Origin of the sequence: Pseudonocardia nantongensis, from assembly GCF_046546495.1 — a bacterium.
Taxonomy (GTDB): Bacteria; Actinomycetota; Actinomycetes; order Mycobacteriales; family Pseudonocardiaceae; genus Pseudonocardia; species Pseudonocardia nantongensis.
Window position 1 is genome coordinate 1 of the sequence record NZ_JBKGXT010000011.1, and the last position, 115343, is coordinate 115343.

108 protein-coding genes, 1 tRNA gene and 3 pseudogenes (1 of these 112 running past the window's edge) are annotated in these 115343 nt (G+C 72.8%); 41 read left to right on the top strand and 71 right to left on the bottom strand.

Going from position 1 to position 115343, the window contains the following annotated elements; translation table 11 throughout:
• The 6 genes from ACLFMI_RS13370 to ACLFMI_RS13395 all read right to left on the bottom strand — a co-directional run.
• A partial coding sequence (locus tag ACLFMI_RS13370; protein WP_410948155.1) for a nucleotidyltransferase family protein occupies positions 1–546 on the bottom strand: 546 nt, incomplete at its 3' end.
• A gap of 53 nt (positions 547–599) precedes the next feature.
• Complete coding sequence (locus ACLFMI_RS13375) at positions 600–2174, bottom strand: long-chain-fatty-acid--CoA ligase (protein ID WP_410948156.1); 1575 nt, start codon at positions 2172–2174, stop codon at positions 600–602.
• Positions 2175–2184: 10 nt separating this feature from the next.
• Positions 2185–2952: an SDR family NAD(P)-dependent oxidoreductase gene (locus ACLFMI_RS13380; protein WP_410948157.1), complete on the bottom strand. Its 768-nt coding sequence runs from the start codon at positions 2950–2952 to the stop codon at positions 2185–2187.
• Positions 2949–3734, bottom strand: a complete 786-nt coding sequence (locus ACLFMI_RS13385) for an enoyl-CoA hydratase/isomerase family protein (RefSeq protein ID WP_410948158.1) — start codon at positions 3732–3734, stop codon at positions 2949–2951. Before ACLFMI_RS13385 ends, ACLFMI_RS13380 begins: the two co-directional genes overlap by 4 nt.
• 8 nt (positions 3735–3742) lie before the next feature.
• A complete protein-coding gene (locus ACLFMI_RS13390) occupies positions 3743–4864 on the bottom strand; it encodes an acyl-CoA dehydrogenase family protein (RefSeq protein ID WP_410948159.1) in 1122 nt (373 codons plus the stop codon).
• Positions 4861–6096 carry an acyl-CoA dehydrogenase family protein gene (locus ACLFMI_RS13395; protein ID WP_410948160.1) on the bottom strand — a complete coding sequence of 412 codons (1236 nt, stop codon included), beginning with the start codon at positions 6094–6096 and terminating at the stop codon, positions 4861–4863. The genes ACLFMI_RS13390 and ACLFMI_RS13395 overlap by 4 nt, the downstream gene beginning before the upstream one ends.
• An 84-nt stretch (positions 6097–6180) precedes the next feature.
• Between ACLFMI_RS13395 and ACLFMI_RS13400 the strand changes: the two genes are divergently transcribed.
• Positions 6181–6543 carry a TetR family transcriptional regulator gene (locus ACLFMI_RS13400; RefSeq protein ID WP_410948161.1) on the top strand — a complete coding sequence of 121 codons (363 nt, stop codon included), beginning with the start codon at positions 6181–6183 and terminating at the stop codon, positions 6541–6543.
• A gap of 11 nt (positions 6544–6554) precedes the next feature.
• On the opposite strand, the gene ACLFMI_RS13405 is transcribed toward ACLFMI_RS13400, so the two are convergent.
• On the bottom strand, positions 6555–6986 hold the full coding sequence (locus ACLFMI_RS13405) for a PGPGW domain-containing protein (protein WP_410948162.1): 432 nt from the start codon (positions 6984–6986) through the stop codon (positions 6555–6557).
• Positions 6987–7108: 122 nt separating this feature from the next.
• Between ACLFMI_RS13405 and ACLFMI_RS13410 the strand changes: the two genes are divergently transcribed.
• Positions 7109–7942, top strand: a complete 834-nt coding sequence (locus tag ACLFMI_RS13410) for an MBL fold metallo-hydrolase (protein WP_410948163.1) — start codon at positions 7109–7111, stop codon at positions 7940–7942.
• Positions 7943–8374: 432 nt separating this feature from the next.
• Here ACLFMI_RS13410 and ACLFMI_RS13415 read toward each other — a convergent pair.
• The 9 genes and pseudogenes from ACLFMI_RS13415 to ACLFMI_RS13455 form a co-directional block, all read right to left on the bottom strand.
• Positions 8375–8797: pseudogene (locus ACLFMI_RS13415) on the bottom strand (oligopeptide/dipeptide ABC transporter ATP-binding protein); the annotation flags it as partial.
• A gap of 814 nt (positions 8798–9611) precedes the next feature.
• Positions 9612–10379 carry an enoyl-CoA hydratase/isomerase family protein gene (locus ACLFMI_RS13420; protein ID WP_410948164.1) on the bottom strand — a complete coding sequence of 256 codons (768 nt, stop codon included), beginning with the start codon at positions 10377–10379 and terminating at the stop codon, positions 9612–9614.
• Positions 10376–12091, bottom strand: a complete 1716-nt coding sequence (locus ACLFMI_RS13425) for a class I adenylate-forming enzyme family protein (RefSeq protein WP_410948165.1) — start codon at positions 12089–12091, stop codon at positions 10376–10378. The genes ACLFMI_RS13420 and ACLFMI_RS13425 overlap by 4 nt, the downstream gene beginning before the upstream one ends.
• Positions 12092–12114: 23 nt before the next feature.
• Positions 12115–13089, bottom strand: coding sequence for an SMP-30/gluconolactonase/LRE family protein (locus ACLFMI_RS13430; protein WP_410948166.1), 975 nt, complete (start codon positions 13087–13089; stop codon positions 12115–12117).
• A gap of 62 nt (positions 13090–13151) precedes the next feature.
• A complete protein-coding gene (locus ACLFMI_RS13435) occupies positions 13152–14711 on the bottom strand; it encodes an AMP-binding protein (protein ID WP_410948167.1) in 1560 nt (519 codons plus the stop codon).
• Positions 14712–14753: 42 nt separating this feature from the next.
• Entirely contained in the window at positions 14754–16214 is a 1461-nt protein-coding gene (locus tag ACLFMI_RS13440; protein ID WP_410948168.1) for a phosphotransferase family protein, read from the bottom strand.
• Between the two features lie 22 nt (positions 16215–16236).
• Positions 16237–16872 carry a TetR/AcrR family transcriptional regulator gene (locus tag ACLFMI_RS13445; RefSeq protein WP_410948169.1) on the bottom strand — a complete coding sequence of 212 codons (636 nt, stop codon included), beginning with the start codon at positions 16870–16872 and terminating at the stop codon, positions 16237–16239.
• 63 nt (positions 16873–16935) lie between these two features.
• Complete coding sequence (locus tag ACLFMI_RS13450; protein WP_410948170.1) at positions 16936–17874, bottom strand: cyclase family protein; 939 nt, start codon at positions 17872–17874, stop codon at positions 16936–16938.
• Positions 17871–19130 (bottom strand): acyl-CoA dehydrogenase family protein, encoded by a 1260-nt coding sequence (locus ACLFMI_RS13455; protein WP_410948171.1) that lies wholly within the window; start codon positions 19128–19130, stop codon positions 17871–17873. The genes ACLFMI_RS13450 and ACLFMI_RS13455 overlap by 4 nt, the downstream gene beginning before the upstream one ends.
• A 78-nt stretch (positions 19131–19208) precedes the next feature.
• Here ACLFMI_RS13455 and ACLFMI_RS13460 point away from each other — a divergent pair, with 78 nt between their 5' ends.
• From ACLFMI_RS13460 to ACLFMI_RS13480, 5 genes are all read left to right on the top strand, one after another.
• Positions 19209–20201: an NADPH:quinone oxidoreductase family protein gene (locus tag ACLFMI_RS13460; protein ID WP_410948172.1), complete on the top strand. Its 993-nt coding sequence runs from the start codon at positions 19209–19211 to the stop codon at positions 20199–20201.
• 61 nt (positions 20202–20262) lie between these two features.
• Complete coding sequence (locus ACLFMI_RS13465; protein WP_410948173.1) at positions 20263–21051, top strand: enoyl-CoA hydratase/isomerase family protein; 789 nt, start codon at positions 20263–20265, stop codon at positions 21049–21051.
• 53 nt (positions 21052–21104) lie between these two features.
• On the top strand, positions 21105–21941 hold the full coding sequence (locus tag ACLFMI_RS13470) for a crotonase/enoyl-CoA hydratase family protein (protein ID WP_410948174.1): 837 nt from the start codon (positions 21105–21107) through the stop codon (positions 21939–21941).
• The gene (locus tag ACLFMI_RS13475; protein ID WP_410948175.1) at positions 21938–23554 is read left to right on the top strand and encodes a long-chain-fatty-acid--CoA ligase; all 1617 of its coding nucleotides are present in this window, start codon (positions 21938–21940) and stop codon (positions 23552–23554) included. Before ACLFMI_RS13470 ends, ACLFMI_RS13475 begins: the two co-directional genes overlap by 4 nt.
• Positions 23555–23611: 57 nt before the next feature.
• Complete coding sequence (locus ACLFMI_RS13480) at positions 23612–24382, top strand: SDR family NAD(P)-dependent oxidoreductase (RefSeq protein WP_410948176.1); 771 nt, start codon at positions 23612–23614, stop codon at positions 24380–24382.
• Positions 24383–24416: 34 nt separating this feature from the next.
• On the opposite strand, the gene ACLFMI_RS13485 is transcribed toward ACLFMI_RS13480, so the two are convergent.
• Together ACLFMI_RS13485 and ACLFMI_RS13490 are read right to left on the bottom strand one after the other, a co-directional pair.
• Positions 24417–25238, bottom strand: coding sequence for an acyl-CoA thioesterase (locus ACLFMI_RS13485; RefSeq protein ID WP_410948177.1), 822 nt, complete (start codon positions 25236–25238; stop codon positions 24417–24419).
• A 17-nt stretch (positions 25239–25255) separates the two neighbouring features.
• Entirely contained in the window at positions 25256–26266 is a 1011-nt protein-coding gene (locus tag ACLFMI_RS13490) for an NAD(P)H-dependent flavin oxidoreductase (protein WP_410948178.1), read from the bottom strand.
• A 214-nt stretch (positions 26267–26480) separates the two neighbouring features.
• Here ACLFMI_RS13490 and glgB point away from each other — a divergent pair.
• A pseudogene (gene glgB / locus ACLFMI_RS13495) lies at positions 26481–28706 on the top strand (1,4-alpha-glucan branching protein GlgB); the annotation flags it as partial.
• Between the two features lie 618 nt (positions 28707–29324).
• On the opposite strand, the gene ACLFMI_RS13500 reads toward glgB, so the two are convergent.
• The 3 genes from ACLFMI_RS13500 to ACLFMI_RS13510 are packed head-to-tail and all read right to left on the bottom strand — an operon-like array spanning position 29325 to position 32947.
• Positions 29325–30590, bottom strand: a complete 1266-nt coding sequence (locus tag ACLFMI_RS13500) for an MFS transporter (protein WP_410948179.1) — start codon at positions 30588–30590, stop codon at positions 29325–29327.
• Between the two features lie 40 nt (positions 30591–30630).
• Positions 30631–31962 carry a glycosyltransferase family 87 protein gene (locus ACLFMI_RS13505; protein ID WP_410948180.1) on the bottom strand — a complete coding sequence of 444 codons (1332 nt, stop codon included), beginning with the start codon at positions 31960–31962 and terminating at the stop codon, positions 30631–30633.
• Between the two features lie 28 nt (positions 31963–31990).
• Positions 31991–32947, bottom strand: coding sequence for a tetratricopeptide repeat protein (locus ACLFMI_RS13510; RefSeq protein ID WP_410948181.1), 957 nt, complete (start codon positions 32945–32947; stop codon positions 31991–31993).
• A gap of 402 nt (positions 32948–33349) precedes the next feature.
• On the opposite strand from ACLFMI_RS13510, the gene ACLFMI_RS13515 reads away from it, so the two are divergent.
• On the top strand, positions 33350–33595 hold the full coding sequence (locus ACLFMI_RS13515; RefSeq protein WP_410948182.1) for a hypothetical protein: 246 nt from the start codon (positions 33350–33352) through the stop codon (positions 33593–33595).
• Between the two features lie 123 nt (positions 33596–33718).
• Here the strand turns inward: ACLFMI_RS13515 and ACLFMI_RS13520 are convergent, their stop codons facing one another.
• A complete protein-coding gene (locus ACLFMI_RS13520; RefSeq protein ID WP_410948183.1) occupies positions 33719–34498 on the bottom strand; it encodes an alpha/beta fold hydrolase in 780 nt (259 codons plus the stop codon).
• Positions 34495–34827: a thiamine-binding protein gene (locus ACLFMI_RS13525; protein ID WP_410948184.1), complete on the bottom strand. Its 333-nt coding sequence runs from the start codon at positions 34825–34827 to the stop codon at positions 34495–34497. The genes ACLFMI_RS13520 and ACLFMI_RS13525 overlap by 4 nt, the downstream gene beginning before the upstream one ends.
• A gap of 82 nt (positions 34828–34909) precedes the next feature.
• Between ACLFMI_RS13525 and ACLFMI_RS13530 the strand changes: the two genes are divergently transcribed.
• Together ACLFMI_RS13530 and ACLFMI_RS13535 are read left to right on the top strand one after the other, a co-directional pair.
• Positions 34910–35413 carry a MarR family winged helix-turn-helix transcriptional regulator gene (locus ACLFMI_RS13530; protein WP_410948185.1) on the top strand — a complete coding sequence of 168 codons (504 nt, stop codon included), beginning with the start codon at positions 34910–34912 and terminating at the stop codon, positions 35411–35413.
• A gap of 341 nt (positions 35414–35754) precedes the next feature.
• Positions 35755–36705, top strand: a complete 951-nt coding sequence (locus ACLFMI_RS13535) for a helix-turn-helix domain-containing protein (RefSeq protein ID WP_410948186.1) — start codon at positions 35755–35757, stop codon at positions 36703–36705.
• A 38-nt stretch (positions 36706–36743) separates the two neighbouring features.
• Here the strand turns inward: ACLFMI_RS13535 and meaB are convergent, their stop codons facing one another.
• The gene (gene meaB, locus ACLFMI_RS13540; RefSeq protein WP_410948187.1) at positions 36744–37697 is read right to left on the bottom strand and encodes a methylmalonyl Co-A mutase-associated GTPase MeaB; all 954 of its coding nucleotides are present in this window, start codon (positions 37695–37697) and stop codon (positions 36744–36746) included.
• 84 nt (positions 37698–37781) lie between these two features.
• Positions 37782–38969: an acetyl-CoA C-acetyltransferase gene (locus tag ACLFMI_RS13545; RefSeq protein WP_410948188.1), complete on the bottom strand. Its 1188-nt coding sequence runs from the start codon at positions 38967–38969 to the stop codon at positions 37782–37784.
• Positions 38970–39107: 138 nt separating this feature from the next.
• On the opposite strand from ACLFMI_RS13545, the gene mce reads away from it, so the two are divergent.
• The 3 genes from mce to ACLFMI_RS13560 all read left to right on the top strand — a co-directional run bounded on the left by mce (position 39108) and on the right by ACLFMI_RS13560 (position 42508).
• A complete protein-coding gene (gene mce / locus ACLFMI_RS13550) occupies positions 39108–39566 on the top strand; it encodes a methylmalonyl-CoA epimerase (RefSeq protein WP_410948189.1) in 459 nt (152 codons plus the stop codon).
• Positions 39567–39762: 196 nt separating this feature from the next.
• Complete coding sequence (ccrA, locus tag ACLFMI_RS13555; protein WP_410948190.1) at positions 39763–41094, top strand: crotonyl-CoA carboxylase/reductase; 1332 nt, start codon at positions 39763–39765, stop codon at positions 41092–41094.
• 226 nt (positions 41095–41320) lie between these two features.
• On the top strand, positions 41321–42508 hold the full coding sequence (locus tag ACLFMI_RS13560; protein ID WP_410948191.1) for a coiled-coil domain-containing protein: 1188 nt from the start codon (positions 41321–41323) through the stop codon (positions 42506–42508).
• Between the two features lie 59 nt (positions 42509–42567).
• Here the strand turns inward: ACLFMI_RS13560 and ACLFMI_RS13565 are convergent, their stop codons facing one another.
• The 3 genes from ACLFMI_RS13565 to ACLFMI_RS13575 all read right to left on the bottom strand — a co-directional run bounded on the left by ACLFMI_RS13565 (position 42568) and on the right by ACLFMI_RS13575 (position 46300).
• Positions 42568–42804: a hypothetical protein gene (locus tag ACLFMI_RS13565; protein WP_410948192.1), complete on the bottom strand. Its 237-nt coding sequence runs from the start codon at positions 42802–42804 to the stop codon at positions 42568–42570.
• 105 nt (positions 42805–42909) lie between these two features.
• Positions 42910–44694, bottom strand: a complete 1785-nt coding sequence (locus tag ACLFMI_RS13570) for a 3-hydroxyacyl-CoA dehydrogenase family protein (RefSeq protein WP_410948193.1) — start codon at positions 44692–44694, stop codon at positions 42910–42912.
• A gap of 103 nt (positions 44695–44797) precedes the next feature.
• Positions 44798–46300, bottom strand: a complete 1503-nt coding sequence (locus ACLFMI_RS13575) for an aldehyde dehydrogenase family protein (RefSeq protein WP_410948315.1) — start codon at positions 46298–46300, stop codon at positions 44798–44800.
• Positions 46301–46450: 150 nt separating this feature from the next.
• Between ACLFMI_RS13575 and ACLFMI_RS13580 the strand changes: the two genes are divergently transcribed.
• A complete protein-coding gene (locus ACLFMI_RS13580) occupies positions 46451–47176 on the top strand; it encodes a sulfite exporter TauE/SafE family protein (RefSeq protein ID WP_410948316.1) in 726 nt (241 codons plus the stop codon).
• 45 nt (positions 47177–47221) lie between these two features.
• On the opposite strand, the gene nucS is transcribed toward ACLFMI_RS13580, so the two are convergent.
• Positions 47222–47881, bottom strand: coding sequence for an endonuclease NucS (gene nucS, locus ACLFMI_RS13585; RefSeq protein WP_410948194.1), 660 nt, complete (start codon positions 47879–47881; stop codon positions 47222–47224).
• Positions 47882–47926: 45 nt separating this feature from the next.
• Between nucS and ACLFMI_RS13590 the strand changes: the two genes are divergently transcribed.
• On the top strand, positions 47927–48475 hold the full coding sequence (locus tag ACLFMI_RS13590) for an NUDIX domain-containing protein (RefSeq protein ID WP_410948317.1): 549 nt from the start codon (positions 47927–47929) through the stop codon (positions 48473–48475).
• 338 nt (positions 48476–48813) lie between these two features.
• Here ACLFMI_RS13590 and ACLFMI_RS13595 read toward each other — a convergent pair whose 3' ends face one another.
• A complete protein-coding gene (locus tag ACLFMI_RS13595; RefSeq protein WP_410948195.1) occupies positions 48814–50043 on the bottom strand; it encodes a cytochrome P450 family protein in 1230 nt (409 codons plus the stop codon).
• A gap of 37 nt (positions 50044–50080) precedes the next feature.
• A complete protein-coding gene (locus tag ACLFMI_RS13600) occupies positions 50081–50815 on the bottom strand; it encodes a TetR/AcrR family transcriptional regulator (protein ID WP_410948196.1) in 735 nt (244 codons plus the stop codon).
• Positions 50816–50930: 115 nt separating this feature from the next.
• Between ACLFMI_RS13600 and ACLFMI_RS13605 the strand changes: the two genes are divergently transcribed.
• Genes ACLFMI_RS13605 through ACLFMI_RS13615 form a run of 3 tightly spaced genes read left to right on the top strand, consistent with a single transcriptional unit; the run spans position 50931 to position 53610 of the window.
• Positions 50931–51704: an enoyl-CoA hydratase-related protein gene (locus ACLFMI_RS13605; RefSeq protein WP_410948197.1), complete on the top strand. Its 774-nt coding sequence runs from the start codon at positions 50931–50933 to the stop codon at positions 51702–51704.
• 35 nt (positions 51705–51739) lie between these two features.
• On the top strand, positions 51740–52639 hold the full coding sequence (locus ACLFMI_RS13610) for a transporter substrate-binding domain-containing protein (RefSeq protein WP_410948198.1): 900 nt from the start codon (positions 51740–51742) through the stop codon (positions 52637–52639).
• Between the two features lie 59 nt (positions 52640–52698).
• The gene (locus ACLFMI_RS13615; RefSeq protein WP_410948199.1) at positions 52699–53610 is read left to right on the top strand and encodes a hypothetical protein; all 912 of its coding nucleotides are present in this window, start codon (positions 52699–52701) and stop codon (positions 53608–53610) included.
• Between the two features lie 7 nt (positions 53611–53617).
• Here the strand turns inward: ACLFMI_RS13615 and ACLFMI_RS13620 are convergent, their stop codons facing one another.
• Positions 53618–55654: a protein meaA gene (locus tag ACLFMI_RS13620; RefSeq protein ID WP_410948200.1), complete on the bottom strand. Its 2037-nt coding sequence runs from the start codon at positions 55652–55654 to the stop codon at positions 53618–53620.
• 211 nt (positions 55655–55865) lie between these two features.
• Between ACLFMI_RS13620 and ACLFMI_RS13625 the strand changes: the two genes are divergently transcribed.
• Positions 55866–56192, top strand: a complete 327-nt coding sequence (locus tag ACLFMI_RS13625; RefSeq protein WP_410948201.1) for a hypothetical protein — start codon at positions 55866–55868, stop codon at positions 56190–56192.
• Between the two features lie 5 nt (positions 56193–56197).
• Here the strand turns inward: ACLFMI_RS13625 and ACLFMI_RS13630 are convergent, their stop codons facing one another.
• Together ACLFMI_RS13630 and murA are read right to left on the bottom strand one after the other, a co-directional pair.
• Positions 56198–57049, bottom strand: a complete 852-nt coding sequence (locus ACLFMI_RS13630; RefSeq protein WP_410948202.1) for a DUF1206 domain-containing protein — start codon at positions 57047–57049, stop codon at positions 56198–56200.
• 67 nt (positions 57050–57116) lie between these two features.
• Complete coding sequence (gene murA / locus ACLFMI_RS13635) at positions 57117–58385, bottom strand: UDP-N-acetylglucosamine 1-carboxyvinyltransferase (protein ID WP_410948203.1); 1269 nt, start codon at positions 58383–58385, stop codon at positions 57117–57119.
• A 158-nt stretch (positions 58386–58543) separates the two neighbouring features.
• Between murA and ACLFMI_RS13640 the strand changes: the two genes are divergently transcribed.
• Positions 58544–59131: a cob(I)yrinic acid a,c-diamide adenosyltransferase gene (locus ACLFMI_RS13640; RefSeq protein ID WP_410948204.1), complete on the top strand. Its 588-nt coding sequence runs from the start codon at positions 58544–58546 to the stop codon at positions 59129–59131.
• A gap of 37 nt (positions 59132–59168) precedes the next feature.
• On the opposite strand, the gene ACLFMI_RS13645 is transcribed toward ACLFMI_RS13640, so the two are convergent.
• The 22 genes from ACLFMI_RS13645 to argS all read right to left on the bottom strand — a co-directional run bounded on the left by ACLFMI_RS13645 (position 59169) and on the right by argS (position 83869).
• The gene (locus ACLFMI_RS13645) at positions 59169–59618 is read right to left on the bottom strand and encodes a DUF2550 domain-containing protein (protein WP_410948205.1); all 450 of its coding nucleotides are present in this window, start codon (positions 59616–59618) and stop codon (positions 59169–59171) included.
• 21 nt (positions 59619–59639) lie between these two features.
• Entirely contained in the window at positions 59640–60011 is a 372-nt protein-coding gene (locus ACLFMI_RS13650) for a F0F1 ATP synthase subunit epsilon (RefSeq protein ID WP_410948206.1), read from the bottom strand.
• Positions 60012–60061: 50 nt separating this feature from the next.
• Complete coding sequence (gene atpD, locus ACLFMI_RS13655; protein WP_410948207.1) at positions 60062–61504, bottom strand: F0F1 ATP synthase subunit beta; 1443 nt, start codon at positions 61502–61504, stop codon at positions 60062–60064.
• Positions 61504–62526 carry a F0F1 ATP synthase subunit gamma gene (locus tag ACLFMI_RS13660; protein ID WP_410948208.1) on the bottom strand — a complete coding sequence of 341 codons (1023 nt, stop codon included), beginning with the start codon at positions 62524–62526 and terminating at the stop codon, positions 61504–61506. The genes atpD and ACLFMI_RS13660 overlap by 1 nt, the downstream gene beginning before the upstream one ends.
• A 10-nt stretch (positions 62527–62536) precedes the next feature.
• Complete coding sequence (gene atpA / locus ACLFMI_RS13665; protein WP_410948209.1) at positions 62537–64186, bottom strand: F0F1 ATP synthase subunit alpha; 1650 nt, start codon at positions 64184–64186, stop codon at positions 62537–62539.
• A 71-nt stretch (positions 64187–64257) separates the two neighbouring features.
• Positions 64258–65088 (bottom strand): F0F1 ATP synthase subunit delta, encoded by an 831-nt coding sequence (locus tag ACLFMI_RS13670; protein ID WP_410948210.1) that lies wholly within the window; start codon positions 65086–65088, stop codon positions 64258–64260.
• Positions 65088–65636 carry a F0F1 ATP synthase subunit B gene (locus tag ACLFMI_RS13675; RefSeq protein WP_410948211.1) on the bottom strand — a complete coding sequence of 183 codons (549 nt, stop codon included), beginning with the start codon at positions 65634–65636 and terminating at the stop codon, positions 65088–65090. The genes ACLFMI_RS13670 and ACLFMI_RS13675 overlap by 1 nt, the downstream gene beginning before the upstream one ends.
• Before the next feature lie 52 nt (positions 65637–65688).
• Positions 65689–65943, bottom strand: coding sequence for an ATP F0F1 synthase subunit C (locus ACLFMI_RS13680; protein ID WP_410948212.1), 255 nt, complete (start codon positions 65941–65943; stop codon positions 65689–65691).
• A gap of 94 nt (positions 65944–66037) precedes the next feature.
• Positions 66038–66811 (bottom strand): F0F1 ATP synthase subunit A, encoded by a 774-nt coding sequence (gene atpB, locus ACLFMI_RS13685; protein WP_410948213.1) that lies wholly within the window; start codon positions 66809–66811, stop codon positions 66038–66040.
• Positions 66812–67170: 359 nt separating this feature from the next.
• Positions 67171–67647: a hypothetical protein gene (locus tag ACLFMI_RS13690; protein WP_410948214.1), complete on the bottom strand. Its 477-nt coding sequence runs from the start codon at positions 67645–67647 to the stop codon at positions 67171–67173.
• A gap of 161 nt (positions 67648–67808) precedes the next feature.
• Positions 67809–69887 carry a hypothetical protein gene (locus ACLFMI_RS13695; RefSeq protein WP_410948215.1) on the bottom strand — a complete coding sequence of 693 codons (2079 nt, stop codon included), beginning with the start codon at positions 69885–69887 and terminating at the stop codon, positions 67809–67811.
• Between the two features lie 36 nt (positions 69888–69923).
• Positions 69924–71207 (bottom strand): serine hydroxymethyltransferase, encoded by a 1284-nt coding sequence (locus ACLFMI_RS13700; protein WP_410948216.1) that lies wholly within the window; start codon positions 71205–71207, stop codon positions 69924–69926.
• A gap of 69 nt (positions 71208–71276) precedes the next feature.
• Complete coding sequence (locus ACLFMI_RS13705; RefSeq protein ID WP_410948217.1) at positions 71277–71939, bottom strand: L-threonylcarbamoyladenylate synthase; 663 nt, start codon at positions 71937–71939, stop codon at positions 71277–71279.
• A 28-nt stretch (positions 71940–71967) separates the two neighbouring features.
• Complete coding sequence (prmC, locus tag ACLFMI_RS13710; protein ID WP_410948218.1) at positions 71968–72840, bottom strand: peptide chain release factor N(5)-glutamine methyltransferase; 873 nt, start codon at positions 72838–72840, stop codon at positions 71968–71970.
• 85 nt (positions 72841–72925) lie between these two features.
• Positions 72926–74035 (bottom strand): peptide chain release factor 1, encoded by a 1110-nt coding sequence (gene prfA, locus ACLFMI_RS13715; RefSeq protein WP_410948219.1) that lies wholly within the window; start codon positions 74033–74035, stop codon positions 72926–72928.
• A gap of 90 nt (positions 74036–74125) precedes the next feature.
• A complete protein-coding gene (rpmE, locus tag ACLFMI_RS13720; RefSeq protein WP_410948220.1) occupies positions 74126–74347 on the bottom strand; it encodes a 50S ribosomal protein L31 in 222 nt (73 codons plus the stop codon).
• A gap of 171 nt (positions 74348–74518) precedes the next feature.
• Positions 74519–76837, bottom strand: a complete 2319-nt coding sequence (rho, locus tag ACLFMI_RS13725) for a transcription termination factor Rho (RefSeq protein WP_410948221.1) — start codon at positions 76835–76837, stop codon at positions 74519–74521.
• A gap of 311 nt (positions 76838–77148) precedes the next feature.
• Positions 77149–78096 carry a homoserine kinase gene (gene thrB / locus ACLFMI_RS13730; protein ID WP_410948222.1) on the bottom strand — a complete coding sequence of 316 codons (948 nt, stop codon included), beginning with the start codon at positions 78094–78096 and terminating at the stop codon, positions 77149–77151.
• Positions 78096–79112 (bottom strand): threonine synthase, encoded by a 1017-nt coding sequence (gene thrC, locus ACLFMI_RS13735; RefSeq protein ID WP_410948318.1) that lies wholly within the window; start codon positions 79110–79112, stop codon positions 78096–78098. Before thrC ends, thrB begins: the two co-directional genes overlap by 1 nt.
• 128 nt (positions 79113–79240) lie before the next feature.
• Positions 79241–80647: a homoserine dehydrogenase gene (locus ACLFMI_RS13740; RefSeq protein ID WP_410948223.1), complete on the bottom strand. Its 1407-nt coding sequence runs from the start codon at positions 80645–80647 to the stop codon at positions 79241–79243.
• Between the two features lie 101 nt (positions 80648–80748).
• Complete coding sequence (gene lysA, locus ACLFMI_RS13745) at positions 80749–82215, bottom strand: diaminopimelate decarboxylase (RefSeq protein WP_410948224.1); 1467 nt, start codon at positions 82213–82215, stop codon at positions 80749–80751.
• Positions 82216–82219: 4 nt separating this feature from the next.
• The gene (argS, locus tag ACLFMI_RS13750; protein ID WP_410948225.1) at positions 82220–83869 is read right to left on the bottom strand and encodes an arginine--tRNA ligase; all 1650 of its coding nucleotides are present in this window, start codon (positions 83867–83869) and stop codon (positions 82220–82222) included.
• 136 nt (positions 83870–84005) lie between these two features.
• Between argS and ACLFMI_RS13755 the strand changes: the two genes are divergently transcribed.
• From ACLFMI_RS13755 to ACLFMI_RS13775, 5 genes are all read left to right on the top strand, one after another.
• Positions 84006–86195, top strand: a complete 2190-nt coding sequence (locus ACLFMI_RS13755; protein ID WP_410948226.1) for a hypothetical protein — start codon at positions 84006–84008, stop codon at positions 86193–86195.
• A gap of 81 nt (positions 86196–86276) precedes the next feature.
• Positions 86277–87062: a DUF3105 domain-containing protein gene (locus ACLFMI_RS13760; RefSeq protein ID WP_410948227.1), complete on the top strand. Its 786-nt coding sequence runs from the start codon at positions 86277–86279 to the stop codon at positions 87060–87062.
• A gap of 4 nt (positions 87063–87066) precedes the next feature.
• Entirely contained in the window at positions 87067–87783 is a 717-nt protein-coding gene (locus tag ACLFMI_RS13765; protein WP_410948228.1) for a DUF305 domain-containing protein, read from the top strand.
• A 68-nt stretch (positions 87784–87851) separates the two neighbouring features.
• Positions 87852–87923 (top strand) — tRNA-Arg (locus tag ACLFMI_RS13770).
• A gap of 477 nt (positions 87924–88400) precedes the next feature.
• On the top strand, positions 88401–89639 hold the full coding sequence (locus ACLFMI_RS13775) for a PP2C family protein-serine/threonine phosphatase (RefSeq protein WP_410948319.1): 1239 nt from the start codon (positions 88401–88403) through the stop codon (positions 89637–89639).
• 200 nt (positions 89640–89839) lie between these two features.
• On the opposite strand, the gene ACLFMI_RS13780 is transcribed toward ACLFMI_RS13775, so the two are convergent.
• Together ACLFMI_RS13780 and ACLFMI_RS13785 are read right to left on the bottom strand one after the other, a co-directional pair.
• A complete protein-coding gene (locus tag ACLFMI_RS13780; protein WP_410948229.1) occupies positions 89840–90139 on the bottom strand; it encodes a hypothetical protein in 300 nt (99 codons plus the stop codon).
• A 17-nt stretch (positions 90140–90156) separates the two neighbouring features.
• On the bottom strand, positions 90157–91173 hold the full coding sequence (locus ACLFMI_RS13785; protein WP_410948230.1) for an NAD-dependent formate dehydrogenase: 1017 nt from the start codon (positions 91171–91173) through the stop codon (positions 90157–90159).
• Positions 91174–91284: 111 nt separating this feature from the next.
• Between ACLFMI_RS13785 and ACLFMI_RS13790 the strand changes: the two genes are divergently transcribed.
• Positions 91285–92265, top strand: a complete 981-nt coding sequence (locus ACLFMI_RS13790; RefSeq protein WP_410948231.1) for an SDR family NAD(P)-dependent oxidoreductase — start codon at positions 91285–91287, stop codon at positions 92263–92265.
• 23 nt (positions 92266–92288) lie between these two features.
• Here the strand turns inward: ACLFMI_RS13790 and ACLFMI_RS13795 are convergent, their stop codons facing one another.
• Complete coding sequence (locus ACLFMI_RS13795) at positions 92289–92462, bottom strand: glycosyltransferase family 2 protein (RefSeq protein WP_410948326.1); 174 nt, start codon at positions 92460–92462, stop codon at positions 92289–92291.
• 100 nt (positions 92463–92562) lie between these two features.
• On the opposite strand from ACLFMI_RS13795, the gene ACLFMI_RS13800 reads away from it, so the two are divergent.
• Positions 92563–93042: a hypothetical protein gene (locus ACLFMI_RS13800; protein WP_410948327.1), complete on the top strand. Its 480-nt coding sequence runs from the start codon at positions 92563–92565 to the stop codon at positions 93040–93042.
• Here the strand turns inward: ACLFMI_RS13800 and ACLFMI_RS13805 are convergent.
• Positions 92923–93306 (bottom strand): annotated as a pseudogene (locus tag ACLFMI_RS13805) (hypothetical protein); the annotation flags it as partial. The gene ACLFMI_RS13800 and the pseudogene ACLFMI_RS13805 overlap by 120 nt on opposite strands.
• Before the next feature lie 60 nt (positions 93307–93366).
• Here ACLFMI_RS13805 and ACLFMI_RS13810 point away from each other — a divergent pair.
• The 3 genes from ACLFMI_RS13810 to ACLFMI_RS13820 all read left to right on the top strand — a co-directional run bounded on the left by ACLFMI_RS13810 (position 93367) and on the right by ACLFMI_RS13820 (position 95186).
• A complete protein-coding gene (locus tag ACLFMI_RS13810; protein ID WP_410948232.1) occupies positions 93367–94515 on the top strand; it encodes a glutathione-independent formaldehyde dehydrogenase in 1149 nt (382 codons plus the stop codon).
• A 26-nt stretch (positions 94516–94541) separates the two neighbouring features.
• Positions 94542–94832 (top strand): hypothetical protein, encoded by a 291-nt coding sequence (locus ACLFMI_RS13815; protein ID WP_410948233.1) that lies wholly within the window; start codon positions 94542–94544, stop codon positions 94830–94832.
• 159 nt (positions 94833–94991) lie between these two features.
• Positions 94992–95186 carry a hypothetical protein gene (locus tag ACLFMI_RS13820; RefSeq protein ID WP_410948234.1) on the top strand — a complete coding sequence of 65 codons (195 nt, stop codon included), beginning with the start codon at positions 94992–94994 and terminating at the stop codon, positions 95184–95186.
• 368 nt (positions 95187–95554) lie between these two features.
• Here the strand turns inward: ACLFMI_RS13820 and ligD (ACLFMI_RS13825) are convergent, their stop codons facing one another.
• Genes ligD (ACLFMI_RS13825) through ACLFMI_RS13835 form a run of 3 tightly spaced genes read right to left on the bottom strand, consistent with a single transcriptional unit; the run spans position 95555 to position 98057 of the window.
• Entirely contained in the window at positions 95555–96481 is a 927-nt protein-coding gene (gene ligD / locus ACLFMI_RS13825; RefSeq protein ID WP_410948235.1) for a non-homologous end-joining DNA ligase, read from the bottom strand.
• Positions 96478–97491: a non-homologous end-joining DNA ligase gene (ligD, locus tag ACLFMI_RS13830; protein ID WP_458788584.1), complete on the bottom strand. Its 1014-nt coding sequence runs from the start codon at positions 97489–97491 to the stop codon at positions 96478–96480. Before ligD (ACLFMI_RS13830) ends, ligD (ACLFMI_RS13825) begins: the two co-directional genes overlap by 4 nt.
• The gene (locus ACLFMI_RS13835; protein WP_410948236.1) at positions 97488–98057 is read right to left on the bottom strand and encodes a DNA polymerase ligase N-terminal domain-containing protein; all 570 of its coding nucleotides are present in this window, start codon (positions 98055–98057) and stop codon (positions 97488–97490) included. Before ACLFMI_RS13835 ends, ligD (ACLFMI_RS13830) begins: the two co-directional genes overlap by 4 nt.
• A gap of 383 nt (positions 98058–98440) precedes the next feature.
• On the opposite strand from ACLFMI_RS13835, the gene ACLFMI_RS13840 reads away from it, so the two are divergent.
• The 9 genes from ACLFMI_RS13840 (at position 98441) to ACLFMI_RS13880 (ending at position 107880) form a co-directional block, all read left to right on the top strand.
• The gene (locus ACLFMI_RS13840) at positions 98441–98857 is read left to right on the top strand and encodes a CBS domain-containing protein (RefSeq protein WP_410948237.1); all 417 of its coding nucleotides are present in this window, start codon (positions 98441–98443) and stop codon (positions 98855–98857) included.
• 696 nt (positions 98858–99553) lie between these two features.
• Complete coding sequence (locus tag ACLFMI_RS13845) at positions 99554–99754, top strand: hypothetical protein (RefSeq protein ID WP_410948238.1); 201 nt, start codon at positions 99554–99556, stop codon at positions 99752–99754.
• Between the two features lie 95 nt (positions 99755–99849).
• Entirely contained in the window at positions 99850–100149 is a 300-nt protein-coding gene (locus ACLFMI_RS13850) for a PIN domain-containing protein (RefSeq protein ID WP_410948239.1), read from the top strand.
• 253 nt (positions 100150–100402) lie between these two features.
• Positions 100403–101470: a thiamine pyrophosphate-dependent dehydrogenase E1 component subunit alpha gene (locus ACLFMI_RS13855; protein ID WP_410948240.1), complete on the top strand. Its 1068-nt coding sequence runs from the start codon at positions 100403–100405 to the stop codon at positions 101468–101470.
• Positions 101463–102464, top strand: a complete 1002-nt coding sequence (locus tag ACLFMI_RS13860; protein ID WP_410948241.1) for an alpha-ketoacid dehydrogenase subunit beta — start codon at positions 101463–101465, stop codon at positions 102462–102464. The genes ACLFMI_RS13855 and ACLFMI_RS13860 overlap by 8 nt, the downstream gene beginning before the upstream one ends.
• A 2-nt stretch (positions 102465–102466) precedes the next feature.
• Positions 102467–103801, top strand: coding sequence for a dihydrolipoamide acetyltransferase family protein (locus ACLFMI_RS13865; RefSeq protein WP_410948242.1), 1335 nt, complete (start codon positions 102467–102469; stop codon positions 103799–103801).
• A gap of 11 nt (positions 103802–103812) precedes the next feature.
• Positions 103813–105237: a dihydrolipoyl dehydrogenase gene (gene lpdA / locus ACLFMI_RS13870; RefSeq protein ID WP_410948243.1), complete on the top strand. Its 1425-nt coding sequence runs from the start codon at positions 103813–103815 to the stop codon at positions 105235–105237.
• Positions 105238–105351: 114 nt separating this feature from the next.
• The gene (locus ACLFMI_RS13875; protein WP_410948244.1) at positions 105352–105582 is read left to right on the top strand and encodes a hypothetical protein; all 231 of its coding nucleotides are present in this window, start codon (positions 105352–105354) and stop codon (positions 105580–105582) included.
• Positions 105583–105930: 348 nt separating this feature from the next.
• Entirely contained in the window at positions 105931–107880 is a 1950-nt protein-coding gene (locus tag ACLFMI_RS13880; protein WP_410948245.1) for an acyl-CoA dehydrogenase family protein, read from the top strand.
• Between the two features lie 49 nt (positions 107881–107929).
• Here the strand turns inward: ACLFMI_RS13880 and ACLFMI_RS13885 are convergent, their stop codons facing one another.
• On the bottom strand, positions 107930–108343 hold the full coding sequence (locus ACLFMI_RS13885; RefSeq protein ID WP_410948246.1) for a (R)-mandelonitrile lyase: 414 nt from the start codon (positions 108341–108343) through the stop codon (positions 107930–107932).
• A gap of 86 nt (positions 108344–108429) precedes the next feature.
• Here ACLFMI_RS13885 and ACLFMI_RS13890 point away from each other — a divergent pair, with 86 nt between their 5' ends.
• On the top strand, positions 108430–108912 hold the full coding sequence (locus ACLFMI_RS13890; RefSeq protein WP_410948247.1) for a sigma-70 family RNA polymerase sigma factor: 483 nt from the start codon (positions 108430–108432) through the stop codon (positions 108910–108912).
• Between the two features lie 52 nt (positions 108913–108964).
• Here the strand turns inward: ACLFMI_RS13890 and ACLFMI_RS13895 are convergent, their stop codons facing one another.
• The 7 genes from ACLFMI_RS13895 to ACLFMI_RS13925 all read right to left on the bottom strand — a co-directional run.
• The gene (locus tag ACLFMI_RS13895; RefSeq protein WP_410948248.1) at positions 108965–109711 is read right to left on the bottom strand and encodes an HAD family hydrolase; all 747 of its coding nucleotides are present in this window, start codon (positions 109709–109711) and stop codon (positions 108965–108967) included.
• A gap of 18 nt (positions 109712–109729) precedes the next feature.
• Positions 109730–110740, bottom strand: a complete 1011-nt coding sequence (locus ACLFMI_RS13900; RefSeq protein ID WP_410948249.1) for a phosphotransferase — start codon at positions 110738–110740, stop codon at positions 109730–109732.
• Positions 110741–110867: 127 nt separating this feature from the next.
• The gene (locus ACLFMI_RS13905; RefSeq protein WP_410948250.1) at positions 110868–111500 is read right to left on the bottom strand and encodes an HNH endonuclease signature motif containing protein; all 633 of its coding nucleotides are present in this window, start codon (positions 111498–111500) and stop codon (positions 110868–110870) included.
• Entirely contained in the window at positions 111437–112183 is a 747-nt protein-coding gene (locus tag ACLFMI_RS13910; protein WP_410948251.1) for a DUF222 domain-containing protein, read from the bottom strand. The genes ACLFMI_RS13905 and ACLFMI_RS13910 overlap by 64 nt, the downstream gene beginning before the upstream one ends.
• Before the next feature lie 255 nt (positions 112184–112438).
• Positions 112439–113788, bottom strand: coding sequence for an LLM class flavin-dependent oxidoreductase (locus ACLFMI_RS13915; protein WP_410948252.1), 1350 nt, complete (start codon positions 113786–113788; stop codon positions 112439–112441).
• Between the two features lie 71 nt (positions 113789–113859).
• Positions 113860–114624 carry an ABC transporter permease gene (locus ACLFMI_RS13920; RefSeq protein ID WP_410948321.1) on the bottom strand — a complete coding sequence of 255 codons (765 nt, stop codon included), beginning with the start codon at positions 114622–114624 and terminating at the stop codon, positions 113860–113862.
• A gap of 94 nt (positions 114625–114718) precedes the next feature.
• Positions 114719–115343, bottom strand: the 3' portion of a protein-coding gene (locus tag ACLFMI_RS13925) for an ABC transporter ATP-binding protein (RefSeq protein WP_410948253.1). The gene runs 269 nt beyond the window's last position; 625 of the gene's 894 nt are visible here — the last part of the coding sequence; the start codon falls outside the window, past its right edge; it ends in the stop codon at positions 114719–114721.

Below are 115343 nucleotides of genomic sequence, written 5' to 3' on the forward strand. Positions count from 1 at the left end.
GCGGTCGTTGGCGCCCTCCGGCCACGGTGACAACACCCCCCAGATCATCGAGCGACAGGGGCAACAAGTCATGCCGTGGCCGGTGGCCTGCAAGCCCTCACCGGGCTTGATCAAGAAGGTAACGGGGCATCCGGCCAACAGGTCCAGGTCGAGGCGCCGCATCCAGGCGGTGTCCATCCGTTCCTGAACCGCCGCCGTCGCGGCTCGGGCCCACTCCCCCGGCCGGTGCTCATAGAGCGGGAGCGCCCCGACCAGGGCACGTTCCCGCAGGACCACTCCGGCGGTGTCCAGCAGGGCGAGGTCGATGTCGCCTCCGGCGGCGCCCTGCAGCTCCGCCAGCAGCGGCATGATCTCGAGAGGCGTCCCGGGGCGGGGAAGCACGGCGACGTCGAGGTCCCGCGGATCGGAGTCGTCCCGTGCAACGCTGCCGAAGACGGTCAGGACGGCGATCCCGTGCCGCTCGCACAGCGCATCGAGACGACCGTCACCGGCCATCGCCTCGAGCCGGGTCAGCCCGGCCCGCGGGCCGGTCGACGGTGCGTCCACCTGTCCATCATCGCACCGTGAGTGGATATCGCGGTTGGAGCCGCGATAATCACTCACGGGCGCGGAGCGCCGTAGCGCTCGCGCAGCACCGGCTTGACGACCTTGCCGCTCGGGTTGCGCGGCAGCGCGTCGACCAGCCGCACGTGCCGCGGCCGCTTGTAGGCGGCCAGGTGCTCGCGGGCGAAGGCCTCGATCTCGTCGTCGGTGGGCGGGTCGGCCGGGTCCCGCGGGGCCACGATCGCCAGCGGCGTCTCGCCCCACTTCGGGTCCGGCACGCCGATCAGCGCCACCTCGGCGATCTTGGGGTGTCCGGCGAGGGCGTTCTCCACCTCGGCGCAGTAGATGTTCTCACCACCCGAGATGATCATGTCCTTCTTGCGGTCGACCACGTAGAGGTAGCCGTCCGGGTCCTCGCGCACCAGGTCGCCGGAGTGGAACCAGCCGCCACGGAACGCCTCGGCGGTCTCCTCGGGCTTGTTCCAGTACCCGGTCATCACCATCGGGCTGCGGTAGACGATCTCGCCGATCTCGCCGCGCGGGACGTCGTTCATGTCGTCGTCGACCACCCGCACCTCGACGCCGACCATCGGGGTGCCCACGGAGCCGATCTTGCGAATCGAGTCCTCGCCGCGCAGGTTCGTGGTCACCGGGCTGCACTCGGTCTGTCCGAACGCGGTGCAGACCTCGGCCTGCGGGAACGAGTCGATCATCGTGCGGAGCAGCGTGGTGGACGCCGGGGCCGCACCCCAGGAGATCCGCCGCAGCCCCGACAGGTCGTAGCCGTCCAGTCCCGGCACGGCGCAGACCGCCTGCCACTGCGCCGGGACCATGAAGCACGAGGTGACGCCCTCGTCGGCCAGGGTCCGCACCGTCGCCGCCGGGTCGAAGCCGCCCGACGGCGGGATGACGACCTTCCCGCCGGTGATGAGCACCGGCAACATCCCGGACAGCCCGGCGATGTGGAACAGCGGCGCCGCCGACATCCACACCCGGTCGTCGCCGGTGGTGCCCATGGTCGCCATCGAGCAGAAGGCGTGCAGGTAGAGGTTGCGGTGGGTGAGCACCGCGCCCTTGGGGAAGCCGGTGGTCCCCGAGGTGTACATGATGTAGGCGGGTGCCTCGTCCGGCACTGTGCGCTCGGTCCAGGTGTCCGGGGCACCGGCGAGCAGCTGCTCGTACTCCGCGCCGAAGGTGATCACGGACCCGACGTCGGTCGCGCCGGTCCGGGCCTGCTCGACGGCGCCGGCGAAGGCCTCGTCGGTGATCACCAGGCAGGCGCCGCTGTCGTGCAGGGCGTAGCCGATCTCGGAGGCGGCGAGCCGGAAGTTCACCGGTACCGCGATCGCCCCGACCCGCAGCACGGCCAGCCAGGACTCGACGACCTCGATGCTGTTGAGTCCCAGGACCGCCACCCGGTCGCCGGCGCCGATCTCCCGCTCCGCCAGGACGTTCGCCAGTCGGGTCACCCGGTCGTCGAGCTCGCGGTAGGTCCGGCGGTGCGCCGGGTCGACGATCGCCACCTCGTCGGGGCTGACGCGCGCGTGCCGGGCGACGAGATCGCTCATCGTCATGCCCCGGCCGGGCGTCGTCGCCGTCGTCGCCGTCGTCGTCGCTGTCGCTGTGGTCACGTCGTCCCCTTCAGAAGATGGAGTACGCCCCGTCGACGACGATCTCGTCGCCGGTGTGAAAACTCCCGGCCCCCACGGCGAGGTAGACGGCGAGCCGGGCGAAGTCGCCGGGCTCGCCCCAGCGCCGCTGCGGCATCCGCTTCAGGACGTTGCGCTCGAACGCCTCGCTGTGCAGTGCAGGGGAGGCGAGCGGCGTCTCCGTCCAGCCGGCGATGATCGAGTGGGCGTTGATCCCGTAGCGGGCCAGCTCGACCGCGCACCCCTTGATGATCGCGGTCAGCCCGGCCTTGCTCGCGGCGTACGCCTGGTTCCGCGGCGCACCGTGCACGGTCGACACGCTGGAGGTGCCGACCAGCACGCCACCCCCGCCGCGCTCCACCATGTGGCCGGACGCGGCGCGCAGGGTCAGGAACGCGCCGTCGAGGTTGACCCGGGTGACCCGGCGGAACTCGTCGAGTCCGGTGTCGACGAACCGCGAGCCGGACCCGCTCACACCGGCGTTCGCGAAGCACGAGTCCACCCGGCCGAACCGTTCGAGGGTCTCGGCGAAGCTCGCCGTCACCGCGTCGGAGTCGCCGACGTCGCAGCGGATCGCGTGCACCCGGGTGCCGTGCGCGGCGAGCTCCGTCGCGGCCGTCTCGTTGCGCTCGGGGTTGGTGCCCCAGATGCAGACGTCGGCGCCGCACTGCGCGAGCCCGTGCGCCATGCCCAGCCCGATCCCGGAGTTGCCGCCGGTCACCAGCGCGACGTGCCCGGTGAGGTCGAAGAGCGAGCTCATTGCACCGCCCACTCGCCGGTGAACTCCGGCTCGCGCTTCTCGTTGAACGCCGCGAACGCCGCCGGGGCGTCCGCGGTGGCAAAGTTGATCGACTGGGTGCGGGCCTCGCTCGCCAGCGCCTCGCGCATGCTCGAGTCCGCCCCCTCGTGCAGCAACGCCTTGGACTGCGCGAGCGCCACCGGCGCCGCCGCGGCGAGCCGGGCGCCGAGATCGGCCACGAACCCGTCGATCTCGGCGTCGTCGACCACCCAGGTGACCAGCCCGAGCCGGAGCGCCTCCTCGGCGCCGATCATCTCGGCGAGCAGCGCGAGCCGCTTGGCCTGCTGCAGACCCACCAGCTTGGGCAGCAGCCAGGACCCGCCGAAGTCCAGCGACAGGCCGCGCCTGGCGAAGATCTGGGAGAACCGCGCCGCCGGCGTGGCCACCACCAGGTCGCAGCCGAGCGCGAGGTTCCAGCCGGCACCCACGGCGACGCCGTCCACCCGGGCGACCGACGGGACCGGCAGCTCGTGCAGCAGCAGCGCCACCTCGTTGATCCGCCGCATCCGGTCCAGCGGGTGCCCGTCGCGGTCCCCGGCCGCGAGGTCGGCGCCCGCGCAGAAGTCGCCGCCCGCACCGGTGAGCACGAGCGCGCGCACCCCGGTGTCGTCGCGGGCGACGGCGAGCTGCTCGCGCAGCGCGTCCCACAGCTGCGCGTCGATCGCGTTCTTGCGGCGCGGCCGGTTCAGGGTCAGCGTCAGCACCCCGCCGTCACGGCGGGTCAGCAGGACGTCCTCGCTCATGGTGTCTCCTACACGCCGAGCCGGTCGGCGAGCCGGGCGCGGTGCGACGACGGCGGCCCCAGCAGCTGCTCGGCGCTCTTGGCGCGCTTGTAGTACAGGTGCGCGTCGTGTTCCCAGGTGTAGCCGACGCCGCCGTGGTACTGGACCATCCCGGTGGCCGTCGTGAACGTCGCAGGGCCGATGTAGGTCTGGGCGAGCGCGGCGGCCACGGGCAGCGCCTCACGGTCCTCGTCGGCGGTCCACGCGGCATAGCGCAGCACCGACACCGCGTGCTCCCAGGCGCTGTACATGTCCGCACAGCCGTGCTTGACCGCCTGGTAGGAACCGATCGGGCGGCCGAACTGCACTCGCACCTTCGCGTAGTCGACGGTCAGCTCCATCGCCCGCTGCAGCGCACCGGTCTGTTCGGCGGCGAGCGCGACGGCGGCGAGGTCGGCGACCAGGTCGACCGCGGCCGCGGCGTCGGCCGTCGCGAGCCGGCGGGCCGGGGTCGCGTCGAACTCCAGGCGTGCGACGCGGCGGGTCGGGTCCAGCCCGCTCAATCGTGTGCCAGTGAGCCCATCCGCGCCGGCGTCGACGGCGAACCAGCCCGGGCCGTCCGGGGTGCGCGCGACGACCAGCACGACGTCGGCGACATCGCCGGCGAGCACCGGGGTCTTGACGCCGGTGAGCTCCCAGCGCCCGTCCCGCTCGGTGGCCGTGGTGGCGCCGCCGGTGCGGTCCCACTCGCCGCCGCGCTCGGCGACGGCCACGGTGCCGACGAGCTCGCCCGCGGCCAGTTTCGGCAGCAGCTCGGTGCGGGCGGCGTCGTCGTCGAGGGCCAGCAGCGCGTCGGTGGCCAGCACCGCGGAGGCGAGGAACGGCACCGGGGTGAGCGCGCGGCCCAGCTCCTCGGCGACGACCGCCCGCTCCACGTGACCCGCTCCGGAGCCGCCCAGCTCCTCGGGCACGACCAGCCCGAGCACACCCTGCGCCGCGAGGCCGGACCACACGGCCGGGTCGTGGCCGGGACCCTGTTCCGGGCCGCCGTCCATGACGGCCCGCACCCGCTCGGAGGGCGCCTTGTCGGACAGGAACTTGCGCACCGCCGCGCGCAGGTCCTCCTGCTCGGCGTCGAGGACGAGCTTCACCGGTCTCCCTCCCGTCGCTGGGTGCCCACCGCGAGCTCACGGAACGGGACGTCCCGGTCGACCTGGGGTTCCTTCGGCAGGCCGAGGATCCGCTCGCCGATGATGTTGTGCTGCACCTCGTTGGTGCCGCCCGCGATGCTCGACGACGGTGCGGCGTTGATCGCGATCGCGAGCTCGGTGCCGCGCTCGTCGTCGGGGTCCCAGGCGACCGCGTCGGCGCCGGCGAGCTCGCCGGCGACCTCGATGGCGCGCCGCAGCTGCAGCGCGCCGGCCAGCTTGGCGACCGATCCGCGGGCGCCCGGTGGTCTGCCCGCCGCAGCCTCCTGGCGCATCCGGGCGTTGACCAGCTCGAGCGCGCGCTCGTGCGCGTAGAGCTCGGCGAGCCGCTCGCGCCCGCCCGGGTCCCGGTCGGCTCCGGTGCGCCGGGCCAGCTCGAGGAGCCGGGCGAACTCCAGCGGGTTGCTCTTCGCCTTGCCCCGGCCGCCGATCGAGACCCGCTCGTGGCCGAGCATGGTCACCGCGGCCTGCCAGCCACGTCCGACCTCGCCGATCACGTCCTGCGCCGGGATCTCGACGTCGTCGAAGTAGACCTCGTTGAACGGCGCGCGCCCGGACATGTCCTTCAGCGGGCGCACCGTGACGCCGGGCGCGTGCATGTCGACGATGAACATGGTCAGCCCGGCGTGCTTGGGCCGGTCCGCGTCGGTGCGCGCGAGCAGGGCCCCGAAGTCGGCGAACTGGGCGTTGGTCGTCCACACCTTCTGGCCGTTGACCACCCAGCGGTCGCCGTCGAGGACCGCGCGGGCCTGCAGACTCGCGACGTCCGAACCGGCCCCGGGCTCCGAGAACAGCTGGCACCAGATCTCGTCACCGCGCAGCAGCGGTCGCAGGTAGCGCTCACGCTGCTCGGTCGTGCCGAGATCGACGATCGTCGGCCCGCACATCCCCATCCCGATCATGAACGGGTAGAGCGGGAGGTCGAACGCGGCGGCCTCGTCGGCGAACACCTGCTGCTCGGCCTGGCCGAGGCCCTGCCCACCTACCTCGGTGGGCCAGGTGATGCCGGAGTAGCCGGCGTCGTAGAGCGCGGCCTGGAACTCCCGGGCCCTGCGCAGGTGTTCCCCGGGGTCCAGGCCGGCGACCGGGTCGGGGGCGTGCGCACCGAGCCAGGCACGGAGCGCGCCACGATAGTCCTGCGTCGCAGCGTTCTCGGTCTCGTCGACCGCGGTCATGCGCGGCTCCCTCCACATCGACGGCGCGGCGACCCGTAACTTACCGATCAATCGTTAAGTGCACAACGCTCCGGCAGGTCGGCGGTGCCCGCGGCCGCGCGCGAGAGCTTCGCCGAGCGCGGCTACCACGGCACCTCCATCCGGGACATGGCGCGCCGGGTCGAGAGCAACATCGCCACCCTCGAGTGGCGCAACCTCGACCCCGGGAACCGGGAGCGGCTCGCGGGGCTGCGCCGCGCCGCCACCCGGCTCTGGGCCGACATCATCGCCGACGGCGTCGCGCGCGGGGCGTTCCACGTGCAGCATCCCGACGACGCCCGGCGGACGATCGTCGCCGCCTGCAACGCGATCGCGCAGTGGTACGAGCCGGGCGGCGACATCACGCTGCCGGAGCTGGCCGACCGGTACGCCGGGATCGCGCTGCGGATCGTCGACCAACGGGGTTGAGCCGGCGGGCTTCACCGGACCCGGGAGGGCCGTGGCCGGCCGCGACGCCGGTAGCTGAAGGCGAGCAGCACGAGCAGCAACGTCCCGGACAGGATCAGGCTCACTCCCGTCACCCACCCGCCGAAGGGGAGCGTCGGTACCACGCCCCAGATCACGCCCAGGATCATCAACCCGACCCCGGTCAGGACGGACATCACGATCCGCGCCCGGGTGGCGACGCTCTGCCGGGCGGCCTCCATCGCCTGTCTGCGGATCGGCTCCACGTACCGGGCGGGGGTCGAGAACCCCTGCGCGAGCACCAGCACGCCGGCCAGCACCAGGAGCAGCCCCGGGCCGGGCAGGACCAGCAGCGCGACCCCCACGACCACGAGCAGACCGCCGACGATCGCCGCCACCGTGCGGGTTGCGGGATGGCGACGCCAACTGCGAGGCAGAGGGCTCATGGGTTCCGGGGTACCCGGTACGCGCGTCGGAAAGTCCCCTCTCCGTGGTTCCCGTTCGCCGGCATGGCCGACCGGTGTCCGGGTATGCGGGCACGGACCTACGACGTGAGGGGGCACCCTGGATGGCCATCGACGTGCCGGTTACGGAACGACCCGACTTCGGTGAGGGGCGCCTGTACTTCGTCGGGAACGCCACTACGGTGATCCGTTTCGGCGGGTTCTCGGTCCTCACCGACCCGGCCTTCCTCCACGCAGGTGAGCACGTGCACCTGGGGCACGGTGCCTACGCGCGCCGCGAGGTCGAGCCCGCGTGTCAGGCCTCCGAGCTGCCGCCGCTGGACCTCGTCGTCCTCTCCCACCATCACGGCGACCACTTCGACGACGTCGCGGCGCGGGAACTCGACAAGGACCTGCCGATCATCACCAACGACCACGCGGTCCGACTGCTGAACGAGCAGGGCTTCACGCAGGGGTACGCCCTCGACACGTGGGAGTCGCAGGAGGTGACCAAGGGCGACGCCCGGCTCCGGGTCACCTCGATGCCCGGCAAGCACGCGCCCGACCACGTCGCCGAGCTGCTCCCGCCCGTGATGGGCAGCATGCTGGACTTCTACGACGGTGATGACCACCGGTTCCGCCTCTACATCAGCGGGGACACGCTGCTGCACGACCGGCTCCACGACATCCCCCGCTGGTTCCCGGACATCGACCTGGCGTTGATCCATGCGGGTGGGACCACGCTGCTCGGCACGGTCGTGACCATGACCGGGGAGCAGGCCGTGCGGTGCGTGGAGATCATCCGACCGCGCACGGCCGTCCCGATCCACTACAACGACTTCTCGGTGTTCCGGTCGGGCCTCGACGACATCAAGCACGCGGCCGACTCCGCAACGGTGCAGACGGAGTTCCACTACGTCGCCCACGGTGACGAGTACCGGTTCCGCGCCACCCGGTGAACTCCTGCCCGCCCCGTCGAGCCGACGGGCGTGTCTGGTCGCGGGTACGTCTCCCACCGACGCCGACAGCAACGGAAGGGGCCAGCCGTGGTCAGGTCCGAGAACCTCGTAGAAGGAGTGCGCGGCCGCGCGGGACTGACAGCGGCGCGCAGGCCCGCCCGGTCGTCGAGGCCGTGCTCAGCGCCCTCGCCCACGAGCTGCCCCACGACGTGCGGGAACGGCTGACCGAGGCACTGACGCGGCGCTGCGGCAGCTGCCCGACTGGACCGGCGACGAGACCGGGATCGCTCGGACCGTGAGCATCCCGGATGACCGGGTCTCGGGTGCAGCGGGAGGCCAGGGACATGAACGATCGTGCCCACGTGGAGCGCGGGTCCGGGACCGTCACGTTCCGGCTGCGTACCGGCTCCGCCGGCGTCACCGAACCGGATCTCACGCTCGCGCCGGGGCCGGACGCTGCACCGGTGAGCGGGCTCGCCGGCTGTGGGTGCGGGTGTGATCGTCGTCAGGGTGTGGATCGGTGCCACCCGCGGCACCGATCCGCACTGGGGCGGTGATCAACCGCCGCCGGGCTACGGATTCGGTGGGGGTGGTGTGACCATCGCCGTCCCTCAGCTCCGCAGGTGACAGCGGACGGCCCCCGCCCTCGACGGGGGTGGGTTCAGGTGCGATCTCGCGACACACGTCCATCGCGTACGGGCACCGGGTATGGAAGGCGCACCCGCTCGGCGGGTCCGTCGCATCCGGCGCCTCCCCGGTCAGCACGATCCGCTCGCGCTGGTGGCGCGGGCTCGGGATCGGGACGGCCGAGAGCATCGCCCCGGTGTAGGGGTGCGCGGGCCGCTCGAACAGCCGCTCGGTCGGCCCGCGTGGGCCGGCGGCCGGCCCCTATGACGAGTCGGTGATCGCCACCAGAAGGCGGGTGGCCGGCTTCGAGACGCTGGTGACCGGCCAGATCAACTTCCGCGCGCTGGGGATGACGCGGTGGAGTGCGGCGCGGCGACCCCCCAGACGAACCCACTGCTGGAAAGGGTGTGTGCGCCCGCGGTGGCGGGTACCCCGAGGAAGAGCGCGCAGTTCCAGCAGCGGGACGTCGCAACACCACTCTCCTGTGATCCCGCCGAAAAGGGGAACTCGCCATGTCCAAGATCATGACCCGAATGCGTTTCCTCGTGCACGACATCAACCGCTGCCACGACCGGATGTACGGCCGCCGGACCTGGTAACCGTCGCTCCGGGCGGACATCGCGGAACCGCCGCACCGAACCGTCGACCCGCCTCGTGAGTTGTTGTGCGGTTGGTTCAGGCTCGATTCCTACGGCCCGGTCAAGATGTCCGTCCGGACCGTCTGCAACCCGGAGGCCGCCTCCGATTTCCCGATGTACTCAGAGCTTCACATTCCCGGTTCTCGCAGCGCGTCGCGGACCGGCTCCGAGCCGCACATCGTTCTCGGCGCGCGCTCGGGCCTCGTCGAGGTAGCCGTCGTCGGCCATGTGGCCCGCAAGGTAGCGCGCCTGCACGCCCGATACACATCGAGCGCCGGCGGGAGATCGAGCGCCGGCGGGAGAACGCCACCCGGCACGGGAGGCCGGAGACGTCCCGACCGGAGCGCTGTGTCTAGCGCTCCACCAACTCGGCTGCCGGGTCGACGTCCGCGAGCTCGACGCCCTCACCGACCGACATACGCCGGTTCCCGCTTCTCCAGGAACGACCGCACACCCTCCCGGTGGTCCTCGGTGGCGAACAGCTCGCCGAGGGTGCTGCTCACCCATCGGCCCAGCTCGGTCCAGTCCGGATCCAGACTGCGGCGCAGCCCGCGCTTGAGTGCGGCGACGGCGAGCGGCGGGTTCGCCGCGATGGTCCGGGCCCGCTCGAGCGCCGTGGGCAGCAGCTCGTCGTCGTCGACGACACGTCCGACCAGGCCGATCCGTTCGGCCCGCTCGGCGTCGATCACCTCACCGGTGAGCAGCAGCTCGGCGGCCCGCTCCCGGCCCACCAGCTGGGCCAGCCGGGCGATGCCGGCGACGTCGCTGCACAGGCCGCGCTTGACGAACAGCTCGCCGAACCGGGCGTGCCGGGACGCGACCCGCAGGTCGGCCATCAGCGCGAGCTCCATCCCCCAGCCCACCGCCGGGCCGTTCACCGCGGCGATCACCGGGACGTCGGTCTGCAGCAGCGCGCCGGCGGCCGGGGTGAGCCGTGGGGCCGGGCGCGGCGGTGCGTCCTCGCCGCTGCCCATGAGCTCCCGCACGTCGTCGCCGGAGCAGAACGACCGGCCGGCGCCGGTCACGACCAGCACCCGGGCGGTCGTCGTGCGGACGAGCTCGGTGAGCTCCTCGTACGTGCGGCGGCGCAGGGCGTTGTGCACGTCCGGGCGGTCCAGCGTGATCAGTCCGATGTGGCCGTCGACCTCGTACCGGACATCCTGCTCGGTCATGCCCGCCCTCCCCGGAGCTCGGCGGCCACCGGGCCGCGCAGGTCGCGTTTGAGCACCTTCCCGCTCGGGGTCCGCGGCAGCGGCTCGGCGCGGAACACCACGTGGGCCGGCACCTTGAACGACGCCAGCCGGTCTCGGACGTGTCCGCGCAGCCGCTCGGCCGACTCCGGGCCGGGGACGGCGCCGGGCCGCAGGTGCACGACCGCGACCGCCTCCTCTCCCAGCGACGCGTGCGGGACCCCGACGATCGCCACGTCGCCGACGGCCGCGTGCTCGAACAGCGCGGCCTCGACCTCGGCGCAGTAGATGTTCTCCCCGCCGCGGAGCACGACGTCCTTCATCCGGTCCACGACGTACACCCAGCCGTCCTGCACCCGGCCCAGGTCACCGGTGTGGAACCAACCGTCGGTGAAGGCCGCGGCCGTCGCCTCCGGGTCGTTCCAGTAGCCGCGCACGATGTTCGGGCCGTGGAACCACAGCTCCCCGACCTCGCCCTCGCCGAGGTCCTCGCCACTCGCCGGATCGACGACGCGGACGTCCGCCCCGGGGACGCAGCGCCCGACGCTGTCCGGGTGGGCCACGTAGTCGGCGCCGCTGTTGGACACCACCGCCGAGGTCGTCTCGGTGAGCCCGTAGCCGTTCGCGGGGGCCACCAGCGACGCGAACCCGGAGTCGATGCGACCGATCAGGTCCGGCGGGATCGGGCTGCCGCCCATGCTGATACCGGCCAGCGTCGGCAGCTGCCGCGCGTCGGCGGCCTCGACGAGCCGGCGCATCACCGTCGGTACCCCGGACACCGCGGTGAGCGACTCGCGGCGGATCAGGTCCAGCGCCTCGGCGCTGTCCCACCGGTACTGCGTGGCGAGCTTCGCCCCGGTGTGCGGGGTGTAGCAGAGGCTGGTGATGCCGGCGATGTGGAACAGCGGGAAGGTGCACAGCCCGCCCTGCTGCGGGGCGTCCGGGGCGGCCGGCGGAGGTTCCCCGCCGTTCGCGATCGCGGCGCCCACGTACGCGCCGAGCCGGGTGTTGCGGACGTTCGTGCAGTGGTTGCGATGGCTGCCGATGGCGCCCTTGGGACGGCCGGTGGTGCCGGAGGTGTAGAGGATGGTGGCGTCGTCGTCGGGGTGCACGTCCGCGTCCGGCACGCCTCCGTCGGCGGCGAGGGCGGCGAGCAGGTCGGCCCAGGGCCGCGCGCCCGGCACCGGCTCCTCGCCGCCGCGCACCTCGATCAGCGGCAGGCCGCCGAGCTCGGACAGCTGCGGGGCGATCAGGGCGGCGCGCTCGGCGTCGGCCACGACGAGGCGCGCCCCGGAGTCGGCGAGGGCGTAGCCCAGTTCGGCGGCCGACCACCACGCGTTGAGCGGCACCACGACGAGGCCGACGACCTGGGCCGCGTAGAAGATCGGCGACCACTCCGGGACGTTGCGCATCGAGACGGCCACCCGGTCGCCCTTGACCAGCCCGTACTCCCCGGTCAGGCAGCGGGCGACCCCGGCCACCTGCCGCAGGTGCTCGGCGTAGGTCCAGCGCTCGTCGCCGTACACCAGGTACGGGAGATCACCGAACGCCGCGGTGTCGAGCAGGATCTCGCGCAGGGTCTGCGGGCCACCGGAGTAGACCCGCATCGGGATGCCGCGGACCGGGTGCTCGACGATCTCGAACTCCGCACCCGGCGCGGTGAACCGGGCGGTCAGCTCCGCCCGCGCGCTCACGGCGGTCTCGCTCCCCGGCGCACTCATGCCGCGAACGCCAGGTCGAGGCCTGCCGAGGGCCACTCGAGCGTGTACAGGGTCCCGCGACCGGACGAGGTGATCCAGGCGGTGCGCGAGTCCGCCCCGGCGAAGCAGATGTTGGTGACGAACGGGTCGTGCTCGGGCACCGGGACCTGCCGCAGCAGCGTGCCGTCCGGCGCGAGCACGCTGACCGCCCCGGTCACCAGCGTGGCGACGCAGACGTTGCCGTCGCCGTCGACGGCCAGCGAGTCGAGCAGCTGGTAGCCGGCGAACCCGTGCAGCAGCCGCGCGCCCCCGGGGCCGACGCCGTCCGCCGCCGGAGCGATCCGCCCCGGGCCGGTGACGTCCCAGCACCACACGCGCCCCGGGCCGGTCTCGGCGATGTACACGCGGGAACCGTCCGGGGACAGCCCCACCCCGTTCGGCTGCACCAGCGGATGCACCACCTCGGTGATGGACGACCCGTCCGGGCGCGCGTAGTAGAGCGCCCCGGTGTCGCCGTCGCGGTCGCGGCTCTTGCCCAGGTCGGTGAACCAGAAGCCGCCGTCGGTGTCGAAGACGATGTCGTTGGGGCCGCGCAACGGCCGTCCGTCGCAGGCGGTGTAGAGGTCGGTGACCGTGCCCGCCTCCGGGCCGTCGAGCACGACCCGCTGGATCCGCCCGCCGATGTAGTCCGGGGGCTGGTGCCCGGGCGCGGTGATCCCGTCCCGGTCGTGCCACTCGAAGCCGCCGTTGTTGCAGACGTACACCGCGCCGTCCGGGCCGACGGCGGCGCCGTTGGGCCCGCCACCCAGCTCGGCGACGACGTCGACCCGGCCGTCCGGCGCCACGCGGGAGAGGGTGCCGCGCCGGATCTCGACGAGCAGGACGCTGCCGTCGCGCAGCGCGATCGGTCCTTCGGGGAACCGCAGCCCGGTGGTGACGGCGCGCATCGGGACGCTCGCCGTGGTGTCCGTGGTGGAATCGGAGACGACCATGCTCCAGCCCTTCGTCGACGGTGACGGTCGGATACTGATGGCTGAACGATCGTTAAGTGACGCTACGAGCGAGGCACCGTGGTGTCAACGGATGCCCGCAGCCGCTCCCGCAGGTCCCGCTTGAGCACCTTCCCGACGGTGTTGCGCGGAAGCTCGTCGACGACCACGACCTCGCACGGGCACTTGTAGCCGGCCAGCTGCCCGGCGCAGTGCTCCCGGATCTCCGCCTCGGTCGGCGCCCCACCGGCCACCGGCTCGACCACCGCGACCACCCGCTCGCCCCAGACCTCGTCGGGGGCACCGACGACCGCGGCGGCGGCGACCGCGGGGTGGTGGTGCAGCACCTCCTCGACCTCGCGCGAGTACACGTTCTCCCCGCCGGTGAGGATCATGTCCTTCATCCGGTCGACGATGTGGAAGTAGCCCCCCGCGTCGCGGCGGGCGAGGTCGCCGGTGTGGAACCAGCCGTCGCGGAACGCCTCGGCGGTCGCGTCCGGCCGGTTCCGGTAGCCCGCGCACACCTGGTCGCCGCGGACCACCAGCTCGCCCACCTCGTCGTCGGCGCAGTCCGCACCGGTCTCGTCGACCACGCGCACGGCCGAGAGCGCCATCGGCCGTCCCACCGACGCCAGCAGCTCGGTGCGGCCCCGGGCCGCGGCCAGGAGGTCCTCGGGGGTGTGCACGAGCACGTTGCCGGCGAGCTCGGTCATCCCGAACCCGGTCTGGAACCCGGCGTTCGGGAAGCGCCGCATGGCCTCGCGCAGCGTCGCCACCGGCATGGGCGCGGAGCCGTAGCCGATGCGGGTGATCGAGGTGGTGTCGTGGGTGTCCAGCGCCGGGTGCCGCAGCAGCAGCGCGAGCATCGTCGGCGCCACGGTCGTGCTGGTCACCCGGTGGCGTTCGACGGCGGCGAGGAAGCCCTCGGGGTCGTAGCGGCGCAGCAGCACCAGGGTGTCCGCGCCCAGGTGCGCGACAGGCACCGCGTACCCGGCGATGTGACACAGCGGCCACGGACACAGCGTGACCGTCTGGTCCTCGTCGCGCCGGCTCCAGCTCACGCCCGCGTTGAGGACGGCGGCGGTGACGGAGCGGTGGGTGAGCACCGCGCCCTTGGCCCGGCCGGTCGTGCCCGAGGTGTAGAGCAGCCAGGCGGGTGCGTCCTCGTCCGGCGGTTCCGGTTCGGTGTCCGGAGACCCGTCGAGCAGGTCGGCGAACTCGCGGGCTCCCTCGGCCGGGCCGTCGACGGTGACGATCGTGTGGACCGTGCCGGCGGCCCCGGCCGCGGCACGGGCGGTGTCGAGGAAGCGCTGCTCGGTGAGAAGCACCGTCGGGGTCGCGTCCGCGAGCAGGTCGGCGACCTCGCGGGGCGCCAGCCGGTAGTTGACGAACACGAGCGTCATCCCGGCGAGCGGGACGCCGTAGTAGGCGAGCACGTACTCCGGGTTGTTCTCGGTGAGCACGGCGACCCGGTCGCCGGGCGCGGCGATCGCACCCAGCCCGTGGGCGAACCGGCAGACGTCGGCGTGGAGCTGCCGGTAGGTCCAGCTCCGGTCCTCGAACACGAGGGCGGTCGTCTCGGGCGCCCGCATCGCGGCGAACGCCACCACGTCACTGATCCTCATCGATCCTCCGTGGTCTCGCGCGGGTGTGGCGGAGACCCCGGCTCAGCCGGGGTGGTCCAGGTAGCGGGGGTTGGCCACGGTGAGCCGGTCGGTCACCGCGGCCCGGACGGCGGCGAGCAGTGCCGGGTCGTCCGCGTCGAGCACGCCGGCGCGGATCGCCGCGGCCAGGCCCGCCTGGTCGCCCCGGGCGAACGCGGCGAGCCGCTCGCCGTGCCGCCGCTCCAGCTCGGGGCCGAGCAGCAGCTCGCGCTCGACGCCGTCGAGGGTGTTGGCACCGACACGGGCCAGGAAGTTCAGCCGCCCCTCGGTGGCGGTCATGACGTCCTCGCGCAGGAACATCGCGACGGCGGCGACGAGCTCGGCTGCGGTGGGCCGCCCGTGCAGGTCCGAGCCGGGCGCCGGGTCCGGGGTGTCCACCGGGTCGGCGGGCAGGCCCAGCGCGAGCAGCACGTCGTGTTCCTGCTCGCACACCCGTCGGCCGACCGCGGCGAGCTCCATCGACGGCGTCTGCCCGGACAGGTGCCGCTCGGCCATGCCCCGGCAGCCGACCGCCCAGCGGGCGGTGCCGTAGATCTGCCACCAGCGCACGGCCTCCGGGTCGGGGCGGTGCCCGGCGACTTCGGCGTAGCCCTCGAGCAGCTGGTCCACGGTGCCGAACCCGCCGGCCGGCAGCGGCGACCCGAAGCGCCAGCACTTCACGCACAGCCACCCGAGGTCCTCGCGCGGGTCACCGCGGTGCACGACCTCCCAGTCGAGCACCGACCGCAGCCCGGTCGGGTCGATGATCAGGTTGCCGGTGCGGAAGTCGCCGTGCACGAGCGTCTCGGGCACCGGGTCGGGCCGGTGCCGCTCGAGCCACGTCAGCGCGATCTCGATCGTCGGCAGCGGCTCGCCGAGCTCGTCGTAGGTCGCGCGCAGCTCCTCGAGCGGGTCGGTGGCGACCGGCTCCGGAAGCGTCCCGACCGGGACGGTGTGGATCCGGGCGAGGGTGCGGCCGAGCTCCGCGGCCATGTCCTCACGCGCCGCGGCGTACTCCGGATCGCGCAGCAGACGCCGGGCGATCGTCTCGCCGTCGACGTGTTCGGTGATCAGGTACGGCGCGCCGAGCGTGGCCGCGTCGGTGCCGCTGTCGAGCAGCCGCGGCACCGGCACCCCGGCGCCGTCCGCGCCGGCGATGGCGGCAGCCTCCCGGGCCATCCCGTCCGGACGGCCGGCGCCCGGTGGGTCGCGCCGCAGCACGAGCCGGCGCTCGGGCCCCGCTGCCGGGTGTGCGGTGAACGACCAGGTCTCCCGGCTTGCCCCGCCGGTGAGCCGGGTGGCGGCGGGCACCGAGACCTCGGTGCCCAGCACGGCGGTGAGCCGCCGGCCCAGCAGGCGGGCCAGCGCGGCGGGGTCGGCGGCGTCGGCCGGGTGGCCGTCGAGCACGGGGCCGGGCCGTGTCGGGTCGGGCTGTGTCGGGTCGGGCTGCGTCGGGCCGGACCGCGCACCGGACCGCATGGTCATCGTCTGCCACCCCTTCCGGGCGTCACCGCTCCTGCGCGCCCACCATGTCCAGGGCGAGCTGCTGGTAGCGACCGACGACCTCGGTGCGGCTCAGCCGGCCCTGCGGGGAGTACCAGCCGGCCACCCCGGTGCACATCACCACGATCGCCCGGGCGGCCTCCTCCGGCAGCGGTGTACCGAACACGCCGGCCGCCACCCCGTCGGCGACCACGCCGTCGAACATCCGCTGCTGTTCCTGACGCTTGGCGCGGTGCGGGCCCCGCACCGGCTCCTCCAGGGCCCGCAGCTCGCTGGTACCCAGCAGCGTGCCGCGCTGGTCCTCCAGGTGGAACAGCACCTGGGTCTCGACCAGGGCCCGCAGCCGGTCCGCCGGGTGCGGGCCCGCGGCGTCCACGGCGGCCCGGGTGCGCTCCAGCAGCGCCTCGACCCCCCGCTCCATGATCGTCACGAGAACCTGCTGTTTCGAGGGGAAGTGGTGGTAGAGGGCCGCCGGGCTCACCCCGGCCCGCACCGCGATGTCCCGCACCGACGTCCCGTGGTAGCCGTGCTCGGCCATCACCGCGACCGCCGCGTCCAGGATGCCCGCCTCCCCCGGCGGCGTCGCGCGGGTCGTCACCGCTCGCTCGGCGGCGGCCCATGGCCGGCTCGGACTCGCCACGCGGCCACCTCCTGTCGGCACCCGGTCGGAACGGATCCGTCAGATTACCCGCACGTCGCGGCATCACTTGATGGCCAGCGGATTGATCGGCGACCCGAGCGCCCGCCGGAACTTGATCGGCGGCGCGGCGAGGAAGAACTCGTAGCGCCCGTCCGCCGCGCAGTCCTCGGCGAGCTCCTCGAGGTCGAGCATCTCGCCCAGCGTCATGCCCATGTCCCGGATCAGGACCATGTGCACCGGCAGCGTCTCGCCCGCCACCTCGCCCGGCAGCACCTCGACCGCCCAGTTGTCCGAGCAGACCGCCGCGACGTCGCGGGCGTGCAGCCACTCGCAGCAGGCGAGACCCAGGCCCGGCTCCCCCGCCATGAACGACGCCGCGTCGCCGTCGGCGAGGAACTTGCGCCGCCAGCCGGTGCGCACCGCGACGACGTCACCGGCGCGCACCTCGGTGCCCTGGGCGGCGAGCGCCGCGTCCAGCTCGTCCGGGGTGATCGCCTCGCCGGCCTCGAGCCAGTCGACACCGCGGTGCCGGGCGACGTCGATGAGCACGCTGCGCCCGGCGATCCCCTTGGCCTGGTGCTCGATGGAGAGGTGCTTGACGCCGTGCGGGGTGATGTCCGAGGCGGGGAAGCCGTTGTAGAGCTGCTCGTCGTAGTAGACGTGGGCCAGACCGTCCCACTGGGTCGCGCTCTGCAGCGGCATGAACACGTAGTCGTCGGCGTAGTGGAACGCCCCGGGGAAGTGCTCCTGGTCGGCGCCCGTCTCGGACAGCAGCAGCACCGGGTTGATCCGGCCACCGCCCGGCTGCGGACCCCCCGGACCGAACGGGATGCCCAGGTCGAACACCGCTCCGGTACGGATCAGCCCGGCCGCGGCGACGATCCGCTCGGGCGTGAGCAGGTTGGTGGTGCCACGCTCGTCGCGGTCGTCGCCGGAGTCCCAGCGGCCCCAGTTCGACAGTCTCGCGCCGAGCGCGCGGAAGTCCGTGCCGTCGTCGGTCATCGGCGCTCCTTGTCCGGGCCCGCGAACCGGAACAGATAGCCCGCGACCTTGCGCATCTGGATCTCCTCGGAGCCCTCGGTGATGCGGTAGCGGCGGTGGTGGCGGTAGATGTGCTCGAACGGCGTGTGCCGGGTGTAGCCGAGGCCGCCGTGCACCTGCATGGCCCGGTCGGCCGCGTCGCAGACGAACCGGTTGGCCCGGTAGTTGCACATCGAGACCCGGTCGCTGATCTCCATGTGCGGCACCCGGTCGAGCTCCCACGCGGTCTTGCGGACCAGTCCGCGCAGCATCTCGGCCTCGGTCTGCAGCTCCACCAGGGGCCACTGGATCGCCTGCTGCGTCGCGAGCGCCTTGCCGAACGTCTCGCGTTCGCGGGCGTAGTCCACGCTGCGGTCGATGCAGAACTGACCGGCCCCGACTCCGGAGGCGGCCTGCCGGATCCGGTTCTCGTGCACGAACGTCTGGGCGACGGCCAGCCCCTGACCCTCCTCGCCGAAGATCGCCGAGTCGGGCACCCGGACGTCGCGGATGGTGACCTCGGCGTGGTCGGTGGGCATGTTGAACGTCCACCAGTGGAAGTCCACCGAGAAGCCGGGGGCCTCGGTCGGGACGAAGAACGCGGTGATTCCGCGGGCGTCGCCCGGCTCGCCCGAGGTGCGGGCGAACACCACGTCGTGGGTGGCCGAGTGCATGCCGGAGTTGAACCGCTTGGCCCCGTTGAGGACCCAGTCGTCGCCGTCGCGGACGGCGGTGGTCTCCATCCAGGTGGCGTCGCTGCCGTGCTCGGGTTCGGTGAGCCCGAACCCGACCCGCTTGGTGCGGGACAGCATCGGCTCGAGGAACTCCTCGCGCTGCTCGGCGGTGCCGTACTCCAGCATCATGTGCACGAACGGGAAGTTCCCGACGACCGACGACTCGTTCTGCAGGTCGTTGTGCAGGCCGAGTCCCTTGCGGGCCAGGTGCTCGCGGATCACCGCCATGTCCAGGTTGGACCCATCGGAGCCGCCGACCTCGGACGGCAGCCCGTACCGCAGCCAGCCGGCGGCGTCGGCGCGCCGGAACATCTCGCCGAGCAGCTCCTCCCACTCCCGACGCGGCACCCCGCCGTGCTCGAAGTCGGTGCGGGCGTACTCGCGGCGGTGGTCGAAGAAGCGCTGGTTGTCGTCCTGTTCCTGCAGCGGCAGGATCTCCCGATCGACGAAGTCGTCGAGCTCGGCGAGCCGGCGGGTCAGCTCCTCGGGGAGCGCGAAGTCCACGGTGACCTCCTTAACGATCGTTCAGCCAGCATGGCATCGTGGTGGCGACGATGAAAGAGGAAAGAAGGGGTGGGACGCGTGCGGGCAGCTCAGGTCGAGCGGCTGGACGGGCCGGAGGCGGTCGAGGTCGGCGAGGTCCCCGACCCGGTCCGGGGCGAGGGCGAGGTGCTCGTGCAGGTGCGAGCTGCGGGCATCAACTTCCCCGATCTCCTGCTCACCCAGGACCGCTACCAGTACAAGCCGGAGGTCCCGTTCGTCCTGGGCGGCGAGTTCGCCGGTCTCGTGCGGGAGGCCCCCGCGGACTCGGAGTTCTCCCCCGGCGACCGGGTGGCCGGGTCGAGCACCATCGGGGCCTTCGCGGAACTCGTGACGGCACCGGCGTCGAGCGTGTTCCCGCTGCCGCCGTCGATCGGGTTCGACGCCGCCGCGTGCGTTCCCATGAACTACCTGACGATGACGTTCGCCCTGATCACCCGGGGCGGGCTCCGCGCGGGCGAGACGGTGCTCGTCCACGGCGCAGCGGGCGGCATCGGGACCGCGACCATCCAGCTCGCCGCCGCCCTCGATGCCCGGGTCGTCTCGGTGGTCTCCACGCCGGAGAAGGCGGAGTTCGTGCGCTCGGTGGGCTCGCACGAGGCCGTGCTCGCCGACGGCTTCAAGGACGCGGTTCGTGAGCTCACCGGCGGCGCGGGCGTCGACATGGTGGTCGACCCCGTCGGCGGCGATCGCCTCACCGACTCGCTGCGCTGCCTCGCCCCGCTCGGCCGGCTGCTGGTCCTCGGGTTCACCGCGGGCGACATCCCGAGCGTGCGGGTGAACCGCCTGCTGCTGAACAACATCGACGTGCGCGGCGTCGGCTGGGGCGCATACGCCGGCCCCCGGCCGGGATACCTGCGCCAGGAGTGGGACCGGCTGCTGCCGTTCGTGTCGTCCGGGGCGGTCGCGCCACCGGTCACGGCCACCTACCCGCTCGAAGAGGCGGGCGCGGCCGTCGCCCGGCTGGGAGAGCGGAGCGTGCTCGGGAAGGTCGTCGTCACGCCGTCGCCCACATCAGCGGCGCCACGGCACTAGTCAACTTAACGATCGTTCACCTAGCATCGTGGCGTCCCGCGGCGTGGCAGGAGGGCGGCCGATGCACGAGATCCGCTACGAGGTGACCGACGGCGTCGCCACCCTGACCATCGACCGGCCGGACAAGCGCGGCGCGATGACCTACGCGATGCTCGACGAGTTCACCGAGCGCGTCGAGCAGGCGGGTGCCGATGACGCGGTGCGCGTCCTGCTGGTCACCGGCACGCCGGGCAGCTTCTGCGCCGGCATCGACCTCGCCGACCTGGCGAGCCGCGACCCGGACGAACGGGGACGTGACGTCGATGGCGGCGCCGGCGACCGTCGCGGCGGTGTGCCGCTGCTCGTCGGCTGCCCGAAGCCGGTCGTCGCGGGCGTCGACGGGATGGCGGTCGGCATGGGCGCCGAGTTCGCCACCCAGGCCGACCTGCGCATCGTCTCGACCCGGGCCCGGTTCCGCTGGAACTTCACCCACCGCGGCCTGGTGTCCGACACCGGCGCCGGCACCTGGCTGCTGCCGCGCCAGATCGGCACCGGCCCCGCGCTGCGGCTGCTCTACACCGGCGAGGACCTCGACGCCGACCGGGCACTGGCCCTCGGCTTCGCCACCGAGGTCGTCGCCCCCGACGAGCTGCCGGCCGCCGCCGACCGGCTCGCCCGCACGATCGCGGCGGCGTCGCCGTTCGCGCTGGCGCGCACCAAGAAGCTCGTGCAGGGAGGCGCGGGCACGGACCTGCAGTCGCACGTGGGCACCACGCGGGTCGCCCTGGCGGAGTGCTTCGCCTCCGCCGACCACGCGGAGGGGGTGGCCGCGTTCCTGGAGAAACGACCCGCCCGGTTCACCGGCCGGTGAGCGCCGGCGCGACCGACCCTGCCGAGCGAACCGACCCCGAGACGAGGATCGACATGAGCGAGCAGAACGGCAGCGACACGCAGCGCGGCGAACGCGTGCGGGTCACCGTCTCCGACGGGGTCGCCGACGTCCGGCTGTCCCGCCCGGACAAGCGCAACGCGCTGGACCCGGCCATGTTCGCGGGCCTGGTCACCACCGGCGAGCGGCTGCGCGACGACCCGGCGGTGCGCGTGGTCGTGCTCTCCGGGGAGGGCCCGGACTTCTGCGCCGGTCTCGACTTCGGCTCGTTCCAGGCCATGGCGTCCGGAGAACGGCTCTCGGCAACCGCACAGCTGCCGCCCTCGGACGGGCCGGCACAGGCCGCCGGCCAGCGAGCGGCCTACGTCTGGGCGGAGCTGGGAGTGCCGGTGATCGCCGCGGTGCGCGGCAACGCGCTCGGCGGTGGCCTCCAGGTCGCGCTGGGGGCCGACATCCGCATCGTCGCCCCGGACGCCCGGCTCTCGGTGATGGAGGTCGTGTGGGGGCTGATCCCGGACATGACCGGCACCCAGGTGCTGCCCGAGCTCGTCGGGCGCGACGTCGCGAAGGAGCTCACCCTCACCGGCCGCACCATCGACGGCACCGAGGCGGCGCGGATCGGCCTCGCCACCCGGACCGACGACGACCCGCTCGCCGCCGCGTTCGCGCTGGCCCGCGAGATCGCCGGGCGCAACCCGCACGCGGTGCGCGCGGCGAAGCGGCTGCTGGACCAGGCCGGGCGGGTCGATCTCGCGACCGGGTTCGCGGCCGAGCAGGTCGAGATCGGCGCGCTGATCGGGAGCCCGAACCAGGTGGAGGCGGTGACGGCGAACTTCGCCAAGCGGGCCCCGGTGTTCGAGGAGGCGCCGTGAGCGACGACAGGACCATGAACGACGAGAGAGCCATGAACGACGAGGGAGCCGTGAACGACGAGGGAGCCACCGCGCTCGCCGCGGCCCGGCGCATGTCGCACGGCGAGCAGCTCGCCCGCCAGGCCCGGCTGCGTCCGGAGGCGCTCGCATTCCAGTTCGGGGGCGAGCGGCGCAGCTACGCCGAGCTGGACGAGCGCGTGACCCGCCTGGCCCGGGCGCTGGCCGACCGCGGTGTGCGCCGTGGCGACCGGGTCGCAGTGCTCATGCAGAACTGCCTGGAGCTGGTCGAGGCCTACCTCGCCGCGTGCCGGCTCGGCGCGATCGCGGTGCCGGTGAACTTCCGGCTGGTCGCCGACGAGGTCGCCTTCATCCTCGCCGACGCCGACGCCGCCGCGCTGGTCGTCGACGCCGACCTGGCGGCGACCGCTGCAGCGGCCCGAGGCGCGGCACCGGACCTCCGCGCGGTGCTCGCGACCGGCGGCGCGGAAGCGACCCCGGACCTCGGCGCCGAGTCCTACGAGGACGCTCTCGCCGGCGCGGACCCGACCCCGCTCGTGATCGACGTGCCCGAGGACGACCCGGCGTTCCTCATGTACACCTCGGGCACCACCGGGCGACCCAAGGGTGCGGTGCTCACCCACCACAACCTGGTGAACAACAGCGTCAACGTCGCGCTCACCCAGGGCATCAAGGACCCGGACGAGGTGTGGCTCTCGGGCCTGCCGCTGTTCCACATCGGCGGGCTCAACGGCATCCTGTTCCACCTGCTCGTCGGCGGCCGTTCCATCATCACCCGCTCCGGCGGCTTCGACGCGGCCGAGATCGTGGACCTGATGGAGCGCGAACGCGTCACCGGGTGCTACTTCGTGCCGACCCAGTGGAAGGCGATCTGCGAGCTGCCCGGCATCGGGGACCGGGACCTCCCGCTGCGCCGGATGTCGTGGGGCGCGTCGGTGGCACCGCCGTCGGTGCTGCAGGCGATGGCCGACACGTTCGGCGAGGTGCCGAACTACAACATGTTCGGCCAGACCGAGATGAGCTCGGTGACCTGCGTGCTGCGCGGCGAGGACGCGGTCGCCAAGATGGGCTCGGTCGGCACGCCGATCATCAACGTGGAGGCGCGGATCGTCGACGAGCAGATGCGTGACGTCCCGCGCGGCGAGGTCGGCGAGATCGTCTACCGCGGGCCGACGGTCATGCGGGAGTACTGGCGCAACCCGGAGGCCACCGCGGCCGCGTTCGCCGGCGGCTGGTTCCACTCGGGCGACCTGTGCGTGATGGACCCGGACGGCTTCATCACGGTCGTCGACCGGCTCAAGGACATGATCGTCTCCGGTGGGGAGAACATCTACTGCGCCGAGGTGGAGGCCGCGATCGACGCCCACCCCAAGGTCTCCGACGTCGCCGTGGTGGGCGTGCCGCACGAGCGGTGGGTGGAGACCCCCTGCGCGGTGGTCGTCCCCGCCGACCCGGCCGACCCGCCGATCTTCGAGGAGATCGTGGAGCACTGCCGCACCCGGCTGGCGTCGTACAAGAAGCCGACGTCGCTGCAGGTCGTCGACGCGCTGCCGCGCACGGCGTCGGGGAAGGTGCAGAAGTTCAAGCTCAGATGAGCAGACGGCGACCGGAACAAGACCGACGGAGAAGCAGGAACAGGTAAGGAGTAGCCCGTGGACATCACAGGCGCATCGGCGATCGTGACCGGTGGCGCGTCGGGCCTCGGCGAGGCCACGTCGCGGCTGCTGGCCCAGCGTGGCGCCAAGGTCGTCGTGCTCGACCTGCAGGAGGAGAAGGGCGAGAAGCTCGCAGCCGAGCTCGGCGGGACGTTCGCCAAGGCGGACGTCACCGACCAGGAGCAGGTCAGCGCCGCGGTCGACGCCGCGTCGGAGCTCGGGCCGCTGCGGCTTCTCGTGAACAGCGCCGGGCTCGGCCGCGCAGCCCGCATCATCGGCCGTGACCTGTCCCCTGCCTCCCTCGATGACTTCGAGTTCGTGCTCCGGGTCAACCTCGTGGGAACCTACAACTGCGCGCGACTGGCCGCGTCGGCGATGGCAGCGACCGATCCGCTCGCCGACGGCACCTCTCGCGGCGCGATCCTGAACACCGCGTCCGCCGCCGCCTTCGACGGTCAGATCGGCCAGACCTCGTACTCGGCATCGAAGGGCGGCGTCGTCGGCATGACCCTGCCGATGGCCCGCGACCTGTCCCGCCACGGCATCCGGGTCAACACGATCGCACCGGGCCTGATCGACACCCCGATCTATGGCTCCGGCGAGCAGGCCGATGCGTTCAAGGCGAAGCTCGGGGAGAGCGTCGTGTACCCGAACCGGCTCGGCACGGCCGAGGAGTTCGCGTCGATGGCGGTCGAGGTGCTGACCAACGACTACGCGAACGGCGAGACGATCCGGCTCGACGGTGCGATCCGCATGCCCCCGAAGTGACGAGGCTCCGCTCGAGGCCCGCGCCGTCACGACGTCACCCCGTCGCGGCTCGCGGACCGCGCCGCCTCCTGCGGAACAGCGACTCCTGGGCGATGCTCGCCCGCAGCACACCGTCCGGCGTGGACAGCGATCCCGTGTACCAGCCGCGCCCGCCGCCGGTGGAGCGGCCGACCAGGTCCATCAGCATCCAGCGGTCGATCCGGGCCGGCCGGTGGAACCACAGCGCGTGGTCGAGGCTCGCGCTCGGTTCGTAGCCCTCGGTCATCAGCGGCAGCAGCCCGGTCATGATGTCCGACAGGTAGGTCAGCACGGCCGCGTGCATCAGGTCGTCGTCGGGCAGCGCCTCGGTGCAGCGGGCCCAGAACCGGGTCGGCAAGCGGCCCCCGTTTGGCTGCGGCGGCTGCCGACCCTCGAACCCGAGCAGCCGGGGCGGCTCGAACGGCTCCGACTCCTCCGGCGCTGCAACGTCGGGGACGGGATCGACCTGCTGGTCCAGGCCGTCCTCCGGCGTCTGGAACGACGCCGACAGGCTGAACACGACCTCACCAGCCTGCTCGGCCACCACGCGGCGGGTGGAGAACGAGCGCCCGTCGCGGTCCCGCTCGACGCGCAGCAGGGTGGGACGAGCGGTGTCGCCGCTGCGCAGGAAGTAGCCGTGCATCGAGTGCGGCGGACGGCCGTCGGGCACCGTCCGTGCGGCAGCCAGCAACGCCTGCGCGGCGACCTGGCCACCGTAGAGCGGGTACCGCTCGTCGAACACGGTCGGAGCCCGAAAGCCGTCCCGCCCGACCGGTTCGAGGTCGAGCAGTTCGAGCAGCGAGACGTCGGCCGGGGCGGGGAGCGGGTGGGCGGGCATCGGGTACGTGGAAACGATCAGCTCGCAGCCGCCGGGACGGGTGCGGGGGCGGGGGCGGGGGCGAGCGCGCCGCCGAGCCGGTCCCGGATGATCCCGGCCGCCTCCTCGACGATCCGGGTGACCAGCTCGTCGCAGGTCGGGACGTCGCGGATGAGGCCCTGCACCATCCCGGCGGACCAGATGCCGGCGTCGAGGTCCCCGGTCTCGTAGACGCCGACGCCGCGCGAGCCCGCGACGAGCTCGCGGATGTTCTCGAAGTCCGCGCCGTCGTTCAGCCGGGCCACGACCTCGCGACTCACCGCGTTGTCGGCCACCCGGGCCGTGTTGCGCAGCTGCCGGAAGATCAGCTGGGTGTCGCGCTCACCGGCCTCGACCAGCCGGTCCTTCACGCGTCGATGGATGCCGGACTCGACGGTCGCCATGAACCGGGTGCCCATGTTGATCCCGTCCGCGCCGAGGGCGAGCGCCGCGACCAGCCCGCGGGCGTCGGCGAACCCGCCGGAGGCGATCATCGGGATAGAGAGCCGATCGGCCGCGGCCGGGATCAGGACCAGGCCGGGGGTGTCGTCCTCACCGGGGTGGCCGGCGCACTCGAAGCCGTCGATACTGACCGCGTCGACACCGATCGACTCGGCCTTGACCGCGTGCCGCACGCTCGTGCACTTGTGGATCACCTTGATCCCGTGCGCGTGGAAGTGCTCCAGGTGCTCGGTCGGGTTCGACCCGGCCGTCTCCACGATCGGCACGCCGGCGTCGATGATCGCCTGCCGGTACTCGGCGTACGGCGGCGGGTCGATCGCCGGCAGGATCGTCAGGTTCACCCCGAACGGCCGGTCGGTGAGCTCGCGGCAGCGTGCGATCTCCTTCGTCAGCTCCTCCGGCGTCGGCTGGGTCAGCGCGGTGATGAAGCCGAGGGCGCCGGCGTTCGCCACCGCGGCCACCAGCGGGGCCCGGCCCACCCACTGCATGCCGCCCTGGATGACCGGGTGGTCGATGCCGAACTCCTCGGTGAACCGGGTCCTGATCACGCGCACTCCCAACTTAACGACCGTTCAGAAGCCGAACATCACCGATCACCGCCACTGCCGTCAACACGTCGTCCCGGCCACGGCTCGCCGGCCCGGCACCGGACGGTCGCCACGACGGCCCGCGGACCGCGCGTCGGGGGCTCCGGATGCGATCCGACAACGGTCCTCCCACCGCGGTCGGCGAGCGTCGGTCGCCCGCAGTACGGTTCCGCAGGTGACATCCGAGGAGACCCGCGCGATCGACGCTCACGCCCCGGACCAGGCGACGACCGACCGACTCCTGGGCGGCGCCCACCACGACCCGCACGCGGTGCTCGGCGCCCACGCGCACGCCGACGGCACGCTGATCCGGGTGCTGCGCCCGGACGCCCGAACGGTGTCGGTGCTGCCCAACGGCGAGCGCGCACTGGCCCACGAGCTGACCCGGGTGCACGACTCCGGGCTGTTCTCCGGCGTCGTCCCCGGGTCGGGCGGCGACTACCGGCTGCTCGTCGGCTCCGGCCCGGACGACGCCCCCGAGGAGCGGGTCGTCGACGACCCGTACCGCTGGTTGCCGACGCTCGGCACCCTGGACCTGCACCTGATCGGCGAGGGCCGCCACGAGCGGCTCTGGGACGCGCTGGGCGCGCACATCCGCCACTACGACACGGCGTCCGGCCCGGTGACCGGCACCAGCTTCGCGGTGTGGGCGCCGAACGCCCGCGGCGTGCGCGTCACCGGCGACGTCGACGGCTGGGCCGGCTGGGCGCTGCCGATGCGGTCGCTGGGCACCTCCGGCATCTGGGAGATCTTCCTGCCGGACGTCGGCGTCGGCGCCCGGTACAAGTTCCGCGTCCTGGGGCCGGACGGGCGCTGGCGGGACAAGGCGGACCCGATGGCGTTCGCCACCGAGATCCCGCCGCAGACCGCCTCGGTGGTGACCGCACCGGTGCACGAGTGGGGTGACCACGAGTGGATGGCCGCCCGCGCCACGAGCTCCCCGCACGCGGAGCCGATGAGCGTCTACGAGATGCACCTCGGGTCGTGGGTCCCGGGCCTGGACTACCGGGAGATCGCCGAGCGGCTGGTCGCCTACCTGGACGGGACCGGATTCACCCACGTCGAGCTGCTGCCGGTGGCCGAGTACCCGTTCGGCGGGTCCTGGGGCTACCAGGTGACCTCGTACTACGCACCGACCGCGCGGTACGGCACCCCGGACGACTTCCGGTACTTCGTCGACCGGCTGCACCGGGCCGGGTACGGCGTGCTCGTCGACTGGGTGCCCGCGCACTTCCCGCGCGACGAGTGGGCGCTGGCCCGGTTCGACGGCACCGCCTGCTACGAGCACGCCGACCCGCGCCGCGGCGAGCAGCCGGACTGGGGCACGCTGGTCTTCGACTTCGGCCGCAACGAGGTGCGCAACTTCCTCGTCGCGAACGCGCTCTACTGGCTGGAGTCGTTCCACATCGACGGCCTGCGGGTGGATGCCGTCGCCTCGATGCTCTACCTGGACTACTCCCGCGCCGACGGCCAGTGGCTGCCGAACGTGCACGGCGGCCGGGAGAACCTGGACGCGGTGGCGTTCCTGCAGGAGATGAACGCGACCGTCTACCGGGAGCACCCGGGCGTCGTGACGATCGCCGAGGAGTCCACCGCCTGGCCCGGCGTCACCCGGCCCACCTACATGGGCGGCCTCGGTTTCGGGCTCAAGTGGAACATGGGCTGGATGCACGACACGCTCGACTACCTCGCGCACGACCCCGTGCACCGCAGCTACCACCACAACCAGATGACGTTCTCGCTGATGTACGCGTTCAGCGAGAACTACGTGCTGCCGATCAGCCATGACGAGGTCGTGCACGGCAAGGGGTCACTGTGGACCCGGATGCCCGGCGACGACTGGAACAAGGCCGCCGGGGTCCGCGCGCTGCTGGCCTACATGTGGGCGCACCCGGGCAAGCAGCTGCTGTTCATGGGCGGCGAGTTCGGCCAGCCGCGCGAGTGGTCCGAGCAGCGCTCGCTGGACTGGCACCTGCAGCAGGCCGACCCGCTGCACGGGGGCATCACCACGCTGCTCGGCGACCTGAACCGGATCTACCGGGAGCACCCGGCGCTGTGGTCGCGCGACACCACGCCGGACGGGTTCGCCTGGATCGACGCCAACGACGCCACCGGCAACGTGTTCTCGTTCCTGCGCTACGGCACCGACGACGACGGCCGGCCGACCGTCCTGGCCTGCGTCGCGAACTTCTCCGGCGCGCCGCGCGAGGACTACCGGGTCGGGCTGCCGTTCGCCGGCCCCTGGACCGAGCTGGTCAACACGGACGCGACCGGGTACGGCGGCTCGGGGGTCGGGAACCTGGGCCGGGTGCGGGGCGAGCAGTACATGTGGCACGGCCAGCCGGCGTCGGCGGTGCTGCGGCTGCCGCCGTCGGGCGTGCTCTGGCTGGTGCCCGAGGAGACCGGCGGGCCGGTGCTCGCCGCCACGGACACCGCCGCGGTCCCGGCGGCGTCGGTGCCGGCGCCGCTGCCGGCCGGGCAGCTCCCGGACGCCCCGGAGGACACCGACGTCGAGGCTCCCGCCACCCCGGACGACGGCTTCCGCGCCGCCGCCGGGGCCCCGGCCGACGACACCGACAGCGCCGTCGCCGACAGCGCCGTCACCGACAGGGCAGCCACCGACAGTGCCGTCACCGTGGGTCCGGCGCTGGTCGAGGGCGATCCGCCGCCCTCGACCAGCGCCTCCCCCGCTCCCGGGACGGTCGGTGTGCGGACGGTGCGCACCGGCTCGTTCGTCACCGGCACCTCCGGGCCCGGCACTTCGGAGACCGGCACCTCGGAGACCGGCACCGCCTCCAGCGACTGACCGGGCCGGAGCGACCGCCCAATTGAGGCGTCCGCCACCCGTCGTCGTGGTCAGCGGGACACCAGGGCTGTGCGGCGGAGATCGAACGGCCCTGGTGCCGCTCGTTGCGCCGTGCTTTCACGAGGGGCCCGGTCGTCGTCGTGACCGTCGGCGGGCCGGTCGAGGTGTGCAGACCGGTCATCGACCCGGTCGGCGCATCACTTGCCGGTCGCTCTAACGCGGCTCGGGCGCCGGCGCCCCGGCGTCGGCCCGGCGGACGCCGAGCACCGCGACCGCACCCAGCGCAGCCACCCCGGCGAACGCGAAGAAGCCCCACGGGTAGGCGATCCCGGCCTGCAGCAACAGCCCGCCCAGCAGCGGCCCGCTGATCGCACCGAGGCGGCCGATCCCGCTCGCGGCTCCGAGCGCGGACGCCCGGGCATGCGCCGGGTAGTGCCGGCTGACGTAGGCGTAGACCAGCACCTGGGAGCTGAACACGAACACCCCGGCCAGCAGGACGCCGAGGTAGATGCCGAACCCGGGCATCCGCACCGCCAGCAGCGCCAGGAACACCGTGGCGGCGGCGAACCAGGCGATCGCCGCCGGGCGCAGCCCGATCCGGTCGGCGACCCGGCCGGCGACCAGCAGGCCGAGCACCGCGCCGACGTTGAGCACCAGCAGCTGGGACAGTGCTGCGCCGAGCCCGTACCCGGCGACCCGCATGATCTGCGGCAGCCAGGTGTTCAGGCCGTAGACCAGCAACAGCCCCATGAACGAGGCGATCCAGAACGCGATCGACGAGGGCAGGTAGCCGTCCCGGACCAGCTGCGCGATCGGGTTGCGGGACGCGGCGGGCCGCGCCGTGGCACCGGCCGGCGCCACGACCGGGACGTCGTCGGGCAGGTACCGGGACAGCAGCGGCGCCAGCACCAGCGCGGGCAGCGCGCCGAGCACGAACATCCACTGCCAGCCGAAGGCCGGGATCACCCAGATCCCGAGCAGCGAGGTGGCCACCGCCCCGGCGTGGTAGCCGGTCATCAGGATCGTCGTGGAGCTGCCGCCGCGGCCGGGCCTGCCGTGCTCGTTGACCATCGCGATGGCGACCGGCAGCACCCCGCCGAGACCGAGCCCGGCCAGGAACCGCAGCGCTGCGAACATCCACGGGCCGGTCGCGACCGCGCACGCCAGGGTCAGCACCGAGAAGGACACGACGGTGATCAGCATGGCCTTGCGCCGGCCCAACCGGTCCGCGACCGGGCCCACGGACAGCGCGCCGACCATGACGCCGAGCAGCCCGGCCGTGGAGATCAGCGAGGCGGTGGCCGGGTTCAGTCCCCAGACCGGGTCGTCGAGCAACGAGGGCAGCACCACCCCCAGCACGACCAGGTCGAACCCTTCGAGTGCCACCGCGGACCAGCACAGCGGCGCCACCCAGCCGCTGCGCCCGGGGGTCCCCGTCGCGTCTCCGGCTGCCGCGCCGCTGCGGGTCGGATCGGTCACCGCGTGCCTCCTCGCTCGTCGGTGCGCGGAGTGTCCACGGCTATCCCGGTTTCCGGGTCGCACCTTCCGCAGAGCGGAAACCGTGTGGTCCTACCGGGTCCGTTGTCCCGGCCGGGCCGGTCGCCGGGCGCAGCAGCGACCACCACACGGCGAGCAGCACCGCGGTGTAGAGGGCGCGGCCGAGCGCGCCGGTCACGGTGCCGTCGGCCCACAGGTCGGCCCAGCTCACCGGGATCAGCGCGACCGCCAGCAGCGCGCCCACCACCCGGCGCCGGGTGTCGCCCGGACGTCCGGACGCCACCAGCACCAGCAGACCGGGCCAGAGCAGCAACAGGTAGTTGTGCCAGGAGATCGGCGCGGCCAGCAGGCCGGTCGCCAGCACGGCGAACGGCGCGGTCCCGGCCGGGTCGGTCCCGGCCGCCGAGGAGAACCCGTACCGGATGGTGCGGCGGGCGTAGTGCGCGAGCGTCCCGGCCAGCAACAGCGCACCCGAAACCGTCCCGAGCATCGTCGGCAGGCCCCAGCGCAGGGCCAGCCCGGGCAGCGAGGCGTTGGCCGGGGTGGGGCCGACCGGCTCGGCCAGCACCATCGACAACCACTGCCACGCCGTCGGCCAGCCGGCGACGGCCACCCCGGCCAGGGTGGCGAGCGCGGCCGCGGCGACCCCGGTGCGCAGTGCCGGCCACCGGCGCTGCGCGGCCGGTAGCAGCAGCAGCGGCGCCAGCGACGGCTTGAGCGCGACGGTGACGCCGTACAGCACGGCGGCCGTGCGCCCGTGGCCCCGCCGGTCGGCGAGCCAGCCCGCGACCAGGCCGGCCAGCAGCAGCGGGTAGATCTGGCCGAGCAGCAGCGTGCCGTGCAGCGGCGAGGAGGCCAGCACCGTCCCGACGCCGAGCAGCGTCCAGGTGCGGCCCAGGGCGAGCTCCCGGCAGACGGCGCCGACCACGACGACCACCAGCAGCACCGACAGCCCGGTGAACGCCCGGTAGGCGGTCAACGGGTCGAGCAGCCCGAACGGCACCAGCAGCACCGACAGCAGCGGCGGGTTGAGGTTGTGCAGCCGGGCGCCGGTGTCGTAGATCGCGGCGCTGCCGACGCCCCGTTCGACCAGCGCCTGCGCGGACCGCCAGAACGTGTCGAAGTCGACGTGCATCGCCGCCACGTCCGTGGCCGGGAGCCAGCGCAACAGCGGTGGCTGGCCGAGGGCGAACAGCAGCGCCGCGGTGACCAGCGCGGCCACCGTGACGACCGGCACGATCACCCGGACGGCACGGCACAGCTGCTCCGGGACTCCGGCAGGTCGCGGGCCGCCGATGACGGGCTCGGTCGCCCCCGGTGCACCGTCCTCGCCGGCGCGCACCGGTCCGGTCACGGCTCGGACGGGCCCACGGCGGAGCGGCTCAGAACAGGGCGCGGGCCAGGGCCCGGCGCGCCGTGCTCACCCGCTGGTCGTCCCCGGGGAACAGCTCGAACATCTCGACCAGGTGCTCGCGGACCCGGTCCCGGTCCTCCCCCGCGGTGCGGCCGACGGTGGCCACCAGCCGGTCGAACGCCGCCTCGACCCGGTCATCGGCCAGCTCGGCGTCGGCCGCGGCGAGCTGGGCGTCGACGTCGTCCGGGTTCGCGTCGGCACGCTCGATCGCGGACGGGTCGGCCCGCTCCGCCCGGGCCAGGAACCTCGTCTGGGCGAGCGCGGCCTTGGCTTGCTCGTTCGCCGGCTCGCTGTCCAGGATCGCCCGGTAGGCGGCCTCGGCACCGGCGTAGTCACCCTGCTCGAGGGCGTCCTCGGCCGCGGTGAACCGCGGGTCCTCGGGCTCCTCGGCCGGCTCCTCGTCCTGCTGGTCGGTGTCGCCGGCCGCGGCCCGGCTCTCGCCCTCGGCGATCGCGGGCATCCGCTCGCGCAGCGCGTCCAGCAGCGAGCGGACCCACTCGGCGGCCTTGTCGTCCGGAATGGCGCCGTTGACCGCGTCCACCGGCTGCCCGCCGACCAGGACCACCAGCGTCGGGACCTGCTGCACGCCGAACGCCTGGGCGATCCGCGGCTGCGTGTCGATGTCCACCCGGGCCAGCCGCCAGGCGCCACCACCGGTGGACGCGAGGCGCTCCAGCTCCGAGGAGAGCTGCTCCTCGCGCGAGTACCGGCTGGCCCACAGCTCGACGACGACCGGGACCTGCAGCGAGGGCTCCAGCACCTCGTTCTGGAAGCCCTGCTCGGTGGCGTCGACGACCCACGGGCCGCCGGCCCCGCCCTCGGGCGGGGCGCCACCCGTGGCACCGCCGGTCGGCTGCTTACCGGCCGCCTCGGCGCGCGCCTTCAGACCGGAGAGGTCGACCGCTCCGGCCATGGCCGACGACATCGCCGAACGCTGGGCCGCCTGACGGGGATCTGGGCGTGACACGTCGCCCATCCTGGCACGCGCGCGAGTCCGGTGTGACAGACCCCGCCCCGTGCGGCCGCTGCCGAGCCGTGCGCGCGGCCGAGCCGTGCGCGAACCGCTGTGCCGGACCGCTTCCGGTCCCCGCCCGGTGCACCGGGGCCGCACGGGCACCGGCCGGGGCACGCTCCGGCGCCGCACCGGCACGCTGCGTCCGCAATCACCGGACCGGCGTAGCAACACCCGGGCCGGCCGCTCGTTGAACCGGGTGCAACGGCCGGACGATCACCGCGCGTGGCCGGACGGCAGCGGACGCGATCGCAGCCACGAGAACGACCGACGGCGTGCCCCGGGCACCGTCGGAGACCGGAGGATTCGAGACACATGAGCAACCTGCAGACCGCCGCCAAGCCGACCCTCGCCTACGTCGCGCTGGCCCTGGGTGCGCTCGGCATCATCGCCGGCATCTTCGTCCCGCTGGCGGGCTGGGTGCTGGGCCTCGCGGCCCTGGTCACCGGCTTCCTCTCCTTCCGCCAGCCGGCCCTGGCCAAGCTGGGCCAGATCGCCATGGTCCTGGGGTTCGTGGCGATCCTGGTCGGGGTCTTCTTCTTCACCAACGCCATCGCCTGACGACGACGACCCGCCCCGGGCAACCGGGGCCGCCACCGCGGGTGGCCCGGACGGCCGGTGACGGATACCCGTCACCGGCCGCCGTCGTCTCCGGGACCGGCTCGGGTCGGTGCCCGGCTCGGATCAGTGGCCCGCGGCGAGCCCCGCGAGCACCTCGGCCAGCTCCGCCGGGCGGGTGAGCATCGGGAAGTGCCCGCCGGCCAGCTCGACGAGCCGGGCACCGATCCCGGCGGCCGCCTGCCGGCCCACGCCCGGGTCGACGACAGCGTCCGCGGTGCAGACCACCGACACGGTCCGCCCGGACGGCCGGGTGGTCAGCGGCGAGGGCTCCTTCAGGACCGACCAGTCCTGCGGCCGCAGCCCCGCCACCGCGCCGGCCACCGCACCGTCCGGGTCGTCGTGCCCGAGCGCGGCCAGTTCCTCCGCCACCCCGCGGTAGACCCCGGACGCGGCCGTCGCGCCGTCCGGCCAGTAGGTGACGCGCCCCTCGCCCCGCCGGACGCCGGCGTCGTAGCCGGGGACCATCGGCCCGGGCTCGGCCCGCAGCCGTTCGATGTAGGCCCGCCCGGGCTCCGGCACGAGCGCACCGACCATGGCCAGCGCCCGCACCCGGTCCGGTCCGAGCCGCTCGGCCGCGACCGGCGCGACGAGCCCACCGAGCGAGTGCCCGACCAGTACCACCGGCCCCGCGCCGCCTGCGGCGTCGAGGACCGGGCCGAGCAGCGCGTCGTACCCGGCGCCCGGGCGATCGACGGGCAGGTCCGGGGCCACCGCGGGCACGCCGCGGCGTTCGAGTTCGGTCACGACCGGCCCCCACGAGGATCCGCGGTGCCACGCGCCGTGCACCAGCACCACCCGCGCCGGGGCCGCCCCGCGATCGCTCGGTGCGGGCGGCGCGGTCACGCCCCCTCCCCGTCGCCGCGCAGGTGCTCCTCGACCCGTTCGACCTTGGCGCCGAGCTGGCCGGTGTAACCGGGCCGGATGTCGGCCTTGAGCACCAGGCTCACCCGCGGCGCGACCGCGGAGACCGCCTCGACCGCCCGCTTGACCACCTCCATGCCCTCGTCCCAGGTGTCGGACTCGATCGTGGTGAACATCGACGTCGTTTCGTGCGGCAGGCCGGACTCGCGGACCACCCGGACCGCCTCGGCCACCGCGGCACTGACGCCGCCGCCGGCGGACTCCGGGGACGCGGGTGCACCGGACGGGGCGATGCTGAACGCGAAGAGCATGCGCGCACCCTGCCACGCGGGCCCCGGACGGTCCGGCACGTGACGGGTGGGCGCCCGGCCACCACTTGCTAGCGTCGGCGCCATGGCACACCGCGGGTCGCTCCCCTTCGACCCGATCCGGCGCGCGGCCGAGCTGTGGGAGGAACGCATCGGCCCCTCCCGCACGATGGGCACCGTCACCAGCGTGATGCGGGTCCAGCAGATCCTGCTGTCGGCAGTGGACGGTGCGCTGAAACCGCTCGGCCTGACCTTCGCCCGGTACGAGGCGCTGGTGCTGCTCGACTTCGCCCGCCGCGGGAGCCTTCCGATGCGGGTGATGGGCGACCGGCTGCAGCTGCACCCGACCAGCGTGACCAACATCGTGGACCGGCTGCAGGCCGACGGGCTCGTCCAGCGGCTCCCGCACCCCACCGACCGCCGGGCGACCCTGGTGGAACTGACCCCGGAGGGCCACGCCCGCCTGGAGAAGGCGACCGCCGCGGTGACGGCGATCGACTTCGGACTCGGCGGGCTCACCGAGGCCGAGCAGGACCAGCTCACCGAGCTGCTGCGATCGGTCCGCCGGGCCTCCGGCGACTTCGACTGAACGACGTCGGCCGGCGGGCGCCGGCCCGGTGACCACGGTGATCACGCCTCACTCCCGGTGCCGCCGCCTCCGGCGACGGCGGACCGTCCGCCGCGGACCGGCCGGCGGCCCGGTCCGGTGACCGGCACCGGGCCAGCTGCGCATCACCGACCCGCGGGGCGGTGGGGGATCCGGCCTCAGCATCCGACGCACCGTGGCCCATCCCGCGACCCCGCCGGACAGCCCGGCCAGCAGCACGCAACCGACGCAGTCGAGCAGATCCATCACACACCCCCGGGTGTTGACGCCCTGTTGCGTCAACTGTGTTGACAGTAGGCCGGGGCACCGACAGAATCGGCCCGGTGGACGGGGCGGAAGCGGCAGCCGGGCGGCGGGACCTGCTGCGCGCGGCCCGGCGGGACCGGGGCTGGTCGCAGGGCGCGGCGGCCCGGGAGCTGGCGGCGCTGGCCGCGCGCGGCACCGGGACCGCGGCGACCACGGGGAGCCTCAAGACCCAGCTCTCCCGCTGGGAGAACGGGCACGCGACGCCGGCACCCGAGCACCGCGCGCTGCTCGCCGAGCTGTACGGGCGGACCGAGGCCGAGCTCGGCCTGGGCCCGCCGCCGGCCCGGCCCGGTGCGGACGGGTCGGCGGCCACCGACCGGCTGCGCGCCGCGGTGGGCGCCGCCGCCGAGCTGGACGACGAGGCGATCGGGCTGCTGACCGCCCAGCTCCGCGCCACCGCCGGCCTGGACCACCGGCTGGGCACCGCGGCGGCGCACGGCGCCCTCGCCGCGCAGGTCGAGCACCTGCGCGGGTTGCTCGACCACTGCCTGCACCCGGAGCACGCTCGGGCGCTGGCGGCGCTGCTCGCCGAGGCCGCGCTGCTGGCCGGGGACCAGGAACGCGACCGGGACGTCGCGAACCGGGCCTGGTCGGCCTACGCGGTCGCCGCCGACGCCGGCCGCCGGGCGGAGCGCGACGACCTGGCGGCCACGGCGCGGGAACGACAGGTCCGGCTGCTGCACGAGGCCGATCCGGGAGGGGCCGCCACGGTCGTCGCGTCCGGACCGCGCGGTCAGGACCACGAGGCGGACGGGCCACGGGTGGACCGGCAGTCCCCGCCGGTCCCGCTGCTCGTCGACGTCGCACACGGGCCGGCGGTCCGGGACCGGCTGGACACGCTGCTGGCCGCGGTGGACCGGGACGGCGCGGACGCCGCGACGGCGGCCGCCGAGGCCCGGCGGCTCGCGCTGCGCACCGGCTCGGCCCGCGCCCTGGCCGTGCTGGACCGCAGGGCGGCACCGCCGTGACGGGCCGCCGTACCGGGGAGGCGCGCGGCCGGGCGGGGTCAGCCGCCGGCGTCGGCCAGGAGGGTGTCGGCGGCGGCCCACGGGTCCAGCTCGCCCGCCAGCACCCGCTCGGTCACGGCGTTCAGCCCGTCTCCACCGCGCACCTGCGCCATCCGGGCCCGGACCTGCTCCATCCCGATCGCCTCGATCTCGCGACGGGACCGCTCCCGCCGCCGGCGCTCCCGTTCACCGGAGCGCTCCGACCAGGCGCGGTGCTCGTCCAGGGCGTCGGCGAGCGCGTCGATGCCCTCGCAGCGGGCCGCGACGGTGGACAGCACCGGCGGCTCCCAGACCTCGCCGTCGCCCTCCCGGAGCGTGAGCATGTTCCGCAGCTCCCGGACGGTGCGCCGGGCGCCGTCCCGGTCCGCCTTGTTCACCACGAAGATGTCGCCGATCTCGAGGATCCCGGCCTTCGCCGCCTGGACGCCGTCGCCCATCCCGGGCGCCAGCAGCACCACGGTGCTGTCGGCCAGCCCGACGATCTCCACCTCGGACTGCCCGACACCGACGGTCTCGATCAGCACCACGTCGCAACCGGCGGCGTCGAGCACCCGCAGCGCCTGCGGGGTCGCCCAGGACAGCCCACCGAGGTGGCCGCGGGTGGCCATCGAGCGGATGAACACCCCGTCGTCGTCGGCGTGCTCGCCCATCCGGACCCGGTCGCCGAGCAGCGCCCCACCGCTGAACGGCGACGACGGGTCCACCGCGAGGACCCCGACCGTGCGCCCGCGGGCGCGCAGCTCGGACACCAGGGCCGAGGTCGAGGTCGACTTCCCGACCCCCGGCGACCCGGTCAGCCCGACGACGTGTGCGCGTCCGGCGTGCGGCGAGAGCGCCGCGGAGATCTCCCGCAGCTGCGGACCGGCGTTCTCGACCATCGAGATCAGCCGGGCGACCGCGACCGGTTCACCCGCGCGGGCGCGGTCCACCAGCTCCTGCGGGCTCGGCGGCACGGGCGGGTCCTCCGGCGGTCGGCGGATCGGGCGGACGGGGCTGCGGGCCGGCCTCCGGAACGTCGGGGACCGGCCCGGTGCGGATCAGGACTTCGGCACGCGCACGATCAGCGCGTCGCCCTGGCCACCGCCGCCGCACAGCGCGGCCGCGCCGACCCCGCCGCCGCGGTTGCGCAGCGCGAGCGCCAGGTGCAGCGCGATCCGGGCGCCGGACATGCCGATCGGATGCCCGAGGGCGATCGCGCCGCCGTCGACGTTCACCTTGTCCTCGTCGATGCCCAGCTTGCGGCCGGACACGATGCCGACCGCGGCGAACGCCTCGTTGATCTCGACGAGGTCCAGGTCGGAGGGCGAGATGCCCTCCTTCTCGCAGGCCTTGACGATCGCGTTCGCCGGCTGCTCGTGCAGGCTGGCGTCCGGACCGGCGACGGCACCGTGCGCGCCGATCTCGGCGATCCACTCGAGGCCGAGCTCCTCGGCCTTGGCCTTGCTCATCACCACGACGGCGGCGGCTCCGTCGGAGATCTGCGACGCCGATCCGGCGGTGATGGTGCCGTCCGAGGAGAAGGCGGGCTTGAGCTTGCCGAGGCCCTCCGCGGTGGTGTCTCCCCGGACCCCCTCGTCGGTGGCGAACTGCACCGGGTCGCCCTTGCGCTGCGGGATCTCGACCGGGGTGATCTCCTGGTCGAAGGTGCCGTCCTGGGCGGCCCGCGCGGCGTTCTGGTGCGAGCGAGCGGAGAAGGCGTCCTGCTCCTCGCGGGTCAGCTCGTAGCGCCCGTTGAACTTCTCGGTCGACGCACCCATCGCGACCTGGTCGAAGGCGCAGAACAAGCCGTCGTAGGACATGTGGTCGGTGAGCGTCGCGTCGCCGAACTTGGTGCCCTCGCGGGACTTGGCGAGCATGTGCGGGGCCTGGGTCATCGACTCCTGGCCGCCGGCCACGACGACGTCGAACTCGCCGGCCCGGATGAGCTGGTCGGCCAGCGCGATGGCGTCGGCGCCGGAGAGGCAGACCTTGTTGATGGTCAGTGCCGGGACGTCCATCGGGATGCCCGCATCGACGGCGGCCTGGCGCGCGGGGATCTGGCCGGCGCCGGCGGTCAGCACCTGGCCCATGATCGTGTACTGCACCTGGTCGGGCGCCACGCCTGCGCGCTCCAGGGCGGCCTTGATGGCGACACCGCCGAGCTGGGCCCCGGAGAAGTCCTTCAGGGAGCCGAGCAGGCGGCCCATCGGCGTACGGGCGCCGGCGACGATCACGGTTCCGGACACGGGTCCTCCAGCAGCTTCGTTGGCAGGTGGGGCGGCCACCATACCCACGCCGGCTCGCCCGGTGGGGCGCACCGGACGGAGGGGGTGAGCAGGCGCACATGACCCTACTCGTCAGTAGGCAAGGTACCTTCTGCCCCCATGACGACAACCGAGGACGCACTGTCGCCGCTGGTCGTGGCCGTGGATCACGTCGGGATCGCCGTACCGGACCTGGACGAGGCGATCCGCTGGTACGCCGAGACCCTCGGACTGGTCTCGGTGCACGAGGAGACCAACACCGAGCAGGGGGTGCGCGAGGCGATGCTCGGCGCGCCCGGCGAGGCCGCGAGCGCGACCAAGGTGCAGCTGCTGGCGCCGCTGAACGAGAGCTCCACGATCGCCACGTTCATCGACCGCAACGGTCCGGGCCTGCAGCAGGTCGCGTACCGGGTGCACGACGTGGCCGCCGCGGGCGAGGCGTTGCGCGCCAAGGGTCTGCGCCTGCTCTACGACGAGCCGCGCCGCGGCACCTCGGACTCGAGAGTGAACTTCGTACACCCGAAGGACGCCGGTGGCGTGCTGGTGGAGCTGGTCGAGCCGGCCGCCGGCGGACACTGACGGGCCGGTCGCCGTGGCCCGCGCACCGCAGGCAGTACGGCTGTCCGGTGCGCTGGGTCACGATGACCGCCCCGGGGTATCCGGGGCGCCCGCCCCAGTGGTTACCATACTACGCAGTAACTTGCGGTATCCCAAGCAGAGCCGGATACCCGCACCCCGACAACTCCCCTGCCAACGTCGCCATCGGAGGCCAGCAGTGAAGGACATCCGCGACGCCATCCTCGCCGAGCAGTTCGCCGACGTCGGCGGCCTGGAGGTGCCCGAGCACTACCAGGGCGTCACCGTCCGGGCCGAGGACGCCGACATGTTCGAGGGTCTGCCCACCAAGGAGAAGGACCCGCGCAAGAGCCTGCGGGTCGAGGACGTGCCGGTGCCCGAGCTCGGTCCGGGCGAGGCCCTGGTGGCCGTGATGGCCAGCGCCATCAACTACAACACCGTCTGGACCTCGATCTTCGAGCCGCTCTCGACGTTCAACTTCCTCAAGCGCTACGGCAAGATCTCCCCGCTGGCCGCGCGGCACGACCTCCCCTATCAGGTGATCGGATCCGACCTGGCCGGTGTTGTCGTGCGGACCGGGCCGGGGGTGAACTCCTGGAAGGCCGGGGACCAGGTCGTCGCGCACTGCCTGTCGGTCGAGCTGGAGAGCCCGGACGGGCACTCCGACACGATGATGGACCCGGAGCAGCGCATCTGGGGCTTCGAGACCAACTTCGGCGGCCTGGCCGAGATGGCCCTGGTCAAGTCCAACCAGCTGATGCCCAAGCCGGACCACCTGACCTGGGAGGAGGCCGCCTCCCCTGGCCTGGTCAACTCCACCGCCTACCGGCAGCTGGTCTCGCGCAACGGCGCCGACATGAAACAGGGCGACGTCGTGCTGATCTGGGGCGCCTCCGGCGGGCTCGGCTCGTACGCCACCCAGTTCGCGCTGAACGGCGGCGCCACCCCGGTCTGCATCGTCTCCTCCGAGGAGAAGGCCCAGATCTGCCGGGACATGGGCGCCGAGCTGGTCATCGACCGCAACGCCGAGGGCTACAAGTTCTGGTCCGACCCGCAGACCCAGGACCCGAAGGAGTGGAAGCGCTTCGGGGCGAAGATCCGCGAGCTGACCGGTGGCGAGGATCCGGACATCGTGTTCGAGCACCCCGGCCGGGAGACCTTCGGCGCGTCGGTCTACGTCACCCGAAAGGGTGGTCAGATCGTCACCTGCGCCTCGACCTCGGGGTACATGCACGAGTTCGACAACCGCTACCTGTGGATGAACCTCAAGCGGATCGTCGGCTCGCACTTCGCGAACTACCGCGAGGCCTTCGAGGCCAACCGGCTGATCTCCAAGGGCATGGTGCACCCGACGCTGTCCCGGGTGTACCCGCTGGCCGACACCGGCCAGGCCGCGTACGACGTGCACCAGAACCTGCACCAGGGCAAGGTCGGCGTGCTGGCACTGGCCCCTGAGGAGGGCCTCGGGGTCAGCAACTCGGAGAAGCGCGAGCAGCACCTCAGCGGCATCAACCGGTTCCGCGGGGTCTGAGGCCCGGCGGTCGAGGGCCGAAGCATCAACACTGAGGCCCGGCGGTCGAGGGCCGAAGCATCAACACTGAGGCCCGGCGGTCGAGACCGAAGCATCAGCGCTGAGGCCCGCCGGCCGACGACAAGCCGTACGAGTGGTGGAGGGCCCGCCCGTGTCACACGGGCGGGCCTTTCCGCACGGGTGGGGGTGCAGCCGGTGATGTCGGTGACCGAACCCACGACCATGCATGCTCACCGACGGTACGGTGTTCACCATGGCCGGTGACCACGATGTGCCCGTACCCCGGACCGGTTTCTCGATCGCGCGCAAGGGATACGACCAGGCGCAGGTCGACAGCCATCTACGCCGGCTCGACGCCGAGGTGCGGATGCTGGCGGCCGACCGGGATGCAGCGGTCGCCCAGAACTCCCGGCTGAGCCGCGAGCTGGACGACGCGCGGAGCCGGACCGAGGCCATGCAGCAGCAGGTGAACCGGCTCGCCGGCCCCCCGCAGAGCGTCCAGGGGATGAGCGAGCGGCTCCGGTCGATGCTGCGCCTCGCCGAGGACGAGGTCGCCGAGATGCACTCCAGGGCCGACCGGGAGATCGCCGAGCAGCGCCGCCAGGCCGACGAGCACGCCCAGGCCGTGATCGCCGACGCCCGGGCGCAGGCCGAGCAGGCCACCGCCGACGCCGAGGGGCACCGGGCCGACCTGGACCGGCGGGCCGAGGAGCGGGACCGGGCACTGGACGACAAGCAGTCCCGGATCGAGCGCGAGCTGGCGGAGCTGCAGGAGCGGACCGAGTCCGAGCTCGAGGAGCTGCGCGGGACCACCGAGCGCACGCTGGCCGAACAGCGGCAGAACACCGAGCGCGAGCTCTCCGAGCAGGAGCGCACGGTCACCGACCGGATCGCCCGCGCGGACAACGAGGCCCGGGAGAACCGCGAGCAGGTCGAGCACGACTTCCGGATCGCGATGGACCAGCGCCGGGCCGAGGCCCTGACCGCGCTGTTCGCCGAGCGGGACGGGCTGCACCAGGAGATCGACCGCCGACGCCGGGAGACCGACGAGGAGATTCGCGGGTCCCTGGAGCGGGCACACGCCGAGGCCGAGGAGATCCGGTCCGAGGCCCGCCGGGACGCCGCCGCGACCACCGACGAGGCCCGCCGGAAGCTCGAGGAGCTGACCGCGCTCCGCACCCGGGTGGCCGACCAGCTCCGGGCGGCCCGCGCCCTCATCGAGAGCGGGACGGACGAGCTGGAGGCCGGTCGGTCCCTCGACGAGGCCGACGAGGAGCCCGAGGTGGCCGCGGTCGTCCCGGAGCAGCCGGAGTCGGGCGAGGTCGCGGCGGACGAGCAGCCCGCGTCCCGGCCGTCGCCGACACCGCGGGCTCGCTCGAACGGTTACTCCAAGCACGCCGCCCGCGCCCGCTGACCCACCACCGCCCGGCGGGCCCGCACCGGCCCGTGCCGGCGGGCCCGGTGCCGGCGGGCTCAGCGCCGGCGGAAGCCGGGACGGCGCCGGTCCCGGGCGTTCCAGCAGGGCAGGTGCCAGTGCCTGCGGTCCTCGACGCCGCCGGTGCCGTCGGCCGGCCAGGCGACGACGTGCGGCGTCCCCGAGGGCAGTTGCTGCTCGCAGCCCGGGCAGCGGTAGGTCTTCACCGAGTTCCCGCCGGGCACCCGGCGGACGTTCCACTCACCGTCCCGGCCCGACTCCCGCGACGTGATCATGCCGCTGCCCAGGGGCGGCGCAGCCGGACGGCCCCGCCCGCGCTCGGCGGGGCGGGGCCGTCGGGAACGTCCGCGTGCCATGGACCGTCGGCGTGCCGGGCCGCCTCAGCGGCTCGTGTAGTCCCGGAAGCCGTGACCGGTCTTGCGGCCGAGCCTGCCCGCCGTGACCAGATGCTCCAGCAGCGGCGCCGGGGCGAACCCGGACTGGCGGAACTCCGAGTACAGCGAGCGCTCGATCGCCAGCGACACGTCGAGCCCGACCACGTCGAGCAGCTCGAACGGTCCCATCGGCAGCGCGCAACCGGTCTTCATCGCGGCGTCGATGTCGTCGGCGGTCGCGTAGTGCGCCTCCAGCATCTTCACCGCGTCGTTGAGGTAGGGGAACAGCAGCGCGTTGACGATGAACCCGGCCCGGTCACCGCAGCTCACCGGCACCTTCTTCAGGTTCTGGCTCACGGCCAGCACGGTTCCGGCGACGTCGCGCGAGGTCGCGATCGTCGACACCACCTCGACCAGCTTCATCACCGGCGCCGGGTTGAAGAAGTGCATGCCGATCACGTCACCGGGACGCCGGGTGGCCGCCGCGCACTCGACGACCGGCAGCGACGACGTCGTGGTGGCCAGGATCGCGCCCGGCTTGCAGATCTCGTCCAGCGCGCCGAACATCGCCCGCTTGACGTCGAGCTCCTCGGCGACCGCCTCGACGACGAGGTCGACGTCGGCCATATCCTCGAGCTGCGTGCTGCCGGTGATCCGGCCGACGATCGTGTCCCGGTCGGCCTCCTCCAGCTTTCCGCGGGCGACCGCCTTGTCCAGGGACTTCCTGACCTGCGCGATCGAGCCCTCGACCTTGGACTCGCTGCGGCCACGGACGACGACGTCGTACCCGCCCTTGGCGAACACCTCGACGATGCCCGACGCCATGGTCCCGGTCCCGACGACGCCGACCCGGCTGACGTCGCGCAGCGTGACGTCCTCGGGCACCGTCGACGACGGGGTCTCGGCGTCCGGCACCACGGTGGAGCTGTGCGGTGCCTCGTAGGTGTAGAAGCCGCGCCCGGACTTCCGGCCGAGCAGCCCGGCGGTGATCATCTGCTTGAACACCGGGTTCGGCGCGTGCATCAGGTTGCGCGACTCCCGGTACATCGTCTCGAGGATCTCGTAGGCGGTGTCCAGGCCGATCAGGTCCAGCAGCGCCAGCGGCCCCATCGGGTAGCCGGCGCCGTACCGCATGCCGGCGTCGAGGTCCTCGCGGCTGGCGTAGCGCTCGGCGTACATCCGGGCGGCGTGGTTGAGGTAGCCGAACAGCAGGGCGTTGGCGATGAAGCCGGCCCGGTCACCGATGACGACCGGCACCTTGCCCAGCGATCCGGCGAACTCCTGCACGTCGGAGATCACGTCCGGCTCGGTGACGACGGTGCGGACCACCTCGACCAGCTTCTGCACCGGCGCCGGGTTGAAGAAGTGCATCCCGACGACCTTGCCGGGGCGCTTGGTGCGCACGGCCAGCTCGGTCACCGACAGCGACGAGGTGTTGGAGCAGAGGATGGTCTCCTCGGCGACCACCCCGTCGACGGCGGCGAAGACCTCGGCCTTGGCCTCCAGGCTCTCCGGGATGGCCTCGACGACCAGCTGGGCCGGGGCCAGGTCGGCGAGCGAGGTCGTGATGGTGATGTTCCCGAGCAGGGTGTCGGCCTGCTCCTGGGTGAGCTTGCCGCGCTCGACCGCGCGCCCGGTGGAGGCCGCCAGGTGGTCCCGGCCCCGCTCGCCGGCCGCCTCGTCGACCTCGACGGCGACCACCTCCAGGCCGTTGCGGGCGAAGACCTCGACGATCCCCGCGCCCATCGTGCCCAGGCCGACCACTCCGACCGTCCGGAACTCGCGTGCCACGCTGCAAACCTCCACTGTTCGGCGTCCGATCGCGCGTGATCCTGCCACCGACGCCCTACTCGTGCGTAACGCGTGCGACCCGCGCCACCCTTGCGGCCGGGCGTCAGCGTCCGTGCCGGGTGCGGACGAGGCCGAGCAGGGTGGACATGCCCCTGGCGGTGCGCCGGAAGCTGGTGACCGCGATCGGCAGCGCGAACCGCTGCCGGGCGATCGACTGGGTCCTGGCGAACTCGCGCAGGCCCTCGGCGCCGTGGATCCGGCCGAACCCGGACTCCCCCACTCCGCCGAACGGCAGCGCCGGGATCCCGGCGAACGAGATGACACCGTTGATCGAGACCATCCCGCAGCGCAGCTGCTGCGCGAGCTCCGCACCGCGCTTCGCCGAGAACACGGTCGCGCCGAGGCCGTAGCCGGTGGCGTTGGCGCGGCGGACCGCCTCGTCGGCGTCCGGCACCCGGTTGATCACCACCAGTGGGCCGAAGGTCTCCTCGGTGACCGCGACCGAGTCCTCCGGCACGTCGGTGAGGACGACCGGGGAGATCCCGCCCCCCTCGGCCGGCACCGATTCGGCGCCGCCGACGACCGCCCGGCCGCCGCGCTCCAGGGCGTCGACGACGTGCCGGCGGACGACATCGGTCTGTGCCGGCATCGTCATCGGGCCGAGGTCCCCCTCGTGCGCCGCGCCGCCGACCTGCAGCCGGGACGCGGTCTCGCGCACCTTCTCCAGGAAGCGCCCGGCCACCGACTCGACGACGTAGACCCGCTCGACGCCGACGCAGGTCTGCCCGGCGTTGGACATCCCGCCCCAGACCGCGGCGTCCGCGGCGGCGTCCAGGTCGGCGTCCCCGTCGACGATCAGCGGGTCCTTGCCGCCGCACTCCATCAGCACCGGGACCAGGTTCTCCGCGCACGCGCTCATCACCCGTCGCCCGGTCGCGGCCGAGCCGGTGAACGCGATCTTGCCGATGCCCGGGGCCCGGCACAGCTCGGCGCCGGTCGGCCCGAACCCGGTGAGCACGGTGAGCAGCGGGTACCGGCCGACCTCCGGGACGGCTTCGGCGAGCGTGCGGGCCAGCTCGTGCCCGACCCCCGGGGTCAGCTCGCTGGGCTTGAAGACGACGGTGTTGCCGGCGGCCAGCGCGTAGACGATCGAGCCCATCGGCGTGAAGATCGGGTAGTTCCACGGCCCGATCACGCCGACGACGCCGAGCGGCCGGTAGCCGACCGACGCCGCCTGGTTGCCCATCAGCATGCCGGGCGACACCGACCGGCGCTTCAGGACCTTCTCGGCGTGCGACGACGCCCAGTCCAGGTGGTCGATCGCCAGCACGACCTCGAGCCGGGCGTCGTCGAACGGCTTTCCGGTCTCGTCGGCGACCACCCGCGCGACCCGGTCCAGCTGCGCGACCAGGACCTTCTTCCAGGCGCCCAGGCGCGTGCGACGGCCGGCGAAGCCCAGGCCGTCCCACCAGGCGGCGGCCTCGCCCGCGTCCCGGACGGCGGCGCGGACCTGCTCGCCGTCGTGCACCGGGTAGCGGGCCAGCTCGGCGCCGGTACGCGGCGAGAGCGAGGCGAACTCCGCGGGCGCAGGGTTCGTGGTCGTGATGGAGTCAGCGGCGGTGGCACTCACGTGATCAGCGTAAACCGCGCCGGGTGGGTCCGCCGGTGCCCGCGATGGCCCGCCGGGGCCGCGCGGGCCGGCTGCCGCGCCGTGGTGGCCGGGATGCGGCTCGCGGCGGCAGGATCCCGGTACGTGATGATCGAACTGGCGCTCGGCGCGGTGACCCTGCTGGTGGCCTCGACGGTCGGCGGGATCACCGGGTTCGCCGCGTCGCTGGTGTCGACCCCGGCGTTGCTGCTCGTCGGCTACGACGTACCGCAGATCGTCGTGATCAACCTGACGGCCACGCTGGTCAGCCGGTTCGGGGTGCTGGTCCGCCTGCACCGCCACGTCGACCGCCGGCAGGTGGCCGCGCTCGGCGCCGGGGCCGTGCCGGGGGCCGTGGCGGGCGTCGCGACCCTCGGGTATCTCGACGAGCAGGCGTTGCGGACCGGGACCGGCGTGGTCGTCACCGTGATCGGTCTCGTCCTGCTGCTCGCGAGCGACCGGCTGCGGTTCCGGCCGGGCACGTCGAGCACGACGGCGACCGGGCTGCTCGGCGGCTTCCTGTCGACGACCACCTCGCTCAACGGGCCACCGGTCGCGGTGCTCCTCGACCGCTGCCGGCTCACCCCGTCCGAGTTCGTCGCGAACTTCGCCGGCTACTTCGTCGTGACCAACGTGGTGTCGCTGGTCCTGCTCGGCGTGCAGGGGCGGATCCCGTCCGACGTCCTGTGGCCTGCGTTGCCGGTGCTGGTGGTCGCCGCCGTCGTGGGGAACCGGATCGGCGGTGCACTGACCGAACGGGTACCCGCCGCGACCTTCACGACCGTGGTCAAGCTGCTGATCGTGGCGTCGGGGATCGCCACGCTGGTCTCCTGAGATCTCACGTCTCCGCAGATCTCACGCCGCTCGCGCGGCCTGGGATCAGAACAGCAGCAGGTCGTCGCGCTGCATCCCGCGCAGCGCGTCGTAGTCCACGGTGACGCAGCGGATCCCGCGGTCGGTCGCCAGCGTGCGCGCCTGCGGCTTGATCTGCTGCGCGGCGAAGACCCCCTGCACCGGGGCGAGCAGCGGGTCCCGGTTCATGAGCTCGAGGTACCGGGTCAGCTGCTCGACGCCGTCGATCTCGCCGCGCCGCTTCACCTCGACCGCGACGTGCTGCCCGTCCACGTCCCGGCAGAGCAGGTCGACCGGGCCGACCGCCGTCATGTACTCGCGGCGCACGAGCGTCCAGCCGTCGCCGAAGGTCTCCGGGTGCGCGGCCAGCAGCTCCTGCAGGTGCGCCTCGACGCCGTCCTTGACCAGCCCGGGATCGATCCCGAGCTCGTGCGACGAGTCGTGCAGCACCTCCTCGATGGTGATCACGAGCGACTCGTCGGCCTTGTTGCGCACCGTCCACACGCCGGGTTCCTCGGTGAGCCAGCACGGCGGGGACATCCAGTTGAGCGGCTTGTAGGCACGGTCGTCGGCGTGCACGCTCACCGAGCCGTCCTGCTTGACCAGCAGCAACCGGGGCGCCATGGGGAGATGGGCGGTCAGCCGTCCGGCGTAGTCCACCTGGCAACGGGCGATGACGAGACGCACCCGGCTCACTGTAAGGCGGCGCCGGTGCGCCAGGCTGGGCGGGTGATCGAGCAGACCTCCACCCGCCGGGTCTACGCGAACAGCTGGATGACCGTGCGCGAGGACGGGATCCGCCGCGCGGACGGGAGCGAGGGGATCTACGGCGTCGTCGACAAGCCCACCTACGCCCTGGTGATCCCGCGCGCCGACGACGGCCGGCTGCACCTGGTCGAGCAGTTCCGCTACCCGGTCGGCGAGCGCCGCTGGGAGTTCCCGGCCGGCACCGCACCGGACCGGGCCGAGGCCGACCCGGCCGAGCTGGCGGTGCGCGAGCTGGTCGAGGAGACCGGGCTCGCGGCGCGCGAGATGACCTTCCTCGGGATGCTCGACGTCGCGCCCGGCATGTCCAGCCAGCGCGGACACGTCTACCTCGCGACCGGCCTGACCGCCGGTGCGCCCCGGCGCGAGCACCAGGAACAGGACATGCGCGCGGCCTGGTTCGGCCCGGCCGAGTTCGAGGAGATGACGCTGCGCGGCGAGCTCACCGACGCCCAGACCCTCGCCGCCTACGCGCTGCTCCGGCTGCACGACGAGCGGCGGGCCGCGAGCCGCTGATGCTCGGCTGCCGCGAGCAGCCCGCCGAGCAGCGCGGCGTCCAGCGGCGCATCCCCGTCGAACGAGCGCGCAGCGCCCGCCGGTAGGCCTGCGGATCGGGTTTGAGCGGGGTGACGTCGTCGCCGTACACCGCGAGGTCGAGATCGCCGGCGACGTCCCCGATCAGGTCCCGGACCAGCGGCTCGGCCCACTCGCGGCGCCCGGTTGAGCTCGGAGTGGATCCGCCGCGGCTGCTGCTGGGATCGCGGCGACCGTCGCGGCCGCCCGGTCCGGGCTCGGCGTCACCCTGGTCTCCCGGGAGGCGGTGCGCCGGGTGGACGCGGCGGGGGGACGTACGGTCAGGCCGGGTGCACCGGCAGTTCCGCGACCCGGCTGAAGCCCGGGCGCGCGGACCAGGTGATCTCCGCCGCGGGCACGGCGAGGGCCAGGTCGCCGAACCGCTCGAACAGCATCCGCAAGCCCACCTCGCCCTCCTGCCGGGCCAGCGCGGCGCCCAGGCAGTAGTGGATGCCCTGCCCGAACCCGAGATGCCCGTCGCCGCGCCCGGTCTCCCTCCTGACGTCGAGCTCCTCGGGACGGTCGAACGCCCGCGGATCGTGGTTGGCCGGCAGCAGTCCGGCGGTCACCGGTGTACCGGCCGGGATCGTGACCCCGCCCAGCTCGACGTCGCGGACCGGGTACCGGAACTGGGTGAACTGCACCGGCCCGCGGGCGCGCATCAGCTCGTTCACCGCCTGCGGCCAGCGCTGCGGCTCGGCCCGCAGGACGGCGAGCTGGTCCGGGCGGGTCAGCAGGGCCAGCGTCCCGTTGGAGATCAGGTGCGCGGTCGTCTCGTGCCCGGCCATGACCAGCGCGAAGATCATCGTGACCATCTCCCGGTCGGACAGCCGGTCGCCGTCCTCCTGGGCTGCGATCAGCGCGCTGATCAGGTCATCGGCCGGCTCGGCGCGGCGGGCATCGATCAGCGCATGCACGTGCTCCACCGCGGCGCGCAGCACCCCGGGGATCCGCTCTGGGTCCATCGAGGTCAGCACCAGGCCCCACTCGTGCCACTGGGCGCGGTCGGCCTCGGGCACTCCGACCAGCTCGCAGATCACGGCGATCGGCAGCGGGTAGGCGAACGCCTCGACGAGATCGACCTCGCCGACCCCGGCCATCCGGTCGAGGAGCTGCGCGGTGATCTCCTCGACCCGCGGCCGCAATGCCGACACCCGCTTCACGGTGAACGCCCGGGACACCAGCTTGCGCAGCCGGGTGTGGTCGGCGCCGTCGGTCGTGAGGATGTTCTGCAGCAAGTAGTCGACCAGGTCCTCGGGCACCCCCACCTGCGCCAGCAACGCGGCCCGCATGCCCTGCCCGGCGCCGGCGAGCTCCGGGTCGGTGACGAACCGCGGGTCGGTGAGCACGGTGCGGACATCGTCGTAGCGGGTCACCATCACCGACGGCGGGACGCCCAACATGGACACGGTGGTCACGGGCGCCTGCTCACGCATCCGGGCGTAACCCGCATACGGATCGGCGACGAAGTCGGGCGCCATCAGGTCCAGCGCTTCGGTCGGTGCGGTCATCACGTGCTCCCCTCGGTGGTGGTGCGCCGGCCCGGGATCACCGGATCCGGCGGCGCCATTCGGTGTCGATGTGCTCGACCAGCGGCCGGTAGAGCCCGGCCACCTGCTCCGCGACCTCCGCCGCGGGGATCTCGTCGCCCGCCGGACCGTCCCCGCCGAGCGCCGCCCGCAGCGCTCGCTCCAGCAGCTCGGCCCGCCGCTGCGGGTCCCGCGGGGTGAAGGGGTCCTGCTCGGGCCCGGCTCCCGCGGTCGCGAAGAAGCCGTAGGTGACGGCGCCCCAGGTGTGGATCTGCTCGTCGGCACTCGTCGCGGTGTCGACCAGGCCGGCCCCGCGCAGCAGCCGGAAGTGCTCGCGCACCACCACCGTCCGGCGCCCGGCGAGGTCGCGGAGCGTCCCCGCCGCCTCGTGCGCGAGCCGGCCGAGGACCTCGGCGTCTCCCAGGTAGAGCGCGCGGGACACGTCGTCCACCCGGAGCCGCTCGTAGACCAACCGGGACATGCGCCAGGGCAGAGCGATACCGGGATCGACCACCATCCGGTCCGCCAGGTCCGCGAACAGCCGCCGCTGCGCCCGCAGCAGCACGGTCAGGAACAGCGCGTCCTTGGTGCGGACGTGCAGGTAGACCGTCCCCTTCCCGACGCCGGCCTGCCGGGCGACGTCCTCGACCGTCACCCGCCGGTAGCCCCAGCGCACGAGCAGCTCGGCCGCGGCGTCGAGCACCCGCTCCATCCGCTCGGCCTCGCCCGCCGGAACCTGCTCCGCTGCCGACACGGCACCTCCTCGACCTGCCCGTCGGGCCGGTCGTGACTCTGTGACCGGATTCGCTAATTCGGTCATACAGTCACGCTAGCTCCCCGACAGGCCCGTGTCGAGATACCGTCGGCGCATGGCCGACTACGAGCACCTGCTGGTCAAGCAGGACGGCGACACGGTCCGGATCACGATGAACCGCCCGCAGCGGCGGAACTCGCTGACCGCGGAGCACCTGCGTGAGCTGCTGGACGCGTTCGAGACGGCCGGCCGCAGCGACGCCACCGGGATCGTGCTGGGCGGGGAGGGCAAGGCGTTCTCCTCCGGGCACGACTTCGGCGACGTCGCGGAGCGCGACCTCGCCGGCGTCCGGGAGCTGTTGCGGCTGTGCACCACGGTGATGCGCACCGTCGAGGAGGTCCCGCAGGTCGTCGTCGCCCGGGTGCACGCCGCCGCCTGGGCCGCCGGCTGCCAGCTCGTCGCCTCCTGCGATCTGGCGGTGGCCGCCGAGTCGGCGACGTTCGCGCTGCCCGGTGGCAAGGGCGGCTGGTTCTGCCACACCCCGGCCGTGCCGGTCGCCCGCAACGTCGGCCGCAAGCGGCTGATGGAGCTGGCGCTGACCGGGGACGCGGTCGACGCGGCCACCGCGGCCGAGTGGGGCCTGGTCAACTACGCCGTCCCGGACGCCGAGCTCGACGCCCGGGTGGACGACCTGCTGGCCCGCGCCACCCGGGGCAGCCGGCTGTCCAAGGCGGTCGGCAAGCAGACGCTCTACGCCCAGCTCGACCGCCCGGAGGCCGACGCCTACGCGATCGCCTCCGAGGTCATGGCCTCGATGTCGCAGTCCGGCGGGGCGCGCGAGGGGATGGCGTCGTTCCTGGACAAGCGCCCCCCGGAGTGGCCCGACTAGCTCCACCCGCGAGATCACCTAGGCTCGGCCGGACCATGAGCACCCGACCGCTGAGCCGCCGCCACCTGCTGCGCGCCGCCGCCGCCGTGGCCGGGACGGCGGTGGCCGGGCCGTTGCTGGCGAGCTGCGGCAGCGGGTCGGCGGATCCGCTGGAACGGCTGCGGGCCGGCGGCGACGTCGTCGTCGGGCTGTCCGGTGAGCGGCCGTTCGGCTACACCGACGGCACCGGGCGTCCGACCGGCGAGAGCCCCGAGGTGGCGCGCGCGGTCGTGCAGCAGATCGGCGGCGGCGGGCTGGTCGCCGTGCAGCTCGGTTTCGACCAGCTGGTGCCCTCCCTGCTGGAGGGCCAGTTCGACATGATCGCGGTCGGGCTGACCGTCACCCCACTGCGCTGCCAGCAGGTCGCCTTCTCCCGGCCGGACTACATCGCCCGGACCGGGCTGCTGGTACAGGCCGGCAACCCGCTCGGGGTCGCGACGCTGGCCGGCGTCCGGCGCAGCGGCGCGACACTGGCCGTGCTGCAGGGCAGCGCGGAGGCCGAGTACGCGCTCGCCGCGGGCATCCCGGCGGAGCGGACCCTGCCGTTCGACTCGCAGGGTTCGCTGGTCCGCGGGGTCGCCGACGGGTCCGCGCAGGTCGGCGCGCTCACCCGGATCTCGCTGCTCGACGAGGTGCGGCGCAACGCCGGGTCCGGCCTGGAGGTCACCGCCGGTTTCTCCCCGGTGGTGGACGGCCGGCGCGTCTTCGGGGCCGGCGCGTTCGCCTTCCGCCCGGCCGACCACGAGTTCCGCGCGGAGTTCGACCGCGGGCTGACCGCGCTGCAGGAGTCCGGCCGCTGGCTGGAGGTCGCCGAACCGTTCGGCTTCACCGCCGACAACATCCCGCCACGCGACCTCACCGTCGACGACCTCTGCACGCGGACCCCGGATTCCTGACCCCGCGCCCCGGAACCGACCCGTGTGGCACGGGTACCGGCGGATGCGAGGATCACGCCATGGTGCTGCGCATCGCCGGGATCCCGGTCCCCGGCCCGTCCGACCTGCTCTCCGGGGCGGCGAACGTCGTCGACCGGACCGGTGAGCTCGCCGGGTCCGTGGCCGCGCTGCCCGCACGGGCCGGCGGGCTGCTGGACGACGTCGGTGCCCTGGTGAGCCGGATCGGCACCATCGCCGGCCGGGCCGAGGCGCTGCTGGACCGGGTGGACGGCGTCGTCGACCGGGCGGACACGCTGATCGTGCGGGTCTCCGGCGTCGCCGACGAGGCCGGCGGGCTGATCACCCGGGTCTCCGGGGTGGCCGACGACGCCGGCGGACTCGTCGAGCGCGTCACCGGCGTGGCCGGCAACGCCGACGACCTCGTCGCCCGGGTGTCCGCCGTCGCCGGGGACGCCGACCAGCTGGTCCGGCGGGTCGACACCGTCGCCGGCGACGCCGACGGGCTGATCCGCCGGGTCGGCACGGTCAGCGACGGGGCCGGCGACCTGATCGCCCGGGTGGAGCGGGTGACCGAGGACGCGACCGGGGTGATCGGCTCGGCGCAGGGTGTCGCGACCCGGGCGGGCGACGTCGTCGACGAGGCGGCCGGGGCCAGCCGGGAGGCCGGCGAGCTGCTGGAGCTCTACGGCCCGCTGGCCCGGCGCGGGGCCCCGCTGGCCCGGAAGTTCGTCGAGGAGCTCTCCGAGGCCGAGGTGCACGCCGCGATCAAGCTGGTCGACCAGCTGCCGGCGTTCACCGAGCACATGGAGAGCGACATCATGCCCATCCTCGCCACCCTGGACCGGGTCGGCCCGGACGTGCACGAGCTGCTCGATGTCCTCAAGGATGTCCGGCAGGCGATCAGCGGCATCCCCGGGTTCTCGCTGCTCCGGCGCCGGGGCGGCGAGAAGGAGAACGAGCGCGGATCCTGAGGCCCGGCTAGGACCTGCTCCCCGCGGTGTCCAGGCCCTGCGCCCGGCGGATCAGGGTCACGAGCTCGCCCATCATCTCGGTGAGCCGGAAGTTCTTCGGCGTGAACACCGCGGCCACCCCGCCCTCGCGCAGCTGCCGCTCGTCCTCCGGCGGGATGATCCCGCCGACGACGACCGGGATGTCGCCCGCCCCGGCGTCGCGCAGCCCGCGCACCACCGACGGGACGACCTCCAGGTGCGAGCCGGAGAGCACGGACAGCCCGACGGCGTGCACGCCCTCCTGCACCGCGGCCGCGACGATCTGCGACGGCGTCAGCCGGATGCCCTGGTAGACGACCTCGAAACCGACGTCGCGGGCCCGCACGGCGACCTGCTCGGCGCCGTTGGAGTGCCCGTCCAGGCCGGGCTTGCCGACCAGCATCCGCAGCCGCTGGCCCAGCTCGTCGCCGGTGGACCGGACGCGCTCGCGCACCTCGGCGATCTCGGTCGCGCCCTCGCCGGACGCGGACGCCGCGGACACTCCGGTCGGGGCCCGGAACTCGCCGAACACCTCGCGCAGCGCGCCCGCCCACTCGCCGGTCGTCACGCCCGACTTCGCGCAGTCGATCGAGACCTGCATCAGGTTCTGCTCGGTCTTCGCGGCGTCGCGCAGCGCGCGCAGCGCGTCCTCGACGGCCGCGCCGTCCCGGTCGTCCCGCCAGGCCCGGATCGCCTCGATCGCGGACTCCTCGGTCTCCGCGTCCACCGTGAAGATCGACTCGGCGCCCTCGGCCTGCAGCGGGCTCGGCTCGGTGGTGTCGAACTTGTTCACCCCGACGACCACCCGCTCGCCGGACTCCATCCGGCGACGGCCCTCGGCCAGCGCGCTGACCAGCTCACCCTTCATGTAGCCGCTCTCGACGGCGGCGACCGCGCCGCCCATCTCCTGCACCCGGTCGATCTCCGCCCGGGCACCCTCGACGAGGTCGGCGACCTTGGCCTCGACCACGACCGAGCCCTCGAACAGATCCTCGTACTCGAGCAGGTCGGTCTCGTAGGCCAGCACCTGCTGCATCCGCAGGGCCCACTGCTGGTCCCAGGGCCGCGGCAGGCCGAGCGCCTCGTTCCAGGCCGGCAGCTGCACGGCCCGGGCGCGCGCATCCTTGGACAGCGTGACGGCGAGCATCTCCAGCACGATCCGCTGGACGTTGTTCTCCGGCTGCGCCTCGGTCAGCCCGAGCGAGTTGACCTGCACGCCGTAGCGCAGGCGGCGCTGCTTGGGGTTCTCGACGCCGTAGCGCTCCTCGGTGATCTCGTCCCAGAGGCGCGCGAAGGCGCGCATCTTGCACATCTCCTCGACGAACCGCAGGCCGGCGTTGACGAAGAACGAGATCCGCCCGACGACGTCGCCGAACTGCTCCGGCGGGACCTGGCCGGAGTCGCGCACCGAGTCCAGCACCGCGATCGCGGTGGACAGCGCGTAGGCCAGCTCCTGGGTCGGCGTCGCCCCGGCCTCCTGCAGGTGGTAGCTGCAGATGTTGATCGGGTTCCACTTGGGGATCTCGGTGACCGACCAGGCGACCATGTCCGTGATCAGGCGCAGGCTCGGCGCCGGCGGGAACACGTAGGTGCCCCGGGACAGGTACTCCTTGACGATGTCGTTCTGGGTGGTGCCGGCGAGCTTCGCCCGGACCTCGGCGTAGTCGAGGCCCTGCTCCTCCGCCTGCTCCTCGGCGACGGCGACGTAGAGCGCCAGCAGCCACATGGCCGGGGCGTTGATGGTCATCGAGGTGTTCGCCTCGGCCATCGGGATGCCGTCGAACAGCGCACGCATGTCACCGATGTGGCTGACCGGCACCCCGACCTTGCCGACCTCGCCCTTGGCCAGCTCGTCGTCCGGGTCGTACCCGGTCTGGGTGGGCAGGTCGAACGCCACCGAGAGACCGGTCTGCCCCTTGGCCAGGTTGCGCCGGTAGAGCTCGTTGGTCTGGGTGGCGGACGAGTGGCCGGCGTAGGTACGGATCACCCACGGGCGGTCCCGTTCACGATCGGTCGGGTACGGCACCGGACACCTCCGCGTCGTCGTCGGCCCGAGTCGGGGACGATACTACTGGCGAGTAGCGGGGACTCGGCACGGCGTCGTCCCTCGTCACATCCTTGTGCGTGGCAAAGTACGCGATCCGCGCGGGAAACCGTGCGCTGGATCGGTTCACCCGGACCCGTCGGGGAGTCCGCGCGGCACTGCGCACCCGGTCCGGATTTGCGACGATCGACCGGTGTCGGTCGAGGTGGTGCCGCGGATCGGCGAGGTCATCGGCGTGCTGCTGGCGCTCGGCGTGCTGGTACTGCTGCTGCGCTGGACGTTCGGGCACCACAAGAACGTGACGCTGCCCACCGACGACCCGGACGATCCGGTGGCGACCGGCCTGCTGACCGAGGTGACCCGGGCCCCCGGCCCGGACGCGGCCAGGGTGCTGCGCGACCGGCTGCGCTCCGAGGGGGTCCGCGCGACCGTCTCACGCGCCGACGGCGGCGCCTACGCGGTGCTGGTGTTCCCGCAGGACGTCGCGGACGCGAAGGTCGTGCTCAGCCTCGATCGGTGATCGGGTCAGGTCACCCGGTGGTAGCGGGCGTCGAGGAAGCAGAAGATCCCGTAGCAGGCGATCCCGAGCCCGACCGCGATCAGCAGGAACACCCCGTACGGCTGCTCGCGCAGCGCCTTCAAGGCCGAGTCCACCCCGTTCGCCCGCTGCGGGTCGACGGTCAGCGCGGCGACGCCCAGCAGGATCCCGAGCACACCGATCGCGATCCCCTTGGCGATGAAGCCGATCTGGCCGGTACGCACGTTCAGCCGCTGCTTCCGGCGGCCGGCCCCGGAGAGGTCCTGGTCCTCCAGGAAGTTCTTCTGCCAGCCGTTCCAGATCATCACCCCGCCGCCGACCAGCACGCCCAGGCCGACCAGCGCGGTGATGACCTGCCCGCCCGGCAGGCCCAGCAGGCCGGCGGTGGCCTGACCGCCCCCGCCGGACGACGTCCGTCCGCTCAGCGCGGTCGTGGCCGCGAGCACCGCGAGCGCCGCGTAGACGACGGCCAGGCCGGCCGAGATGAGCCGCTTGGTCAGCCGCCGGTTCCGGTCCCCGAGGTAGCCGAAGCCCCAGACCGCCGACACCGCCCGCCACAGCACGACGGCGGCGAACCCGACGACCAGCACCCACAGCACCATTCGTCCCAGCGGGTCCGCCGCGATCGCGCCGAGCGCGCCGCTCTGGTCCGCCTGGCCGCCGGAGCCGAGCGCGATCTGCATCGCCAGCCAGCCGATCAGCAGGTGCAGGACGCCGTTCGCGCCGATCCCGCCCCGGGCGGCGATCCGCACGGGCATCGAATGGGCGACGTCCCGGGCGCCCCGGCCGGCCTTGCGGCCCACCCGGGAGACGTCCGACGCATCGGGTGTGCTGACCATTCCGGCCCCCTCGAACGTGTGATCAGATGTGAAGAGTGGCACACCCGCGAACGATCGTCTCCGGTGACTACCGGTGCGGCTCGCCGGCCACCCGGGAGATGTCGGCGCCGAGATCGCGCAGGTTCTCCACGAACCGCGGGTAGCCACGGTCGATGTGCGCGACGTCCCAGACCTCGGTGGTGCCCCGGGCACACAGCCCGGCCAGCACCAGCCCGGCGCCGGCCCGGATGTCGCTGGCCCAGACCGGCGCGCTGGACAGCTCCGGGCGCCCGCGCACCACGGCGTGGTGGCCGTCGGTGCGGGCGTCGGCGCCGAGCCGCACCATCTCGTCGACGAACCGGAACCGGGCCTCGAACACGTTCTCGGTGATCATCGACGTGCCGTCGGCCACCGCGGAGAGCGCGATCGCCATCGGCTGCAGGTCGGTCGCGAAACCCGGGTAGGGCAACGTCACGAAGTCCACCGCCTGCGGGCGCTCCGGCATCGCGACGCCGAACTCCTGGTCCCCGACGGTGATCTCGGCGCCGGCGCTGCGCAGCTTGTCCAGCACGAGGTCGATGTGGTGCGGATCGACCCCGCGCACCCTCACCTCGCCCCGGGTCATCGCCGCCGCGAACGCCCAGGTGGCGCCGACGATCCGGTCCCCGATCACCCGGTGCGTGGTCGGTTGCAGCCCGGTGACGCCGTGCACGACCAGCGTGGAGGATCCGACGCCCTCCAGCTTCGCGCCCATCTGGGACAGCATCACGCAGAGGTCGACGATCTCCGGCTCGCGCGCCGCGTTGTCGATCACCGTCGTCCCGGCGGCGAGCACCGCGGCCATCAGGATGTTCTCGGTCGCGCCGACGCTGGGGAAGTCCAGCCAGATCTGCGCGCCGTGCAGGTCCTGGGCGGACGCCGTGACGCTGCCGTGCTCGATGTCGGTGGTCGCGCCCAGCTTGCGCAGCCCGTTCTGGTGCATGTCCAGCGGCCGCGAGCCGATCGCGTCACCGCCGGGCAGCGGGACCACCGCGCGCCGGCAGCGGGCGACCAGCGGGCCCAGCACGCAGACCGACGCCCGCAGCCGCGACACCGAGCGGTAGTCGGCCTCGGCGCCGGGGTCGGCCGGGACGTCGATGTGCACGGTCGGTCCCTCGATCGCCACCGTGCACCCGAGGCTGCGCAGCACGTCCGCCATCAGCGGCACGTCCAGGATCTCCGGGCAGTTCTCGAGCGTCGTCCGGCCCTCGGCCAGCAGCGCAGCGGCCATCAGCTTGAGCACGCTGTTCTTGGCCCCGACGACGTCGACGGACCCGGTCAGCCGGGCCCCGCCGCGGACCGCGAAATGCTCCACCACGACCGGAACGGTAACGGCCGCACCACCCGCACGGATGCAGACCCCGGCCCGGTGGAACGGGTTGCGCCGTCCGGCGCAGCGGACGGGACGGACGGCGCCGGGGCGGGCGTGACGGCACCGTCTGGTGGTCGCGCGGGCCGCACGCCTAGCCTGTCGGAGTGGCGGTGCACCTGACGCGGATATACACGAAGACCGGCGACGACGGGACGACCGCGCTGGGTGACTTCAGCCGGGTTCCCAAGACCGACGTCCGGCTGGCGGCCTACGCCGACACCGACGAGGCGAACGCCGCGCTCGGCGTCGCGGTGACGGTCGGCGGGCTCGCCGAACGGGTCCTCGGCCCGCTGCGGCAGATCCAGAACGACCTGTTCGACGTCGGTGCCGACCTCTGCACGCCGATCGTCGAGGATCCGGAGTACCCGCCGCTGCGGGTCACCGAGGGCTACGTGACGCGGCTCGAGGCGTGGTGCGACGAGTTCAACCCGGAGCTGCCGAAGCTGAACTCGTTCATCCTGCCCGGCGGGACACCCGGCGGCGCGTACCTGCACGTCGCCCGGACCGTCTCCCGGCGCGCCGAGCGGTCGGTGTGGGCGCTGCTGGAGGCCGACGCGGAGCGCACGAACCCGCTGACGGCGCAGTACCTGAACCGGCTCTCGGACCTGCTGTTCATCCTGGGCCGGGTCGCGAACCCGGACGGCGACGTCCTCTGGCAGCCCGGCGGCCCGCACGGCAAGCCCGACGCCTGACCCGCTCTCCCCCGCGTCGTGGAGCGATGCGGGTTCGTCAGGAGGCTTCGCGGTAGCCGGGGCGGCGCCCCGGCGGGGTGGACTCCAGCCAGGCGAGGAAGCCGGTGCGGACGTCCCGGGACATCGCCAGCTCGACGTCGACACCCCGGCCCGAGGCGTCCCGGCCGCGGCAGCGGAGCACCTCGACCGCCGTCGGGATCGCGAACTCCTCCGACCGCAGCGGCGGCCGCCGGTCCACGATCTCCAGCTCGCCGCGTTCCAGCACCACGGTCGCGCGGATCCGGAAGCTCGTCAGCCGGTACCAGGCGAACCGCTCGCCCTCGTAGCGGCCGACCCCGAAGTGCCAGTCCGTGACAGCGAAACGGCGGCGCAGACACAGGTCCACACCGCCGTTGCGCATCAGTCGTACCCGCCGTACGGCGAGCCAGACCAGCGGGGCGACCAGGCACAGCAGCAGAACCCCGACGATCGCCGCCACGAGTTCCACTACTGCGCTGTCCTCCCGCCGCTAGCCGGCCTCGGCCGCGCGGAGCCGGGCCTCGGCCCGGGCCCTGGCCGCCTTGCCCTCGTCGGACGACACGTCGGCCGCATCCAGCGCCCGCCGGGCCCGGTCGACGTCGATCTCGGTCGACTGCTCGGCGAACTCGGCGAGGATCGACACCCGCTCGGCCGACACCGACAGGAAACCGCCGTGCACCGCGATGGTGTGCTTCGCCCCGTCGGTGGCGTCGACGCGCACGACGCCGGCCTCCTCGAGCTGGGCCAGCATCGGCTGGTGGCCGGGCAGGACACCGACCTCGCCGACGGTGGTGCGGGCGAGCACGAAGTGCGCGTCACCCGACCACAGCCGGCGCTCCACGGAAACCAGTTCAACAGTCATCTCAGCAGGCATCGTGAGCCTCCGCTGTCCCTTCGCTCCGCAAGCTCCGCTCAGCCCTCGAGCTTCTTGCGGTTGCGCTCCAGGTCGTCCAGACCACCGCAGAGGAAGAACGCCTGCTCGGGCACGTCGTCGAACTCGCCCTTGGCGATCTTGTCGAACGCCTCGATGGTCTCCTTCAGCGGGACCGTCGAGCCCGTCTGGCCGGTGAACTGCTCGGCGACCAGCAGGTTCTGCGACAGGAAGCGCTCGATCCGGCGGGCCCGGCCGACCAGCTGCTTGTCCTCCTCGGACAGCTCGTCGATACCGAGGATCGCGATGATGTCCTGCAGGTCGTTGTACTTCTGCAGGATCCGCTTGACCTCGTTGGCGACCCGGAAGTGCTCGTCGCCGACGTACTGCGGGTCCAGGATCCGCGACGTCGAGGTCAGCGGGTCCACCGCCGGGTAGATCCCCTTCTGGGAGATCGGCCGGGAGAGCTCGGTGGTGGCGTCCAGGTGGGCGAACGTGGTCGCCGGAGCCGGGTCGGTGTAGTCGTCCGCGGGGACGTAGATCGCCTGCATCGAGGTGATCGAGCGGCCCTGGGTCGAGGTGATCCGCTCCTGCAGCTCGCCCATCTCGTCGGCCAGGGTGGGCTGGTAGCCCACCGCGGACGGCATCCGGCCGAGCAGGGTGGAGACCTCCTGGCCGGCCTGGGTGAACCGGAAGATGTTGTCGATGAACAGCAGGACGTCCTGCTCCTGCACGTCCCGGAAGTACTCCGCCATGGTCAGCGCGGAGAGGGCGACACGCATACGGGTGCCCGGCGGCTCGTCCATCTGGCCGAACACCAGCGCGGTGTTCTTCATGACGCCCGACTCGGTCATCTCCGTGATGAGGTCGTTGCCCTCACGGGTGCGCTCGCCGACGCCGGCGAACACCGAGGTGCCACCGAAGTTCAGCGCGACACGCTGGATCATCTCCTGGATCAGCACGGTCTTGCCCACGCCCGCGCCGCCGAACAGGCCGATCTTGCCGCCGACCACGTACGGGGTCATCAGGTCCAGCACCTTGATGCCGGTCTCCAGCATCTCGGTCCGGCCCTCGAGCTGGTCGAACCGGGGCGCCTTCTGGTGGATCGAGCGCAGGTCGCCGGTCGCCGCGAAGGACGGGTCGTCCAGGCAGTCGCCCAGGGCGTTGAACACGTGGCCCTTGACCTGGTCGCCCACCGGCACCGAGATCGGACGGCCGAGGTCGGTGACCTCCTGGCCACGGACGACGCCGTCGGTCGGCTGCATGGAGATCGCGCGGACCAGGTTGTCGCCCAGGTGCTGGGCGATCTCCAGGGTCAGCTTGCGCTTGTCCCCGGACAGGTCGACGTCCAGGGACAGCGCGTTGTAGAGGTCGGGAACCTGGTCCCGCGGGAACTCGACGTCGAGAACCGGGCCGGTGACCCGGACGACACGCCCGGTGACGGTGCCGGTGCCGGTGCCCGTGGTATCGGCTGTTGCGGTCATCAGCTCTCACTTCCTGCACTCGCGAGCGCGTCGACCCCACCGACGATCTCGCTGATCTCCTGGGTGATCTGAGCCTGACGGGCCTGGTTGGCCTCCAGGGTCAGGTTACGGATCAGTTCGTTGGCGTTGTCGGTCGCGGCCTTCATGGCCCGCTGCCGGTTCGCCGACTCCGAGGCCGCCGACTCCAGCAGCGCGGCATAGAGGCGGGCGCCGATGTAGCGCGGCAGCAGCGCGTCGAACAGCGTGTCCGGGTCCGGCTCGAACTCGTACAGCGACTGCAGGCCCTTGCTGCCCGAGTGCTCCTCCTGGCTCTGCGCGGTGTCGGCGTCGGCGTCGTCCGCCGGGTCCGCCGCGACCGAGATCCCGCCGGAGTACTCGACCTCCAGCGGCGCCATCCGCCTGGCCTGCGGGACCTGCGTCATCATGTTCTTGAAGCTGGTGTACACCAGGTGGAGCTCGTCCACGCCGCGCACGCCGTCCTCGCCCGCCTGGTCACCGTGTTCGGCCCCGTGGCCATCGCCGTCGTCCGCGCCGGCCATGAACGCGTCGACCAGCGTCTTCGCCGCCTCGGCCGCGTTCTCGTAGCCGGGCTGCTCGGAGAAGCCGGTCCAGGACTGCTCGACCTCGCGCTTGCGGAACCGGTAGTACGAGACGCCCTTGCGGCCGATCACGTAGAGCACCGGCTCCTTGCCCTGCTCGCGCAGCAGCGACTGGAGCTGCTCGGCCTCCTTCAGGACGTTCGCGTTGTAGCCGCCGCACTGCCCGCGGTCGCTGGTCACGACCAGCACCGCGGCCCGCTTCGGCGTCTCCCGCTCGACCAGCAGCGGGTGGTCCAGCGCCGAGTTCGAGGCGAGCTCGGAGAGGGTGCTGGTCATCAGCTCGGCGTACGGGCGTGCCTCGTCCACCCGCGCCCGGGCCTTCGCGATCCGTGAGGTCGCGATCAGCTCCTGGGAGCGGGTGATCTTCTTGATGGACTGCGTCGACTTGATACGCCGGCGCAGCACCCGGATCTGTGCCGCCATATGCTCAGCCTCAGCTCTTCGGGGCCGACTTGTTGACCGTGACGGTCTCCTGGTCGACGTCGTCGGAGTCCAGCGCCTCGGCCGGCTTCTCGTTCGGCACCGTCGAGGAACCGTCGGACGCGGTGAACTCGTTCTTCTTGAAGCTGTCCACCGCGTTCGTGAGCGTCTCGGCCGCGTCGTCCGAGAGCTTCCCGGTGTCGACGATCTCGTTCAGCGGGCCCTCGGCGTGCCGGCGGCTGTACTCGCGGAACTCCTGCTCGAAGCGCTGCACGTCGCCGACCGGCACCGAGTCCAGCTTGCCCGTGGTACCCAGCCAGATCGAGACGACCTGGTCCTGCACCGCGACCGGCGCGTACTGGGCCTGCTTGAGCAGCTCCACCAGACGCTCGCCACGGCCCAGCGTGGCGGCAGAGGCGGCGTCGAGGTCGGAACCGAAGGCGGCGAACGCCTCCAGCTCGCGGAACTGCGAGAGGTCCAGACGCAGCGAGCCCGCCACCGTCTTCATCGCCTTGACCTGGGCGTCACCGCCGACCCGGGAGACCGAGATGCCGACGTTGATCGCCGGCCGGACGCCCTGGTTGAACAGGTCCGACTCCAGGAAGACCTGGCCGTCGGTGATGGAGATGACGTTGGTCGGGATGTAGGCCGACACGTCGTTCGCCTTGGTCTCGATGATCGGCAGGCCGGTCATCGACCCGGCGCCGAGGTCGTCGGAGAGCTTGGCGCAACGCTCCAGCAGCCGGGAGTGCAGGTAGAAGACGTCGCCCGGGTAGGCCTCACGGCCCGGCGGGCGGCGCAGCAGCAGCGAGATCGCGCGGTAGGCCTCGGCCTGCTTGGACAGGTCGTCGAACACGATCAGGACGTGCTTGCCCTGGTACATCCAGTGCTGGCCGATGGCCGAGCCGGTGTAGGGGGCGAGCCACTTGTAGCCGGCCGGGTCGGAGGCCGGGGCGGCGACGATCGTCGTGTAGTCGAGCGCGCCGGCCTCCTCGAGCGACTGCCGGACACCGGCGATCGTGGAGCCCTTCTGGCCGATCGCGACGTAGATGCAGCGGACCTGCTTCGACGGGTCGCCGGAGTCCCAGTTGTCCTTCTGGTTGATGATCGTGTCGATGCAGACCGCGGTCTTGCCGGTCTGGCGGTCGCCGATGATCAGCTCGCGCTGGCCGCGCCCGATCGGCGTCATGGCGTCGATCGCCTTGATGCCGGTCTGCAGCGGCTCGCTCACCGACTGGCGCTCCATCACCGAGGCGGCCTGCAGCTCGAGCACGCGCCGGGAGTCGGTCTCGACGTCGCCGAGCCCGTCGATGGCGTTGCCCAGCGGGTCGATGACCCGGCCGAGGTAGCCCTCGCCGACCGGCACCGAGAGGACCTCACCGGTACGGGTGACCTGCTGGCCCTCCTCGATCCCGGTGTAGTCGCCGAGGATGACGGCGCCGATCGCGTTCTGCTCCAGGTTCAGCGCGACGCCGCGGACGCCGCCCTCGAACTCCAGCAGCTCGTTGGTCATGGCCGAGGGCAGGCCCTCGACGTGGGCGATGCCGTCACCGGTGTCGGACACGGTCCCGACCTCGCGCCGGGACGTGCCGCTCTCCAGCGACGAGACGTAGCTGGAGATCGCACTCCGGATCTCCTCGGAGGAGATCGTCAGCTCTGTCATGGCTGCGTCGTTCCTTCTCTCGAACGGGGTCTGAGATCGTGCCGCCGGCTCGGCGGTTCGAGCTCAGCAGGTCAGCTGGGCAGGGAGCGGCGCGCGGCGGCGAGTCTGCCCGCCACGCTGCCGTCGATGACCTCGCCGCCGACCTGCACGACCAGTCCTCCGAGGAGGTCCCGGTCGAGCTCGACCTGCAGGGAGATCGGACGGCCGTAGATCCGGCCGAGGGTGTCGGCGAGCGTCGACTCCTGCTGGGAGGTCAGCTCGACGGGGGTACGGACCTTCGCCACGGAACGGTCCCGGCGGGCCGCCGCGAGCTCGGCGAGCTCCTCGGCGACGACGTCGAGGTGCCGGCCCCGGGGCATCCGGACGGTCTGGCGCAGCAGCGAGGCGGTCACCGGGTAGACCCGGTCACCGAGCACCTGGTCCAGCAGCTCCACCCGGCCGTCTCCCGGCCTGGTGGTGTCGGCCAGCAGGCCGGTCAGCTCCGGCTCGGAGGCGAGGATGCGCCCGAACCGGAACAGCTGGTCCTCGACCTCGTCCAGCGAGCCGTTCCGCTCGGCGACCGCGACGGTGGCCTGGCGACCCAGCGTCTCGGCCGCGGTGACCACGTCACCGGACGCCGACCAGCGCTTGCGCACCAGCTCGGAGACCAGGTCCAGGGTCGGCTCGGACAGCTGCCGGCCGAGCAGGCTGCGCACCAGCTCGACCCGGCTCTCCGCCGGGGAGGCCCCGTCGGCCAACAGGCGCTGGACCGGCCGCTCGCCGGCCAGGAACCGGGCCACGGCGAACAGCTCGTCCGCGGTGGCCGTCAGCTCCCGGGCCGACGCGCCGTCGACGTAGGCGTCCAGCCGCTCGGTCAGCGCGGCGAGCGCCTCCCGGGTGGCCGGCTGCAGGACCCGTGCCATCAGTTCGCTCCGCTCCGCTGAGCCGCGCCCAGCCCGTCGAGCTCGCCCAGGAACGAGTCGATGGTCGCGGAGCGCTGCGAGTCGTCGGAGAGCCGCTCACGCAGCAGGCGCTCGGCCAGCTGCACCGACAGCCCGCCGACCTCGCCACGCAGCGCGCGCTGGGCGGAGTCGCGGGCCGCGACGACCTGCTCCTCGCCCCTGGCCTTGATCCGCGCGGCCTCCTGCTCGGCCTCGGCGCGCAGCTCGGACTTGATCTGCTGGCCCTCGGCGCGGGCGTCGTCGCGGATGCGCGCCGCCTCGGCCCGCAGACCGGCCAGCTGCTCCTCGTACTCCTTCTTCAGCCGGTCCGCCTGCTCCTGTGTCTCCTGAGCACGCTTCAGACCGCCCTCGATGGCGTCCGTCCGCTCCTCGTAGAGCTTCTCGAAGCGCGGCACCGCGAACTTCCAGAGCACGAAGAGCAGGACCGCGAACGCCACCACACCGAGGATCAGCTCCGATGGCAGCGGGATGATCGGCAGCGGTTCCTCGGCGGCAAGAATCAGTTCCACCGTGTGTCCTTCCCTGACGTGGCCGCCGGTGACTCCGACCGGCTTGGAATGATCAGCCGCCCTGGGCGATGAAGAACAGCACCAGGCCGATCAGCATGACGAGCTCGGAGAGCACGAAGGTGGTCCAGCCGATACCCATGAGCTGGCCGCGGGCCTCCGGCTGGCGGGCGGTGCCGCTGATGACGGCCGACCAGATCAGGCCGACGCCGATGCCGGCGCCGATGGCGCTGGCGCCGAAGCCGATGGCCGCGAGGCCCGGGTTGATGTTGGCGGCCTGGGCCAGCACCTGGGTGGTGGAGTCGCTCACTTCGGTTTCCTTCCGTCGGGTCCGCAGGGTGCGGGTCGTTCGGTGGTTCGGGCCGGACGTGCCGGCGGTCGGATCGGCGCCGCAGCGCCGGGATCTAGTGCTCCTCCGAGATCGCCGCGCCGATGTAGACCGCGGCGAGCAGGGCGAAGACGTAGGCCTGGATGACCTGCACCAGGGCCTCCAGGAACGTGAACGCGATGCCGGCGACGAACACGAACGGCGCCGGAACCGTCAGCGCCCCGCCCGCGAACAGCAGGAACTCCGCCGCCACCGCGGTGAGCGCGATGATCAGGTGGCCGGCGAACATGGCGGCGAACACACGCAGTGCCAGCGAGAGCGGCTGGAAGAGGAACTTCTGCGCGATCTCGATGACGATGATCAGCGGCGCGATGAAGAGCGGCACGCCCGGCGGCAGCGCGGCATGCTTGATGTAGCCGGTGAAGCCGTGCTTCCGGAACCCTGCGTAGTGGTAGAAGACGTAGACGAAGATCGCCAGCGCGATCGGGAAGCCGATCCGCGACATCGTCGGGAACTGGAGCACCGGGACGATCGCGAACAGGTTGTTCACCAGGATGAAGCTGAACAGGCCGAGGATCAGCGGGATGAACCGCTTGAAATCCTCCGCGCCGATCTGGTCCCGGGCCATCGTGTTGCGCGGGATGTTGTAGAACGACTCCAGCGCGAACTGGCCCTTGCCCGGGAGGATCGCCATCTTGCGGGTCCCGAGAGTGAACACCGCGACGACGATGAGAAGCGACAGCACCGCGAGGACCATCGGCTTCGTGACGTCACCGAAGATCGGCGGGTAGTTGAAGAGTCCCTGGCCGGGCGGCGTGAACTCCTCTGCCGCAAGTACGAACGTACCCAATGGGGGTCCTTCCGGTGCTCCCGTCCCGCGTCCACGCGAAACGGGGGATCGCCTGCAAGGTGCCTCGTAACGCGATGCCTCGGGGTCCGGGTCGAGACACCGGCGGTCACCCGCACATCGCCAACGAGGCGGATGCTATCAGCCGTTCTTCTACAGCATGTCGGGGCCTGGCACGCAGCTCACCTGCACCTTCGCCGGTTGAAACGATCTTCGCAGGGAGCCGTGGGTCGCCGGGGCAAATCGTTGGTAATGCACACGGAAAGTCCGGAGGACGGTCCGTGCCCGACCGGCGGGACGGGCGTCGGCGAGGTGCTGCGGCCGACCCGAGGAACCCGGCATACCGGTCATCGGCCTGCAGGTCAGGCGCTCGGCGGGACGGGATCGCTGCCGATCAGGATCTTGATCCGGGATCCGGCGCGCGCCTCCGCGGCGGTCGTCGCGACCAGCACCACGAGCATGGTGAGGGCCAGCGACATCCGGTGCAGGCCGGCCATGTTCCCCAGGGTGAACAGCACGGCCAGCAGGACGATGGCCTTGGTGATCAGGCCGACGAACGAGGCCAGCATCACAATGGCGGGCTCCAGGGTGGTCGTTCGGAGCATCAACACCGGCGTGAGCAGCGCGGATCCGGTGGCGAGCAGCCCGCCGAGGCCGGAGCCGTAGAACCCCGGGACGCCCTGGACGAGGGTCGCGACGCCGATGCAGAGCACGGAGACCACGACGCCGACCAGTGCCGCGCCGCGGGCCATCGCCCCCGCCATCCGGCGGATGGCCTGCTCCTGGCCGACCGCGAGGCCCTCGTACCTCGGGGACCGCCATGCCGCCCATCGCCCCATCGCCGACCGCTCCTCGCTCGTCCGTGCATGTCACGGGCCCCGACGGACCCGGCCCCCACGGTAGCGACGGCGGGAGCGCCACCGGCACGCACCGGTCCCGGCCGCTATCCGACCGCCGTACGGCCCCGCCGATCCGTGATCGCGGCCACCAGTGCGAACGGTCAGGTCCGGCCGTCGTCGGCGGGGGGATACGGCGTGCTCGTCGGGACGGTGGGCTGCTCGCGGTCGCCGCTCCCCTGTGCCCCGCCGGGTGCCGGCGGCCGGTGCCGGCCGTCGATCGGCGCGGGGCGGCCCGGCTCGTCGGCCGGGTCGTACCGGCCGTCGGCACCGTCGACCGGGGGCACCGGCCCCGCGCTGTCCGCGGGTCGCGGGCCGGCCCCGGTACCGGGCCCGCGCCCGGGCGCGGCGTTGCCCGCGGGCCGGGGACCGGCTCCGGTACCGGGGACGGCAGGCGGACGGGCCCGGCCGCCTGCTGCGGCCTCCGGGCCTGCCGACGGGCCGGACCGCCACGGTTCGCGGGGCGGGCTCGGCGGCGGTGTCCCCGGCCGACCGGCGACCGGGGCTCCCCACTGCCCTCGCGGCGGCGGGCTCCCACCCGGGCGGGCGTCCGGCGGCGCCCCGGCGGGCCGGCGCCCCGGGCCCGGGGGGACCGGGGGCGGCGGCGTCGGGTCGGCGCCGGGCCGCGGCTGCGGGTCGGGGCGCCCCGGAGGTCGGCCGGGCACCTGCGGCGGGCCGGGCCGCCCGGCCGGGCCGCCGGCCGGCCGGGCGGGCGCCGCGGGCTCCGGTCGGGCGGGCGGCGGGCCCTCCCGGTGGGCCGGGGGTGGCGTCTCCCCCGGGCGAACCGGCGGCGTCCCGTTCCCGCGAGCCGGGAGCGGGGTCGGGTCCCGACGGATCGGCGGCGTCTCGCCCGGCCGCGCCGGAGGCGGCGGGGTCTCCGCCGGCCGGGGCGGCGGCGCCGGTGCCGGCCCGGCGCCCTCCGGTGGGACGGCGGTGCGGTCGGTGTCCACCCCGGCGGCCGGCGGGCCTGCGGAGCCACCCGCACCGGTGGTGCCCGGCGCCGCCTGCGCGGCGGCGGTGCGCATCCGCGATCGGTGCGGCACCGCGGACGCGACGAACGCGACGACCAGCGCGATCGCGATCGCGGCCAGCACCAGCCCGGTCTGCGGCAGCAACGCCAGCCCGACCGACCCGAACGCCAGCACCGCGACCCACAGGTAGACCAGCAACACGGCCCGCCGGTGGCTGTGGCCGACCTGCAGCAACCGGTGGTGCAGGTGCATCTTGTCCGGGCTGAACGGGCTGGCCCCGGCGCGGGTGCGGCGCACCACGGCGAGCAGCAGGTCCAGCAGCGGGATGAACACGATCCCGATCACGACGATCACCGGCGCGAGCAGGCCGAGGAAGTCGGTGGCCGTCGTCTCGTCGCTGATCCCGATCAGGCGGCCGGATGCACTGGTGGTGGCGGCGGCGAGCATCACCCCGACCAGCATCGAGCCGGTGTCGCCCATGAAGATCCGCGCGGGGTTGAAGTTGTGCGGCAGGAACCCCAGGCAGGCACCGGCCAGCACGACGGCGATCAGCCCCGGGGCGTAGCTGCCCGGGTCGTTGCCGTTCTCCCGGATCAGGCCCATGCAGAACACGGCGATCGCCAGCGAGGTGATCAGGCCGATGCCCGCGGCGAGACCGTCCAGGCCGTCGACGAAGTTCATCGCGTTGACCAGCGACACGGTCACCAGCACGGTGAACATCACGCCCTGGGCCTGCCCCAGCACCAGCGTAGACCCGGAGATGCCGGTGCCGCCGCCGCCCAGCGGGATCCAGAGCGTCAGCCACTGCACGCCGTAGAGGACGAGCAGGCCGCCCGCGGTCACCTGGGCGGCGAACTTGGTGATCGCGTCGAGGTCGTACCGGTCGTCCAGCAGGCCGATCCCGACCAGCAGGGCGGCCGCGATGACCGTGCCGAACACGTCGGTGGAGCCCTCGAAGTAGGCGAGCCGCAGCGCGGGCAGCTGCAGCGCCAGGAGCAGGCCGGCCAGCACCCCGCCGAACATCGCGAGGCCGCCCCACCGCGGGGTGGGCGTGACGTGCACGTCCCGTCCCCGCGGCCAGGCGACGGCGCCGACCTTGAGAGCCAGCATCCGGACCGGACCGGTGAGCAGCAGCGCGACCACGGCCGAGACCAGCCCGACGAGCAGGTACTCCCGGATCGGGAGCCCGTAGCTCAGCTGCTCCACCGGCACGTCGCGCGCCTCTCAGGTCCGCTCAGGGTCGAACTGTCAGCCCCGAGGGTAGGCGGGCGCCCGACCGACCAGCTCGGTGACCGCCCGGGAGACCTCGGCGAGCTCCGCGTCGCCGACCGGCGTGTCGTGCTCGGCCTTCACCGCGCGGGCCAGCAGCGTCCCGACCTCTGCCATGTCGGCCTCGGTCATGCCCTGGGTGGTGACGCTCGGCGAGCCGACCCGGATGCCGGACGGCTTCATCGGCGGGGCCGGGTCATACGGGATGGCGTTCTTGTTCAGCGTGATGCCGGCCCGGTCGCAGCGGGTCTCGGCCTCGGCCCCGGTGACGCCGATCGGTCGCAGGTCCATCAGCGCGAGGTGGTTGTCGGTGCCGCCGGAGACGGCCCGCATGCCCTCGGACTCCAGGCTCTTGGCGAGCGCCTGGGCGTTCGCGACGACCTGCCGCGCGTACTCCTGGTACTCCGGCTGCGCGGCCTCCTTCATCGCGACGGCCTTGGCCGCGACCGCGTGCATCAGCGGGCCGCCCTGGGAGAACGGGAACACCGCCTTGTCGATCGACTTCGCGTGCTCGGCCTTGCACAGCACCATGCCGCCGCGCGGGCCGCGCAGCACCTTGTGCGTGGTCGCGGTGACGACGTCGGCGTAGGGCACCGGCGACGGGATCGCCTGGCCGGCGACCAGGCCGATGAAGTGCGCCGCGTCCACCATCAGCGCGGCACCGACCTCGTCGGCGATCTCCCGGAAGATCTTGAAGTCGATCAGGCGGGGGTACGCGGTCGCGCCGGCGATGATGATCTTCGGCTTGTGCTCGTGCGCGAGGGAACGCACCTGGTCGTAGTCGATGACCTCGGTGTCCTCGCGGACCAGGTAGGAGACCGCGTTGAACCACAGGCCGGAGAAGTTGACCTTGCTGCCGTGCGTGAGGTGCCCACCCTGCTTCAGGTCCATCGCCAGCACGGTGTCGCCCGGCTTGGCGAACGCGGCGTAGGCGGCGAGGTTGGCGCTCGCGCCGGAGTGCGGCTGCAGGTTCGCGTGCTCGGCGCCGAACAGCTCCTTGGCCCGCGCGTTGCCGATCTCCTCGGCGACGTCGACGACGCCGCAGCCGCCGTAGTACCGGCGGCCGGGGTAGCCCTCGGCGTACTTGTTGGACAGTGTCGACCCGAGTGCGGCCAGCACCGCCGGGCTGGTCAGGTTCTCGCTCGCGATGAGCTGGAGTCCGCCGCGTAGGCGGTCCAGCTCGTCCAGCACGACACCCGCGATGTCGGGATCCTGCTGCTGCAGTGCGGAGAAGTCCGGGCCCCAGAAGGTCTGCTCACTCACGACGGGACACGCTACCCGCACCGGACGTCCCCCGGCTGCGCCCGTGCTACCCCTGTCACACCTGGCCGGTCAGGCCCGGTCGACGTCCTGGCCGGTGACCTCGGCGATCTGCTCGGCGGTGACGCCGCCCTCGCGCAGCAGGCGCGGGCGCGGGCCGGTCAGGTCGACGATCGAGCTCGCGACGGGATCGCCGGACGGGCCGCCGTCCAGGTAGACCGGCACGTTGCCGGCCAGCTGGGTGATCGCCTCGGTGACCGTCGACGCCGGCGGGTTGCCCGAGGTGTTCGCGCTGGAGACCGCCATCGGGCCGACCTCGCGCAGCAGCTCCAGCGCGACCGGGTGCAGCGGCATCCGCAGCATCACCGTGCCACGGGTGCTGCCCAGGTCCCAGGCCAGCGACGGCGCGTGCTCCAGCACCAGGGACAGCTCCCCCGGCCAGAACGCCTCGATCAGCGCCCGCGCGGACGGCGGCACCGTGCCGACCAGGCCGTCGATCGTCGTCCAGGACCCGACGAGCACGCCGACCGGCATGTCCGGGCCGCGTCGCTTGGCCTCGAGCAGGCTGCGCACGGCGGTGCCGTTGAACGCGTCGCACCCGATCCCGTAGACGGTGTCGGTCGGGACGACGACCAGCTGCCCGGCGCGCACCGCCCGGGCGGCCGCGGCCAGGCCGCGGACCCGCTGGTCCGGATCGCTGCAGTCGAACAGCGGCTGGGTCTGTGCTGCGCTCACGCCCGCAGACGATACGACCGCCCGTCGTTCAGGCGCAGGGCACCCGGCGCGCGGTGACGAACCGGGGCCGATCGGCCAGGTCGCGGTGCTCGGTGACGTCGGCCAGGGTGCGCCGCCGGCGCAGCAGGGCCGGCACGGTCTCGGCGTGCGTGTCGTCGTGCTCGATCGCCAGGGACCCGCCGTGCCGGAGCCAGCCGGTCGCGCCGCGCACCACCGCCTGGATGATCTCGGTGCCGTCCAGGCCACCGAACACCGCGTCCGGCGGGTCGAACCGTTCCACCTCCGGCGGGACCGGCGTGCCGTCCGGGACGTAGGGCGGGTTGCAGAGCACCAGGTCGACCCGCGCCTCCAGCTCGACGAGCAGGTCCGGCCAGCGGACGTCCGCGGCGTGCAGCGTGACCGGGCGCCCGCCCGCGGTGACGTGCGCGTCCAGGTTCCGCCGGGTCCAGGACAGCGCGGCCGGGTCGGCCTCGACGGCGTGCACCTGGGCGTCCGGGCGGGACACCGCCACGGCCAGGGCGAGCGCCCCGGTCCCGGTGCACAGGTCCAGCACGACCGGCCGGCGCACGTCCCGGATCGCGCCGAGCCCCCACTCCAGCAGCAGCTCGGTCTCCGGGCGCGGGACGAACACGCCGGGGCCGACGGCCACCTCGACCGGCCCGAGTACGGCGGTGCCCAGGATGTACTGCAACGGTTCGCGGGTGGCGCGCCGGCCCGTCAGCTCCTGCAGCCGGGCGACCACCGGCGGGTCGACCAGCGGGATCATCGGCAGCTTGGCCCGCTGGGTGCCGAGCACGTGCGCGGCGAGCAGCTCGGCGTCCACCCGGGGCGAGGCGACCCCGGCCGCGGCGAGGCCCCGCTCCGACTCGGCGATCGCCACCCGCAGCGGCAGCCGGCTCACCGGGGGTTCCTGGGCACGGCACCACTCTGCCCGGTGCACCCCGGTGCGGGCCCGCGTTCCGCCCGACGATCACACGGGCGGTGGATCACGCCGGGTCGTCCGCGCCGTCCCCGGCGGTGCCCGCCATCGCCTCCGCCCGCTCGGCGGCGGTGAGCGCAGCGACGACGTCGGCCAGGTTCCCGTCCAGCACCGAGGACAGGTTGTGCGCCTTGAACCCGACCCGGTGGTCGGAGATCCGGTTCTCCGGGAAGTTGTAGGTGCGGATCCGCTCCGAGCGGTCCACGGTCCGCACCTGCGAGCGGCGTTCGGCCGAGGCCGCCTCGGCCGCCTCGGCCTCGGCCTTCGCCTGCAACCGGGCCCTCAGCACGTCCATCGCGCGGGCCTTGTTCTGCAGCTGGGACCGCTCGTTCTGGCAGCTCACGACGGTGCCGGAGGGCAGGTGGGTGATCCGGACGGCGGAGTCGGTGGTGTTGACGCTCTGCCCGCCGTGCCCGGACGAGCGGAACACGTCGACCCGCAGGTCCTTCTCGTCGATCTCGACGTCCGGGGTGTCGTCGACGTCCGGGAACACCAGGACCCCGGCCGCCGAGGTGTGGATCCGGCCCTGCGACTCGGTGACCGGCACCCGCTGTACCCGGTGCACGCCGCCCTCGAACTTCATCGACGCCCACGCCCCGCCCCGGGCCGGGTCCGACGACGACCGGGCCCGCATCGACAGCGTGACGTCCTTGTAGCCACCCAGGTCCGACGGCGTCGACCCGAGGACCTCCACCTTCCAGCCGCGGGCCTCGGCGTAGCGGGTGTACATCCGCACCAGGTCGCCGGCGAACAGCGCGGACTCCTCCCCACCCTCCCCGGACTTGACCTCCATCAGGACGTCGTCGGAGTCGTGCGGGTCGCGCGGGACGAGCAGCTCGGCGAGCGTCGTCTCCAGCCTCACGATCCGGTCCTCGAGCGCGTCGGCCTCCGCGTCGAACGCCTTGTCCTCGGAGGCGAGCTCGCGGGCGGCGTCCCGGTCCTCCCGGGCCTGCGCCAGCTCGTTCGCGCACGCGACGACCGGGCTCAGCTCGGAGTAGCGCCGGCCGAGCCGGCGCGCCGCGGCCTGGTCGGCGAGCACCTCGGGGTCGGCGAGGCGCTGTTCGAGTTCGGCGTGCTCGTCGAGCAGGCCCTCGACCGAGGACGCTGAGGTGGCCATGACGGATCCGTTCCGGGGAGTGGGGTCACCGAACGCGAGACGGCGCCCGCCTCCTCGCGCGGGGCGAGGCGACGGGCGCCGTGTCGGTGGCTACTGGCCGGAGCGCGTGCGCTTCCCGTAGCGGGCCTCGAACCGGGCGACCCGGCCGCCGGAGTCCAGGATCTTCTGCTTGCCGGTGTAGAAGGGGTGGCAGGCGGAGCAGACCTCGGCGGTGATCGCGCCGTTGGACTTGGTGCTGCGGGTCGTGAACTGGTTGCCGCAACCGCAGGTGACCTGGGTCTCGGCGTACTCGGGGTGGATGCCCGAACGCATGGTTTCTCCTCTCGGTGGCGCCGGGTCCCGCCGTGCTGTCGGGTGGACGGCGATGCGGGTGAACCGGAGCCGGGAAGCTGGACGTCTCATTCAACCACCCGGGCCCCGGCGATGTTCCCGCCGGGGCCCGGGTGGTTCGGCCTGTGTCGATGCTCGCTCGGCGAGCCTCGCTCAGTCGTCGTCCGCAGTGCCCGGCGCGTTCTTCGCGACCTGCATCAGGAACTCGATGTTGGTCTTGGTCTTCTTCAGCCGGGACAGCACCAGGTCGATCGCCTGCTGGTCGTCCAGGGCGGCGAGCACCCGGCGGAGCTTGACCATCACCGCGTGTTCGTCCGGCGACATCAGCAGCTCCTCCTTGCGGGTGCTGCTGTCGCCCACGTCGATCGCCGGGAAGACGCGCTTGTCGGCGATCTTGCGATCCAGCTTGAGCTCGGCGTTGCCGGTGCCCTTGAACTCCTCGAAGATCACCGTGTCCATCGTCGACCCGGTCTCGACCAGCGCCGTCGCGAAGATGGTCAGCGAGCCGCCGTCCTCGATGTTGCGCGCCGCGCCGAGGAAGCGCTTCGGCGGGTACAGCGCGGTCGAGTCGACACCACCGGACAGGATCCGGCCGGACGCCGGCGCCGCCAGGTTGTAGGCCCGGCCGAGGCGGGTGATGTTGTCCAGCAGCACGACGACGTCGTGCCCCATCTCCACCAGTCGCTTGGCCCGCTCGATCGAGAGCTCGGCGACGGCGGTGTGGTCCGACGGCGGGCGGTCGAAGGTCGAGGCGATGACCTCGCCCTTCACCGACCGCTGCATGTCGGTGACCTCCTCCGGCCGCTCGTCGACGAGGACGACCATCAGGTGGCACTCGGGGTTGTTCGTCGTGATCGCGTTGGCGATCGACTGCATGATCGTGGTCTTGCCCGCCTTCGGTGGCGACACGATCAGCGCCCGCTGGCCCTTGCCGACCGGCATGACCAGGTCGATGACCCGGGTGGTCAGCTGGGTCGGCTCGGTCTCCAGGCGGAGCCGCTCGTTCGGGTAGAGCGGGGTCAGCTTGGTGAACTCCGGGCGCTGACGGGTCGCGTCCGGCTCCCGGCCGTTGATGGTGTCCACCCGCACCAGCGGGTTGAACTTCTGCCGCTGCTGCTCGCCCTCGCGGGGCTGGCGCACGGCGCCGGTGATCGCGTCACCGCGGCGCAGGCCGTTCTTGCGCACCATCGACATCGACACGTAGACGTCGGTCGGGCCGGACAGGTAGCCGGTGGTCCGCACGAACGCGTAGTTGTCCAGGATGTCGACGATGCCGGCGACCGGCAGCAGGACGTCGTCGTCGCGGATCTCGGTGTCGACGCCACCGCCACCGCCGCCGCGCTCACGGTCGCGGCCCCGGCCCCGGCGCTCCCGGAACCGGCGGCCGCGGCGGCCGCGGCCGTCACCGTCGTCGTCCGAGTCATCGCGGTTGTCGTTCCCGCGGTTGTCGTTCCCGCGATTGTCGTTCCCGCGGTTGTCGTTCCCGCGGTTGTCGTCGCCGCGGTTGTTGCGGTTGCCGCCACCGTCGTCGTTCCGGTTGCGGCCGCCCCGGCCGCCGCCGTCGCCATCGGTGTTCCGGTTGCGGCCGCCGCGGCCACCGCCGTCACCGTCGTTGGCGTTGCGGTTGCGGCGGCGCTCGCCGGCGCCCTGGTCGTCCTGACCGGCGTCGGTCTGGGCGTCCTTCTGGGCGTCCTTCTGGGCGTCCTTCTGACCGGCGTTGCGGTCGGTGCCGCCCTTGTCGGGCTTGCCGCCCCGGTCACCGGCCGGCTTGTCGCCGGCGGACTTCTCGCCGGCCGGCTTGTCGCCGGCCGGCTTGTCGCCGCCGTCGTCCTGCCCCCGGCGACGGGTGCGGCCGCGGCGGCCGCCGCCGTCCTGGTCCTGCCCGCCGTCGCCGTTGCGGTCGGCGCCGGAGTCCTGACCGGCACCCCGGTCCAGGGCCTCCTCGACGGCCTTGCCGAGCTTCTCGTCCACGGCCGGCGCCGCGGCGGGCGCCTCCGCGGCCGGGGAGCCCTGCTCCGCCCCGGCGGCCGGGGCACCGGCGGGGCGGCTCGCGGCCCGCCGGCGCCGGGTGCGCGGCGCGGTGTCCTCAGCGGACGCCGGAGCGGCCCCGGCCGCGGATGCCTCGGTCGGCGCCGCCTCCGCCGCCGGAGTCGCCGCAGCCGCCCCGGCACCGTTCGAGCCGTTCGCCGCGGTGCCGTCCAGCGTGGGCTGCGACGCCCCGGTCGCCTCGGATCCGGTCGCAGCGGAGCGCGGTGCCGGGCGGGGCTTCTTGGCCGGCGTGGCCGCGCCACCCTGGCGCTCCTTGATCGCGGCGATGAGGTCGCCCTTCCGCATCCCGGAGATGTCGGGGATGTTCATCTCGGTGGCCAGCTGGCGCAGCTCGGCCAGCACCATGCCGGACAGGCCGCCGCGACGGCGCGGTGCCGCCTCGGTCGGGGGAGTCCCGGTACCGGCGAGATCGGTCTCGCTCACGAATTTCCTTCCTGACCGACCCGGTTGTCCTGTCCAGGTCAGGGAATGTCACATCGCTCGACCGGCGCGGAGCGCGCCGGCAGCATTCACAGATGGTGCCCACGACGACGTCGAAGGGGGTCAGGCCGCCCGTTCGGGAGTCCGAGTCCAGAGAGAAAGGAGATCGGGCGAGCGGGCCCGGCCGTCAGACTACGCCGACGTCGCGTGGATCGCCATGCACCGCGAGACTAGACCGAACGCCTCCGGGCAGCAACAACCCCCCGCTCCGGCGCGTCCGAACCGGACGTCGGCTACCTCACGTCCGGTGCCGGTCAGGAGATCTCGACCCTGACACCCTCGGTGTCCACGGCCAGCGCCCGCACGGTGAAACCGTCGGTCGCGACGGCGTCGGGCAGGGTTCCGTCCGAGGTCAGGGCCAGTACGGTCGGCCCGGCACCGGAGATCGCTGCCGGCACGCCGTGCCCACGCAGGTGCTCGACCAGCCGCAGCGAGTCCGGGTAGGCCGGGCGCCGGTAGACCTGGTGCAGCCGGTCCTCGGTCGCGGCCAGGAGCAGGTCCGGCCGCCGGGTCATCGCCAGCACCGCCAGCGCGCACCGGCTGCCGGTGAACGCGGCGTCGGCCAGCGGGACCTGTTCGGGAAGCAGCCCGCGGGTGGTCTTGGTCGACGACTCGGCCCCCGCGATGCACGCCACCGGGTGCACGTCCGGGTGCACGTCGAGCTTCTCGGCGTGGAACCGGCGCGCCGCGCCGGTGTAGATGCTCCGTCCGCCTGCGCTCCTCTCGGACGTCTCCCAGGCCACCACGAACCCGCCCAGCAGGCTGGCCGCGGCGTTGTCGGCGTGCCCCTCGATACCGGCCGAGAGCTGCAGCAACGTGTCCCGCTCCAGCTCGACGTCGTGCCCGGCGAGCACGGCGGCGGCGGTCACCCCGGCCACCGCGGCGGCCGCCGAGCTGCCCAGCCCGCGCGAGTGCGGGACGGCGTTGCGACAGCGCAGCCGCAGCCCGGGCGGCGCGACGTCGGCGCCGCCGCCGAGGACCTCGAACGCCTGCCGCATCGCCCGCAGCACCAGGTGCCGCTCGTCCCTCGGGACGTGCCGGGCCCCCTCGCCTGCGATGTCGACGAACAGGCCGGGCCGCTCGTCCGCCTCGATCTCGATCTCGTCGTACAGGGCCAGCGCCATGCCGAGGGAGTCGAAGCCCGGCCCCAGGTTCGCCGTCGAACCGGGGACCCGGAGCCGGACCCGGGTCGGCCGGCCCATCAGGCCAGCTCGAGGGCGGCAGCCACCGCTCCCGGGTCGATCGGGACGACCTCCGGGTCCGGCGCGGTCAGCAGCGCGGTGTCCGGGTCCTTCAGCCCGTGCCCGGTCACCGTGCACACCACGAGCGAGCCACGCGGCAGGGTGCCGTCGGCGGTGGACTGCAGCAGCCCGGCGACGCTCGCCGCGGAGGCGGGCTCGACGAACACCGCCTCCTCGGCCGACAGCAGCCGGTACGCGGCGAGGATCTCGTCGTCGGTGACGGCGGCGAACTGCCCGCCGGACTCGTCGCGGGCGCCCGTCGCGCCCTTCCAGGACGCCGGCGCCCCGATCCGGATCGCGGTCGCGACCGTCTCGGGGCTGGTCACCGGGGCCCCGGTGACCAGCGGCGCGGCACCCGCGGCCTGGTAGCCGAACATCCGCGGCAGCTCGGTGATCAGGCCGTCGGTGTGGTAGCCGCGGTAGCCCTTCCAGTACGCGGTGATGTTGCCGGCGTTGCCGACCGGCAGGCAGTGCACGTCCGGGGCCTGGCCGAGCTGATCGCAGATCTCGTACGCCGCCGACGCCTGACCGGCGATCCGGGTCGGGTTCACCGAGTTCACCAGGGCGATCGCCGGGTAGTCGGCGGTGGTCTTGCGGGCCAGCTCCAGGCAGTCGTCGAAGTTGCCGTCGATCTGCAGGATCCGCGCCCCGTGCGCGACCGCCTGGGCCAGCTTGCCCAGCGCGATCTTCCCGCGCGGCACCAGCACCGCGCAGGTCATCCCGGCCCGGGTGGCATAGGCGGCCGCCGACGCCGAGGTGTTGCCCGTCGAGGCGCAGAGCACGCTCTGCTTGCCCTCGGCGAGCGCAGCGGTGACCGCCATCGTCATCCCGCGGTCCTTGAACGAGCCGGTCGGGTTGGCCCCGTCGACCTTGAGGAACACCTGGCAGCCGGTCCGCTCGGACAGGCGCGGCGCCGGCAGCAACGGGGTGCCGCCCTCGCCGAGGGTGACCACGGCCCAGTCCGGCTGCACCGGCATCCGGTCCCGATAGGCCTCGACGACCCCCGGCCAGCGCCCCGGGGGCGGTGCCGCGACCGGCCCACCCGTGGGCGTTCCGACGTTCTGCGCGCTGCCGGTCATCGCCGAGAGCCTCCCGTGTTCGACCGTCATTCGCCCATACCCAGTGCAGCGACCGCGCGGCCGAGGCCCTCCACCCGCAGCACGCCGGCCACGCCGGGCACGATGTCCAGTTCCAGCAGCGCCGACACCGTCGCGGACAGCGCCGCCTCCGGTGCCGAGTGCGTCACGACGGTCAGCCGGGCCTGGCCCGGGTCGCCGTCGGCGGCGCCGAACACGCCCCCGGTCTGGCGGACCGCGGCGATGGAGACGCCCTGCTTCGCGAACGCACCCGCGATCGTCGCGAGGACACCCTCGCGGTCGGCGACCTCCAGATCGACGTGGTAGCGGGTGGGCACCTCGCCGATCGGGCGCACCGGCAGGTCGGCGTAGGCGGACTCGCGCGGGCTGCGACCGCCGCCGGTCCGGTTGCGGGCCACCGCGACGAGGTCACCGAGCACGGCGCTCGCGGTGGGTGCGCCACCGGCGCCCTGACCGTAGAACATCAGCTGGCCGGCCGCCTCGGCCTCGACGAACACCGCGTTGAACGCACCGTCCACCCCGGCCAGCGGGTGCGAGTCCGGGACCATCGCGGGATAGACCCGCGCCGAGACGGACTCGGCGACCGACCCGTCCGGGGCCTCGTCGACGACCCGCTCGCAGATGGCCAGCAGCTTGATCGTGCAGCCCAGCCTGCGGGCGGCCGCGACGTCCGCCGCGCTCACCCCGCGCATGCCCTCGCGGTGCACGTCGGAGGCGGTGATCCGGGTGTGGAACGCCAGCGACGCCAGGATCGCGGCCTTCGAGGCGGCGTCGTAGCCGTCCACGTCCGCGCTCGGGTCGGCCTCGGCGTACCCGAGCCGGGTGGCCTCCTCCAGCGCGTCGGCGTAGGAGGTGCCGCCCGAGGACATCGCGGACAGGATGAAGTTCGAGGTGCCGTTCACGATGCCGGCGACCCGGGTGATCCGGTCCCCGGCCAGCGACTCGCGCAGCGGGCGCAGCAGCGGGATCGCGCCGGCGACGGCGGCCTCGTAGTACAGGTCCGCACCGGAGGCGTCCGCGGCCTCGGCCAGCGTCGGGCCGTCCTCGGCCAGCAGCGCCTTGTTCGCGGTGACGACCGACTTGCCGGCCGCGAGGGCGGCCAGCAGCCAGCCGCGCACCGGCTCGATGCCGCCGATCACCTCGACGACGGCGTCGACGTCGTCCCGCGTCGCCAATGCAGCGGCGTCGGTGGTCACCAGGTGACCGTGGGTCTCGGTCAGCCACGGATGCCGGTGCGGCCGCCGGACCGCGACGCCGGCCAGCTCGACCGGTGCCCCGACCCGGGCGGTCAGGTCGTCGGCCTGCTCGGTGATCAGCCGGACCACCTCGGTGCCGACCGTGCCGCAGCCCAGCAGTGCCACCCGGACGGCCCCGGGCGTGACCGCCGACTCCGCGGAGCTCTCGCCGCTCGCCACGTGCCCTCCTCGCGTCCGGCGCCCGATCGGGCGCCGATCATTCCTGGTCAGGCCGGCCCCGCACCGGGCGGGTGGCCGTTCTCACCCGGCCCAGCGCTCGCTCACGCCTCGAACCGGAACTGGTCCTCCAGTGTCTCGCGGCGCAGCAGCGTCCGGTCGGCGCCCTCACGCACCGCGACGACGGCCGGACGCGGCAGCCGGTTGTACCCCGACGCCATGGCGTAGCAGTAGGCCCCGGTCGCCGCGACCGCCAGCAGGTCACCCGGTGCCAGATCGGCCGGCAGCCAGCAGTCCCGCACCACGATGTCACCGGACTCGCAGTGCTTGCCGACCACCCGGCAGAGCACCGGCTCGTCGCCGGGCCGGTCCCCCGCCCACACCGAGTCCCGCTCCGACGAGCGGGACACCAGCCGCACGTCGTACTCGGCGTCGTAGAGCGAGGTGCGGATGTTGTCGCTCATCCCGCCGTCGACGCTGACGTAGCGCCGGGAGTACCCGCCGAGCGGCACGTCCTTGATCGTGCCGACCTCGTAGAGCGTCACCGTGCCGGGACCGGCGATGGCCCGGCCCGGCTCGACCGCGATCGCGGGCGCGTCGAGGCCGGAGGCGGCGCACTCGCGCTTGACGATCGCGCGCAGCTCCTCGGCCAGGGCCGGCATCGACAGCGGGACCTCGCCGGGCCGGTAGGCGATGCCGATGCCGCCGCCCAGGTCCAGCGTGCGCAGCGCGGACAGCTCGGCGGCGCCGTGCTCGGCGTGCAGGTCGGCCAGTACCTTGACGACCCGGCGGGCGGCCGCCTCGAAGCCCTCGGTGTCGAAGATCTGGCTGCCGATGTGGCTGTGCAGGCCCACCAGCTCCAGGTGCCGGGCGGCCTGCACCCGGCGCGCGGCCTCCAGCGCCGCCGAGCCCTTCTCGTCGAAGGACCCCGCGGCGATCGAGAAGCCGAACTTCTGGTCCTCGTGGGCGGTCGCGATGTACTCGTGGGTGTGCGCCTCGACGCCGACGGTCAGCCGGATCAGCACCGGGGCCGTGGTCCCGCGCTCGGCGGCGACGGCCTCCAGCCGGGCGATCTCGTGGAAGCTGTCCAGCACCACCCCGCCGACACCGGCGTCCACCGCCGCGGCCAGCTCCGCGGTGGACTTGTTGTTGCCGTGCAACGCGATCCGCTCCGGCGGGAACTCCGCGCGCAGGGCCACGGCCAGCTCTCCGCCGGAGCAGACGTCCAGCGACAGGCCCTCCTGCGCGACCCAGCGGGCCACCTCGGTGCAGAGGAACGCCTTGGCCGCGTAGTGCACCGCAGACGCGCCGAAGGCGGCCGCGAACTCGCCGCAGCGGGAGCGGAAGTCGGCCTCGTCCAGGACGAACAGCGGGGTGCCGTGCCGGGCGGCGAGGTCGCGCACGTCGACGTCGGCCACCCGCAGCGCGCCGTCGTCGCCGCGGCGGGCCTCGCGCGGCCAGACGGCCGGGGCGAGCGCGTCCATCGCGGCGGCCGACTCCGGGCGCGGCCCGGCCGACTCGGGCGCGGGGGTGATGCCGGCGTGCAGCGGTCCGGCGGGGTGTGCCCTCATGCCGTCACATCCGTTCCGGGGCGTCGACGCCCAGCAGACCGAGACCGTTCGCGAGCACCCGGCGGGCGGCCACGCACAGCGCGAGCCGGGCCCGGTGCAGGTCGGTGACGTCCTCGTCACCGCGGGGCAGGACCCGGCAGGAGTCGTAGAACTTGTGGTACGCCCCGGCCAGGGTCTCCAGGTAGCGCGCGACCCGGTGCGGCTCGCGCAGCTCGGCGGCGGCCCGCACGACCTCGCCGAACTCGCCGAGCGTGCGGATCAGGTCGCCCTCGCGGTCGTGGGTGAGCAGGCCGTACCCCTCGCCGGGCTCGACGCCCAGGTCGGCGGCGTTGCGGGCCAGCGAGGCCAGCCGGGCGTGCGCGTACTGGACGTAGAACACCGGGTTCTCGTTGGTCCGGCTGGAGACCAGGTCCAGGTCGATGTCCAGCGTGGAGTCCACCGAGGACCGGACGAGGGAGTACCGGGCCGCGTCGACACCGACGGCGTCGACGAAGTCCTCCAGCGTGACGATCGTGCCGGCCCGCTTGCTCATCCGGACCGGTTCGCCGCCGCGGACCAGGTTGACCAGCTGCCCGATCAGGACCTCGACCACCGCCGGGTCGTCGCCGAACGCGGCCGCGACCGCCTTGAGCCGCACCGTGTAGCCGTGGTGGTCGGCGCCGAGCATGTAGATGCACCGGTCGAACCCGCGGGACCGCTTGTCCCGCAGGTAGGCGATGTCACCGGCGACGTAGGCGGGCGTCCCGTCGCTCTTGATGACGACCCGGTCCTTGTCGTCGCCCTGCTCGGTGGACCGCAGCCACCACGCGCCGTCCTTCTCGTACAGGCTGCCGTTGTCCTTGAGCGCCGCGACCGAGTCCTCCACAGCGCCCGAGTCGTGCAGCGACAGCTCGCTGAACCAGACGTCGAAGTCGGTGCCGAAGCCGTGCAGCGAGCTGCGCATCTCCTCGAGCATGAGCGCGACGCCGCTGCGGCGGAACACCTGGTGCCGCTGGGCCTCGGACAGCTCCAGCACGCCGGGCTCGGCGGCGACGACCCGCTCGGCGATCTCGCCGACGTAGGCGCCGCCGTAGCCGTTCTCCGGGGTGGGCCCGCCGGTGGCGGCGGCGACCAGGGACGCGGCGAAGTGGTCGATCTGGGCGCCGGCGTCGTTGACGTAGTACTCGCGGGTGACCGAGGCGCCCCGGGCGGCGAGCACCCGGCCGAGCGCGTCGCCGACCGCGGCCCAGCGCGTCCCGCCCAGATGGATCGGCCCGGTCGGGTTCGCGGAGACGAACTCCAGGTTCATCGCCGTGCCCGCGAGCTCGTCACCGGTGCCGTAGGACTCGCCGGCGGCCAGCACCTCGCCGACGATCGCACCCTGGGCGTCCGCGGCGAGGCGCACGTTGATGAAGCCGGGCCCGGCGGTCTCGGCGCTCGCGATCCCGTCCCGGGTGGTGAGCTCCTCGGCCAGCCAGCTCGCCAGCTCGCGCGGGTTCACGCCGGCCTTCTTCGCGGTGCGCAGCGCGACGTTCGTGGCGTAGTCGCCGTGCTCGGGGTTGCGCGGACGCTCGACGCCGGCGTCGGCGGGCAGCGCGGAGACGTCCAGGTCGCGTCGGGTCAGCACGTCCCGCGCGACGTCACGGACCAGGTCGGCGAGCACGTCGGGATTCACCGTCGGGATTCTAGGAGGTGACGGCGCGCACCCCGGAGCCGCACTGGCCCACCGGACCGGGCGGCCGGGGCCGGCGCGTAGTGTTCGCCGGTCCCACGCCCGGCGTCGCCGGCCCGGATCGCGACCGGAGGGTCCATTGGTCGAGCGCGCCACGCAGGACGACCGGACGGCCGCGCCGGCACCGGACGCGCGCGGAGCCCGCTGGCGGCGCGCCCTGCACCGGGCCGGCCCGCTGCCGTTCGCGCTGGCGCTGGCCTCGCTGCTGCTCTCGGCCGGCTTCGTGGTGGTCTCGCTGCTCTACAACGGTGGCCGGCTGATCCCGCCGCTGGACGATGTCTACATCCACCTGCAGTACGGCCGCAGGCTCGGCCTCGGCGAGCCGTTCCGCTACCTGCCCGGTGAACCGGTGACCAGCGGCGCGTCCAGCCTGCTCTACTCGTTCGTGCTGGGCGGTGCGTACGCGGCCGGGTTCCACGGCGGCGCGCTGCTCGGGTTCGCGACCGGGTTCGGGATGCTCTGCGTGGCCGCGGCGACCGGGCTGACCGTGCTGCTGGGCCGCGACCTCGGCGGGCGCGCGACCGGCGCGTGGGCCGGGGTGCTGACCTGCCTGTCCGGGCCGCTGCTCTGGGGCGCCGCGAGCGGGATGGAGGTCGGCCTGCTCGCGCTGCTGCTGGTGGGCTCGGTGCTCGCGTTCGTCCGGGAACGGTCCGGTGCCCGGTTCCTGGTGACCCCGCTGGTCGCCGCGCTGCTGGCGCTGACCCGGCCGGAGGGCCTGCTCACCGCGGGCGCGCTGGTCGCGGGCATGGTCTGGACGCTGGCCCGGGCCGCGCACTCCGGGCGGGTGCCACGGGCGCGGGCGGTGCGCCGCGCCGCGTTCGCCGGGCTGCCGCTGCTCGCCGGGGCCTGCCAGCTCCTCTACTACCTGCTGGCCACCGGGTCGGCCCTGGCGAACGGGGTGCAGGCGAAGTCCTGGCTGCACGCCGGGCTGCTGCGGCAGCCGCTGGAGATCGCCGACCAGACGCTGCGCAACGCGCAGCAGATGATCGGGTCGCTGTCCGGGCTGACCGGTCAGGACTTCGCGCCCCCGGCGACGCTGGCGTTCGCCGTGCTGGGGCTGGTCGCGCTCGGGTTCCGGCGGGAACGGACGCTCGCCGTGGTGCTCGGCGGGGCGGTGACGGCGGTGCTGCTCAGCGTGGCGACGCTGAGCACCGCGCTCTGGCAGGATCTGCGTTACCTGCAGCCGTTCCTGCCGCTGGTGCTGCTGCTCGCGGTGCTCGGCGCGGGTGCGGTGGCCGGGCTCGCCACGCCGGCCCGCGGCCGGGTGGTGCTGCACGGCCTGCTCGCGGTGGCCCTGCTGTTCACCGTGGTGGTGACGCCGACCTGGGCGATGCGGCTGGGCCAGCAGGCGACCGCGATCCGCGAGGGACCGGTCAGCGTCGCGCAGTGGATCTCGGGCAACGTCCCGCCCGGTGACGTCGTCGCGGTGAACGACGTCGGAGCCGCGGCCTGGTTCGGCGGACACCACACCGTCGACCTGGTCGGGCTCACCACGAACGAGATCGCCGCGCCGTCGCTGAACGGGCCGGGCACGCTCTACGAGGCGGTGCGGGCGCTGCCGCCGGACCGGCGCCCGCAGTGGTTCGCGATCTTCGACTGGTGGGACGGGGTGGCCGTGTCCGACCTGGGCCGGGCCGCGCTGCTCGGCGCCGAGCCGGTGATCACCTTCGAGCTGGTGTCACCGCCACGGCCGATCTCGGAGGCGGCCCCGCAGACCTGCCAGATCGACCGCAGCTGTGACCGGGTCAGCGTGTGGCGCGCCGACTGGAGCCTGGACGGCAACGCCGACCTGCCCGACGCTCCGGTCCCCGGGACAATCCGGGACCACCTCAACGTCGGTGACATGGCCGACGAGGCGGTGCACGGCTGGACAGCGCAGCCGCCGGTGCTCGGGCTGCAGCCGGACAGCGTGCTGGACCGGGCCGCCGCCCCCGGCCGGGTGGTGGCCGACTCGGGTCGGCAGGTCACCGGCGGGGAGACCTTCACCCTGCACGACCTCACCCCCGGCCGGCCGGTGCAGCTCACCGGCCGGGTCGGCGCCGACGCCGCCGTCGCCGGCGAGGAGACGCGCACCGTCGACGTCGACGTGAACGGACGGCGTGCCGGGACCTGGACGCTGCCCGAGGCGACGCCGTGGGGCCAGGCGTCGTTCACGATCCCGGCCGAGCTCGTCACCGGCCCGGAGGTCACCGTGACCACCCGCGCCGAACGCCCGTTCCTGGCCCCCTATCCGCGCTACCGCTCCTACGGCTGGTGGGTCAGCCAGTAGCCCCCGCGGGACCGTCCCTAGACTCGGCCGCCGACAGAACCGACAGACCACCCACGAACCACCCACGAACAGGATGTCCGGATGGCTCGCGGCAAGACGCCCTCGAAGAAGCGCCCGCCGTCGGTCGGCGCGGTCAACCAGCGCCAGATCCCCTGGGGCATGATCGCCGCGATCGTGGTGATCGTCGTGCTGGCCGCGGCGTTCATCGGCTACCCGCTGATCCAGCGCGGCCAGAACGCCCAGTGGACCCCGAGCGACGAGAACCGGGACCCCTCGCTGGCCATCCCCGGGATCGTGTCCCAGGAGTACCAGGGCGGCCAGCACGTACTGGGGTTCCAGCAGGTCGCCTACACGAAGAGCCCGCCCTTCGGCGGCGCGCACGACGGCTTCTGGGCTGCCTGCAACGGCGTCGTCTACCCGGAGCCGGTGCGCACCGAGAACCTCGTGCACTCGCTCGAGCACGGCGCGGTGTGGATCACCTACAACCCGGACCAGGTCTCCGGCGAGGCCCTGCAGAGCCTGCGTGACCGGATCGAGGGCCAGCCCTACAGCGTGATGTCGCCCTACCCCGGCCTGGACTCGCCGATCTCGTTGCAGGCCTGGGGTCACCAGCTGAAGCTCGAGTCCGCCGACGACGAGCGGATCGACCAGTTCATCCGCTCGCTGCGGGTCAACCGGTTCACCCACCCGGAGGTCGGCGCCTCCTGCGACGCCACCGGCCCGCAGGGCTTCGACCAGGACAACCCGCCGCCGTTCCAGCCCGCGCCGCCTGCGGACGCGGTCGACCGGCAGACAGTCTTCCCGGAGAACGAGGGCGCCAACGCGGGCGCCCAGCCGGACCAGGGAATGCCGACCCCGGGGCAGTGATCACGTGAGCAGTACCGCGACCGAACCACCGGACACCGGAACGCCGGCGGCGACCGCCGGGTCGCCGTGGCGCAACCCGCTGGTCGTGACGCTGGCCGTGCTGGCGCTCGCCGCGGTCGTCGTCGCAGGGCTGGCGGTGCGCGGGGCCTTCGGGCCCTACGTGCCGCAGCCGGACTCGGTGGACGTCGGGTTCGCCCAGGACATGAGCGTGCACCACCGGCAGGCCGTCGAGATGGCGTCCTGGGCACGCGACCACAGCACCGACCCGCGGGTGCGGCAGCTGGCGTTCGACATCGAGACCACCCAGAACCAGCAGGTCGGGATCATGCAAGGCTGGCTGGGCCTGTGGAACGCGCCGATCCTGCCGGACGGCGGGCACATGACCTGGATGGCCGACGCCATGCACTCCGGCCACTCGACGGGGGGCATGGACGGTATGACCGCGGAAGGCGGCATGACCAAGATGCCCGGGATGGCCACCACCGAGGACCTGGCCCGGCTCCGCGCCACCCCGCCGCCACAGCTGGACACGGTGTTCCTGCAGCTGATGCTGCGCCACCACGAGGGCGGTGTCTCGATGCTGGAGTACGGCCGGGACCACGCCGACGTCGCCGAGGTGCGGAACCTGGCCAGCCAGATGCTCACCGCGCAGACCGCGGAGTCGCAGCTGATGACGTCGTTGCTGGCCGAGCGGGGCGCGCAGCCGCTGCCGATGAACTGATGATCACCGGTCCCGACCCCCATGCGCGAGGGCCGGGGCCGGTGCGCTAGTGTTCATCCTGTTGCACGGCCCCCGTAGCTCAGGGGATAGAGCACCGCCCTCCGGAGGCGGGAGCGCAGGTTCGAATCCTGCCGGGGGCACATCGGGTGCCACGCATCAGATCGGCCCCTCACCTGCTGAAACAGGGTGAGGGGCCGATCTTGTTGTGTCCGGCTGTCGGCGGCCGTGGGTGGCCGTGGGTGGCCGTCAGCGAGTGCCTGTGTCGAATGCGTGTCGACGTTGCCAGAGCACGTCGGCCCACGGCTGGCGCCCCAGATCCCCGGTCCGTTTGGCGCGTCCCGCCAGTCAGGGGGTTACTTCCGTCATCAGCGGCTCCTACCGCGTTGGCTATCCGAGCGCGTCCTCGATTCGGCGTCGTTCAACTACCCAGCGCGCGGGGTCGCTTCACACCCTTATTGTCGTGCCGAGTCCTCACGGCTTCTCAACGAGTGGGTGGTTCCGCGTGGGCCTGGGTGGCCTCCTGCAGCAGCCAGGCGGCAACATCGCGCACCTGTCCGCGTACGGTCCCCATCGAGCCGCGGCCAGCGCCTCATGGCGCTGGCGCTAGTGTCGGGGTGATGACCGATGACCCCCGCGCGGCTGCGCGTTTCGGTGCGCTGTTGGAACGTGTGGAAGAAGCGCCCCCGGTAGAGGCGGTGGCCGTCTTGGCCGCCGAGCTCGCCCGAATGGGCGACGCCCGCGAGGTGAGCTTCCTGATCACCGACTACAGCGGCGACTCCATCGTCCGCTTGATCCACCAGGGCCCCGGCGACCGGGAACGGGGCCCCGAGTACGCCGAGACGGTGCCGCTGCCCGGCTCGGTGTACGAGCAGGTGTTGCGGACCCAGCGCCCCGACATCGCGCCCCACGAGCCCTCCGGTGCAACTGTCGTGGTGCCGGTGACCAGCCGGGGCGAGGCGATCGGGGCATTGGACCTGGTGTTGCCGAACTACCCGGACGAACGACTGATAGCCGACATCGCTGCCGCGGCCCACGCACTGGCTCATGTGATCATCGCGAACCGGCGCCACACAGACCTTTTTGCCTGGGGTCAGCGCACCACGCCACCGACGTTGGCGGCCGAGGTCCAGCGTCGGCTACTGCCGGACTCGTTCAGCTGTGAGGCGGGTCAGCTCACCGTCGCCGGCTGGCTGGAGCCGTCCGCCTCGATCGCCGGCGACACCTTCGACTACGCCCTGGACCGCGACACGCTGCACATCTCGATCACCGACGCAGTGGGCCACTCGCTTGACTCGTCACTGCTGGCGACGGTGCTCGTGAGCAGCCTGCGTAACAGCCGCCGGCGCGGAGCCGGGCTCGCCGAGCAGGCCCGCACAGCCAACGAGGCACTCGTCGAACACACCACCGACAGTCGGTTCGTCACCGGCCAGCTCGCCCGAATCAACCTCGACGAGGGCACCGCGACCATCGTCAACGCAGGCCACCCGCTGCCGTTCCGGCTGCGCAACGGGGCAGTCGAACGAGTACACCTCGCCGTCGACTACCCGTTCGGTATCCAGGCCCGCCACGAGTTCGGGGCACAGAAGCTCGCGCTCGAACCCGGGGACCGCCTGATCCTGCTCACCGACGGCATGCTGGAGCGCCAACCCGCGCACTTCGACCTCGCCCGCGAACTCACCCGCACCGCCGACCTACACCCACGCGAGGCCACCCGCGCGCTGTCACGAGCCGCGAGCCAGGCCAGCGGCGGGACGCTGCGCGACGACGCCGCGGTGCTGTGCATCGACTGGTACGGCGGCCCACCTCGGCCGCGCAGCTCCACCGCCGGAGCTAGCGAGCAACTCGCCTCACACTGAACTCCAGCTCGGGACATCGGTGGCCGCGGAAGCGGGGCAGCCACCGCACCATCCGAACAGGGTCCCGGCCAGCCAGCACGGAAGAGCGCCCGGCGTGTCGCAATTCCACGGCCCCTCCTTGCTCCGGGGCCATGAGGTGTCGATCCGCCCAGTCGGTGGCCTCGAACAGCACCTCCACCGCCGCGGTCATAGTGCAGGTGTCAGCCGACACCTTCCTCGCGCTGCAGCTCGGCGAGCATCCGATGGCAGGTCGCTGCCCGTTTCGAGTCCTCCTCCATGACCTTCTCGAAGAAGGACGCGATCTCCTCGTAGCCGCCGTTGCGCGCATCCCGCACGTACTGTCCGTAATTGTGCCCGGCCTTGAGCGCGTGATACTGCACAGACACCAGGTCGAACACGACGTCGCCGAAACCGGTCTCCCCGGTCGCCATGGTGATCACTTCCTCTTCTCGGATGTTGCGTCGAGATCCGCATACCCGCACCGACTGCCCAATCAGCACCGGGCGGGACCGCGAACTCAGCCCCTGGGGGCAGCCACCACGTAGTCCTCGGGGATCGGCTCACCGTCCAGGTGGGCGTCGAGGATCTCCCGCACGCCGTCGGCGATGCGGCGTTGCGCCTCCACCGTCATCCCGGAGTAGTGGATGGTCATCGCGTGCCGCGGCATGTCCCGCCACGGGTGGTCGGCGGGCGCCGGCTGCGGGTACCAGGTGTCACCGGCGTACCCGGCGAGCCGACCCGACGTGCAGGCCTCCCGCACGGCCTCGGCATCGGCGATCGCCCCGCGGGCGGTGTTCACCAGCCACGCGCCGGGCTTCATCGCGGCCAGCCGGTCGCCGTCGAACAGTGCCGAGCTGCCCGGCATCAGGGGCAGGGCCGCACAGACCACGTCCGACTCGGCGATCAGGTCGTCGAGTCGGGCGTAGCGCACCCCGAGGGTGGCCTCCTCGGCAGGGCTGCGGCGGTGCCGAGCGTGGTAGAGCATCGTCACGTCGAACGGGCGCAAGCGCAGCGCCGTCCGGGCACCGATCGCACCGAGCCCGATGATCCCGACGGTCTTGCCCTCCAGGTCGTGCGCCTCCTGCGCGGCGTCGGCGACGTCCCATCGACCCTCGGCGACCTGCTCGTACGCGGGCACGAAGTTGCGCACCAGAGCCAGGATCTGCAACACGTTGTGCTCGGCGACGCTGACCACGTTCGAGCCGGTCACCTCCGCGACCGTGATGCCGTGCTCGGTGGCGGCCTCGGAGTCCACGTGATCCGATCCGACACCGGCCGTGATCACCAGCTTGAGCTCCTTCGCCGCCTCGACCCGGTCCCGGCCCAGGTAGACCGGCCAGAACGGGGTCGTGACCAGCACCTCGGTGTCGGCGAGCAGCTCGTCCAGCTCCTCGCCGGTGGCGCTGGTGGTGACCAGCTGGTGACCGGCCTGCTCGAGTCGCTCGCACAGGTCCAGGCCGCGCGCGGCGCTCGCGACGACGTCGGGGTGGCGGTCGGGGTGCTCGTCCGGGAACAGGACGGCGACAACCTTCACGGTTCCTCCTTGTCCGGGGCGGATCGGTGTCGCACGCCTACCCGCTGCCGCGGTCGGCATGCCCCGAGACGCCGGGTGCATGTCCGCCGCGCGGGCGGGCATTCCAGGACCATGACGGATCCGCACGGCAGCGCGCGTCACGCGGCGCCCCGCCCGGTCGCGCTGGTCACCGGGGCCAGTCGTGGCCTGGGCTTTCTTCTCGCTCGTGAGCTCGGTGACCGCGGGTACGACGTGGCGATCTGCGCCAGGAGCGGGGACGGGCTGAGCACCGCCCGCGACGACCTGGCCCGGCAGGGCATCGACGTCCTGGCGGTCGAGGCCGACGTCGGCGACGCCGCGGACGCCGCCCGCCTCGTCGCGGAGGTCGAGCACCGGTTCGGTCGGCTCGACCTGCTGGTCACCAACGCCGGCATCATCCAGGTCGGGGCCGCGGCGGACATGCGGGCCCAGGACCACGCACAGGCGATGGACGTCATGTTCTGGGGAACCCTGCACACGGTGCAGGCGGCGCTGCCGCTGCTGCGGCGCCGGCATGGCCGGGTGCTCGCGGTGACCTCGATCGGCGGGAAGTTGCCGGCCCCGCACCTGCTGCCCTACACCGCCGCCAAGCACGCCGCCGTCGGATACGCCGAGGGGCTGCAGGTGGAAGCCGCGCGGCTCGGCATCGGAGTCACCGTGGCCGTCCCCGGGCTCATGCGGACCGGCTCGACGCGCAACGCCCTGTTCGCCGGCAATCGGGCGGCCGAGAACCGCTGGTTCACCCTCGCGGCGAGCACACCCGTGTTGTCGATGGACGCCGAACGCGCCGCCCGTCGGCTGATCAACGCGACCGTGCGCGGCCGACCGGAGGTGGTGCTCACGCCGGCGGCGAAGATCGGCGTACGGGCGCACGCGCTGGCACCCGGACTCACATTGCGCGCCGCGGCCGCGGCCGAGCGGCTACTGCCCCGGCCGTCCGGAGCGCACGGCGACGAACGGCCCGGGCCGCTGCCCGGGCACGCGACCGGTCGGCAACCGACGTGGTTGCGCCGCCTCACCCGGCTCGACCGCGACGCCGCCCACCGCTGGCACGAGTTCGACGATCCGGCCTGACCCGTGGCGGGGTCGCGTGGTGATCAGGTGCCTGGCGCCGCCGGAACAGTGGCGCCAGGGACCACCCGGAACCCGGCCGCCCGCAGCCGGGCGCCCATCCCATGGTCTTCACCGCTGGCCAGGTCCGGGAACCCGCCGACCTGCTCGAACGCGTCCGCACGGACCCCGAGGTTCGCCGCGTAGACGGGGTGGCCCACCTCGGACGCTTCCCCGGGCGGGCGGGGCGAGCCGGGCAGGTCGAGGACGACGCCACCGGCGACAGCGTCGGCGCCCGCCCCGGCCAGCGCGAGGTGACCGGTGACCCATCCGGGCGTGACCGTGCCGTCGGCGTCGGTGCTGAGCAGCCAGGTCGTCGCCGGCCCGCCACCAGTCGGGCTGGCGTCGTTCTACGTGCTCCAGCGTCGCGGCGATCCGGTCCAGCACGGCGACCGCCCGGGACGCGGGCAGGTAGTAGAGCTGGAACTGGTCACGGGAAACCAGGTCCATGACCGCCTCGGCCGCCCATCCCCGACGCCCCGTGCGCGGGGCCTCGTCCGGGAAGCCGGGGTTCATCCCGATCCCGCATCCGGGTCGATGCGACCGAAAAGTGCGTGTGCTGGCGAGGTGGTGCACGGCCACTTCGTCGGGGACGTCGGTGGGCACGGCCAGGGCCGGCGCCCCGGCGCGCTCGCACCCGACGGCGGCCTGGTCCAGGGTGTCGGTATCCCGGGCGGCGAGTACGACCGGCCAGCCGCGCCGGGCGAAGGCGAGCGCGGAGGCCCGGGCGACCCCGCTTGACGCGCCGGTCAGGACGACCACCGGCCGGTCGGCGTGGGCCGTTGTCACGTCTGGCTCCCTTGCTGTCGCCGGGTCGAGCACGACCTCGAGAGGGCCGTCCGCTCCTGTGCACTGCCGGCATGTCGGGCGCTCGCCTCCACCCGGCGACGCCCCGACCGTAGGTCCGGCGCGGCGAACCCACCAGTAGAGGGGCTCCAGCGGGCCCGAGGGACCGCAGGTGAGCTGCCCCGGTCGGACCCGCATCTGGGGGCGGGTCACCGGCATTGAATCGGTGTGCCCGGGTACGTGCGGCACGGAATCGTCGCGTAAGTGAGGAGGAGATCCATGAAGGCCGTGGTGTACCGGGGCCCCTACGACGTCGCCGTCGAGGACGTCGAGGACCCGCGGATCCAGGACCCGCAGGACGTGCTGGTGAAGATCAGCACGACGTGCATCTGCGGATCGGATCTGCACATGTACGAGGGCCGCACCGATGCCGAGTCGGGCATCGTGTTCGGCCACGAGAACATGGGGGTCGTCGAGGAGATCGGGTCCGGTGTGACGAGCCTGCGCCGCGGGCAGCGGGTGGTGATGCCGTTCAATGTGGCGTGCGGGTTCTGCCGCAACTGCCGGGCCGGGAAGACCGCGTTCTGTGAGGTCGTGAACCCCGGTTTCGCCGGTGGTGCCTATGGCTACGTGTCGATGGGGCCCTACACCGGCGGGCAGGCGGAGTATCTGCGGGTGCCGTTCGCCGACTTCAACTGTGTGCCGCTGCCCGAGGGCCCCGAGCACGAGTCCGACTTCGCGCTGCTGGCCGACATCTTTCCGACCGGCTACCACGCCACCGAGCTCGCCGGGGTCCGCCCGGGCGAGTCCGTGGCGGTCTACGGGGCCGGCCCGGTCGGGCTGATGGCCGCGTACTCGGCGCTGCTCAAGGGCGCCCGGCAGGTGTTCGTGGTGGACAAGGTCGCCGACCGTCTGCAGCTGGCCGAGCGGATCGGCGCCACCCCGATCGACTTCAGCCGGGGCGACCCGGCCGAGCAGATCAAGGACACCCTGCAGGACAGCGGGACCGACCGGGGCATCGACGCCGTCGGGTACCAGGCCACCGCCGCTGAGGGTGAGGAGCAGCCGGCGATGGTGCTGAACCAGCTCGTCGACACGGTGCGCCCGACCGGCGGGATCGGCACCGTCGGGCTGTACCTGCCGTCAGACCCCGGCGCGCCGAACGAGAACGCTGCGCAGGGGCTGCTGCTGTTCAACATCGGGCGCTTCTTCGAGCGGGGCCTGCGGATGGGCACCGGACAGGCCGACGCCAAGGCCTACGCCCACCAGCTCCGCGACCTGATCGTCACCGGGCGGGCGGAGCCGAGCTTCGTGGTGTCCCAGGAGGTGCCGCTGTCCGAGGCCCCGGACGCCTACGCCCGCTTCGACAAGCGCGAGCCCGGCTACTCGAAGGTGCTGCTGCATCCGCACAGCGATCTGCCCGCCTGACCCGGCAACCGTACAAGGAGGCGTCAATGGTGACGGCAGAATCTCCCCGGACACTGAGCGCGCTCGGGCTGGACCAGCAGAACCACGGCACGCTGGGCCGGCTGCTGGCCAGCGGAGCCGTGGCCGAGGCCGACGACGGGCCCGACGGACGGATGCGCGGCCGGATCAGGGTCGTACCCGATGAGATGGTCTGGGACCCCTCGGTCCTGTATCTGCCGCACGGGGCCAGCAGCGGCGACAAGCAGTTCCTCGTGCTCCCGGTCTGCTCGCGCGGGAAGGCGCACCTCGAACTCGACGGCCCGGGTTGCTACTGGTAGCTGGACTTCTACGACGGTGACGACCACCGGTTCCGTCTCTACATCAGCGGGGACACGCTGCTACACGAACGACTGCCCGATATCCCCCGCTGGTATCCAAACATCGACCTGGCGCTGATCCATGCGGGTGGAACCACGCTGCTCGGCACAGTGGTGACCATGACCGGCGAACAGGCCGTGCGATGCGTGGAGATCATCGGACCGCGGATGGCGGTGCCGATCCGCTACAACGACTTCTCGGTGTTCCAGTCAGGGCTCGACGATGTCAAGCAGGCGGCCGAGGCATCGACACCGGAGACGGAGTTCCACTACGTCTCCCACGGTGACGAGCACCGGTTCCGCACGACGCGGTGAATGCGACGACGAAACTGCTCGGGTCTGTCGCAGTGGGCCCGCCGCCGAGCACATCCGTCCCTGGGCGCCGAGTCGCAATCATGATCGACGTGGCGGAGCGCAGCAGCAACGCGGGTTGCTCTCTGGCAGCGCCCACCGCCCATCAGGCGTCGGCCCGCGCCTACCCACCGAACCGGACCGATGCCCGCCCGACGCGGGTGTGAGGGCGGCGCGACCGCGGGTCATCACTCACGGTGACACGTCTAGAGCCGCCGTGCTGTCCCCGGACAGCGCGACGGTCACGGTGGCCGTCGTGACCCCGCGAGGCCGTGGTGATCGCCGAGCAGGTCGCTGCGGTTCTCGGCTACGATCACCAGCTCGGCGCAACGTCACGGACCTTCCGCCCAGGACGCGCCTTCCGAGCGCGGTTCCATGGTCTCGAGCGCCCGACGGGCCTGCACCGCGGGCACCGTGTGAGCGTGGATGTCGGCCCAGGGGTCGTCCTTGCGGGCCAGTCGCCGGAGTACACCGGCGAGGTCGTAACCGTCCGGCCGGACCTTGCCGAGCTCGGGGAACTCGATCGGCGTCGCCACCGTCGGCTCCGGCCGGGCGCGCGGCGAGTACGGCGCGATCGCGGTCTGGGCGTACGCGTTGCGGTTGGTGTCGAGGAAGATCCGGTTCCCCCGGGCGGCGACCCGCTGCTCGACGGTGAGTCGGTCCGGGTCGGCAGCGGCGAGCCGGTCGGCCACGGCTCGGGCCAGGGCGCGCACCTCGTCGAAGCCCTCGCCCCGTTCGAGCGGGGCCACAACGTGGTAGCCGCTGCTCCCGGTCGCCATCAGGTGCGGCACCAGCCCGATCTCGTCGAGCAGGTCACGGGCGGCCCGTACCGCATGGCGCAGGTCGCCCAGGTCACCGCGCTCCGGCGGGTCCAGGTCGACGACCAGCAGGTCCGGGACATCGAGGTCGTCGGAGCGGGACAGCCACCGGTGCAGCTCCAGGCACGCCTGATTGGCCAAGTAGCGCAACGTCTCCACGTCGTCGGCGACCACGTGCTCGACGTGCCCGCGCCGGGTGTCGGCGTGCACGTCGATGGTGTCGACCACGTCGGGGGCCTGCGCGGACACTTGCTTCTGATAGAAGCCGGGCTGCTCGACGCCGTCCGGGAACCGATGCTGGACCAGGGGCCGCCCTGCCAGGTGCGGCAGCATGACCTCGGCGACCTGCTCGAGGTAGGCCGCGAACCGTTCCTTGGTGACCCCCGGCCCCGGGTAGAGCACCTTGTCGGGGTGGGTGATCTGCTGGCGATCGGTCGTCATCGCACCTCCTCGCGCACAACGTCGGCCGGGTCCTTGTCTTCACGGAGGCCGAGGTAGCGAGGGTGGCGCAGACGCCCATCGCGGGTCCACTCGGAGAACCCGATCTGGGCGACCAGCTCGGGCCGCAGCCAGTGCACCCCGCTCTCGGGGACCCGGTCCCGGAACGGTGAGGTTCCGGTCTCCACCTCGCCGAACCGCTCGCGCAGCCCACCGAGGGCCCGGTGGTCGAACCCCGTGCCGACCTTGCCGGCGTAGCGCAGGCCAGAGCCGTCGTGGTAGCCGACGAGCAGCGCGCCGAAGCCGGTGCGCGACCCCTGCGGCTCCGTCCAGCCGCCGATCACCAGCTCCTGAGCCTGCACGCATTTGAGCTTCAGCCAGGAGTCCGATCGGGTGCCCGGCCGGTACGGCGCGTCCACACGCTTGGCGATCACACCTTCCCAGCCGCGCTCGCACGCCTCGCGCAGGTAGCGCTCTCCGTCGGTGTTGCGGTGCCGGCTCAGCCGGACCCCGTCGCCGGCCTCCACGGAGCGCACTAGCAACCGCTTGCGGGTGCGCAGCGCCACGGCGGTGACATCGTGTCCGGCCACGACCGGGGCGTCGAACAAGTACAGGGTCACCGCGATCCCGGTGGAGCGTGCCCGCCCCGGGTCGGTGATGCCGAGCCGGCCCTGCAGCCGGGAGAAGCTGGTCTGCGCACCGTCGAAGGCCACCACCTCGCCGTCGGCGACCAGCCCGGGCGCCGCCTGCTCGTCGAGCGCCGCCACCAGCTCGGGGTAAGTGTCCGAGACGTTCTTGCGGTTGCGCGTGTACAGCCGGGCGCCCGCCTCGTCGCGCACCACTACCAGCCGCTCGCCGTCGAGCTTGCGCTCGAACACCCAGTCCCCGCCCGAGAACGGCTCGTGGCACAGCGTGGCGAGCATCGGCGCGACGAACTCTGCTGCACACCCCCGGACCAGGTCACGTTCCCCCGCATCCAGCACCCCGTCCAGCGGGTTCGGCAACCGTGTCACAGGTCCTCGTTCCGCTTGTCGGACAGCACCGAGCCGGGCTCGGTCCGGACCGGTTTCCGACGTCGGTCCGCCCCCTCGTCGGTCACCTTGACCAGCAGCCAGTTCCTGTCGTCGCCACGCATCCCGGTACGGGTGAACGCGTAACCGCCGTGCACCTTCTCCCCCTCGAGCCACACCTTCAGGTGGCCGCGGTCCAGGCCGTCCTGCACGTCGCGGTCGTCGAGGTTGTGGTAGGTACCGGTGTCCCACACGACGACGGTGCCGCCGCCGTACTCGTCCTGCGGGATCCGACCCTCGAACGTCGCGTAGTCCAGCGGATGGTCCTCGGTGCGCATCGCCAGGCGCTTGTCCCGCGGATCGGTGGAAGGGCCCTTGGGCACAGCCCAGGACACCAACACTCCCCCGACCTCCAGGCGCACGTCGAAATGCAGGCTCGATGCGTCGTGACGCTGGACCACGAATCGGTCACCGGCACCCCGTCCGCCACCCGCGCCGACCGGCTCACCGGAGCGGGCGGGGTCACGCCGGGACCGGTAGCCCTTCAGGGCATCGTCGCTCCTGGACATGGGCGTCGGCTACCCGTATCCCGCGCGTCCTAACGCCGTCCGGGCCGGACGCGCTCCGTGCTCCTCCCCCGCCTCGCGCCACATCCGGTTCTGCTCACGCGCGCGCCGACCGGCATCCGGGCCGTTCGGACCTGGGCGGCCTCGCACCGGCCGACTGTGGCGCCAGCGCCCGGCCGCGCCGACGTTGGCGGCCTGTCGGCCCCGGCGCCGGGCCGAGGCCGGGACTGATCACGCAAACCGAGGAGCCGAGGCGCCTGGCGTCCGGGGTTCGTGGTGCCGGAATCGGGTTCAAGTCCCTCGTCACCGGCAAGGCACGAGACCACAACACGATATCGACCTGTAACCGGCCCGGTCGGCCGGGCCGACAAGAACGAGGAGATTACGTGACTATCGCTCGCGACATCATGTCCCCCGGCGCCGACTGCATCGGGACGACCGACACGGTCGACGACGCCGCCCGGATGATGACCCGTCTCGGAGTCGGGGCCCTTCCAATCTGCGGTCCCGACAACAAGCTCAAGGGCGTCCTCACCGACCGGGACATCGTGACGAAGGTTCTGGGCAACGGCCGAGACCCGGGCCAGTTCCCGGCCGGTGACCTCAATCAAGCCGAGGCGGTCACTATCGGCGCCGAGGACACAGCCGAAGACGTCCTCGCGACCATGACCGAGCACCGGGTCCGCCGGCTCCCGGTGATCGACGGAGCAACGCTCGTAGGGATGGTCGCCGTGGCCGACGTCGCCCATGCCCTTCCAAACCCTCAGGTGGGAGACCTGGTCGAGGCCCTGTCCGCCGAATAGGGTCGGCCGCGCCGCCGGTACTGACCGTCGCACGGGGCTACCGGGTTGTCGTGGCCAGTCACGGCACGGGTCGCTCCGCCCTCGTGGCCATCGCCGTTCTGGCCCATGCATGTCGACGGGACGGGGATGCGACGACCAGCCCTGGACGGGAGCAGGCGAGCGGCCCGATCACGCCACCTACCGCCTCGACCACTCCGACCGTGACCAGCCCCATGCCAGCGCTCGGATCCGCGGCCGTTGCGACGCGCCGGGTCGCGGCATACATCGTGGACGGTGCTCGGTCTGAACGGGGTGCCGGTCGAGCCGGTTGAGCGCCATCTGGCGCTTCTGACCGATGTCGACGTTCGCCGCTGGGGTCCTCGGGCAGTTGGACGCCAAACAGCCTCTCTCTGCTCCTCCCGCCGGCCAGCGTCACGTCGTCGTCCAGCGGGTTGAGGGCCTGCCGGGCAGGTGGGGTTCATGGACTCCATGAGTCCATCATCGCGCGGGCCCGGGCACACGAGAGGGCCGCTCGGACCCGTCTGCGGACGCGCCCTTCTGTCACTCCGTCACCCTGCTGCCTCTGAACCGCATCAACAGCAAGGACGACGGGGTGACAGCAAAATGGATGCCGTCACTTTCCGAGCGCTTCGTCGAGCGAATCGTCGGAGACCTGCGTGGCCTTGTGGGACCATCGAAGAGACACAGGAGGCTCTGATGACGACGAACCCGCAACGGCCGGATGACTGGCCTACAGACGACTTCGTGACCACCGAGGAACTCCTGCGTCGTCACGCCGCCCGACCGATCGTCACGGTAGAAGACCTCGCTGCGACCGAGGATCCGTTCGAGTCCGACACCGAGCACGACGAGTTCCTCGCCGACCTCTACGCCTCCCGCCGAGCCGACGTCGGATGAGCCTCGTCGTCCTCGACACCGACGTGGCCTCTGTACTGCTGCGGCGCCGGCTCACGTAGCCGCTCGCCGGACGGTTGGCCGGCAACGTGCTCGCGGTGACGTTCGTGACCGTCGGCGAGCTCACCAAGTGCACGCTCGTCCGTCAGTGGGGACCTCGACGTGTCGAGACGATGCGCTCCTTCATCGCCGGACTCGTCGTCCTGCCCTCCGACCAGCGCGTCGCGGCCCGATGGGGCGAGCTGCAGGCCTACGCCCAGCGCCGCGGCCGCCCGCGACCGACCAACGACAGCTGGATGGCAGCCTGCTGCCTCGTGCGAGAGGTTTCGCTCGCGGCCTTCACCGTCAAGGACTTCGCCGACTTTCAGGAGCACGAGGGACTGCAGCTCGCCGAGTGATCAGCTCACGGTCGTCTTCGCGGTCTCCTCCTCAAGGCTGTCGAGCCAGGCGTCGAAGGCGTCCACCACCGCTCGATCAGGACCCATGTGCTATGGGCTCGCATGCGATCCAGGCGGCAGACTGGATCACCGCATGCCTGGTCCCGATCCGGGGTAGGCGACTCGGGTGACCGTGGCGGATCGACCGCGGCGGTCTCGTGGCGGGAGCACGGCAGTCCCGTCGCGACGCGCGAGGCCGTACGGAGGAGGTCTGGTGGCCAAGACCAAGGGTCGCTCCGGCTCGCGGAGCCGCAAGCGGACCAAGGCTCCCGACTCCGAGCGGCTGGCGGAGCTCTACCGGCGCTTGGTGCTGGTCCGGACGTTCGAGGAGCAGTGCCAACGGTCCTTCCGCCGCGGCAAGGTCGGCGGCTACCTGCACCTCTACACCGGTCAGGAGGCGGTGGCGGCAGGCTTCCTGGAGGCCTTCCGGCCCGGCGACCGGGTCATCACCGCCTACCGGGACCACGCGCACGCGCTGCTGATGGGCTGCGATCCGGGCGCGGTCATGGCCGAGCTCTACGGCCGTGAAGGGGGCCTGGCAGGGGGCAAGGGCGGGTCGATGCACCTGTTCGACGTCGACCGTGGCCTCTGGGGCGGCTACGGGATCGTCGGCGGTCACATCCCCCTGGGCGTGGGCTTCGCCTACGCGATGCGCTACCGGCAGACCGAGCACATCTGCCAGCTCTACCTCGGTGACGGTGCGATGCAGGCCGGCGCCTTCCACGAGGCGGCCAACCTGGCCGCGCTGTGGGGCCAGGACGGGCGGTGCCCGGTCCTGTTCATCGTCGAGAACAACCAGTACGGGATGGGCACCTCGGTGCCGCGGGAGTCGGCGGTGACCGACCTCGCGACCAAGTTCGACGCCTACGGCATCGAGCACGAGAAGGTCGACGGCATGAACCTGGAGGAGGTCGTCCGCTGCGCGGGTCGGGTGACCGAGCAGGTGCGCGAGAGCGGGCGTCCGTACGCGGTCGAGGCCGTGACCTACCGGCTCGCCCCGCACGGCGCCGCGGACTTCTACGAGCGGTACCGGACCAAGGAGGAGGTCGAGCAGTGGCGCGAGCGCGACCCGCTGACCCTGCTCCGGGACTCGCTGACCGACACCGGGACGGTGGACGACGACGCGGTCGAGCAGATCCGGGACGACGCGCGCCGCGAGGTGGCGCGGGCGGTGGAGTTCGCCGACAGCAGCCCGGAACCCCCCGTCGAACGGCTCTACGACGGGGTCTACGCGGAGACCGACGAGAACCCGGACGACGGCGGGGGGACGGCCGGTGACTGAGACCAAGACCGAGACCAAGACCTACCGGGAGGCACTGCAGGAGGCGCTGGCCGGCGAGCTCGACCGGGACGAGAACGTGGTGCTCCTGGGCGAAGACATCGGCGTCTACGGGGGCACCCAGCTGGTCACCGACGGGCTCTACGACCGCTACGGCGCGCACCGGGTGATCGACACCCCGATCAGTGAGAACGGGTTCGTGGGAACGGCCGTCGGCATGGCGATGGCCGGCCTGCGCCCGGTCGTCGAGATGATGACCTGGAACTTCTCGTTCCTGGCGGTCGACCAGATCATCCAGAACGCGGCCAAGGTCCGCTATTTCTCCGGCGGGCAGGTCAGTGTCCCGATGGTGATCCGGGGACCCAACGGCGGTGGCGTGCAGCTCTCGGCCCAGCACACCCATTCCCTGGAGTCCTTCTACGGCCACTTCCCGGGTCTGAAGGTGGTCGCCCCGGTGACCCCGGCCGACGCCAAGGGCATGCTGACCACCGCGATCCGCGATGACAACTGCGTGATCTTCCTCGAGGCCGGCGCGCTCTACGGAACCAAGGGCGAGGTCGACCCCGGCGACAACCCGGTTCCGTTCGGGATGGCTCGCATCGCCCGCAGCGGCGACGACGTCACCCTCGTCTCCTACGGGCGCCAGGTGCACCTGTGCCTGACGGTCGCCGAGATGCTGGCCGATGAGGGCATCGACGTCGAGGTCATCGACCTGCGCAGCCTGCGCCCCCTCGACGAGGACACCGTGGTCGCCTCGGTCGAGAAGACCCACCGCGCGGTGGCGGTCCAGGAGCAGTGGCTCCGGTTCGGGGTGGCGAGCGAGGTGGCGGCGATCATCCAGGACCGGGCCTTCGACCATCTCGACGCCCCGGTCGAGCGGGTGAGCGGGGCCGAGGTTCCCGCGCCCTACGCCCACAACCTCGAGAAGGCCGCCTTCCCGGACGAGCAGCAGGTGGTGGACGCGGTCCGCCGGGTGCTCTACCAGAACGGAGGGTGACGATGCCCGACGTGATCATGCCCAAGATGGGCGACGCGATGGAGGCCGGGGTCCTCAGCACCTGGCTCAAGCAGGAGGGTGACCGGGTCGAGGCCGGAGACGCGCTCGCCGAGATCGACACCGACAAGGCCACCGTGGAGCTGGAGGCCGAGGACTCCGGCACCCTGCACCGGCTCGTCGCCCGGGAGGGCGACGAGATCCCGGTGGGCGACCCGGTCGCGGTGATCCTCGCCGAGGGGGAGGAACCGCCGGCCGACGAGGGGGCCTCGCGGGAGGAGGAGCCGGCTCCGGACCAGGAATCCGACGAGGCGGAGCACGACGCGGCGGAACAGAACGAGGCCGAGCAGACGGCGGACCGGCGCCGGGAGAGCGCCGAGCCCGAGCAGGAGACCGAACCGTCGGCCCCCACGTCGGACCGGTCCGCCGACGGACGGGTCCGGGCCTCCCCGATCACCCGGAGGCTGGCCCGCGAGCACGACATCGACCTGTCCGCGATCGACGGCTCCGGCCCCGCCGGCCGCGTGGTGGAACGGGACGTGCGCGCCGTCCTGGACGAGGGCGAGGGCGCCGCCCGCCGGACGCGCCAGGAGGAGCGACCCGCCGGGGACACGGCCCCCGCCGCCCCCGCCGCGTCCGACGCCCCCACCGCCGGCGAGCTCGTGCAGCTCTCCCGCGCCCAGCGGGTGGTCGCGGACCGGATGCAGCAGTCCTGGCAGCAGGCCCCGCACCACTACGCGACGGTGGAGGTGCAGGTCGACGAGCTGCTGGCACTGCGCGGTGAGCTCAACGACGCGCTGGCCGACGACGGCGTCAAACTCTCGATCAACGACTTCGTGATGCGCGCGTGCGCGCTGGCGCTGGGGAGGTTCCCCAAGCTCAACTCCTGGTGGACCGAGGACGGCGTGCAGCAGCACCGCACCGTGGACCTGGCCATGGCCGTCGCCCTGGACGACGGCCTGATCACGCCCGTGATCAGGGACGCGGCCGGCAAGACCCTGTCCGCGCTCTCGGCCGAGGCGAAGGACCTGGCGAAGCGGGCCCGCGAGCACGACCTGCGCCCCGACGACTACCAGAACGGCACGTTCACCGTGTCCAACATGGGCATGTACGGGGTGGAGAGCTTCACCGCGATCGTGAACCCGCCGTCGGTGTCGATCATGGCGGTGAGCAGCGTGGTGCGGCGCCCGGGCTTCGACGCCGACGACAACGTCGTGCCGCAGAACGTGCTCAAGCTGACGGTCGGCTCCGACCACCGGGTGATCAACGGCGCCGAGAACGCCGGCTACCTGGCGGAGGTCCGGCGGCTGCTGGAAAGCCCGCTGCTGCTGACGGTGTAGAGGAGCGACACGTGACGGAGAAGTTCGATCTCGTCGTCATCGGCGGCGGCAACGGTGGGTACATCCCGGCGATCCGGGCCGCCCAGCTCGGGATGCGCGTCGCACTGGTCGAGCGCGGCGAGCACCTCGGCGGGACGTGCCTGAACCTGGGCTGCATCCCGACCAAGGCCCTGCTGCAGACCGCGGCCCGGCTCGACGACGCCCGTGGCGGCGCCGACGTCGGGGTCGAGACCGGCGAGGTGCGGCTCGACTACGCCAAGGCCGCCGAGCACAAGGACCAGGTCGTCGACCAGCTGCGCCGGGGGCTCTCCGGCCTGATGCGCAAGAACCGGATCCAGGTGTACCGCGGCACCGGCAGCTTCGCCGAGCCCAAGCCGATCGCCGAGCGCCAGCGGATCACCGTGACCGGCGAGGACGGCACCAGCGAGCTCGAGGCGTCGAACGTGCTCATCGCGACCGGCTCCGCGCCCGCCACGCTGCCGGGCCTCGATCTCGACGGTGAAACGGTCATCTCCAGCGACGACGTCGTCACCACCACCGACGACCCGCCGGACTCGATCATCGTGCTGGGCAGCGGGGCCGTCGGCGTCGAGTTCGCCAGCATGTACCGCGACTTCGGCACCGACGTCACGCTGGTCGAGCTGGCGGACCGGATCGTGCCCGCCGAGGACGCCGAGGTCTCGGCCGAGCTGGAGAGCGCATTCACCAGGCGCGGCATCCGGGTACTCACCGGCGCGAGCGCCGACCCCGCCGGCCTGGCGAAGACCGACGGCGGGGTGCGGATCGACGTCGAGACCGGGGACGGCACCGAGACGCTCGAGGCCGACGCGCTGCTGGTCGCGGTCGGCCGCCGGACCGTCGTCGACGGCCTCGGCCTGGAGGCCACCGCGGTGGAGCAGAACGACCGCGGCGAGATCGGTGTGGACGAGTACTACCGGACCGGCGAGCCCGGCGTGTACGCGGCCGGCGACGTCATCGGCGGGTACTGGCTCGCCCACGCGGCCGGGCACGAGGGCATCACGGCCGTCGAGCACATGGCCGGCGCGGACCCGATGCCGCTGGACCAGGACCGTATCCCGCGGGTGACGTTCTGCCGTCCCGAGGTGGCCTCGTTCGGGCCGGACCGAGCGCAGGCCGAGCAGCAGGGCTACCGGGTCGAGGAGTCGAAGGTCCCGTTCCGGGCCGTCGGCAAGGCCCTGATCGACGGGCAGCCGGACGGGTTCTGCAAGGTCGTCGCCGAGGCGGGAACCGGCCTCGTCCTCGGGATGCACGCGATCGGCCCGCACGTGACCGAGCTGATCGCCGAGGGTTGTTACGCCAAGCTCGTCGAGGGCACCGCCGGCGAGGTCGGCATGAGCGTGCACGCGCACCCGACGCTGGCCGAAGTCGTCGGCGAGGCGAGCCTGGCCGTGGGCGGACAGGCCATCCACTACTGAGCCGGGAGCGTGGGCCGCGCAGCGCGACCGGCCCGCGATCGGCATGGCGTGGCCGCGGCCGGGTAGTCGCTGGGGAGCCGTGCACCACGCGCGGCCGTCGACGGACGTGGAGGGATGACCGTGACCGAAACCGGCGACACCACCGGCACCGCGGACAAGGACTACAACCTGGTGTGGTTCCTCGAGAGCTGCCTGAGCAACGCGCTCCGCCTGCAGACCTACCTGCAGGACGCCGAGCGGAAGGACGACAAGGAGCTCGCCGAGCTGTTCCGGCGTGCCCAGGGCGAGAGCCAGAAGGGGGCCGAGCAGGCCAAGAAGCTCCTCGCCGCCCGGCTGAACGCCTGACCGTGACGTTCCGCCGACCGGCGGGCGGCTTCCTGCTCGATCTCCGTGCCGGGTTCGGGAGGCTGCTCGCCGGCCGGCACTCGGTGGGGGCCGGGACGGGATCACCATGCTCTGCGCGATACCCGGCTTCGTGGATCCATGCCCCCGAGACCGGTTCGACACCGAGGCCCGCAGCCGCGACCCGCAGCTGTGGTGTCCCGGCACCGCGGGGGACGCCGGGAAGTCATGCCACCAGCCACGACGGGGACGGCCTGGCTGCCTCACTGCCTGCGGCCTGACCGGCCGTGTGTGGTCGGGGCCCGCCAGGGGAATGCGCGGGCAGAGGCCGAGGTGCCAAGGAGGATGACGATGGTGTCCACCCAGACCCAGCCGCACGGCGACGGTGACGCTCAGGTCAGCGAGCAGCAGGCTCGGCGCGTGGCCGAGGAGGCCCGCGAAGCCGAGTGGCGCAAGCCCAGCTTCGGCAAGGAGCTCTTCCTCGGCCGGTTCCGCCTGGACCTGATCCACCCGCATCCCGAGGGCAGGACCGAGGCCCGCGCTCGGGGGGAGGATTTCCTGGCCCGGCTGCGTGAGTTCTGCGAGTCGGAAGTGGACCCGCGGATCATCGAACGTGACGGGCGGGTGCCCGACAGGGTGTTCGCCGGGCTCGCCGAACTCGGCGCTCTGGGGATGAAGATCGACGTCGAGTACGGCGGGCTCGGTCTGTCCCAGGTCGACTACAACCGCGCGCTGATGCTGACCGGCTCGGTGCACCCGGCGCTGCCGACCATGCTCTCGGCGCACCAGTCGATCGGGGTGCCGCAGCCGCTGGCGTTGTTCGGTACCGAGGAGCAGAAGCGCACGTTCCTGCCCCGCTGCGCGCGCAGGGACATCAGCGCCTTCCTGCTCACCGAGCCCGACGTCGGGAGCGACCCGGCCCGGCTGCACGCCACCGCCACCCCCACCGATGACGGGTCGGCGTACCTGCTCGATGGCGTCAAGCTCTGGACCACGAACGGGGTGATCGCCGATCTGTTGATCGTCATGGCCCGGGTGCCGAAGGATGGGGGGCGCCGGGGCGGGGTCTCGGCATTCGTCGTCGAGGCCGGCTCGCCGGGGGTCACCGTCGAGCACCGCAACGAGTTCATGGGCCTACGCGGCATCGAGAACGGCGTCACCCGGTTCCACCAGGTGCGGGTGCCTGCCGAGAACCGCGTCGGCGACGAGGGCGAGGGGCTCAAGATCGCGCTGACCACCCTGAACACCGGGCGTCTCTCCCTTCCCGCCATCTGCGCCGGAGCCGGCAAGTGGGCCACCAAGATCGCCCGGGAGTGGTCCGGCGAGCGGGTGCAGTGGGGCCGGCCCATCGGCGAGCACGACGCCGTGTCCGGCCGGATCGCGTTCATCGCCGCGACCACGTTCGCCATGGAGGCGGTGGTCGAGCTGGCCGGCGTCATGGCCGACGAGGAGCGCCACGACATCCGCATCGAGGCCGCCCTGGCCAAGCTGTACGGCTCCGAGATGGCCTGGCTGGTCGCCGACGACCTGGTGCAGATCCGGGGCGGTCGCGGCTTCGAGACCGCCGAGTCGCTCGCCGCGCGCGGTGAGCGCGGCGTCCCCGCCGAGCAGGTACTGCGCGACCTGCGGATCAACCGCACCTTCGAGGGCGCCACCGAGATCATGCACCTGCTCATCGCCCGCGAAGCGGTCGACGCGCACCTGTCGGCTGCGGGCGAGCTCATCGACCCCGAGGCGTCGATGTCGACGAAGCTGCGCGCCGCGGCCCGGGCCGGCCGCTTCTACGCACGCTGGCTGCCGAGCCTGGTCGCCGGTCGCGGGCAGGATCCGCGCGCCTACGCCGAGTTCGGCCCGTTGGCCCGGCACCTGCGGTTCGTCGAGCGGGCCGGCCGGCGCCTGGCCCGCCAGACCTTCTACGGCATGGCCCGTTGGCAAGGCGGCCTCGAACAGCGGCAGCGCTTCCTCGGGCGGCTGGTCGACATCGGCGCCGAGCTGTTCGCGATGAGCGCGAGCTGCGTGCGCGCCCAGCGCATGCACGCCGAGGACGCCACCCCGCACGGTGCCGCCCGCGAACTCGCCGACGCGTTCTGCGCGCAGGCCACCGGGCGGGTGGAGGAGCTGTTCACCCGCCTCTGGGACAACTCCGACGACAGCGACCGGACCGCCTCTCGGAACGTGCTCGACGGGCGGTACACCTTCCTCGAAGACGGCATCCTCGACCCGTCGATACCGGGCCCCTGGGTCGCCCAGCAGACGACCGGCCCGTCCGAACTCCACAACCAGCACCGCACGATCGAGTAAGAGCGTCCGGCGATCGAACCGGGGGACCTCCCGGCCACAGCCGCGCTCATCAGCCGGGGTCCGCCCGCGCTGCGTCGTACTCCTCGCCGGTGACGTGGCGGCCCCAGGTGACCGCGCTGCCGGACTGGTCGTTCTGCTGCATCGCGATGTGGACCATGAACCGGTTCGGGAGCGCGCCGTGCCAGTGGTTTTCCTCCGGCTCGAAGTAGACACGGTCGCCGGGGTGGATGGCCTCGACCGGGCCGCCTTCGCGCTGGCACAGGCCCACGCCCTCCGTGACGAAGATCGTCTGACCGTGCGGGTGGGTGTGCCAGGCGGTACGCGCCCCGGGAGTGAAGTGGATCAGCGCGGCGGCGAACGTCGACGTGCCGGCCGGCGCCGCCACGGGGTCGATGTAGACGTCGCCGGTGAACCACTCGGCGGGGCCCTTGCGGGTGTCGAGACTGCTTCGGGTGATCTGCATGCGGACTCGCCTTCGTGTGTGTTCCGGCTCCGGGTCGCGGGTTCGTCGAGTCCTCAGGCACTCACCGAGCTCGCTACGGGCGTCCAATGGAGTTCGACCGACCGTACGGACCGGAGGAGCGGCTGTCCTACGCTGTGGACGACCGGCGCCGCTCGTCCCCTCCCCTGAGCCGGGCCACGATCACGCTGACCCAGCGACTGGGTCGCGCCCCGCGGCCGAGTGAGCTCGCCGAGGAACTCGACGTCGACACCTCCGAGGTGATCGAGGCGCTCGGCGCGATGGAGTCCAACCGGGCGGTCTCGCTCGACGCGCCGACCCCGGACGGCGAGACGCCCCTCAGCGAGCGCCTCGGCGACGACGACCCGGGCATCGAGACCGCGTCCACACGCGGTGAGCTGCGCGAACAGATCAACGCCCTCCCCGAGCGGGAGCGGCGCATCCTGCTGCTGCGCTTCTACCGCAACCGCACCCAGACCGAGATCGCCGCGGACGTCGACGTGTCACAGATGCACGTGTCCCGGCTGCTCAGCCGGACCATCGGCCGGCTCCGCGCCGAGCTGAACGGCTGATCGCCGGACACTCGGACAGGTGTACGGCCGGGCCCGGTGCGCCGCGGGCCGGCTACGTCCGCGGGGTGAGGAGTTCCAGGAGTTGACGATGATCGGTGACGACGTGATCGGGGGTGCACTCGCACGCGCAGCTGCTTCCTTCGGCGTTCCCGTCGGAGGTGTACAGCACCGTCCGTAAGCCGGCCTGCCGAGCGCCGTGCACGTCACGGAATTCGTCGTTACCGACGTAGACCGCACGGTCGGGTTCCGCGTCCAGGGCGTGGACTGCCGTGTCGAACAGGCGCTGATCCGGTTTCCGGAAGCCGAAGTCGCCGGAGACCACGACCTGCTCGAAATACCCGAGCAGATCGAGCTGCGCCAGTTCCGGGCGGGCGTAGGCGCTCTGACCGTCGGTGACCACGCCGAGCCGGTAGTGGCTGCGGAGTTCGCCGAGGACCGCGCGCACATGGGGAAACCGGCGCAATCGCCGGCGGGCGAGCCCGCGATGCAGTTCGGCGAGGAACAGCGGCAGCTGTTCGAGCCGGTCGGCGGAGAGGGAACGGGTGTACCCGGTGGCGTTCCGCTCGACGATGGTGCGCCAGACGGCGACGGCGTCGAACTCGGGATGCTCTTCCCGGCAGCGAGCGCGCAGCTGTTCCAGAGTGGCGAAGTAGGCCTCCCGCAAGGGACCGCAGCGCAGCTCGATGCCGGAGTAGGCCAGTACGTGCCCGATGACCCGATAGACGCGCTCCTGCTGCTCGTCGGTGACGATGTCCACCAGGGTGCCGTTGACATCGAACAGTACGGCTTCAGCGCGCAACGCGTCCCCTCCTTCCGGTCACGGGGTACGGAGCAGCCGCTTGGCGTGGTCGATCAACCTGGCCGCGTGGTCGGAGTCGATGTAGGTGTTGCGGGCGACCCGCAGCAGTGTGCACGCCATGTAGTAGGGGATGCGTGCGGTGAGCGCCGCGAACATCGCCTCGCTGTCCGGGAAGTGGCCGCAGTACGCCCGCAGGAGATGCCGGATGAAGGGATCCGCCCGGTCGGGAAGGCCGGTGGCCTGCAGCAGCGAGTGCTGCAGCTCGCCGGCCAACCGTCCGACGTCGAACAGCCGGTCCCCGCGCCGGCACCGTTCGAGGTCGATGGCCACGACGTCGAGGTCCTGGCCGAACAGGAAGTTCGCCGGTGTCGCGTCCCCGTGCAGCCACACCTGCCGGTCCTGCCACATCCGCGGCCGCGCGCGCCAGAGCTCGCGCAGCCAGCACAGCTCGTCGATGTCCCACTGGCCGACCCGGCCGGTGCCGTGCAGCATTCCCAGCAACACATCCAGGTAGGTGCAGTCGACGGCGAAATCCACCGGCTGCCCGGTGGTCGTCCGGCGGTGCTGGGTGGCCAGGAAGTAGGCCAGCGCCTCCAGCCGCTGGAACAGGTGGGGCTCGTCGCCGTGCCAGATGGCTCGGTCGATGGTTTCACTGAGCCGCTCGCCCTCGAAGTACTCCAGGGCCAGCGCGCAGTTGATGTCCGGGGCGAAACCGTAGGGGCAGACGACGTGGTGCGGTGAGCCGCACAACCCGATCTCGCGCAGAGCGCGCAGGGCTTCCCGCTCCCGGCAGGCGGCCCGGGCGGCGGTGGTGGCGTCACCGCCGAAGCGCGTACCGAAGAACTTGCACACGATCCGGGTGCCCGACTCGTGGCCCTCGTAGGCGTAGATCTCGTTCGTCCCTGCCAGCGCGAACACCGAGAAGCCGGCTCGTTCGCGCTCCTCCAGACGCCCGGCTGCGATGTCGCCCAGCATTACCTGCAAGGGGTCGCCGGGAGGAAGCTCCCCCACGTACCGGCCGGTCGTCATCGGGGATCCGGTCGCGCATCTCCGGAAACTCGTGTCACCCGACCCGTATCACCGGTTCCCGAGCGGCCAAACCCGCTCCTCGCCCCTCCTGGCGCTCGCCGGAGGCCGGTACCCCGTTCCGTCGGTGTCACCCACCCTCCTCTGGAGGACGATCTTCGGAAGTCCCTGACGCCGGGCCCTCGGGGGCGAGATAGGAGTGGCCGGTGGGTGTCGTGGTGCGGACGCCCTCGGGCGTGCGGTGGACGGTCCATCCGGGTTGCTCACGGACGTGGTTGTGGAACTCGCAGGTGGCCCGGCCGTTGTCGAGTTCGGTCGGTCCGTCGTCGCCGGCGCGGTCGATGTGGTCGAGGTGTCGTGCCGGTGCGTCGCAGTAGGGCTCTGTGCAGCGGTTGCGGGCGCGTGCTGTGAGCAGTTCGGCGAGCAGTCCGGTGAAGCAGCGTTGCCGGGACTCGCCGCCGATGATGATCCCGGCCCGGGTCAGGAGTCGCCGCAGCGATGTGCGGCCGTTGGTGGTGGCCAGCAGGTCGAGCGGGACGGGGCCGTGGCCGGGGATCTCGGCCGGCAGCGGGCTGTGCGGGTCGATCAGTGCCTCGACCGGGACCAGCACCTGCACCTCGACGTCCACGTCGGTCGCGGTGGCCGTGCCGGTGACGCGTTCGGCCAGGGTGTCGGCCATGACCTGCCCGCGGGTGCGGGTCAGCGGTGCCGGGTCCACCGAGACCTCGGTGAACGCCTTCTGCAGCGCGGCCAGGCAGGCCACCCCTGCTCGAGGGGCAGATACGCGGTCAGATACGTCATGGCGTCCGGGGCCGGGAGCAGCGTGACCCGCCGCCCGGCGCGGGCGGCGTCGACCCGGGAGCGGAACTTCTGCGGGGCGATCTCGGCGACCAGCATCCGGACCAGGTCCCGCAGCCGCCCGATCCCGAGCCGGGACAGGTCGTGGGCGGCGAGCCGGGCATCGACCGCGCCACGCTGCCGGGTGTCGAGGTCGGCGGTGGCGGTCGCGATCGCGGCGACCTTGTCCCGGCTCAGCTCCCCGGCGACGAACAGGGCACGGACACGGTCGAGCCCGTCGTGCAGATCGCGGGCGGTGCGGACCCGGGTGCGTGCCTCGGTCGGCGAGACCCGGCAGGCGAGCCCGATCTGGGCGGCCACCGCGCGTTCGAGCTTGTCCAGGTCGAGCACACCGGCCGCGATCCGCGCACCGACATGGGCGCGGGCGAACGCGCGGATGCGGCTGGCCTGCAACGCCGCCAGAGAGTTCTGCAGGGACTCGATCTGCTGGACCTGATCGATCAGCTCGGACTCGGACAGCGACCCGGCGCCGTCGGCGGCCGCCTGCTCGACCGCCACCTGCATGAGCGCGAGATCGACCTGCGGGAACCCGGGTTCACCGGCACTCGGGTCGGTGTCGGGGATCGGTGGTTCCTGTACGGCGGTCACCTGTCCGAGTGTAGTCGAACATGTGTTCGATGTCATCGCCTTGTTCGCTACCGCGAATCGATTCGCTCGCCCGAGAACACGCCCAGCTCCACGGCACCCCGGCTCGGCATCGCGGGCCCCGCTGCCTACCCGACCCGCTCCACCGGCACGTCGGTCGTCTCCAGCAACCGGCGCGCGGTCGCTCCGTGTCCGGCCGGTTCGGGACGATCACGGTGTCGGCGGTCGGACCTCGGTGACGCCCGGACGGGTGCCGGTTCAGGACGTCGCAGGCACCCGGTCGGCCGCGGCGCCGGCGACACCGAGGCGGGAACCGCAGGCCGCCGGGCGGGGCAGGCCGTAGTGCCCGCGCAAGGTCGTCGCGGAGTAGTCGGTGCGGAACAGTCCCCGCGTTCGCAGCTCGGGCACGACGTGATCGACGAAGTCCTCCAAGCCCCGGGGCAGGTGCGGGGCCATGATGTTGAACCCGTCGGCGGCGTACTCGGTGAACCACACCTCGAGCGTGTCGGCGACCTGCTCCGGCGTGCCGGTCACGACGCGGTGGCCGCGGCCGCCGCCGAGCCGGGCGAGGATCTCGCGCAGGGTGAGGTTCTCCCGCTCCGCCATCCGGGCCACCAGGTCGTACCGGCTCTTGTTGCCGTTGATCTGCTGGATCGGGGGCAGCGCCGGCAGTGGCCGGTCGAGCGGGTGGTCGGACAGGTCGAGGCCGAGCATGCCTGAGACCTGGGCGACGCCGTGGTCGGTGACGAGCAGGTCGTCGAGCCGGCGTTCCAGGTCGCGAGCCTCGGCCTCGGTCGCGCCGAGGACGGGCACGATGCCCGGCAGCACCTTGGTGTGCTCGGGGTCGCGGCCGTGCTCCGCGACGCGGTTCTTGAGGTCCTGGTAGAAGTCCTGGGCGTCGTCGAGGGTCTGGTGCGCGGTGAAGACCGCCTCGGCGTGCCGGGCCGCGAACTCGCGACCGGCCGGCGACGACCCGGCCTGGACGAGCAGCGGGTGCCCCTGCGGGCCACGGGGGACGCTCAGCGGGCCGCCGACGCCGAAGAACTCGCCGCGGTGGTCCAGAGCGCGCAGGAGATCGGTGTCGGCGAAGGTTCCGGACGCCTTGTCCGCGACGAACGCGGCGTCGTCCCAGCTGTCCCAGAGGCCGGTGACCACGTCGAGGAACTCGGCGGCCCGGGCGTAGCGCCGGTCGTGCTCGTCGGCCGCGTCGCGGCCGAAATTGCGGGCCTCGGCCTCCCCGCCGGAGGTGACGATGTTCCAGCCGGCACGTCCCGCGCTGAGGTGGTCGAGCGTGGCGAACTGCCGGGCGAGGGTGTAGGGCTCGGAGAACCCGGTGGACGCGGTGGAGATCAGTCCGATGTGCTCGGTGGCGGTGGCGATCGCGCTGAGCAGCAGCACCGGGTCGAGGGCGTTCGTGACGTTGTGCCGCGCCGCGTCGCCGACCGCGAGTCGGTCGGCGAAGAAGACCGAGTCGAGCCGGCCGCGTTCGGCGATGCGGGCGAGGTTCTGGAAATGGCCGACGTCGAGGACGTCGCGGGGCCGGCTCCAGGGCAGCCGCCAGGCGGCTTCGTGGTGACCGACGCCCATGAGGAAGGCGTTGAGATGCATCTGTCGCGGTGCTGCCGACACAGGGGTCTCCTTCGGCGGTCGTCGCTGCGAGAGCGGGGTGGCGAGGGCGGTCAGGCCGGCGGGGTACGCCAGCGGGTGAGGCGGTGCTCGACGGCCACCAGCAGCTGGTTGAGCGCCAGGCCGAGCAGCGAGATGGTGAGGATCCCGGCGTACATCTGCGGGATCTGGAAGTTGTACTGCGCCGCGGTGATCAGGTAGCCGAGCCCGGCCTTGGCCCCGGTGAGCTCGGCGGCGATCAACACCAGGATCGAGTAGGCCGCGGCCAGCCGGACACCGGTGAACAGCGCCGGTACCGACGAGGGCAGCACCACCTTCCAGTACAGGGCAGGCGAGCTCAGTCCGAACGAGCGGGCCGACTTGATCAGGAGCGGGTCCACCCCGCGCACCGCGCTGATCGTGTTGAGCAGGATCGGCCAGGTGCAGGCGAACACCACCAGGGCGATCTTGGAGGTCTCGCCCAGGCCGAGCAGCAGCACGAACACCGGCAGCAACGCCAGCGCCGAGGTGTTGCGGAAGAGCTCCAGCAGCGGGCCGAGGACATCGGAGACCGGGCGGTACCAGCCGATGAGCAGGCCCAGCGGGATCGCCGCCAGCACCGCCAGGACCAGGCCGCTGACCGAGCGCAACAGGCTGGCCTGCAGGTGCTCGGCGAGCTCGCCGTCGACGACCAGGCCCCACAGGGCGGCCACGACCTCGGAGAACGGCGGCAGGAACACTCGGTCGACCAGGCCGAACCGGGGGACGAGCTCCCAGACGGCCAGGAACAGCACGACGGCGGATCCACGGCGGAGTGCGACGGCCGCGAGGCGCGGGATCGAGGCGTGCCATCGGGTTCCGCCGCCGGGACGACGGTCGGGTCGCGCCGCGGGCGGGACCGGAGGAGCGCTCCCGACGGTCCGGGGGCCGGGTTCAGGCAACGTCGGCCACCGCCCGCGTGGTCGCGGACCCGTGCCCGGACGCCGTCGCCGGGTGGAGATCCGCCGGGCCGTCGTGGCCGCGGGCCTGCCGGTCGGCCCGCCGGACCTCGTCGCGCAGCGCGGCCCAGACCTGGTGGCGGTGGTGCGTGAACTCGGGGCTGGAGCGCACGTCGTCGGTCTCGCTCCGGGGGCCCAGCTCGATCGGGATGATCTGCTTGATCCGGGCCGGCCGGGAGGTCAGCACGGTGACCCGCCTGCCGAGGAACACCGCCTCGTCGATGGCGTGGGTGATGAACACGATCGTCTTGCCGGTGCGCGCCCAGATCCGCAGCAGCTCGTCCTGCAGGGTCTCGCGGGTCTGGGCGTCCAGCGCGGCGAACGGCTCGTCCATCAGCAGCACGTCGGGGTCGACGGCGAGGCTGCGGGCGATGGCCACCCGCTGCTTCATCCCGCCGGAGAGCTCGTGCGGGTGCCGGTCGGCGAACCCGGTCAGGCCGACGAGCTCGAGGTAGTGCTCTGCGCGGTCACGGCGCTCGCGCCGGGACAGGCCCGCGGCCTCGAGTCCGAACTCGACATTGGCCCGCGCGCTGCGCCACGGCAGCAGCGCGTACTGCTGG

Coding starts and splice junctions, on each gene's coding strand:
- ACLFMI_RS13380 (WP_410948157.1), bottom strand. CDS start 2,952: ATGAGCTCGCTCTTCGACCTCACCGGGCACGTCGCGCTGGTGACCGGC.
- ACLFMI_RS13385 (WP_410948158.1), bottom strand. CDS start 3,734: ATGAGCGAGGACGTCCTGCTGACCCGCCGTGACGGCGGGGTGCTGACG.
- ACLFMI_RS13395 (WP_410948160.1), bottom strand. CDS start 6,096: ATGACCGCGGTCGACGAGACCGAGAACGCTGCGACGCAGGACTATCGT.
- ACLFMI_RS13405 (WP_410948162.1), bottom strand. CDS start 6,986: ATGAGCCCTCTGCCTCGCAGTTGGCGTCGCCATCCCGCAACCCGCACG.
- ACLFMI_RS13410 (WP_410948163.1), top strand. CDS start 7,109: ATGGCCATCGACGTGCCGGTTACGGAACGACCCGACTTCGGTGAGGGG.
- ACLFMI_RS13420 (WP_410948164.1), bottom strand. CDS start 10,379: ATGACCGAGCAGGATGTCCGGTACGAGGTCGACGGCCACATCGGACTG.
- ACLFMI_RS13430 (WP_410948166.1), bottom strand. CDS start 13,089: ATGGTCGTCTCCGATTCCACCACGGACACCACGGCGAGCGTCCCGATG.
- ACLFMI_RS13435 (WP_410948167.1), bottom strand. CDS start 14,711: ATGAGGATCAGTGACGTGGTGGCGTTCGCCGCGATGCGGGCGCCCGAG.
- ACLFMI_RS13440 (WP_410948168.1), bottom strand. CDS start 16,214: ATGACCATGCGGTCCGGTGCGCGGTCCGGCCCGACGCAGCCCGACCCG.
- ACLFMI_RS13450 (WP_410948170.1), bottom strand. CDS start 17,874: ATGACCGACGACGGCACGGACTTCCGCGCGCTCGGCGCGAGACTGTCG.
- ACLFMI_RS13465 (WP_410948173.1), top strand. CDS start 20,263: ATGCACGAGATCCGCTACGAGGTGACCGACGGCGTCGCCACCCTGACC.
- ACLFMI_RS13470 (WP_410948174.1), top strand. CDS start 21,105: ATGAGCGAGCAGAACGGCAGCGACACGCAGCGCGGCGAACGCGTGCGG.
- ACLFMI_RS13485 (WP_410948177.1), bottom strand. CDS start 25,238: ATGCCCGCCCACCCGCTCCCCGCCCCGGCCGACGTCTCGCTGCTCGAA.
- ACLFMI_RS13510 (WP_410948181.1), bottom strand. CDS start 32,947: ATGTCGTCGGCCATGGCCGGAGCGGTCGACCTCTCCGGTCTGAAGGCG.
- ACLFMI_RS13515 (WP_410948182.1), top strand. CDS start 33,350: ATGAGCAACCTGCAGACCGCCGCCAAGCCGACCCTCGCCTACGTCGCG.
- ACLFMI_RS13525 (WP_410948184.1), bottom strand. CDS start 34,827: ATGCTCTTCGCGTTCAGCATCGCCCCGTCCGGTGCACCCGCGTCCCCG.
- ACLFMI_RS13530 (WP_410948185.1), top strand. CDS start 34,910: ATGGCACACCGCGGGTCGCTCCCCTTCGACCCGATCCGGCGCGCGGCC.
- mce (WP_410948189.1), top strand. CDS start 39,108: ATGACGACAACCGAGGACGCACTGTCGCCGCTGGTCGTGGCCGTGGAT.
- ACLFMI_RS13560 (WP_410948191.1), top strand. CDS start 41,321: ATGCTCACCGACGGTACGGTGTTCACCATGGCCGGTGACCACGATGTG.
- ACLFMI_RS13565 (WP_410948192.1), bottom strand. CDS start 42,804: ATGATCACGTCGCGGGAGTCGGGCCGGGACGGTGAGTGGAACGTCCGC.
- ACLFMI_RS13580 (WP_410948316.1), top strand. CDS start 46,451: ATGATCGAACTGGCGCTCGGCGCGGTGACCCTGCTGGTGGCCTCGACG.
- ACLFMI_RS13595 (WP_410948195.1), bottom strand. CDS start 50,043: ATGACCGCACCGACCGAAGCGCTGGACCTGATGGCGCCCGACTTCGTC.
- ACLFMI_RS13605 (WP_410948197.1), top strand. CDS start 50,931: ATGGCCGACTACGAGCACCTGCTGGTCAAGCAGGACGGCGACACGGTC.
- ACLFMI_RS13610 (WP_410948198.1), top strand. CDS start 51,740: ATGAGCACCCGACCGCTGAGCCGCCGCCACCTGCTGCGCGCCGCCGCC.
- ACLFMI_RS13615 (WP_410948199.1), top strand. CDS start 52,699: ATGGTGCTGCGCATCGCCGGGATCCCGGTCCCCGGCCCGTCCGACCTG.
- ACLFMI_RS13630 (WP_410948202.1), bottom strand. CDS start 57,049: ATGGTCAGCACACCCGATGCGTCGGACGTCTCCCGGGTGGGCCGCAAG.
- ACLFMI_RS13650 (WP_410948206.1), bottom strand. CDS start 60,011: ATGACTGTTGAACTGGTTTCCGTGGAGCGCCGGCTGTGGTCGGGTGAC.
- atpD (WP_410948207.1), bottom strand. CDS start 61,504: ATGACCGCAACAGCCGATACCACGGGCACCGGCACCGGCACCGTCACC.
- ACLFMI_RS13660 (WP_410948208.1), bottom strand. CDS start 62,526: ATGGCGGCACAGATCCGGGTGCTGCGCCGGCGTATCAAGTCGACGCAG.
- atpA (WP_410948209.1), bottom strand. CDS start 64,186: ATGACAGAGCTGACGATCTCCTCCGAGGAGATCCGGAGTGCGATCTCC.
- ACLFMI_RS13670 (WP_410948210.1), bottom strand. CDS start 65,088: ATGGCACGGGTCCTGCAGCCGGCCACCCGGGAGGCGCTCGCCGCGCTG.
- ACLFMI_RS13690 (WP_410948214.1), bottom strand. CDS start 67,647: ATGGGGCGATGGGCGGCATGGCGGTCCCCGAGGTACGAGGGCCTCGCG.
- prfA (WP_410948219.1), bottom strand. CDS start 74,035: ATGGCCACCTCAGCGTCCTCGGTCGAGGGCCTGCTCGACGAGCACGCC.
- rpmE (WP_410948220.1), bottom strand. CDS start 74,347: ATGCGTTCGGGCATCCACCCCGAGTACGCCGAGACCCAGGTCACCTGC.
- thrB (WP_410948222.1), bottom strand. CDS start 78,096: ATGGGCCGGCCGACCCGGGTCCGGCTCCGGGTCCCCGGTTCGACGGCG.
- thrC (WP_410948318.1), bottom strand. CDS start 79,112: ATGCCGGTGCAGCCGGACTGGGCCGTGGTCACCCTCGGCGAGGGCGGC.
- lysA (WP_410948224.1), bottom strand. CDS start 82,215: ATGAGGGCACACCCCGCCGGACCGCTGCACGCCGGCATCACCCCCGCG.
- ACLFMI_RS13760 (WP_410948227.1), top strand. CDS start 86,277: ATGGCTCGCGGCAAGACGCCCTCGAAGAAGCGCCCGCCGTCGGTCGGC.
- ACLFMI_RS13775 (WP_410948319.1), top strand. CDS start 88,401: ATGACCGATGACCCCCGCGCGGCTGCGCGTTTCGGTGCGCTGTTGGAA.
- ACLFMI_RS13790 (WP_410948231.1), top strand. CDS start 91,285: ATGACGGATCCGCACGGCAGCGCGCGTCACGCGGCGCCCCGCCCGGTC.
- ACLFMI_RS13810 (WP_410948232.1), top strand. CDS start 93,367: ATGAAGGCCGTGGTGTACCGGGGCCCCTACGACGTCGCCGTCGAGGAC.
- ACLFMI_RS13815 (WP_410948233.1), top strand. CDS start 94,542: ATGGTGACGGCAGAATCTCCCCGGACACTGAGCGCGCTCGGGCTGGAC.
- ACLFMI_RS13820 (WP_410948234.1), top strand. CDS start 94,992: ATGACCGGCGAACAGGCCGTGCGATGCGTGGAGATCATCGGACCGCGG.
- ligD (WP_410948235.1), bottom strand. CDS start 96,481: ATGACGACCGATCGCCAGCAGATCACCCACCCCGACAAGGTGCTCTAC.
- ACLFMI_RS13835 (WP_410948236.1), bottom strand. CDS start 98,057: ATGTCCAGGAGCGACGATGCCCTGAAGGGCTACCGGTCCCGGCGTGAC.
- ACLFMI_RS13845 (WP_410948238.1), top strand. CDS start 99,554: ATGACGACGAACCCGCAACGGCCGGATGACTGGCCTACAGACGACTTC.
- ACLFMI_RS13865 (WP_410948242.1), top strand. CDS start 102,467: ATGCCCGACGTGATCATGCCCAAGATGGGCGACGCGATGGAGGCCGGG.
- ACLFMI_RS13875 (WP_410948244.1), top strand. CDS start 105,352: ATGACCGTGACCGAAACCGGCGACACCACCGGCACCGCGGACAAGGAC.
- ACLFMI_RS13880 (WP_410948245.1), top strand. CDS start 105,931: ATGGTGTCCACCCAGACCCAGCCGCACGGCGACGGTGACGCTCAGGTC.
- ACLFMI_RS13885 (WP_410948246.1), bottom strand. CDS start 108,343: ATGCAGATCACCCGAAGCAGTCTCGACACCCGCAAGGGCCCCGCCGAG.
- ACLFMI_RS13890 (WP_410948247.1), top strand. CDS start 108,430: ATGGAGTTCGACCGACCGTACGGACCGGAGGAGCGGCTGTCCTACGCT.
- ACLFMI_RS13900 (WP_410948249.1), bottom strand. CDS start 110,740: ATGACGACCGGCCGGTACGTGGGGGAGCTTCCTCCCGGCGACCCCTTG.
- ACLFMI_RS13915 (WP_410948252.1), bottom strand. CDS start 113,788: ATGCATCTCAACGCCTTCCTCATGGGCGTCGGTCACCACGAAGCCGCC.